This window comes from Blautia sp. MSK20_18, from assembly GCF_020553125.1.
Lineage (GTDB): Bacteria > Bacillota > Clostridia > Lachnospirales > Lachnospiraceae > Blautia_A > Blautia_A fusiformis.
Window position 1 is genome coordinate 1 of record NZ_JAJCGR010000009.1, and the last position, 115,343, is coordinate 115,343.

Here is a 115,343-nt window from a genome sequence, read left to right on the forward strand (position 1 = left end):
TGAAGTAGGAATGAAACATAGAAGTTTATAACTTTTTATAAGTTTTCAGTAACGGAGCATTCATATGAAATACGACTTCACTTCCATCATTGACCGACATGGCAGAGATTCCATCGCAGTAGACGGCCTGAAGGGCGATGGTTTCTCTCCTGCCCCGCCGAAGGAGGGCTTCGATGCCATCCCAATGTGGGTAGCAGACATGAACTTTCCTACTGTACCTACCATACAGCAGGCGATCATCGAACGGGCCAGTCACCCGGCCTTCGGTTACTTCGAAGCCCCGCCGGAATATTATAAAGCCATCATCCGCTGGCAGGAAACACGCCACGGTGTCACCGGTCTGAAGCCCAGGCACATTGGCTACGAAAATGGCGTTCTGGGCGGAGTTATCAGTGCACTGAACTGCATCTGCTCCCGCGGTGATAACGTCCTGGTCCACAGCCCGACATACATAGGCTTCACCTCAAGCCTGAAAAACAACGGCTACGAGGCCGTACACTCTCCTCTGATAAAGGATGAAAACGGCATATGGAGAATGGATTATGCAGACATGGAAAAACAACTCCGTGAAAAGAAAATCCACGCTGCCATTCTCTGCAATCCACACAATCCCTGCGGACGCGTGTGGGAACGCCGGGAGCTGGAAAAAGCCATGGAGCTGTACCGAAAATATGATGTCTATGTCATCTCAGACGAGATCTGGTCTGACCTCATCCTGAATGGCCATAAGCATATCCCCAGCCAGTCCGTCAGTGAAGATGCCCGCCAGCGTACAGCGGCCTTCTACGCTCCATCCAAAACCTTTAATCTGGCAGGACTTGTTGGCAGCTATCACATTGTATACAACAGCTGGTGGCGGGATCGTATTTTGAAGGAGTCCAGTCTGAGCCATTATAATATGATGAATGTTCTGTCCATGCACGCTCTGCTTGGCGCTTATCAGCCTGAAGGCTATGAATGGACCGATGAACTATGCGAAGTACTAAGCGGAAATGTAAGCTTTGCCTGTGATTACATTGACCGGCACTTTAAGGGTGTCAACGTTTCCAGACCGGAAGGCACCTACATGCTCTTTGCCGACTGCACCGACTGGTGTACTGCCCATGGCAAAACAATCGAAGATGTGGAAAAAGCCTGCTGGGATGTCGGCGTTGCCGTCCAGGACGGCAGGATGTTTTTCGGTCCCTGTCACCTGAGAATGAATCTGGCCTCACCCCGTTCCCGCATAGAAGAAGCCTTCCGCCGAATGGATCGGTACGTCTTCAACAGGTAAAAATCCACTCTGCCATTCATTACAATCTATGCTATAATAGAGCTCATAACATCAGCGTTCCATCCTGTCACTTTCCGGAACGCTGTAAACAGGAGGAAATCATATGGATATTAAAGAGGAAATCCACGCATTATCAGAAGAAATGCTCACAAATCTTGGCAGACTAGTTGCCATTGACTCCCAGCTCGGTACCCCTTCCGAGGGAAAACCATTTGGTGAGGGTCCTGCAAAAGCCCTGGAAGAGGGACTGAAGATTGCCGAAGAACTTGGCTTTAAAACCGTAAACCTGGATAACTACTGCGGTTATGCCGAAATGGGTGAGGGCGATGAGATCGTCGGCATCGCCGGTCATCTGGATATCGTTCCTGTAGGCGGAGACTGGACCTACGATCCGTTCCGCCTTACCCGTGAAGACGATCATGTATACGGCCGCGGGACCACTGATGACAAAGGCCCTATCCTGGAAGCGCTCTATGCCATGAAGCTTCTCCGCGACCACGGCGTGAAGCTGAACAAAAGAGTCCGCCTGATCATGGGCTGCAACGAGGAAACAGGTTCCAAATGTATGGATCACTACAATCAGGTAGCAGAAGAGCTTTCCTGCGGTTTCACACCGGATGCCAGCTTCCCGTGTATCCACGGTGAAAAAGGTCAGCTTGCCATGATCGCCTGCTCCAAAAACACCCGGATCATCTCCATGAACGGCGGTTTTGTATCCAATGCAATGTGTGACACCTGTACAACCATTGTTCCCGATGAGGACGGTCTGAAGGAAAAGCTGGAATCCGCACTTTCCCAGACGAAGCTCCAGGAATATAAGGTAACCGAAGAAAATGGTGAGCTCACCATCTACGCCAAAGGTATTCCGGCTCATGCCAGCACTCCCCATCTCGGTGTCAATGCTGCAGGAGTAACCTTTGAATGTCTGGCAAAAGCAGGCTTTGAAGATGACTTTGTGGAATTCTATAACTCCCATATCGGCACTGCATGTGACGGCTCCGGCATTGGTCTGAAATTTGCAGATGAATACGGCGATCTGACGTTATGCAACGGAATCGTCAAAACAGAAAACGGTGTCATTTCCTGTACCATCGATATCCGTGTTCCGGTAACTCTTAATGAGACCGATATCCGCAAAATGTGCCAGGACAGACTGGAAGATAAAAACGGTCGTATTGAGATCATAAAGGTTGTTGCTCCGTTATTCTTCCCAAGAGAATCTCCGCTGGTAAATGCTCTTTACAAAGCTTACACAGATGTGACCGGCGATACCGAACACAAACCAATGGTCATCGGAGGCGGCACTTACGCAAAATCCCTCAAAAACATCATAGCCTTCGGACCTGAAAAAGAGGGAATTGACTACCGCATCCACGGAGCCGATGAATTTATCCTGGTCTCCGGCATGGAAGAAGCAGTACTGATCTATATGGAAGCGATCAAAAATATGCTTGCAATCTGAAATCAGGAGGATAAGAAATCATGAGTACAAAAGCTGAACACGCTACAAAATTACACGAGAATGGCTGTAACTGTGCACAGGCAGTTGCCTGTTCTTTCTGCCGGGAATTTGGCATCGATGAAAACGAGATGTTCCGTATTGCCGAGGGCTTCGGCCTTGGAATGAGTGTTATGGAAATGTGCGGTGCTCTTTCCGGTATGGCTATGATCATCGGACTTTCCAACAGCCGCGGAAATACCGAAGAAGGTTCCGGCTCCAAAGGTGACACTTACAAAAAGCTCCGCACCTATATCCAGAAATTCAAAGAAAAAAACGGTTCCTGTATCTGCCGTGAATTAAAAGGTGTGGAGACAGGCAAGGTTCTCTGCAGCTGCCCGCAGTGTATCACAGATGCGGTTGCTCTTACAGAAGAATATCTTGCGGAAAACAGATAATCTCATAAAATAAAACAGCAGAATTGTATATTCCCTGTAATCTCGGGACATACAGCTCTGCTGTTTTCTTTTCCTAATACTCCCGGATGGCTTTTTTTATTCCCTTCTGCTGTGCCATAACCGCATCATCGGAAATGTATGGCATCTCATTCACACTGTCTTCCGGAATTTCGCCGGTGACACTCCAAACTGCTCCCGAAACAGATGATAAAAGTGGCTCACATTGGAAAATCCGCAGCACTCACAGATATCCAGGATTTCCCGGTCTGTCTGTGCCAGAAGATAAACTGCATATTTCAGACGCTCCTGGTTGATATACTGGGTAGGCGTTTTCCCACAGATCTGTTTCAGAAGCCTGCAGAGATGGCTTGGAGAACAGGGAGCCAGCTCGCACATTTTTTTGTAGCCTTCCTGGAGATTTTCAATCTTTGACATATTTAAGAGAAGCTCTGACAACCAGGAAGGCATCTGATTCCAGGGATCCTTTTCATCATATGTGAAGAAATAATCCTCCAGAAGAAGCGCAATGACACACTGCGCATGATATCTTGCGTGCCGGGGATGGCTACTGTTCACCAACTTTCCCGCAGCATCCATTGCATCCAGAACCTTGCAGAAATTTTCCCCTTCCAGATGTACATAGGCAGGCATCTCACTGTTTATCAGTTTATCCATCTTTTCCTCCTGCTCCAGAAACAGGGAAACATTCCGGAGCACCTGGGTAGAAAAGCCCAGATTCCGGACGCAGAAATTCTCCGAATGATAAAAGTTATAGCTGTGCATATCATTGGGGCGTATAAAAAACAGATCCCCTTTTCTTACTGTCTGTACGGAATCATTGATCATATGATAGGCCACGCCCTCTGAAATGATAAAAAGTTCATAATGAGTATGAGTATGTATTGGCACATGCTTATAAATATCCGAAATCGTATAGGAAAGTCCGGACTCTCTGTTCAGCGGATACTGTTCTTTTCCAAATACCGGTATTTCCATCTTCTCGTCTCCTCCCCGCCTTCTGATATCAATATACTACAAAAATCTGACAGCTGTAAACAAGAAACACGGTGAAAATTGTGATATTCTTTTACCGCATCAAAGAAGCTTTTCTTGTTGAAAAAGTTTTCTCTGATGCAGAAACTTGATCTTTATTTTTTTCAGGGAGGACTTATTATCATGTCATCATCCAAAGCTCGATTTTTTAATCCGGCTGTTATAGGCCTGATCATGCTCAGCTTTTTCCTGGGTACCAGTGAATATACTGTGATCGGTATCCTGCCGGAAATTGCGGACGGATTCGGGATTTCACTGACTCAGGCCGGAAGCATTGTATCTCTGTTTGCCTTTGCCTATGGCCTTGGCACTCCGTTTCTGGCTGCCTATGTGGGAAAATACAATCGTTTTCGTATTACCATGCTGGGAATTTCACTGTTTGCGCTCTGCAATCTGATCTGTGCCATTGCTGTCAATTACACGGTATTTCTGGTGTTCCGTATTCTTACGGCTGTGGTTTCCGGTACTGTGGTCTCCATCTCCATGACGTATGCGGAAGATGTTGCTTCCATCCCGGAGCATATCCCGGGTGTGATCGCAGGTGTCTTTTCAGGCTTCAGCATTGCTTCTGTTGTGGGTGTGCCTATCGCTTCCACTATCACGCAAACTTTTGGCTGGCGTGCGGCTTTTATCACGATCTTCGTGGCAACCCTGGCTCTGCTGGCGCTTCTGTTTGTGAAGCTGCCGCGGCAGAACCGGCTGAAGGCCGGAAGTATCCTGGAACAGTTTAAACTTTTTCTGGACAAAAGGATCTCCATTGGCTGTGCCATCGTTTTCCTGGCAGGCGCCTCCACCTACTGCTTCTATACATATCTGACACCGATCTTACAGCAGGAGCTTCATATTCCGGATTCCATGTTAAGCGTTGCGCTTCTGATCTTCGGTATTGCGGCGATCACAAGCAATGTAAGCTCCGGTCAGGTGGCAAACAAAACCGGCATCCGCCTGCTGCCCCTGATCTACGTCATCCAGACGATATGTCTGCTGCTTCTGCCTATTGCCACCCATAACCTGATAAGCGGAGGACTGGTACTGTTTATCCTCGGTGTTATGATGTATCTTCTGAACTCACCACTGCAGATGCATTTTCTGAAGATCGCCACCAGAGAGCATCCTGCCTGTGTAAACCTGGCATCTTCTCTGATCTCGGTTTTCTTTAACTTTGGCATTGCAGCCGGTTCTGCCATGGGTGGAGTGATCGTAAAATATGCCGGACTTCGTTTTGTCGGGATCGGTGGTGCAGTTCCGGGCATCGGAGCGATCCTCTGTGCGGTGATCCTGCTTCAGCTCATGAAGCCGGGTGCGGATATCCGATAAATAAAAATACAGCCAGGAAATTATCCGGATCTTATATCCGATATTCCTGGCTGTATTTTATTTTCTCAATAATCTTCTGTTACTGATGTGGTTTTATTTTTTATATTCTTTCAGTCCTATAAATCGGTCTTTCCTGATTTTCTATTTCATCTCGATCTTAAACAGTCTGGCCGCTTTTTCCTGTGGCATCTTCACTACAAGATTTCCATTTTCGATCTTATATCCGCACATCTCTTCCTTCGGATAGATCACGGATACTCTGCGGACCTGCTCTGCATTTTCCAGCGGGATCACTGCTTCTGTTGTTCCCGGTGTCCATACCGAAAGATAGGTATTCTTCTCTGCTTTCACTCCGTAAGCAAGAACTTCAGATTTCAGATTTCCAAAACCAAGCGGGAAGAACGGCACGCCGTCACGGACTTCCTCACGGATCTCCTTATACAGGGAGATTCCCTCCTTCATACGGTTCATGGAATTTTCGCCCAGCTTCCATACCATACCGCTGATATATGGGCGGAGAAGCATACCATTTACTACATTGTAGATCACATGCTCTTCTTCATCCTCATACGGATATACCCACATACCACCCTGCTCCGGAGTTACCGCACTGGCTACATTGGCAGCGATATTGGCATTGTAGAGATAATCTGTCTGATCACTGGTAGACTGCAGGCTTAAGACCTTCAGCATACCATAATCCATACGCTGTCCGCCGGAACCGCAGTTCTCCACAACAAGCTCAGGATGATCCCGGAAGATTTCCTCATACCACTGGTGAAGACATTCATAATGCTCACGGATGGCATCTGCACAGCTGTCACTGTTCAGATCACTTCCATATCCCATGGTTACGTTATAGTCCACTTTAAAGTACTCTACACCGTAATCATTGATCAGCCTGTCTACTACATCACGGCAATATTTCCGTACCTCCGGATTGCGGAAATCCAGCATATAGCGTTTATTGTCAATGTGGCGTTTTCCATGACGACAGACAAACCAGTCATCCGGAAGCTTGTTTGCCAGTTCGCAGGCAACTCCCATAACCTCGATTTCCAGCCAGAGTCCCATTTTCAGGCCTTTACTGTGTGCATGATCGCAGACTTCTTTCAGACCATTGGGGAATCTTCCGGATGCTTCTTTCCATTCCCCGACACGGTCCCACCAGAATCCGTCGTCATACCAGCCTGCATCCAGGCAGTAATATTCGCATCCGAGCTCTGCTGCCTTGTCAATGATGGAAAGCTCCCGCTCCGTTGTAGGGTCTCCCATCAGGCAGTTCATATAATCATTAAATACCACGTTCAGCTTCTCATCGTCCGTATTCGGTCTGCGTACTTTTCTCCGATATCTGGTCAGTGCCGCTGCTGCCGGATTCAGGCCACCTTTTACAACCGCTGCCCCTGCCGGAACGGTTGTAAAGCTTTCTCCCGGTTTCAGATTCTTATACCAGCCATGCTCCTGCTCTGTGGCGCCGCTTAAGGCAAGATACAGATTTCCGCCCTGTGCAGAGCCATATTCTGCCAGCCACTGTCCGGAGCTTTCAATCTGGAAAATATACGTCTCCCCTGTTTCTCTGTCCTCGGCAATTCCCATGGGAAGATACTCACAGGTAGACCAGGTGCCCTTTCCACTGTAACAATAACGGTTCAGGCCATATCCCTGATGATTGAAGCCATCTACGACCATTCCGTTTAAATTCAGCGTTTCTGCATCGTATTTCTGCCACTGTGCCTCACAGCACCAGCTGTTAAACGGCACATAGATATCTGTTTTTTTATAATAAGGCTTCTCGCCGCCTCTGGAAATTCCCTGATACATAAAAGAAGAAACATAGGTCAGCCCCTGATCCTCGCTTCCCTCGTTGATGATCTCTGTCCAGGTCTGTACTGCCGGCACTCCGTCAAACAGGCGCATATGATATACTGCCTTCAGCTTTTCCGGGGAAATCATTACGATCTCTAGCTCTTTTCCACCGGCCTGTGCCTTCAGCTCATGGTTCTCATAAACAAAATCCACAGAGGACTGATTGATGTTGTTTTTGTAGGCATGCATGTTTAAGCTTCCTGTGCCGCTTCTGTGGATCTCAACAGCCGGATAACAGATATCCTCCTTCGGCTCCATGACTGCTTTTTTTACTTCCTGTGAAGAAAAATCTGCCAGCTCTACCACGCCGTTTTCCCGGATACGAAACTGGATATCCAGGCCATTCTCATGTAATTCGATCATTTTCATGTTTTCATTTTTATAGCTCATAGAAAATACCCTCCGTTTTTCTGATTTTGATCACAGTATAATATCTGTTTTTTTATAAGGTGACAGGTATCATCCCCTGAATGTAAAAATGCAATATATTGTCGTATTTATTTTTGCGTGATATACTGTTTGCTGACAGTAAAGAGTACAGTCAGTCAGACATGTAGGGCGATTTAATCGAATATCTGCATCTGTCCGACTCGCAATTTACAGCTGAAATATTTACATTCCGCTTCGCAGTATACTCAGGAGGTTTTTTCATGCCAGATATTTTCCAGGACTCTTCCCGATATTTCCATATTTCTGCTTTTTATGCTCTCTCCCTACCTTATTATCATATGGAGCATCACACACATTCCAGCTATGAGATCATGTATATCACCTCCGGTTCCTGCCGGGTTTTCTGCCTGGATGGCACACAGGACACGGAATTCCCACTGAAATCCGGGCAATTTATCTTTATCCGGCCGGATGTACCTCACAGGCTGGAGATTCCGGATGGTTTTCCCTGCTCGATCCTGAATCTGGAATTTTCCCTTACTCCCGAAAAAAGTCCGGTTGCTCTGGAGCTTCTCCTGAAAAAGGATCCCGGATTTTCCTAGTTCTGGAATTTTACGGAATCCTCCCAGGGCTTTTGCTCCGGCGCGGATTCCCGCAGCTTCGGATACAGCCTGAAGGATCTGCTCACCTTTTTACAACAAAATTCCGGTCAGATACAAAAGGAAGAATTTCTCTTCTTTCTTCTTTTCAGCCGCATGCTTACAGAGCTTGCATTCTGCGCCCGCTCCAGCCGGAGCCCCCAGGGAATCGTCTATCTGAAAAAAGCGCTCCGCTATATTGACGAGCATTATCTGGAAGACATTGATATTCCTGCTATCTCCGCATATGCAGGGATCAACAAATCCTACCTGCAGGCGCTCTTTACAGAAAAAAACGGCTGCACCATCAATACCTATATCAACCGCAAGCGTATAGAACAGGCCGCCTTTCTTCTGTGCAACAGTACTCTGCACATTACGGATATTGCCTTTTCTTCCGGATACAACAGCCGGCAGCATTTTGCACATACCTTCGAAAAATTTTATCATATGAGCCCCTCCAGGTACCGAAGCCTTCATACCCGGCCTCTCCGTTCGGATACCCAAAAGAAACGCTATCATATGACTAACGGACTGACGTTGGAAAGCGAACCCTTTCCTCAGGAATAAAACTTACTTCATACACCTACACCTTCAGGCTGATACCTGCGATCCACGTCTGAGCAGCCTAAAAAAGCCGGCCAGGTACGAAGCTCTTATCTCTTCGATAACCTGGCCGGCTTTTTATATTTATTGTCAAGCGGATATTCGCAATCCTACAGGGGACTTACTTGATTCGGTTAAAAATTTTCTATGGAAGCAGATTCTGCATACTCTTCAGGCTAATCGCCAGTGTGGAGGTATTATGCAGAAGTGCGGATGAAGTCGGCTGCAGGATACCTGCAACGCCACAGGCGATAAGACCTGCGTTAAAGGTAATAATAAAACGGTAATTGCGTCTGATACGCTTCATCAGTGCATTGCTGATCTCTTTCAGAACAACCAGCTCCTGAAGATCATCTGCACCTACAGTAATATCTGCGATCTCCCGGGCAATTTCAGCACCATCACTGATGGCGATACCGACATTGGCTGCGGAAAGTGCCGGAGAATCATTGATTCCGTCACCTACCATGATAACCTTTCTTCCGGCTGCCTTTTCTTTTTCGATGAAGTTGGCCTTATCCTCCGGAAGCACCTCGGAATAATATTCGTCCACTCCCACACGTCTGGCAATGGCTGCTGCTGTACGCTCACTGTCCCCTGTCATCATAACGATCTTGGAAATCCCTGCCCCGCGCAGTGCTTCTACAGCAGCTTTCGCCTCCTCACGAAGAGGATCTTCAATACAGATCACGGCTGCAAGACATCCGTCAATGGCAAGATACAGATGGGAATACTCTTCCGGAATATTGTCGAATTTCTCCTTGCCATCCTCCGGGATCAGACATTTCTCATCTTCAAATACAAAGTGATAGCTTCCGATCACGGCCTTATGGTCTTCGATCGTAGTGGAAATTCCATGCGCTACTACATATTCAACCTTTGAATGCATCTCCTCATGGGCCAAATGCTTCTTCCTGGCAGCACTGACAACAGCCTTGGCCATGGAGTGTGGGAAATGCTCTTCCATACATGCGGCGATACGCAGCATCTCCTCCGGATCATTGTTGTCAAAAGGAACCACATCCACAACGGTTGGCTTCGCCTTTGTCAGAGTTCCTGTCTTATCAAATACGATGGTATCTGCCTCAGCCATTGCTTCCAGATATTTACCGCCCTTAACTGTAGCCTTATGTGTACCGGCCTCACGGATCGCAGACAATACAGAGATCGGCATTGCAAGCTTAAGCGCGCAGGAGAAATCCACCATCAGGATCGCAAGGGCCTTGGTGGCATTTCTGGTAAGGAGATATGTAAGTGCTGTTCCTCCAAGAGTATAGGGAACCAGCTTATCTGCCAGATGCTCTGCCTTTCCCTCCAAAGAAGATTTCAGCTTCTCAGACTCCTCGATCATGGTAACGATCTTGTCATAGCGGCTGGAACCACCTACCGTCTTTACGCGGATGGTGATCTCACCTTCCTCCACAACAGTGCCTGCATAGGCAACGCTGCCCTCTTTCTTGCATACAGGTACAGATTCACCGGTAAGAGAAGCCTGGTTGACCATAGCCTCTCCATCTGTAACACTTCCGTCAAAAGGAATTACGGTACCCATACGTACAACAACATCATCTCCCGGCTGGACCTCTCCGGACTCTACCAGGATCTCCTGATCCTCTCTCTTCAGCCATACCCTGCCAACATTCAGGGACATGGTTCTTGCAAGATCACCTACGGATTTCTTATGCGTCCACTCTTCCAGGATCTCTCCGATTCCAAGCAGGAACATGATGGAGCCTGCAGTACCAAAGTCCTGACGTAATACAGACACTCCAATTGCAGTGGCATCCAGGACCGGCACCTCGATCTTACGGTGAAGAAGTGTATCGATTCCCTTCCAGATATATTTCAGGGAAGTAGCTGTTGTATAAATGGCATTCAGCGGATATGGCAGAAAAAGCTTTCTTCCGTAATGGCAGATCACCTTGGAGATCAGCTTCTCCTGATATTCTGCATTCAGTGCTCTCCCTGAGCTCTGCAGCACCTGTGAAGGAACCTCTACATCCTGATAATGAAATTCGCTGATACCACGGATAACCGCAGCTCTGCTGCCCCGATAATTTACAACTGCGTCACAGGTTCTCTCGTATACCTTGGCAGAAACCACTCCATCAAGATTCTCGAGATAATACAACAGCGTATCTGCCTGCCCGTAGCTCATCCTCTTCTGAGCAAGATGGATACGAAGCCGGCCTCTTGTCTCATGTTTGATATAAAATTTCACGGAAAATCGCCTCTTTACTCAGCTGTCTCTTCTGCTGTTTCTTTGAATGCATCCTCATCTGCAGTTTCCTCTGCTTCTGTCTCAACATCCTCTACAGCCTCTTCAGCTACTGATCTTTCCTCATTGATCTCCTTAGCTTCAGCATAAATATCTTCAGCATTCTCCTGAAGATTCGTAGCTGTTTTCATGATGCAGTCCTTAGCTCTTAAAACAGCTGCTGTGCATCCTGTGTAAAGCTTCTTCGCATCCTTGCTTGTGAGGATCTTGATTCCTGCTGTACCGAAAAGAACGCCTGCTGCAAAAAGTCCTGATTTTTTGAATTTAAAGTCTGCCATAATAATTTCCTCCTGATATATGATTTTTATTTTTTTCTGATTCCCGGTGAGGATTTTTCATGTCCGCCCCGATATTTTCAATATTATAAAATGTCTGTAAAAAAAAGTCCAGTGTTTTTTGTGTGAACTCAGCACAATTCGTTAAATTTTCAGTTATTTTTACCTAACAGTTAATTTTTACTAATAGTTTGATCTGTCTAATTCTTAGTCTGTACAAACCTCTTCTTTCCTATTATATTGTGCCATAGCTTTTCCATACTCACCCGACCTCATGAACAGGCAGCAGCGCCAGGGTACGGATATTCTGTTCACTGATCTCCCCACAGGCCCGAAGTCCTGCAAGGATCACTTCATTAAGCTTCTGTCCGGACAGATGGCATATCGTATCATCATCCAGTTCTACTGTGCAGACGCCTTTTGTGCTGCATGCCACGCGATACATATTCTTTCGGCTGATAGCACCGATGGATTCCAGCGTATTGACCATACGGTATACTGTAGCTACACCGATCTTCGGATCCAGTGCGGAAGCCCTGTAATAGATTTCCTTACAACAGGAGCACTCTCCCTCCAGGATAATGTCCAGAAGAATCTTTCTCTGTCTGGTGATGCGGAGCCCCTTCTCCTTCAGTTTCTCTATAATAAGATCCCTCTGCATCTCTGTATGTCGGTAGCATCCTGTTTTTTTCTCTTCTGTTTCGGCTTCTGCAATATGCATTCTGATCCCTCCTTTATTGAGAAAACTTTTCTTTTATCTAATAAGTTAGTATACTCCAACTTAGGTTAGTTGTAAATAACTCCTTTGAACTTTTTTTACATATTGAGGATTCTGCCTGAATACCGTATAATGTTTCGTGAACCTGTACATAGGAAACCGTCGTTTTGACAAAATGACGAAAAATCCCCTTTCGTTTTTTCGTCAGAATGACAAGAAACTGCCGGAAACTTTGTAAGATTCAGCTCTAGCCCTTTTCTCTCATTTTCGATATACTGTTAACCAGCAAAGGAAATTACGTAAAACAATATATTAATTTTGGAGGGAAACAACAATGGCAAGTTTATCATTATCTCACATTAATAAAACTTATCCGAACGGCTTCCAGGCAGTTAAAGATTTCAACCTGGAGATCGAAGACAAAGAATTCATCATCTTCGTAGGACCATCCGGATGTGGAAAATCTACAACACTTCGTATGATCGCAGGTCTTGAGGAGATCAGCGGTGGTACACTTAAGATCGGTGACAAAGTCATGAACGATGTTGAGCCTAAGGACCGTGATATCGCAATGGTATTCCAGAACTACGCTCTGTATCCTCATATGACAGTTTATGATAACATGGCATTCGGACTTAAGCTTCGTAAAGTTCCGAAGGACCAGATTGACAAGGCTGTTCGTGAAGCAGCAAGAATCCTTGACCTTGACAAGCTTCTTGATCGTAAACCGAAGGCTCTTTCCGGTGGTCAGAGACAGCGAGTTGCTATGGGACGTGCTATCGTTCGTAATCCTAAGGTATTCCTTATGGATGAGCCTCTTTCCAACCTGGATGCTAAGCTTCGTGTACAGATGCGTATCGAGATCTCCAAGATCCATCAGAGACTTGGCGCTACTATCATCTATGTAACACATGACCAGACAGAGGCTATGACACTTGGTACCAGAATCGTTGTTATGAAAGACGGTGTTGTTCAGCAGGTTGATACACCACAGAACCTGTATCAGAAACCAGGCAACCTCTTCGTTGCAGGATTCATGGGATCTCCGCAGATGAACTTCCTTGATGCTGTTATCTCCGAAAAAGGCGGCAATGTAGTTGCTACGATCGGTGGTGAGCATGAGGTTATCGTTCCGGCAGCTAAGGCTAAAGTCCTGAAAGACAAAGGCTATGTTGGAAAGAAAGTTGTTCTTGGTATCCGTCCTGAGGATATCCATGATTCTCAGATGTTCCTTGAGACATCTCCAAGCAAACCAATGAACTCCGTAGTTAAAGTTTACGAGCTTCTTGGTGCTGAAGTATTCCTGTACTTCGATGTTGACGGAACTCAGGTTACAGCACGAGTTGATCCTCGTACAACAGCTAAGACCGGTGATCCGATCAGATTTGCATTCGATATGGAGAAAGCTCACTTCTTCGACAAAGAGACAGAGCTTACTATCACAAACTAATTCTCGTCGAATCATAAAAACAGAATGTAACCCCGGGGATATGATTTCCCGGGGTTTCTTTTTATTTCACTAGTTTTATTTTACATCAGAAAGGACGCTTTTTATGAAAATACAGCAAACAATTCAAAAATCTCTGGATGACTGGAACCGGATCAGCGGTCTTGATTTCTGTATTCTGGATGAAAATGACCAGATATACATTTCCACAGGGGATCGCCGGCTTCCTTCTTCTGAAAAGCTTGCTCAGTTCCGGGAGGATCCTGCCTTATGCATCTCCAATCACAGCTGCAGTCTGTACAAGCTGAACAACGCACCTCAGAGCAATATGCTTCTGATCGTATGGGGCTCCGGAGAGCAGGCTTCTACCATCGGAGAGCTTGCTGTCTGCCAGGTAGAAAGTCTCCTAACCGCCTATACGGAAAAAACAGACAAGAACTCCTTTATGCAGAATCTTCTCCTGAACCGCTATTCCCAGGTAGAGGCTTTTAACAAGGCTGCCCGTCTTCATATCACACCTACTGCCCGCCGTGCGGTATTTCTTGTGGAAACCAAGCAGCACAAGGACGAAAATGCCCTGGCTACCATCCGTAACATCTTTTCTGCCCGTACACGGGATTTTATCACTGCACTGGATGATTCCGGCATCATCGTAGTACGTGAGCTTCAGAACACCGAAAGCTACGAAGAGCTGGAGGGTATCGCCTGCATGCTGGTAGATATGCTCAATACAGAGGCCATGACCTCTGCCTGGGTTTCCTACAGCAATGTTGCAGATGATATCATGGAGCTTTCCGATGCCTACAAGGAAGCCCGCACTGCCCTGGAGGTCGGCAAGATCTTTTATGCTGACAAAAACGTTTTCGGTTACAACCGCCTGGGCATTGGCCGTCTGATCTATCAGCTTCCCACTCAGGTCTGCAACATGTTTGTAGGCGAGATCTTCGGAGAAGAATCCCTGGAATCTATTGACGACGAAACCCTCAATATCATCCGGACCTTCTTTGAAAATAACCTGAACCTTTCTGAAACCTCCAGACAGCTCTATGTGCACCGGAATACTCTGGTGTACCGTTTTGAAAAGCTGCAGAAACGATTTGGCCTGGATATCCGTACCTTTGAGGATGCACTAGCCTTCAAGCTTGCCATGATGGTGTCCGATTACATCACCTATTCCGGAAATCACGGAAAATAGCTCCTGTCTGCAAAAATCCATCAAAAATGCAGGTGCACAAAAAATCCCGGAAACAGCAGATAATGTCTGTTTCCGGGATTTTCTTTATTTCAGCAGCATCAGATGCTCCGGTGGAAGATACAGATATTCCGGAAGATCTTTATCCGGATCCTCCGTAAAGCTGTTTTTGGGACGCATCCACCATAATCCGGCAGCATTCTCGTCCGCTTTGTTCCGGATCATATACTGATGTTCAAATGTAGTTTCTATGTATTGGTCTACCCGCACTGCCATACAGTTCTCACCCGGCTTTGATTCCGGGCGGATCCAGTGGCCGCGTATCCCTACGTAAGTAATGTCCTCATCTACGTTTTCTTCGGTATGGAGCTTCATTTTCCAGTCCGCCGCATAGATCTCGTGAGATCCCAGCCTCTCCGCTCTGGAAAAATTCTTACAGCCGGTAAGCTTTGCCGCTTCCAGAAGTCCCGGTCTCTCAAACAGCTGCTTCGTCTCCCCGGTCACAAGGATCCTGCCTTCATGTACAATGGAAAGCTCCCTGCAGAATTTATAGGCCTCATCTCTACTGTGTGTCACAAGGATCATATCTCCCGGATAGTCCTTGAGGAAATCCTGCATCTCCCGCTGGAGCACATCCTTCAGGTAACCGTCCAGTGCGGAAAACGGCTCATCCAGAAGAATAGCTTCCGGCTCTCCAATCATCATTCTGGCCAGTGCCACTCTCTGCTGCTGTCCGCCGGAAAGCTGTGAGGGCAGGCGCTTCTCCAGCCCCTCCAGATGATATCGCCGGATCAGATCTGCCACTTTTTCTCTGGCGGAGGATTTTTCCCCACGATAACCGCAGCGGATGTTCTGTTCCACTGTCATGGTTGGGAACAGCGCATAATTCTGAAACAGATATCCGATCCGTCGCTTCTGCGGTTTCAAATTGATCCCTTTTTCAGAATCAAACACTGTTTTTCCATTGATAACGATCCTTCCCTTATCCGGTGTTTCGATTCCTGCAATACAGCGTAAGGTCATGCTTTTTCCGCTGCCGGAAGCACCAAGAAGCCCAATGGCTGACGAACTGCCTTCAAAATTTACCTTCAGGGAAAAATCACGGAAGTTTTTTTCGATATTTACTTTGACTGCCATCAGATCCACCTTCTTGTTTTCATACCTCTTCCGGATACGATATTGATCAGCGCTACGATCACAAAGGAGATCAGCACGATCACAACGACCCAGAAGCCTGCAGTTCCGTAATTTCCGGCTGCTGTCTCTGATGCAATGGCAACAGAAACTGTTCTGGTTTTTCCAAGGATATTTCCGGCAAGCATGGAGGTTGCGCCATATTCTCCGATCGCACGTGCAAATGTCAGCACTGTTCCGGATGCGATCCCCGGTCCTACCGCCGGCATGACTACCCGCCAGAATATCCGGCTGTCGCTCATCCCCAGAGTCTGACCTGCATGGATAAGATTTATATCCACCTGTTCAAAAGCAGCCCGTGCATTGCGGTACATCAGCGGAAATGCGATCACTGCCGCTGCGACCACACAGCCCTTCCAGGTCTGCACGATCTTAATATCAAAATTATCCAGAAGAAAGCTTCCGAAGGGCCTTTTCAGGCTGAAGATCAGTAGCAGAAAAAATCCAGCCACTGTAGGAGGAAGTACCAGCGGAAGAGTAAGGATCCCGTCCAGTACTGCTCTGGCTCCCGGCTTCAGCTTCATGATCTTCCGGGCGCAGAATATTCCCATAAAAAAAGCGATCACTGTGGCTGCCAGACCTGTTTTTAAGGAAATCCACAGAGGACTCCAGTTTATTTCTCTCAAAAATTCTGTCATATTTCATTCCTGTGCCGGCATTTACTGTGTTTCAATATTTACTGCCTGCCGGTTTTCTACATCATACTCATTTGGATGTGCTGTCTGCGGAAGCTGTGCTGTCCTCAGCCTCCGTGTTGTCTGCAGAAGCTTCTGTGGCATCCTCGGAATCCTCAGCCTCATATGCTGTAAATCCATAGTCCTCAAATACCTTGATCGCTGCGTCAGACTCTACATAATCGAGAAAAACCTCTGCTGCCCTGGTATCGTCTTCCGATGCTTCCTTGTCCTCGATAAGTCCCACAGGATAAAGAACCGGCGTCTTAAGGCTGTCTGCCGGCGCCTCTGCGATGATATCTACTTTATCAGTAACAGACGCAGCATCTGTCGCATATACAACACCAACCTCATTACTTCCTTCACTGACTGCTGCAAGTACATCCGTTACATTCTTGCACTCGTTGATCTCCATTTTGTTTACATCGTCCAGGATCCCAAGATTGTTAAAGATCTCACGGGCGTACTGTCCCACCGGAACATCCTCTCCTGCAAGCGCCATATTTTCAGCGTCTGTGATATTCTCGAATCCTGTTACCTTTGTCTCTCCGTCCTTTGGTCTGATCAGAACGACTTTGTTCTCAAGAAGATCCTTAACGGTGTCTTCCTTTGTCAGTTTTTCCTCTGTGAGGGCATCCATCTGTTTATCTGCTGCTGAAAAGAAAAGATCACAGCGTGCACCTTCCTCGATCTGTGTCTGCAGTGTACCTGAGCTGTCTGCACTGTAATAGATCGTTACATTCGGATAAAGCTCATTGAAATCCTTCTGGATCTCCTCCATGGAATTGCTGAGGCTGGCAGCAATAAATGCATAAACCTCTCCCTTCAGGTTCTCATCACCTTTCACTTCTGTGTCCGCCGCAAAAACAGTTCCGGTCATAAGGCCTGTTGTTAAAATTCCCGCGGTAAGGGCTGCTAAGATTTTTTTCTTCATCTTTTGTTTCTCTCCTTTTCCGTTTCGTTCAGTTTTGTTTAGTTTTGAATGGTTTTGTTTAATTTTACCGAAAGGAAAGTTTCTTGTCAAGCTATAAGGCATTGCTGTTTTTCTCTACAAGTGCTATCATAAATACATAGTTGACAAGCCAGGCGGATGTTCACGATCCGCTTCGTTTCTTATCATGAGTGGCTTACAGCACTCCTGATACAGACAAATCCCACACAAGGTTCATTGCTCTGCACAACGGAAGCAGAGAACTTGCCTGATCCGGTTCATTCAATATTCAAGAAAAGGAGAATTACTTATGAAACTCAGTGCACGTAATCAGTTAAAAGGAAAAATCATCAACATCAACCAGGGAGCTGTAAATTCCATCGTTTCCATCGATATCGGTGGTGGAAATATCATCACTGCTACCATCTCCTGTGCGGCGGTGGAAGAACTTGGACTGAAAGTAGGCTCTGATGCTTACGCAGTGATTAAGGCAACCAATGTTATGGTAGGTATCGATGAATAAAGTCTACACAGCACAGGAAGTTGCAGATAAACTAAAGATCAAAAAATCCACAGTATATGACCTGATCAAACGCGGAGAGCTTTCCTCCTCCAAAGTCGGCAAACAGCTGCGGGTCAGCGAGGAACAGCTGTCTCAGTATCTTAAGGGTTCGGAATGTTCTGCGTCTTCTGCTCAGTCTTATGATCACCAGCCGGAGAGTTCTCTTTTGAAAAGGGATTATCTTCTGCATTCCAGTGGACTGATCATCAGCGGACAGGCTTCTCCGGCTCTGGATCTTCTCCTGAATCAGCTTCCCACACACCCAGACAATCTGCCGGTTCTGCAGTCTCACATGAACACCTACAACGGACTGTATTCTCTCTATTTTGAAAAAGTCCACATTGCCTGTGCATCCGCCTCACCGGAAGATATCCATAGCCTTATACCCGGTATCCCACTGACTGTGATCTCTCTGTGTCAATATCCTGTCGGCTTCTATGTAAAAAAAGAAAATCCCAAGAATATCCGGGGATTTTCTGATCTTACACGGGCAGATATTATTTTTGTGAATCGCGAAAAAGGAAGCAGCCGTCGTATCCTTCTTGACCGTACACTTCTGTCTTCCGAAATTTCACCGGATTCCATATCCGGATATCGAAATGAGCTTGTTACCGATCACTCCACGGCTGCTGCAGTGGCTGGCGGACAGGCAGACATAGCTCTTGGCGAGGCCTGTGTAGCGAGAAGCTTTCCGGAGCTGGATTTTCTTCCTGTTTGCCAGGAATCACTCTTCCTGGTTATGCAGACCAAAAATCTGAGCACCCCCGGCTTTCAGGCCGTAGCGGAAACCATTGCATCCGAACCTTTCCGCCGGTTCCTGTCCCTCCAGACAGGATATGATACAAGCCATACAGGAGAAATTTTTTCTATCTGAGCCTGTTTCTATACAATAAAAATCCTGAATGCTGATATATATCAGAAGCCCGGACATCTATTCTGTCCGGTAAAAAAGATGTTTATCAGAATTCAGGATTTTTTATATTTTTATATAATCTGTTCTGCTTTCACACAGATGTTCTGGATCAGGCGGTTGTATCCGCTTACCTTTTTCAGCCATTCCAGCGCTATGGACACTGCCAGTGAAGCCAGCAGAAGCGTCAGTGTATTGGTCAGAAAATATCCACTCACATACACAAAAGAAGATTTTCTTATAAATGTATGTATCAGAAATATATTCATGGAATGTTTTCCGAGGAACAATAAAATCTGTCGCACTCCCGGAATGACATTAATAAATTCGCAGCAAAATGCCATAAATACAATTGGATACACACCCCAGTGGATCTCACTGTATACCGTCAGCGGCAAAGTTCTGTACGCTTTATACAAAATAAACACCGCAAGAAGCTCCAGAAGAAATTTGAAAACATGCTTCATTCCAGCATTCCATATCTTAAACCATCGGTTAAACAGATCATACTTGGCTACACACATTCCCATGAGAAATACCGGTAAAAATGCATAAATACCCGTAATTCCCATAACCTCCAGGGAAATTATCCGTGGAAATGCCGCAACAGCCACAAGAATAAATACCAGATATTCTTCCTTTATCATAAACAGTGGCACGCAGATGATAAAAATGATCGCCGCACTCATATACCACCAGGTTCCGTTCAGAGTCGAAGTTCCGAAAAGTTTCGCCAGACCAAAAAAATCCAGCACCATTGCGCTAACACCTTTGGCAATACTTCCGTTTCCGAAATATCTGGCCACGGCATAGCCGTTATAAAGCTGTGAGCTCACAACAGAAAGCCCCCATATAATCCAGAACCCTCCCATTGTTTTTATCAGTCTTTTGGCTGTCCACTTGCCAGGTGTAGAATTATTTTTTCTGTAACTGAGATACAGTCCGTATCCGGAAATAAATGCATAGATCGGTACACAGATCTTAAATGTTCTGCACAGATACATGATCCGATCTGCTGAAAACGGAGTGAAAACAACATTCAGCCCCTCAAATCTGTCTTGACTCAGATACATATGATGGAACAGCATTATAACAATGGCAATGCCCTTCATCGCCTGAGAATTATATTTATCAAACTTTATTGCCTGCTTTCCTTCCAAAATCCAACCTCCATATTACCGATTCTCGATGATCCTCTCATAAACTCGTTTGGAACAGTTACGGTCATTAAATGCAAAGGTCTCATCCATTCGTTTCCGATATTCCTCTTTCATCTGACAGCCGTCTGCCATATATTCGATGATCCGGTCCACAGTTCCGTCCAGTGTATGCTCCACCTCTCCGAAGCCATCTCTCTCATAGTCAAAGTATCCCTCTGTGTAGGAATGCGCGCCACTGAAAAAGCTGTCTCTGTCAAACTGGGAGTATACGATGGGTTTTCTCAAATATGCAAAATCAAAGGCAACCGAAGAATAGTCCGTGATCATCAGATCTGTCTGGGCAAAAATGTCCTTGTAGGAATAAGACGAATCCATAAATTTTACCCGTGGATCATGACGGAACATATGCAGACCGTCAATGGTATTTGGGTGAGGCATGAAGCAGATGGTATATCCGTACTTCTCTGCCGCTCCCAGAAGTCTTTCGTTGTTGAGAAGATCATCATAAAAATGGAAATATTCGCTTTCCTGAAATTCTTTTCCAAGCTGCCATACCCCTCTGGCATCGGTTCCTGAGGAAAGGCTTTTGCGCCAGGTAGGCATCACCGTCACATACTTACGCTCATCATGGACCAGACGGTCATAACGCGGCATTCCCGTAAGCCAGATATTTTTTTCCGGATAAAAATAGTCATAGGTAAAGGCAGAATCATATTCCGGCTTTGTGCTGACGATAAATCCGAAAAGATTACGGTTGTATTTGTTCAGCCACTTGGACTGGTTGTCTTTGGTCACACCATGCTGTAAAAATACCAGCTTTTTATCATAGATGATATCGCGGTACAGATACTCCAGCTTTCCAAAAGGATTGATCACCGGTTTGTTAGCCTGGGAGGACAGTGAAAATTCATTCAGCAGGAACAGAAGCTTATGCTTCCAGGAGAAAGGCTCCACAACCTTTCCAAGCTTCTTCATTTCCACATAATCCTGTGTATCCTTGTTGACTACAAAGTACGGCTCCACCGTAGGGTCCGGATTGGCGCAGAGATAGCGGAACATCACTTCGCCGTTGTCATCTCCGCGTGTTGTACGATCGGAGATCAGCCAGATCTGCTTTTTCTGCTTTGCCTTCTGCATCTCGTAGAGCTTACGTACGAGAACTGCCTTTTTTCCGGCCTTTCCCTGAGAAAATATTGCTTTGGTGCGTTTTTTCTTCAGCTGTTTCTCCCTACTCTGACTGTATGGCTCTACCGTTACTTCATACTGATGGCCCAGAACCTTTGCATCTTCCTGATCCTCTCCACGGATCATCCGGACTTTTTCGTTAAGATACAGAAGCTTATCCTCTATATGCAGGAAAAGCGGCAGCTTCTTTGTAAATGGCACATATTTTCCGTAGGAAATATTGTACATTTTATTTATATGTCCATCTGTGCCTGTGCCCCAGCTGATAAACTCCCGGATCTCGGAAAGCGGAATGTCCACGATATACAGCTTCTCAACGGCACTTTCTTCTCTGCACCAGCCGGTTCTTTCCAGTGTATATTTCCATCTGGCTTCATAGGTGTTGCCACCAGTCATCATATATGCACGGTTTGTCCTGCTCACAGGCTCCACAATGGAAAATTCACAGTGCAGCTGGTCTTTTTCCGGCTGGAATATCTTGACACGGAGATTGTCATATATGGGATTCAGGATCGTGTCTGCCTGATCCGGAAATTTTTTGCATATATCCGGATAATATTTTCGGAGAAGATATACTTTGTTTGCCCTGCTGATATGCTGATTGGACATCACGATCTCCGGAAACTCCATCTGCTTCAGGAAGCTTTCGATACCTTCCTCATATCTGCACTTTTTCTCTTCATCAAGCTTCTCGTTATCAAATATGATATCAGCTATTTTTGCGCTGTAATACAGCAGCACATAATCTGCATTTTTTTCATGAACAGGATTTTCTTTTATTCTGCAGTCTGCGATCTTTCGGAAAAATTCCTGATAAAATACCTCCAGCTGGTCCGGATCCTGCAGCATATTCTTCCAGTCCTCCACCATGAGATGGTCCGCAAGGATCTGCACATAGATATCTTCCCCTAAAGCCACTCCCAGACTCCGGCAGCTTACAACGGACTGATATACCATGGTCATCACATCCAGATACCAGATCTCCGGACGGATCTCGGATACCCATTTCACCTGATCTGCGGCAAATGTGTAAGCGGTATACAGCTGATGCAGAAGATATACATTGTTATCCAGCGTTGTTTTTTCGGTGAAACGGTCACAGTAATTATTATGCTCCCGCACATAGATATTTCCTTTTCCACGGATCTTTGTTAGGACAACATCTCTGTTTTCTTCCTCAAAGCAGCGTCTGATCTCTGCACTGGATTTTGGGGAAAAACGGATTCCGGCTTTTGCAAAAACAACATAGCTTCCGGCTATCTTATCCTTCAGCTCCGCCACAAGATCCCCACATTCCAGTCCGTCAATATATAAAAGATCCCGGTCATCCAGCATCTCCCGGAAACGAGGATCATCCGGATTGAACTCTCCGTAGATCTTATCCAGCTCTTCGTCCTTGAGCTCTTTCTCCTTTTCTCCGGCTTCCTCCAGCTCCCGCATGTCCCGTTCATCAGGAATATCCATATCTCCTGCAATGCATACTGCAAGGATCTGTACCGTTCCTTCCGGTGTGACCTCACGTACATTTTTAAAGGTTCTGTAAAGCTTTGCGGTATCTTTTGCAAAAACAACTACTGAAAATTCATACTCCCTGTTCATATTGCTCCTTTTGTATCCTTACATTAAAATTTTTTCTCTTTCAGCCTTCTTTTCAGTTTGTCCGGTATTTGAGCATTGGCTATATATTCATAGATTCGTTTGCTGTTGTCATTGTCCCTGTAGGGAAGAAGCTCATCTCTTCTTCCTGAAAATTCCGGTTTTTCACGGAATCCGTTCCTCGCATATTCTTCGATAAGGTCTACCAGCTGGTTCTGATCCCATGCCAGATCTCCGAAAACATCTTTTTTGTAGTCCATATAGCTTCCCTGGACTTTCTCATAGGTTTCCAGATCAAAGGGATAAAATATCACCGGTTTTTCCTGATAGTAGACATCCCAGGAAACAGAAGAATAATCGGTGATCAGCATATGGCAGCTCATCAGAAGCTGATTCAGCGGCATGGTCCCAAATGGGATCAGCCGGATATGCCTGTCTTCCACCTGAAAGCTCCGGATATGTTCCCTGAATTTCGGATGGATATAAAAATTCAGCGTGATATTTTCCTTTTCCAGAAGAGTCTTAAGCCTCTCATCCTGCAGAAATGCTTTATAACGCTGATAGTATTCACTTTTTTTGAACTGATCCTCGCTGATATCCTCCAGCCAGCTTCTCCATGTAGGCATCAGCAGGATCTCTTTATGAGCCGGATCCGACTTGTCCTCCAGCACATCCCATCTGGCCAGTCCGGTGATAATGATCTCTTCATTATCGTATCCGAAATAATCATGGATGATCTTCTGTTCATAACCCGAAGACACCACAAACAGTGCCATCTGATTGCCTCCGCCTTTATGAAAGGTCCTGTGGCATTGCTTGAAGCCCATCACTCCATGCTGGAGAAATACAATGTTCTTCCGTGCCTGATACAGAACCTTGTAGATGCTGTTGGGCGAATCCCAGATATAAAAATGCCGGATCGCATCGGTAGATATCAGATACCGTGCAGCGCTGAGATAGATCATGTACTTAAATGACATGAACTGGATCACATTGGCATCATACTCTTTTACAGCCTGATAATCCGGACATTTTTTATCTATTACATAAAAAATCCGACTTCTGTCCTTCTCCGGTGCATGCTCCATACAGTACCGGAAAAAATAGAGGCCGTTGTCCTGTGCCATTGTACAGTATTTCTCGCAGATCAGCCATAATTTCTTATGATCCCAGTAAGGTTTCAGGATAAAATAGCAGAATAATGCAAGAAATTCTTTTGCTATAAATGCATAGCTGTCATATTTCGGATCATATTTCCGGTATTGAATGGTAAACTGCCTTGCTCCGTTGACAAAGGGATAAACCATATGCCCATCCCCGGTTCTGGTCCATCTTGGAAAAAGGATCAGCTTAAGTTTAAGTTTTGAACTTAAGCCTCCCAGGATCGCATCCTCATAATTTCCTTTTCCTTCTTTATCCACAGATGCCACCACATCCCAGAATGCGGTTTCCATCGGATACTGATCTACATTGATCTGTGCATGATACACGATCGTATTTCCTTTTTTTGCTGTCTGCATTTCAAAAGGAAAACTTGTATCCAGCACTGCATTTCGCTGTTTCAGCTTCAGGGAACGGATTCTTCCTCTGGATCCTTCCAGCTCAAAACTGATCTTTATGGTTCCTTTTGTCAGCGAAAATTTCCTGGTTTTTACCTTGATCTCCGCCGGAGCTTCCATTAACTGCTGCAATTTTTCACCACCTGTTACATTTCTTTGATCGCTTTGTAATTTCTTTCACAGTTCTTTGTATCCCACAGATCAAAATATTTTCCGTGTCTTTCCAGATAGATCTCTTCATTGGCAAATCCCTGCTTATGCAGGCGGATCAGCCAGTCCGTTACTTCCTGTTCCGTTACACATACCGGACCGAAGCCATCTTTCCGGAAATCAAAATACCCGATCTGATGATGACTTTGCCGGAATTTTTCATTGTCAAACTGGTAGTAGACCAGTGGCTTTTTCATGTAGGCAAAGTCCATGGCCACACTGGAAAAATCAGTCACCAGCACTGCGGACTCTTTAAGGAGTGTCTGCACATCGTACTCAGGCCAGGACGCCACTGTGATCTTCGGATGATCCACATGAAAATATTTCAGGAACCGATGCATTTCCCTGTGCGGATAAAAGATGATCTGAAGATCGTTCTCCTCAATATAGCGGATCAGTCTCTCATCCTTGAGAAGTGCATCCCAGTACCGGTAATAATCGGTTTCCATGAATTTCTGTGCTTCCAGCTCGTGATCAGAGGCTGAGATCTCATTGCGGATATACATACGCCAGGTCGGCATGATCAGGATCTGGTTCTTTTTTACCTTCATATCATGAAGCTGGTCAAAACGACACAGTCCCAGCTCCTGCACATAGCCTTCCGGATATCCGTACCGGTCATTGACATATTTCCACTCATCATAGGTACTGGTAACAAAAAGGCTCATTTTTGTATGGGGATAATACAGAAAACTAAGATCTGCCGTAATGATCCCATGCTGCAGGAACGCCCGCTTGTTCCGTAGGATTCCGTAAACCTCCAGCACATAGCAGATGGCTGCGTTTGGTTTTCCCATTTTCTGGGAGCTGATATTTTTTGATGCAGCCAGATAGTAGATCCAGTGGCGGAAGCTTCCATACTGGATCACAGGTCCCAGATCTTTTACCCGGGCATAATCCGGAGATTTTCTATTGATGGCGTACACTGCATCCTCACTGGTATTTTCTCTCAGATATTTGTACAGCCAGAATCCGTTATCCCGGCATTCATTCTCTGTATCACAGAGAAGCCAGAGATCCCTGCGAAAAAGTCTGTAGACCATCGCAATGGGAAATGCCAGGATAAACTTGATGATGTGAAGCAGATCCCCAGGTTTTACTCGTTTCAGTTTTTCAAGAAATGTCTGTTCCATGTTTCCCTCTGTTTACAGGATCCCGGTTTATTCCTCTGACCAGTCTCCGTTATCATCCCAGACAATCTCTCCGTCTCCGCTGTCATCTGTATCTGTACTGTTGTCAAGAGAATCGTCACCGCTTCCGCTGTTGCTGCTGTCATCTACATAGTCGCCGCTATCATCACTGCTGTCATAGTTTCCATCATCACTGCTGTTGTCGTAGCTTCCGTCATCGCTGCCGTCGTAGCTTCCGTCATCACTGTTATCATAGCTTCCATCATCACTGTTGTCATAGCTTCCATCGCTGTTGTCGGAAGAAGTATCCGTGATACCGGAAGAACTGTCTGTCAGATCTGAAGCATCTGTGCTGTCTGCGGAATCACTGCTGTCCGCCTCACTGTTATCCGTTTCCACATTGCCAATAGTGCTCTTCTCACTCTTGTCACTGAGGCTTGTATAGGTCAGGTATGCTTCTCCGTTATCGATCATCAGTTTTGCCTTTTCCATATCGCTCAGCTGTACACTGTAGATCTCATAGGCATTTCCGTCTCCGTCTACGATCTTCATATCATAGATGGCATCTCTTGCAGAATCCGGGGTGTAATACATCTGCACCTGCTCCGCATCTTTGATGGTAGCTTCTGCAGGAACAAGACTTTTGCCCCATTCTTCCCCTCCTGCCGCGCGGAGATAGATCTCACGGATCTCTCCCTTCGTGCTGTTGGTAAGATAAACAAATTTTGCAGTACTGGTCTTTACACCGATCAGCTTCGGTGCAGGTGTAGATGTGGGAAGCGGTGTGGATGTAGCCGGTGCAGCCGTAGGTGCGGCTGTAGGAACCGGTGTTGGTGTCACCTCTGCTGTTTCCTTTGATGATTTTCCACAGCCGGCAATACCAAGCGCCGTCACTGCTGTCAGTACGATCAAAAGCTTCTTATATTTCATAATGATTACCTCCAGATTGCAGTTTTATGCTAAAAATGTTTTTCCAACGAAGTATCCGAGCACCAGGATACCAAGGATGATCCTGTACCAGCCGAATACTTTAAAATCGTGTTTCTTGATATATCCCATCAGGAATTTGATGGCAAGAATAGATACCACAAAGGATACCACAACACCTACGATCAGGATGATCAGCTCTGTGGAGCTGAAGGCAAAACCGAATTTGACCAGTTTCAGAAGACTTGCTCCGAACATAACCGGAATTGCCAGGAAAAAGGTAAATTCTGCTGCAACTGTACGGGATGTTCCTGCAAGGATTCCTCCGATAATGGTAGATCCGGAACGGGATGTTCCCGGAATCACGGAAAGCACCTGGAAGCAGCCGATGATCAGCGCTGTCTTAAAGGAAAGCTCATCCAGTCTGGTGCAGGTTGGTCTGCGGCGTTTGTTGTAGTTCTCGATAACGATAAAAAGCACACCATAAACGATCAGCATGATGGCAACGACCACATAGTTGTAAAATTTCTTTTCAATAATGTCATTAAAAGGAAGAGCGATGATGATCGTCGGCAGACATGCTACCAGGATCTTAAACCAGAGGATCCACTTATCCCTATCACAGTATTTTTCTACAAAAGTAAGGACAATTCTGGGTACTGCCGGCTGTTTACGCAGTGCCATCTGTGTTTTCTTCGGGATTTTTCTTATGTAAAAAGGCCACAGCTTGTTCCAGTACAGTACAACAACTGCCAGGATCGCGCCAAGCTGGATCACCACCAGGAAAAATTCCATAAATGCCTCGGATACATTCAGCTTGATGAACTCATCCACAAGGATCATATGTCCGGTACTGCTGATCGGAAGCCACTCGGTGATTCCCTCCACAATACCGAGAAGGATAACCTTCAGTAATTCTATAAAAATCATGTTAACTCCTTTCTAAAAGCAAGATAAGGACAGGGCCGGTATGTGAACGACGGCCCCGTCCTTATCAGTATATTACATATTTGACAATTCGTAAACTTTTAATTTTTTATTTCACAAAATTTACAATTTTTTATCGATTGTCGATGGTGGCGATATCTACCAGAGTCAGGTGGTTCAGGTCTGTATTCTCAAGACTTGTGACCAGAGCCTCTGCAGTATCAAGACTTGTAAGCACATTGACACCTGTCTCGATAGCATTACGACGGATCACGAAACCATCCTTCTGGTGCTCAACACCCTGTGGCGGTGTGTCGATAACAACATCGATCTTGTGGCCAAGGATCAGGTCCATCAGGTTCGGAGACGGCTGCTCCAGCTTGTTGGTACGTGTTACCTTGATTCCGTTTTCAGTCAGTACGCTTGCAGTACCTCTTGTTGCAAAGATACGGTATCCCTGAGCTTCGAAACGTTTTGCGATCGGAATGATGTCCTTCTTATCCTCATCTTTTACAGTGATGATCATCTGTTTGTGCTTCGGAAGACGAATTCCGGCTCCGATGAAGGCTTTGTAAAGAGCCTCGTTGAAGGTCTTAGCAATACCAAGGCACTCACCTGTGGATTTCATCTCAGGTCCAAGGCTGATATCTGCGCCCCTGATCTTCTCAAAGGAGAATACCGGCATCTTGATTGCAAAGTACTCTGCTTCTTTCTGAAGTCCCGGTGTGTAACCAAGCTCTTTGATCTTATGTCCAAGGATAACTCTTGTTGCAAGCGGAACGATCGGGATTCCTGTTACCTTGCTGATGTACGGTACTGTACGGCTGGAACGCGGGTTAACCTCGATCACATATACATCCTCGCCTACAACGATGAACTGAATATTGATCATACCGATAACATGAAGTGCCTGTGCAAGACGACGTGTGTATTCGGCGATGGTATCTTTTGCTTTCTGGCTGATGGTCTGTGCCGGATATACGGAAATACTGTCTCCGGAGTGGATACCTGCACGCTCGATGTGCTCCATGATTCCAGGGATCAGGATGTCCTCACCGTCGCATACTGCATCGACCTCGATCTCTTTACCCATCAGGTACTTATCAACAAGGATCGGATGCTCCTGTGCGATCTGGTTGATGATTCCGATGTACTCTTCCACGTCCTCATCGCTGACAGCGATACGCATTCCCTGTCCTCCAAGTACATAGGACGGGCGGACAAGTACCGGATAACCCAGCTCATTGGCTGCTTTTTTCGCCTCTTCTGCTGTGAATACGGTATGTCCCTTCGGTCTCGGGATCTCACATTTCTCAAGGATGGCATCAAAGAGCTCTCTATCCTCTGCAGCATCTACGTTCTCAGCAGATGTTCCGAGGATCTTAACGCCCATCTTGATCAGTGCCTCTGTAAGCTTGATGGCTGTCTGTCCACCGAACTGAACAACAGCTCCGTCCGGTTTCTCGATATTTACAACATTCTCAACATCTTCCGGTGTCAGCGGCTCAAAATACAGCTTATCTGCAATATCGAAGTCTGTACTTACTGTCTCCGGGTTATTGTTGATGATGATCGTCTCATATCCTTCTTTCGCAAATGCCCATGTACAGTGTACAGAGCAGAAGTCGAACTCGATACCCTGACCGATACGGATCGGGCCGGAACCAAGTACCAGGATCTTTTTCTTATCTTTTGTTTCTACAGCTTCATTCTCTGTCTGCTCATCGCCGTATACAGAATAGTAATATGGTGTCGCTGCCGCAAACTCTGCTGCACAGGTATCAACCATCTTGTATGCTGCACGGATGCCGTACTCTTTACGCAGGTCTTTGATCTCAGCTTCTGTCTTTCCTGTCAGGTCTGCGATGATGTAGTCCGGGAACTCCAGACGTTTTGCTTCCAGAAGAAGGTCTTTGTCCAGCTTCTGAGTTTTCAGAGCCTGCTCCATCTCAACAAGGATAGCCAGCTTATCGATGAACCAGATGTCGATCTTTGTGATATCATGAAGCTTCTCCTGGGAAACATCTCGTCTCAGGGCTTCTGCGATCTTCCAGATACGGCGGTCATCCACAATGTTCAGCTCGTCCATCAGTTCTTCATCAGAAAGATGTGAGAAATCATAGGACATCAGACTGTCTACATGCTGCTCCAGGGAACGGATAGCCTTCATTAAAGCACCCTCAAAGTTATGGCAGATACTCATAACCTCACCGGTAGCCTTCATCTGTGTAGTCAGTGTACGTTTTGCTGTGATAAATTTATCAAATGGCAGACGCGGGATCTTAACAACACAGTAATCCAGCATCGGCTCGAAGCTTGCATATGTTTTGCCTGTGATGGCGTTCGGGATCTCATCCAGTGTGTAACCCAGTGCGATCTTGGCTGCAACCTTGGCGATCGGATAACCGGTAGCCTTACTTGCAAGTGCGGAAGAACGGCTTACACGAGGGTTAACCTCGATAACGCAGTACTCAAAGCTCTCCGGATGAAGAGCGTACTGTACGTTACATCCACCTGTGATGCCAAGCTCTGTAATAATGTTAAGAGCAGATGTACGGAGCATCTGGTATTCTTTATCTCCTAAGGTCTGGGAAGGAGCAACTACGATGGAGTCACCGGTATGGACACCAACCGGGTCAATGTTCTCCATGTTGCAGACTGTGATGCAGTTTCCTGCGCTGTCTCGCATTACCTCGTACTCGATTTCTTTCCATCCGGCGATACATCTCTCTACAAGAACCTCGCCTACACGGGAAAGACGGAGACCATTCTCAAGGATTTCACGAAGCTCCGGCTCATTATGCGCGATACCACCGCCGCTTCCGCCAAGTGTATATGCAGGACGGAGAACAACCGGATAACCGATAGTCTGAGTAAACGCAACACCGTCTTCTACAGTTGTTACGACCTTGGATGCTGCAACCGGCTCGCCGATCTTTTCCATTGTATCCTTAAATTCCTGACGGTCCTCAGCTTTACGGATCGTTGCTGCTGTGGTACCGATGAGACGTACATTGTGCTCTTTCAGGAAGCCCTTTTCCTCAAGCTCCATGGCAAGGTTCAGACCTGCCTGTCCGCCCAGTGTAGGAAGTACACTGTCCGGTTTCTCTTTGAGGATCAGCTGCTCTACGACTTCAACAGTCAGAGGCTCGATGTAAACTCTGTCTGCGATGTCTTTATCTGTCATGATGGTAGCAGGATTGGAGTTTAAAAGTACAACCTCCATGCCCTCTTCCTTCAGGGAGCGGCATGCCTGGGTTCCTGCATAGTCAAACTCTGCTGCCTGGCCGATTATGATCGGGCCTGAGCCGATTACAAGTACTTTTTTTATGTCCTTATTCCTTGGCATTATTTCTCTCCTCCCATCATCTTCATGAATCTGTCAAAAAGGTAACTGGAATCCTGTGGTCCAGGGCATGCTTCCGGATGGAACTGTACAGTAAAGATGTTCTTTCCGTTATATGCCATACCCTCGTTTGTTCCGTCGTTGACGTTTACAAATGCAGGATGTGCGATATTTTTCTCCTCAAGTCCCTCTGCATCTACAACGTAGCCATGGTTCTGGGAGGAAATATATACTCTTCCTGTCTCAAGGTCTTTAACCGGATGATTTCCGCCTCTGTGACCGTATTTCATCTTATGGGTGTCTCCGCCTGTTGCAAGAGCCATAAGCTGATGTCCAAGACAGATGGCAAAGATCGGTACATCAGAGTCATAAAGTTTTTTGATCTCTTTAATAATAGAAGTACATTCCTTCGGATCTCCAGGTCCGTTGCTGAGCATGATGCCGTCCGGATTGTCTCCAAGGATCTCTTCTGCAGATGTCAGAGCCGGGTAAATAGTAACCTGGCATCCTCTCTCATTCAGTGAGCGTGCAATGTTTTTCTTGGCGCCCAGATCAAGAAGGGCAACCTTCGGTCCGTTCCCCTTAAGCACTTCCTTTTCGCGGCAGGAAACCTTCTCTACCACTTTTCCTGTTGTATATGCTTTTAATCTGGGGATGATTGTATCCAGGTCATAGTTCTCATCAACTGTGATCATTCCGTTCATGGTTCCCTTCTCACGAAGGATCTTAGTCAGTGCTCTGGTATCAATTCCTGCGATTCCCGGAATGTCGTTTTTGCTCAGAAAATGCTGAATGGTGTCTACGCTTCTGAAGTTGCTGGGAACTCGTGATAATTCGCGTACAATAAATCCGTCAATCCACGGCTTCCTTGATTCCTGGTCATCATAACAGATTCCGTAGTTTCCGATCAGCGGATATGTCATACACACCGCCTGTCCTGCGTAAGAAGGATCTGTCATTACTTCCAGATAACCGGTCATGGAAGTGTTAAAGACAATTTCACTGATGACTTCCCTTGCAGAACCAATGCTAGTTCCTGTAAATACATGGCCATCTTCCAATATCAGAAATGCTTTCATACAATCTCCCTTTCTTTGTTCTCTTATTTTATCCTAAATCTTCAAGATTGTATCACAGGAATCGTCATTTTTCAACACCATATGCAAAAAAAATGTATAAAACTAACTTAAAATATTTTTTTTGAATTTTTTTAATTTTTTTGAATTTTTCTATTGACATTATCCCATTCCTGAGTTATTATAAGTGAGCAGTCGACGAGCGGAGCAAACAAAGCGAAGCAAGCCGGTTGAAAAAATGCAGGAATGGCGGAATTGGCAGACGCGCAGGCTTCAGGTGCCTGTGGTCGCAAGATCGTGTGGGTTCAAGTCCCATTTCCTGCATTCTTTTTTATTTTATCCAAAATCAAAAAAACAGAAGCGCCCAACACCGGCACTTCTGTTTTTTTATTTATTTTTCTTTTTCAGAAAAGATCTCGCTCCCGCCCCAGAGAAGCGCACCTGTAAATATGAAAAGATCCGAAATATTAAATACGACCTTCTTAAGCTTCGGATTTTCCACATTCAGGCTCACATAATCCGTGACGTATCCCTTTCTGCGACGTTCCGTATAATTATTCAGACCGCCGCCCAGGATCATGGAAAGCCCAAGCTTGGATATGCGTGTGCCTTTTTCTCCGAAAGTACGTATATACTCCCAGATCGCACCGCCCAGCACCATAGATGCAAGATCTCTCAGGAATTCTTTATCTTTGTTTTTTAATATTCCAAGCATCATCCCATGATTATGGCAATTTCTTACGATCAGTCTGCCTCCCAGGCACTTTTCCTTCAGATCTTTCTTTTCCGATGTGTTGATTTTTTTCTTTATATAATAGTCTGTACCAAAGATTCCCGCCGTCAGTAAATTCCACAACATTATTCCCCCTCCTTATTTCTGTGGTCTGCATAATATTCAGGCAGGCTCCCACTGGGGAAAGCCTGCCTTATATGCTTATGGTTATTCTGTTTTTTCTTCTATTGTTTCTGTATTTTCCGGATCAGCCGCAGGCTCCTCTGTTTCTGCAGATCCCACTTCCGTTCTTTCCTCTTCCAATTCCGGATCTGATCCTGATGTTTCTGTTTCTGACGCTTCTGCGGTTTCTGCTGTTTCTACTACTTCTGACGCTTCTACTGTCTCTTCCGGATCTGCTACCACTTCTGTAGCTTCTGCGTTTTCTTCCGCTTCTGTCTCCGGTACTTCTGTCACCTCTGCCTCAGCAGCCTCTTCAAGCTCCTCATCTGCCTGCTCGATCACATCGGCAGCTTTCTCTTCCAGCTCCGCTGTAGGACACGCCGCTCCGCAATACGGACAGAAGCTGGCCTCCCGCATCACCGCCTTATGGCAGGCCGGGCAGAACTTCTCCCCTTTACTGGCAGCGATCGCATCTCTGTAGTGATCCGCCTCCAGCATGTGCTGGCTGATTTCCTCGCAGATAGCTCCCGTCTCACCGTCAACGGCTTCTCCCTGCTCATAACGTGTATAGATCATCTTTCCGATATCCATCATCAGCTTTTCGGTCATACGCTCCTGTGCAGAGAGCTTGTTACGGATCTTCTGGATCTCATAGAGATTCTCTGCTCTGGAACTTAAGCCCTTTGCCTTTCTTGTCAGTGTGTTTCCCAGATCATCCCAAAAACTGCTTTTTGCCATATCTGTCACGCTCCTTTATATATTAAAGAATCTTCTTGTTTCTTATCCTTCCAGTGCCGGGATCTCCTGTCCACGCATAAGGATCTTCGGACCTCCGTTGCCCTGAATGTATCCCTCTGTGATCACGACCTCACCGATATTGTCGTCCTTCGGGATCTCATACATGATATCCAGCATATATTCCTCCAGGATAGCCCGGAGAGCTCTGGCTCCTGTATGGCGTTCCAATGCCTTACGGGCAATGGCATGTAAGGCACCGTCCTCAAACTCCAGTTTTACTTCATCCAGTGCCAAAAGCTTCTTGTACTGTTTCAGAATGGCGTTCTTCGGCTCCTTGAGGATTTTCACAAGCATATCTTCCGTCAGCCCGTTCAGGGTAAAGATGATCGGAAGACGACCGATAAATTCCGGAATCATTCCAAATGCACGGAGATCATCTACCGTTACTTTCTCCAGCACATGCGGATCATCATCATATTTGTCCTTCAGATCTGCATAAAATCCGATAGACGCCTGTTTATTCAGTCTTTCTTTGATGATATTCTCAAGATCCGGGAACGCACCGCCACAGATAAACAGAATGTTCCTTGTATTTACAGTCACCATAGGTACCATGGCATTCTTGCTGGTAGCACCCACCGGAACTTCCACTTCACTTCCCTCCAGAAGTTTCAGAAGTCCCTGCTGGACAGCCTCTCCGCTGACATCTCTCTGGTTGGTATTCTTCTTCTTTGCGATCTTATCGATCTCATCGATGAAAATGATCCCGTGCTCTGCCTTCTCCACATCATTATCTGCAGCCGCAAGGAGCTTGGATACTACGCTCTCGATATCATCACCGATATAACCAGCCTCTGTAAGAGATGTGGCATCTGCAATGGCAAGCGGTACCTGAAGAAGTCTGGCAAGCATCTTCACCAGATAAGTCTTACCGCAGCCTGTAGGTCCGATCATCAGCATATTGGATTTCTCGATCTCAATATCATCCATGGTATCTGTGGCAACTCTTTTATAATGGTTGTATACACCTACAGACATTACCTTCTTGGCATATTCCTGTCCGATCACATATTCATCCAGAGTTGCTTTGATCTTATGTGGTGCAGGAATATCTTTGAGATCGATCACCGGCTTCGGAGTCTCTGATTTTTTCTTGATCTTCTTCGCCTGGTTTCCGGGATTCTGGAAACTGCTGAGATCGATCATGCTCACATTCGGCATGTTAAAAAGATCGGAATAATTTCCATTGTTCATCTGGGTGTTCATAGTATCAAAGCTTTTCTGCATGCAATCCGCACAGATATGTATATGATTAGGAAGGTCGATCATCTTCCCTGCCTGACTCTCCGGTCTGCGGCATAAAAAACAGAATTTCTCGTATTTCTGCTCCTGGTCATTGTCTTTATTATTATCAAACTGATCTGCCATAACATTTCCTTTCTGGTTTTTATTATGCATATTATAGCACATAATCCGGCTGTATCAAATTAAGTTTTTATAAACCGGGGAGCTGCATGTTCTTATGCAGCTCCCCGGTTTATAAATGGTTATCCTGTATTTTCTTTTATTTGTCAGAAGAGGGTTTGCTTCCGAGGGTCACTTCAACCGTCTGTTCCTTGTACTCTCCGCTGTTCGCTCTGGAGATCACCACTTCGATGGTTTCTCCTGCCTCATAATACTGCAGCTTATCAACAAGGTCATCCTTGCCGCTTACCTTCTGTCCATCCAGCTTCACAATGATATCGCCTTTTTTGATCCCTGCATTATCTGCTGCGCCGCCTTCCGTTACCTCAGTAATAAAAGCACCTGCCGGCATATTATACATCTGGATGGCTTCTGTTGTAAGATCGGCAGCCTTGACTCCCATATATCCTACCTTGGAAGAATCTTCCACCTTATCTCTGGTTTCGCGGTTCATCAGTTCTTCCAGGATCGGCTCTGCCTTGGAGATCGGAATGGCATATCCCATGCCTTCCACCTGACTGTCTGCATACTTGGCCGCATTGATACCGATCACTTCACCGTTCATGTTCAGAAGTGCACCGCCACTGTTTCCGGGATTGATCGCTGCATCAGTCTGGATCAGTCCGCTGGCTTCTCCGTCCTCTGTACCGATGCTTCTGTTAAGGGCACTTATCCATCCGGAGGTAACTGACTGTCCATAGCCCAGTGCATTGCCAATGGCAACCACCTGCTCACCGACTACAAGATCGTCCGAGCTTCCCATCTGTGCGATCTTGATCTCATCCATGGTCTCATCCGGAATATCGGATTTCTCCACTGCCACCACTGCCAGATCATTCTCTTCATCGGTGCCTTTGATCTTGGCAGAAACTGCGTTATCCACATCCGCATCTCCATCGGAGCTGCTTGCCATAGCCTGGGTTTCTTCTTCCGCTCCTACCACATCACTGCCTGCAAAGCACACAGTAAGTGTAGTCGCTCCAGATACCACATGGTTGTTAGTCGCAATGAGAAGCTCGCTGTCATTTTCTCCTACAATAATACCGGAACCACTTCCTGCACTCTGATACTGCCTCGTTCCATATCCGAAAAAGCTTGGGATCTCCTGCACACTGACAGATGTAATGGCAACGATAGAAGACATGGTTGCCTGGGCTACACCGGCCACTGTACCACTCTCTGCCACAATATCCTTCACAGTAGAATCCGCAGAGCTACTGTCAGTACTATCCTCTGTTCCGGTAACTGTTTCTGTCTTTCCGATCGTTGTATTGCTGTCATTTCCTCTGTATTTATCTGCTGCAATATTCACACCCTGAAAAACCACTCCGGCTACCAGCCCAAAGATCACAGCCAGTGCCACCGCAGTGGCTGCTTTCTTTCCAAAGCTGTTGTTGCCTGAAAAATCTCTCTTTTTCCGCGGCTTTTTGGGCGGTATATTTCCACCGGCATAATTACCGGCCTGAGGCTGATGCACCTCATAATGTCCGTATTTTGGTTTCTCCTGCGAAGTGCCTTCACTCTGTCCGGCACCTGCATCGCTGTCCTGTCTGCTCTCCTGCATCCTGCGTCCCTCAGAATAAGGATGCGTCAGCGGTTTCTGTTCTGCCGAAGCATTCTTATCCTCATCCGGCAAGTCTGTCCCCCATTTATTCTCTTCACTCATGCCTCTGGTGCTCCCTTCTATGTTATCTGATGCATGTATCTGTTACTGCTCACTCCGTTCTCAGTAACATTTATTTCTCTTATAAAAGACAGTTTAACAGGGAATTGTGTTTAAACTGTGATATCTCTTTTAAAAAACCGTGACCTGCTCTTATTTGTTCTTTTTCCAGTATTGCGGATTCATGGTGCAGAAGCGGATCATTTTTTCAGGGAGCTTTTTGTATCGTTTTCCGAGAAAATATCCGGCGTATTTGGAGACACTTTGCAAAAACAGTCCGGGGATCAGCCATATGTGGCCTGTTTTCAGAAGATATGCCATGCTTTTTTTTACCAGCCGGATGCCCTCACCTTCGGAAGGCACTCCTTCAAAAACCTCCGGATGCTCCGCCTGGGAAACTCCCAGATCAAAATTCCTGTGGAACTGCTGCATACAGGTGTAATTGTGAGAATGATATACACGCGCTTCTGATACATAGGCAACTCCATAGCCTTTTTTTACCATCCAGCCTGCATAGATCATATCTTCATTAAAAATAGCATGCTCCGGAAATCCACCAATCTCATCATAGATCCTGTGATCATAAGCAGCACAGACGTTGGAGCAGAAATATGTTTTGATCCCGTAGGTCTGTACATCTTTTTCCGTTTTCAGACAGGACTGTTCCGGATAATTAAAGGAACGGGTATATTTTTCCAGAAATCTGCAGTCCTTTTTTGGAAGCTGACGCGCATAAGCGGCTCCTGCCTGTGGATTCTCTGCAAGAGCTCCTACCAGTGCTCCGATCAGTTCCCTGTCTGCCGGCATTGCATCCTGTGTCATAAATACAAGGATCTCCGCATCCGAAAGCTCTGCCGCCTGCCTTCTGGTACCGCCATGGTCAAATTCTTCTTTTGTAAGATGCCGGACTTCCACAAGCGGATATTCCTGTTCCCAGGTCTCTTTCCAGAATTTCTTTTCTGTATTCATGACAAGGATCTTATTGATAGGATATTTCTGTGCGCTGAGTCTTTCCAGCAGTTTTTCAAATTCTTCTCCCGGACGGTATGCCGGGATGATCACGTCTGTTTTTAATGTTTTCATATTTGTCTCCTGTCCAGAAAGGACCACCCGTTACTGGATGGTCCCTTCTGCTGGTTGCTCATTTTGATGTTTTATTCATTCTCCGAATAATCTTCTCCGTCGGTATAATCGTTATAATCCGTATCGGAATCGCCTCCGGAATAGTCCGTATCTGTGCTGTAATCGTCTCCGGAATAATCCGTATCTGTGCTGTAATCGTCTCCGGAGTAATCCGAATCATAATCTGTGTCTGTGCTGTAATCAGCATCATCACTTGTGTCCGTACTGCTGTAATCTGTGGATGTATCTCCCTGCCACGTGTACGAATCATCCGTTGCGTCATTCGGTGTATCTGTCACCGCAGGTGCAGTGTCCTGCACGTCGCCTCCGCCTGCGATATTTGTAATCTGGGCACTTCTGTTGAGTACATCCTGCGTCGGAGTGTAACTGGTGTCTCCATACAGAAACTGATGCATCTTCAGAACATTGGATTCCAGTGTGGTAGGTACGATAACGCTGCCCTTTACCTGGGCAAATTTATAATCATTGGGAAAGCCTGTAGTTTCATCAATACTATAGCCGATCATAGCCGGGATCATCTTCAGGATCTCTGTTTTGGAAACAGAAGTTTTGACCATCGGGAATACCTGATCCATAATATCAAAGATAGTGGAAAGTCCTGCCTTTTTCGCCTTATCTACGATCATCTGGATCACTCGTCTCTGTCTCTCGGTACGTCCCATATCAAGACTTGCAGTATAACGGATACGGCAGTAGGAGGTAGCCTGTACACCATTAAGATGATAGGTATCTACGATCGCTTCCTCATCCTCCGGCTTCGGATCCGGCAGTTCGATCGGTGTGTAGCTCTTTCCGGTTTCCTCTGATGTCTCCACACAGTAATTGTTCATATGAACGATCTCCGCATAGGAAAGAGGGATGTCCAATCCTCCGAGGCAGTCTACCACAGTTACCAGCGCATTAAAATCAATGGCAACATAATCTGTGATATTCAGATCCAGATTCGTATTCAGCATGGAAACCGCGTTGGTCGGTCCGCCAAATGCATATGCCGAATTGGCTTTGGAATAGGTATCATCCTTTACATTGAGAAGGGTATCTCTATAGACAGACACAAGTTTGACTGCCTTTGTATCATTGTTGATACTCGCAATGATGATGGTATCACTGTTCTCTGTATTCAGCTTCTCATTCTTGCTTCTGTGGTCCAGTCCGAACAGTGCATAGGTGGTATATCCCGTCATCTGCGGTGCCTGATCATTGGTTACAATATCCTGGTCTGCAAGATCTGTTTCCTGGATGTCGATCTTATCCAGTTTGGCTGAGATCTGACCATAAACGAACAGACCTCCGATAAACAGGAGCAGTACGACGATCTCCAGGATAAATAAAATCTTCTTGCTTTTTTTCCGAGGTTTTGACATCTTTTCCTTTTCCCCTTTTTAGTATGCGTTCTTATTAATAAATCCTTTGAATATGGTAAGAAACATGATCTTTATATCAAATCCCACAGACCAGTTTTCGATATAATACAGATCACACTCTATCCTTTTTCTGATAGAAGTATCTCCACGATAGCCATTTACCTGTGCCCACCCGGTAAGACCCGGCCGCACCTGATGCTTGACCATATAACGTGGTATCTCCTCCCTAAACTTTTCTACAAAAAACGGCCGCTCCGGTCTTGGTCCCACAAGACTCATCTCACCCTTCAGAATGTTAAAAAGCTGTGGAAGCTCATCCAGACTGGTATGACGCATAAATTTACCGATTCCGGTAACTCTTGGATCGTTCTTTACTGTCCACGCCTTTTTTTCTTCTGATTCTTTCTGGATCTCCATGGACCGGAATTTATACATCCGGAAAGTCTGATTGTGAAGCCCGACACGTTCCTGCTTATAGATCAGCGGTCCCGGCGAAGTCAGCTTGATCAGCATACACAACACCAGCATCACCGGTGAGGACACAATGATCGCAACGATCGCGCCTGCAATATCCATAGATCTCTTGATCAGTGCATTAAACGTGTTGCTCAGGGGCACATACCGGATATTGATCACCGGAAGCCCGAGAATATCTTCTGTATATGGTTTGGTCGGAATAATATTATTATAATCCGGAATAAATTTTGTGTGCACGCCGGATTTTTCACAGAGTGCAACGATCTCTTCCAGACGATAATACTCACTTAAGCCCAGGGTAATGGCTATCTCATCCAGACGACTGGATGGAAGGATGATCATCAGATTGGCGATTCGACCGATCACCTTAACGCCCTTATAAGTAGTGCCTGCCGGCACATTGTCATCCAGTATGCCCCTGATCACGTATCCCCATTGCGGATTCTGCAGGATCCTGTCTACATATTCCTCGGCAGCACGGCTGTATCCTACCAGCAGCACCTGTTTCTGGTTCATTCCTTTTTTGCGCATATCCCGGAGAATGTAAAATATGACCATACGCACAAACCATTCCAGGACGATATTGATCACACAGAAAGAAACCAGAGTAAGACGGGAATAGTCCAGCTCTTTAAAATTGTAAAGTGCAAACATGATGATAAGGAGCCCTAACGCATTTGCCTTCACAATTCCGGCAAGTACGAGACGACGCCCCTGCATTCGCATCGGTGTATAAAGATCAAAGGCCTGATAAAGAAGTAAATATCCCGGAATAATGAATATCAGCATAAACATATATTCCTGGACGGTCTTGGACTGGACCGCCGAATGTTCAAAAATTCCCTGAAAACGGATCAACCAGGCCAGGGCATAGGAGGCCGCGATCACAAATACATCGATCAGCATATGGAGACGACTGAAATTTTTCTGGTTGTCTTTAATCAATTTCCGCCACCTCATTTAAGTTCATTGCTTTTATCTTATAATAGATGAAACTCAAAAGCAATAAAATCTTCCCTCCGAAATATAAAAATTCTGTGAAAATATGATGTCTTAACCGGCAAAACGCCTAAAAATGTTGATCCAGAGTTCAAACTGGAGCTGTATATAACGCGGAAGATTCCTCATGGAAAATCTGACTTTTTTGTTTTTGCGGCTGATCTGAAAGCCGTTTTTGATGCCTGCAAGGTACTCACGTCCGAATCCCTTGGACGCAAAAAACAGGATCTTCGCACCGAATCCCACCAGAAAAAACGGAAGGTTCAGCACGATCTGGAGAAACGGCATATTCTTATAGATAAGATAAATATTGTTTCTGGAAGAATACCGGATCTTAAACTGATTATATCTGGAGCCGCTGGTGCCGCTTCCTACATGATAAACCTTCGCTTTTGGAGCATACCAGTTCTGATAACCGCAGATCCTGGCACGATAGCCGATATCCAGATCCTCCAGATAAGCAAAATGCTCCTCATCAAAATCTCCGATCCTGTCAATAAATTTCTTACGGTAGATCGCAGCTCCCGCACAGGTGGAAAAAATCTTCTGCTCTCGGTCATAATGGCGGATATCCTTGCCTTTTCCCCTGGCAAAAGCCCAGCCAAGGGCACAGTAATAATTTCCGGCATCATCCATCTTGTCCCTGTCATGAAGCTGGATCATCTTTGCCTGACAGGAAAATGCCTTCTTATGTCTGCGCAGGGCAGCAACCATCTCCTCCAGGAAATCCGGTTCCGCTTCCGTATCATTGTTCAGAAGCAGCACATATGGGGAACGTGCCGCACGGATCCCTTCATTGACGGCTCTGCTGAAGCCGTAATTCTCCGGAAGCTGTATCATGTGTACCCATGGATATTCCGCCGAAACAAACGCACAGCTGCCATCAGTGGAACCATTATCCACTAGTATAACCTCAAAATTACGGATAGTCTGTCTTTCAAGACTGGAAAGAACACCATCCAGATATGCCATTCCGTTAAAGTTTGGTATGACTACTGATACTTCCTGCATTGCTTTATCCCTTCTTCTTTCCCATTCCCGGAAGGGGCTTCAGGGAATAATTCCATTTGGTTAAAGAAAGATTTTTGTTATAGTATGGATCTCCTTTTTTCAGGATATCCAGCCAGTGACAGCGCATGTATTCGATCTCCGTCTGGAAACGGCGGACCTTTTCCTCGCTGTCCTCAGTGCCTCTTGACTTGGATTCGTAATGATAGAGCTTCACATACGGATCATAGACGATCAGATGGCCGTGGCTTCGCACCTTCAGACAGAGATCCACATCATTAAACGCAACTGCAAGCTCTTCCGTAAAGCCTCCTGCCTCCAGAAAAACTTCCTTCTTCATCATCATACATGCTGCAGTCACACAGCTCATATCCTGCAGAAGAGAAGCCTTATGGAGATATCCGGTACGCTCTGCCGGCATATTCACAAACATGTTCCCGGCAATTCCGCCCATTCCCACCACGCAGCCTGCATGCTGAATGGTGTTATCCGGATAGATCAGCTTGACGCCAACTGCACCTGTTTCCTTACGCTGGCACACGCTCAGCATCTCTGACATCCAGTCCGGATCGATGACCTTTACGTCATTATTCAGAAAAAGCAGGTAATCTCCTTTGGCATGGCGCACCCCGAAATTGTTGATGGCAGAATAGTTGAAGCCTTTTTTCCAGCGGATCAGATGGACCCTGGGATCCTCCGAAAGCTTTCTGTAATACCGGAAGATCTCTTCGGAGCTGCTGTTATTCTCCACAATGATGATCTCGTAATTTTTGTAGGCAGTTTTTTCAAAAATGGATTCCACGCAGGCCTGAAGCGTTTCTTTCTCCTCACGGTTTGGAATGATAACAGAAACCAGAGGTTCTCCCTGCACCGGATACTTCACACGGTAAAATCCAAAATCCGGAGTATGCTCCACGGTTCCCGGAGTTCCGGTCCGTTTGAGATTCCCCTCAATGGCACGTCTGCCGGCTTCAAAAGCATACATCTTGCTTGCCGGATTATCTGCTGTGGAGGATTTGTGGGTCCTCCAGTGATAAAGGATCTCCGGTACATGGACCACTTCCCTGGCCTGCTCCACACAGCGGAAAATGAAATCATAATCCTGGGCGCCGTCAAATTCCCGGCGGAATCCGCCCACTGTCTGCACTACGGAACGTCTTACCACCAGAAAATGGCAGATATAATTATTGGATCTTAAAAGATCCAGGTTAAAGTCCGGTTTCAGATGGGGCTGAAAATGTTCAGAAAGATCTGTCGTGACCTTATCCTCATCTGTATAGATCACATCCGCCTCTGGATGCTCCTCCAGTGCCGCCGCGATCTCATACAATGCATTAGGTGCCAGCAGATCATCATGATCCAGAAGTGCGATAAAATCACCCTCTGCCATGGCAAAAGCCGCGTTTGTATTTTCTGCAATGCCAAGATTCTCTTTCAGATCCTGATAGCGGATCCTCCTGTCCATCTCTGCATAGGATCTCAGCACAGTCTGCATGTCTGGATCCTCCGGACTTCCGTTTGCCAGACACAGCTCCCAGTTCTCATATGTCTGTGCAAGGAGAGAGTCCAGCATCTGTCTTAAAAAACGCTCCGGTGTCAGATATGCAGGTACCACAATGCTGATCAACGGCCCATCCGGAAATTTGCGTTTCCGCTGCTTCTCCAGTGTTTCCTCGTCAGGTCTGTATGCCTCATACCATGGTCCGTAAGGAACCTCTTCCGGTTCAAAACGTTCATGAAGCCGGATCCAGAACTCTTTCAGACCATAATGCTTCAGGTATCTTAGGCCCTTCTGTACTGTATAGGGGGAAAGCTTCTTTATAAGTCTGTCCCATTGGATCTTTCCTGTAGAATCATCTTTACTCATATATTATCTCCGTATTACTCAGTTTGATGTTACTGTTCACTCTGTTCTCAGTAACAGTTTGATGAACATATTTTACCATTCCATCATTTTTTTTGCAAGGAAGAGAGGAAATGTGTTATACTGAGCTTACGTATGTATTGCTTACATAAGAATTATTTTTTATACAGGAGTACCATTTATCATGAAAAAATCAAGAATAACCACAGCGCTTCTGGCTATTGGGATCTCCGCTTCCATGGTGTTCCAGACTCCAGTTTTCGCCACAGAAGAAACCGCTGTTGCTGTATCCTCCGGTATTACCACCAATGGGATCAGCGGATGGCCTCAGGGGCCTGAGATCACTTCCGCATCTGCCGTGATCATGGAAGATACTTCCGATACGATCCTCTATGCCAAGGATATGGACACCACGCTTTCTCCGGCCGGCGCAGTTAAGATCATGACCTGTCTTCTGGCACTGGAGAACAGCCAGCTTGACGATCAGGTTACCATGACAGAAACCGGCGTATCCGGTGTTACAGACGGAGGCGCTCATATTTCCTCACAGCTCGGAGAGGTATTTACCATGGAGCAGTGCCTTTACGCTCTGATGCTGGCCTCTGCCAATGACATTGCACTCCAGGTTGCAGAACAGATCGGTGGATCTGTAGATGCCTTTGTCCAGAAAATGAACGACCGTGCCAAGGAGCTAGGATGTACCAATACGGTATTCACCAATCCTACCGGTCTCCCGGATGACAACCAGCATACCACAGCACATGATCTGGCTCTGATCATGCAGGCGGCTATCCGTAATGACAGCTTCCGCACCATCTCCGGAGCCACCTCCTATACGATCCCAGCTACCAATGTTTCCGGCGGTACCCGTAACCTGACAAGCTCTTTTACCATGACAGATCCTGCATCCGCTTCCTATTATGAAGGATGTATCGGCGGTCGTGAAAGTACCACCACTGCTTCCGGAAGCGTTCTTGTCACATCTGCACAGCGAAACGGTACTACTCTGATCGCAGTAGTCATGAACGGAGCGACCGGTCAGACAGCCAACGAAGCGATCTCACTTCTGGATTACGGTTTTTCCAATTTCCAGCTTCTGGATCTCAGCGAGGATGATTTTCACATCCTGTCCGGCGGCACTGTAATGGTTCCATCCGGCGCGACCGCAGACGACCTGACTACGGAAGATACGGAATCTGATGGTCAGATCTTACGCACCTATTCCTTTGGCGGAACTCAGGTGGGAACTGCAGTTGTCGAGGATCCCTCCCAGGAAAGCTCCTCCGATGTACTGGAAAATGATGAAAACATGGATTCTGCAAAAGCTTATTCCGAATCCAGATCCCAGATCCCGTATTTTGCCATTGGCGGTGTGGGCATCCTGCTCCTGATCCTTCTGCTGTGGCGCATGATCCGGATCATCCGTTCCTGATCTTGGTCCCCAGGCGGATATACTTCAGAATTAAAAAATCCCTCCTATGTACCGGTCATATCCGGATACATAGAAGGGATTTTTTTCTGCCATCTCACCCATCGGGGTGTCAGCCATAAAACGGAACTACCAGGAAGATATAGCATAAAAACGGCGAAGCAGCCAGAAGTGCTGTCAGGACCCGGTATATCCACATTCTGATATTTTCCTTTTTTACAAAACGCTCAAGCAGACGATTCCAGCCGGCTGTCACAAAATACATGGCCGGATACAGTGCCGGCATGATATAACGTCCCTGTGCCTGGTTGTCACTATAATATACATAATACATAAACAGACCCACAGGGATCAGGATCAGAAGGATCAGCAGCAGATGAAAGATCCCTTTTCTGTCCCATTTATCGTACACGGTTATTGTTTTTATCTTCAGCTTTTCACTTCCTGCTGCTTTTCGTTCTTTTACCACAGTACGTTTCTTCGGATAAAATATTCCCAGCATGGTCAAAATACCGATCCCACCCATTCCAAAGAACAGGAAATATGCCTTGCTCACACTATAAGGCATATAGATCTGCATCAGGCCAAAGGTTCCGATAAAGCTTACCAGAACTGTCAGCAGCCAGTTATGCTGCCAGCCCGGGTCCTGATACAGAAGGATATCCTTCCATGACCAGTTCAGCTTCTCCGGTGTAGGGTATCTGGACGGTCTGTAATCAACAGCCGCATATTTTTCCGCACACTGTGCACAGGCTTTTCTTCCGATAAGATCTCCGTCATAGAGAACGGCATTTCGTATAAACCACCAGCCGCATAAGGCAAGGGTTACTGCCGCGATCACGATCCCTCTCCGGAGCAGAAATGCAACTCTCTGTTTTACCGGCTCTTCCCTGCACAGAAGGACTGTCAGGCAGAAAAACAGGAAGCTGCATAAGATCCATCCGTAGGCATTATAGTAGGACAGTGCACAGACTGCCATTCCAACAGCCAGAAGGATCGAATTTCTGAAGCTCCAGTCTCTCGCTTCCAGATAACAGGACCAGGAATACAGGATCATCGCCATGGATAAAAGCGCCAGGGAATCCGTGTTTACATAAGTTCCCAGAAACAATGCCTGCGGCATAAAGCCTGCCAGTGCGGCAAACAGCCATCTTCCCTCTTTCGGAAAAAGCTTTCCGGATGCTTTCACCACAAAATATACCGCTCCAGTCACAAAGAGCACATCTGCCATCCTCGCCGCATGGAGTAATCCGTCTGCAGATGCATGGAACAAACCTGCGATCCCCATAAAGACAGCAGATACCATATAGGAAAGGATCGGATAATAGGCATAGGAAATCCCCCATGTCGCATCACGGATGGTTGGCTCATCTCCAAGAGGCAGCTTTCCCGGATGCTCATGAAGATACTGTGCCACCATGTAGCGCATTTTTTCATCGGGGCCTGCCCCCAGGGGCTGCATAAACGCCCATGCAGTCAGGAGCAGAAATGCTGCCAGGACAAGAACCCCTGCCTGAACTCTCTCATCCTTCCAGATTTTTTTCTTTTCCAAAATATAACCTCCTATATCCGCTTCAGAGAGAAATCCTGGCTCTCCAGTGTAAGGTTCGGATTATAGTAAGGATCTCCGTCACGGAGGATCTCCGGCCAGTGCTTCTCAAAGGAAGCGATCTCGCGGTTAAATCTTGCCACCTTCTCCGGTGTATCCTCAAGACCTCTGGATTTGGATTCATAGTGATAAAGCTCCGCATAAGGATTGTATACAACCAGATATCCGGCTTTTCCCAGACGAAGGCAGAAATCTATGTCATTAAAGGCAACCTGAAATTCCTCACTTAATCCGTGAACCTTATCAAAGGCCTCACGCTTCACCATCATGCAGGCTGCGGTTACAGCGCTGTAATCCTGGGCACAGATGATCCTGTGGCAGTATCCGGTAGCGTCTCTCTTCTGCTGCACAAAGCAGTGTCCCGCAATACCGCCGAAGCCAACGACTACTCCTGCATGCTGCACGGTATCATCCTCATAATAGAGCCGCGCTCCTACAGCTCCCACATCCGGTCTCATACAGTATCCCAAAAGCTGCTCCAGACAGTCCGGACTGATGATCTCCGTATCATTGTTGAGAAGAAGCAGATAGTCACCCTTAGCATGAGCAGCTCCGAAATTATTGATGGCAGAATAGTTGAAAATACCATCCCAGTACACCACATGGGCTTTCGGATTGGATGCTTCCAGCTCTTTATAGTAAGCAAAGGTCTCATCCTCCGTACTGTTATTCTCCACGATCACATACTCATAATTGCGGTAAGTTGCCTTTTCTTCGATGGAATCAATACATCTCTTCAGATCATCGATGTGATCCTTGTTTGGGATGATAATGGAAATCAGCGGTTTTTCCTCCCAGAGGAATTTTGTACGGTAAAGTCCAAGATATTCACCCTTTTCGATTTCCACCGGAACTCCGATCCTGTCATAATGAGCCTTGATGGCACGTGCTCCTGCATCAAAGGCATACATTTTGCTTTCCGGATTCTCTGCTGTGGAATCCTCATGGCATCTCCAGTGATAAAGGATCCTGGGGATATGATGGATCTGCTCTCTTCCCGCAGCTTCCACACAGCGGAACACAAAATCATAATCCTGTGCACCGTCAAATTCCTTTTTCAGCATTCCGATCTGATCCACGATTTCTTTTTTTACGACAAAAAGATGACAGATGTAGTTTACTGTACACAAAAGATCAATATTGAAGTCCGGTTTGAAATGCGGCTGAAAGAATTTGTGCCCGTCCATGGACATCTTATCTTCATCGGAATACAGAACCTTAAGCTCCGGATCCTCATTCAGCGCTTTCACACACCGGAACAAGGCGTCCGGCGTCAGCTCATCATCATGATCTGCAAACACGATAAAATCTCCTGTTGCCGCTTTCATGGCCGCATTGGTATTCTCTGCGATCTGAAGTGCCTGGTCGTTGCGGATCACACGGATCCTGTCATCACTTTTTTCCAGCCTGTTCAGATAATCGGTAAGAGGAGAATCTACTCCGCTTCCGTCGGAAAGACAGAGCTCCCAGTTCCCGTAGGTCTGGGCTTCTATGGAATCTACCAGCTGCTGGAGATATTTTTCCGGTGTTTTGTAAAGCGGGATCACAATACTGAATTTTGGATTCCTGGAAAATTTCGTTTTTCTTTCTTCTGCAAGCTCTGCCTTGTCCGGCAGATGCTTCACAATCCATTTGGAATAATCCACCGGACGGTTTTTACGGTCCAGCACCTTTCCAAATACCTTTCCGGTAAGGGCTGCTGCCCCGTGAAGCTTCATGTAACGGCTTCCCTTACGGAAATATACCGCAACTTTCTCCGCAAGGCGCTTCTGTGGCTGCAGATGTACCAGACGAAGCGTCCGCACATTGCCTGCCTCAAATACAATGTAGAATTCCTTCACACTGTCATAATGGAATTCAAAGAAAAAACCGCTCTTCTCATCGATCTCTGTTTCCTGGTACTGATTCTGTACATCCACACGTTTCAGTCTGGTGATCTCGCAGGGGATTTCCTTCCGGCTGCGATCCTCCAGGCGTATGGTCAGGGGGCTGTTAAAGGCTGCCCAGCCACGGACACGGCAGATCTTTTCCCCGGCTTCCACCTCGATGCTCTCAATAAAGTACTGCGGTTTTCCCTGTTTCCTGTAAAGCTGTGCTGCAGGAACAGAAAACCACCGGACACGTTTTTCACCCTTTACCGCATAAACAACAAGCTTCTTTTTGCCCTCCAGATCCGGCAGGCAGATTTCCATCTGCACACGTTCTCCGTTTACCAGATCCAGATCCTTAAAGCGCTCCAGGGCGCTGACACGCTCCTGGGCACTGATGGCTGCCGGAAGCTTTTCCCCGTCAAGAACGGCTTCCGGCTTATGATCCTTCGGCCAGGTTCCCTGAAGGTGATACAGAGAACTGTCCTTCAGGTCAAACCTGTCCTTTTCTACTTCGTATAGCTCTCGCTGCATAACAATTCCTCCATTGCATCCTTTCCGGTATTTACTGTAAGGTAATGTTCCATAACCTTCTGATGTGCAGCCTCACCCATGGCTTTTCTGGCCTTCTCATCAGTAACCAGAGCTTCCAAGGCATTGACCCACTCTTCTTTTGTGGTGCACATCCAGCCATCTTTTCCGTTTTCGACCACGTATTCCATCTCACAGTTACGGCTCATGACACTCGGAACCTTTACAAGGGCAGCCTCTGTCCACTTATTCTCGGATTTGCACCAGTGGAACAGGCTGTTCTCCAGTGGCATCAGATTGATATCAAGTCCTGCGATCACGGCAGGCAGCTGTCTCCAGTCCATAAACGGAAGCTTCTCGATGCGGTTCTGCACCGGCTCCATTCCGGATTCATCCAATACACCCACCAGCTTCAGGTAAACCTCCGGGTGGCGCTCCATCACCTCCAGAAGTGCTGCCTCCACCTGGGCAAAATCCTGATCATGCGTTTTGGAACCACTTAAATATCCGATATAGATCCGGTCTTTAGCCTTGTCTGTCTGCTCCACAGCCTCGTGAGACAGGATCTCCATCTCCATACTCATACAGTTTCGGTTGATCACCACCGGTTTTTCCGGAAATTCTTCCCGGATCTCTCCTGCCAGTGTCTCCGTAGATGTAAAATATCCGTCGCAGAATCCCATACATCCGCGGATACGGTCTGTAGTTGTGCGGAAGTCACTGTACTCGCTTCCCTTCAGGAAATGCAGCCCGGAAATTTTTTCGTAATTAAATACCAGGTCATCCACATCATAGTAAACAGGGATTCCGGCTGCTTTCGCCCGGTTGGCAAGCAGTTCTGCTTCCATCAGCTTGCTGCAGCGGTACATCACGATCGCTGTATATTCCTCGATCTTTTCCTGCTCTGCCTGGTCTATCTGGATAAACTTCGATGCATAGCCTTTAAGGATCAGCTGCTCCCGGAAATGCTCCACACGATATCTGGAAGCAAAGGAAATCTCCTCTCCTACGAAAAGAAGCCTGCGTTTTTCCACAGGGAGCTCACTTTCGCCGAGAGTTTTCCACAGAGAAATCATCTCTTCCACAATATTCTCCGGCTTCTCATCTTTCAGGACAAGGCCCTTGGCATAGCGTTTCACACGTTCTACAGGTGCACCTACCGGAAGTACCGCTACCGGAAATCCCATGGAAATGATCTCCGAGGTTGTGTAGGAGAAGGTCTCCGGCCATACGGACGGGATCAGGAACATATCAATATCCTGCTCCAGGGTAAGTCTTGGAATCTCCTCTCTTGTATATCTTCCTGTCTGGGAAAATACCGGACTTTCGATCTCTTCGTCGGAAGTACCGATCAGTCTCAGACGGATATTCAGTTCATTCTCTTCGATATATCCTGCAAGCGCCTTCACAACCTCCAGGCCTTTTTTGTAGCAGAGTACGCCGATAAGACCAATGTTAAAGGTCTCTGTGGTTTTTTTATTTTTTTTCACTGCCGGAAGGTAATGGGGTGCATGCGGGATCACATGGAGATTGTATACATCCGGATAAGCACGCTTGAACAGCCTTGCCGTATCATCGGAAAATGCACGGATCTCATCACAGTTTGACAGAAATTCCCGGAATTTTGTACGCCAGAGCGTTCCGGTTCCGTATTCTGTGCAGGCATTGCTGCGGTTATCCGGAATACATTTATCGCAGACCTCACAGGATGGAACACCACAGTATTTTCCTTCTGCATCGATCAGATTCACTGCCGGGCAAAGGGCAAAGAAATCATGAAGAAGCATAAGGAGCTTCGCACCCTGCTCTCTCTTAAGACGCAGGATACGTTCCAGGGTTCCGTAAATATTCTGATAGGTCACAAGCTCGTTGATCCAGATCTCATCCACACGCATCAGCTCACCAAGGGCAGTTTCCAGATCATTTGCAAAAAATTCCATCTCATACTGCTTATACTGATACGTAAAGTAAAAACGATTGCTTACGATATTATAGCGGATGGTCACAAAACGGTATCCTTCCCGCAGAGCCAGACGTCTTTTCTCCACAAGATAAGCCGTTGCACCGCCGCCAAGATCATGGTCAAAGGCCACAATGGTAGGCACATCCAGCTTCCTGTTGAGAAGCTTCATTTCCACGTAGAGTCTTACCGGACGAAGCGGGTCTCTTCTGCAGTAATCCGCAGTATCCTTGTTGTAATCCGGATGCTTGCGGAGCAGCGCCTCACTGTGCTCTTTCAGAAGTCTCTGCTTTTCCTCAGACGGGAAGCTTCCACCATGCTTGTGATATACAAACAGGTTATCCACATGCACGTTCTCATAGCCTGCAGCTATGGCACGCTGGCACCAGTCATTCTCCTCACCGTAGCCTTTTCCGAAATTCTCCTCATCCAGAAGGCCAACCTCCTGGATCGCTTTCAGGTTCATACCCATGCAGAAGCCCACACCGGTAGGCATAGCCGGATACTGCGGACGGATCATGCGGAATTCATCATCGATCTCCCACAGCGGCATTCCCTCAAACAGTTTGTTATCCCGGCAGAAATCCGGGAAGCTGCAGATGGTTCCGCAGGTGGTAAACGGTGTAGTAGTTGCAATATTTTCCTTTGCAAAGATCGGAAGCATCAGGCGCTCCAGCCACTCTTCCGGAACCTCCACATCTGTATTTACAAGAGCCACATGATTTTCCGCCATCTTTAATCCACGGTTTACAGACGGAAGAAAGCCCATATTGGTCTCATTATTCAGAAGTACCACATTGTCATGCTCTGCGGCATATTTTTCCAGATAGTTTCCTACCTCAGGATCCGGACTCTTGTCATTTACGAGGATCAGACGATAAGGAACCTTCGTTTTTTCAATTCCGGAAAACAGGGCATCAAAATACTCCAGTCCGTTGTAAACCGGCACGATCACATCCACCTTCTGCTGATAGACTGCCTGTGGATATGCCTTTCTCGTGCTGCGTACATGACGCTGTTTGAAATGGCGGAGATTTCCGATACTCTTCGGATCTTCGATCGCGTATACCAGAAGCTCTTTCTGATCCCTGGTTCCCGGGATCTTTCCGATAAGGAATCTTCCGGTATCCGCTGCGGTTCCGTATTCCAGGAAAACAGAAGTCTCTGCCGGCGCAAGAACCGTTGCCAGGAAAGAAAACCCGGCACTTTCCGCATCCGGATTTCCAATGGCATTAGCCACATCCGTACGGTAGATCGTAGTACAGGAAGCCTCCTGAAGCTTCTGTGTTCCCTGATAAAATGCGATCCTTGGCTGTCCCATAGACGCAAACGTCGGATCAAAGGCCCAGCCAATGGCATTTAAGGTGCCATTCTCATAATGGAAGAAATCAACACTGCCCATACAGGTAGGAGTTGTCTCCACTCCCATCACTGCCGCCGGCTCTGTATGATAGCGAAGAACCTTTTTGACCAGTCTCTTTACCTGCGCTTTTTTGCCTGGATGACGAAGGGCCTCTTCCTGCGCACGTGCTGCTTCCTCTGCAGCTTGCTTTGCGGCACGTTCAGCCTCTTTTCTGATACGCTCCTGTTCTCTTCGTACTTCACGCTCTTTTTCAAAGGCCAGAAGCTTTTCCACATCCGGAAGCTCAAGGCAGTCAAGTTTTCCCTCTATTACAATCCTGTCCACATTTTCCGGGTGTGTAACATCGATAAGATAAAAGCCATCGGTGGTAAAAAACGCAGTGGTACTGTTATCCACTTTCATATGGACACCCTGAGGCACAAGCTCCGCGCTGCATCCACAATCCAGACGCTCTATCCTCACTTTCAGGAAATGACCGTTTGCGGGATTCCAGCGGAGATTTCGTATTCCTTTGATACCGGAAAGCGCAAACTCTACCCGGAAACGGTTTCCGGAAAGTTTTCCCTCTGCATAAAGTGTATGCTCTTCACAGAATCCCTCACCAAGATCATAGTATATCTTGCTGTGCATCTGATGCTTTTCTCTTTCTCTGTTCACCAGCTCTGTTACGGAAACCGGCACTTTTTTCTGTTCAAACGGGATCAGAGAACCACAGCCCACATACTCATAGACGAAATGCATGGTCCAATCCATAAATATCTCATAGTCTGTATAGCTGATGTCAAACTCCGCCATCATCTCATCCTCATGACATAACCGCGGCAGCTCAGAAACATGTGTATACAGTTCATGGATCAGGCGCCACATGATAAAATTCACAGGCACAGGGAAATCAAACATCCACTCATAATCTATGATCTGATTTTCCTTTTCTCCCATAAAGATGTTGCTGCAGATCAGGTCCACATTGGCCGGGCAGACACATTCGTAATCCTCTCTTCCCGGATGATCACCAAATACCTCGCGGAACTCTCCGGTCCTGTAATCCACAACCTGACGAGCCCCGAAAAATTCCTGATAGAATTTTTTAAGAAGGGCCTTGATCTCTTCAAGATCTTCTTTATAGGCAAGCTCTGCGATTTCCTGGTGAAGAGTTTTTCCAGTAAGGAGCGGATAAGAGATCTTTCCGTTTTCTGCCCTGCAGGGAAGATTCTTGTATTTATCGGATCCAGTACTCTCTGTTCCGGTTTTTTCCAGTTTTTCCACAAATTCCTCAGCCTGGGGCACCATAGCCTCTTTTTCCGCACGGACCTCTCCGTTCTCCCGGACGATCCTGGTCAGAAGACGGAACTTTTCTTTTCGCTCCTGGTTCAGCTTCACATAAAGGATTTCCTCCGGGTCCCGGTTTTCGGTACGTCCTGCCTCCACAAGAAAAGAATTCACAAAGCTGTCCAGGATCTTCTCTTTTTCGAAGGCCTTTACGCCTTCACTTTCTGCAAAAAGATCTGCTGTCTTATCTGTGTATACAGGATAGCTTCTTCCGTAGGAATTGGTATAAAGGCTCTCATCTGTAAAAATCTCTGTCGGAAATTTGTAATCCGGATACGGGTAGTAAAAGCGCAGAAAAGGAAAGCCGCTGTTTTCCAGCAGCTCTCCCAGTTCATTCTTGGAAAAGGTGCGCACAGACTGATTTCCCGGATATCCATTGATTCCGAAAAAGTGAAGATCTGTGTGATCCTCCGGTGCTCCGGCAAAGTACTTCAATCCCAGTCTGTTCTCAATGGCGATCAGAAGTCTTCCCTCCGGCTTCAGATAAGCGCCCATACGCTGAAGAAATGTCTCGTAAGGAGTTTTTCCCTCGGTAAAGCTCATGGCATACTCCAGCACACCGTTTACTACCACATAGTCGAATTTTTCCGGAAAAGTCATGTCATTCAGGTTTCCAACCATGATCGTCAGATTTTCCTTATCCCTGTTTCTCGCATAATTGATATCTGCCCGACGTTTGGAAAGCTCCACGGAAGTCACATGACCGGCCTTGCGGCAAAGCATTCCGGTAATGGCTCCGCATCCGGCTCCGATCTCCAGAACGGAATCCGCCTTTTTCAGAGGATACCAGCTTAAGATATTCTCCCGCAGCCCTGAAAAATGGTAGACCATTGGAAAACTCACCTCTTCCTCCGGCAAGTCTTCAAAAGATTTGCCTTCCTGTGCCATTTTCAGAAGTGTTTCCTCGATATCCCCATCGGAATAATGATCCTTCGCCGTATAATAATCTAAATTCAACTCCGCCATAGTCGTTCCTCCACTTATTTCACAGATACTTTGGAAAACAGATCAAAATATCCCACTGCTTTCTTATCTGTGATCACGGTCAGGTTACACACATCGTAAAGACGATGAAATACGGTAAAATCGCCGTCTTTATATCCGGTGCAGCCCAGACACAGCATATATTCCCCTGCCTCCAGAGGCATCACCTGTTTGAAGGTGATCTCACGGACATCGCCTGCCTTCTGCGGTTTCAGAGGCGTATGTTCATACATGGTATTGGTTCCTGTGATCTCGGTGCCTTTCAGATCTTTCAGGGTAAATGCAAAGATCGGATCGCTGACATCTGCCTGGAACTTCACTTTCATCTGAACGGAAAATTCCTTGCCTTTTTCGATCACATTGGTGATCATACCTGTATCATCCCGGATGGCAAAATCCACGATCTCGCCAAGCTTACTGCCGTATTCCAGGACCTTGGGATTCAGGTTCAGGCTGTCCTTCATAGCTTTACCGCTTCCGGTATGTGCTTTCAGTGAAACGTCTGCTCCGGCTGCCTGGTTCTCCGTCGCCTGTCCCTCTTCTGCATCGTCTGTGTTTTCTTCCAGATCTGCATCGTCATACTGATTGACCAGCACACGACGGTAAAGATTGACCATCTCCTTGGCACCACCCTCTGCAAGCTTCTCACCTTTGTTTAGAAGCACAACACGGTCACAGTATTTTCCGATGCTGCTCAGGTCATGGCTTACAAACAGAATGGTCTTCCCCATTTCCTTGAACTCTTCGAACTTCCGGTAACATTTTGCCTGGAAAAATACATCTCCCACGGAAAGAGCCTCATCAACGATCAGAATCTCCGGATCGATATTGATAGCTACCGCAAAAGCCAGACGCACGAACATACCACTGGAGTATGTTTTTACCGGCTGATAGATAAAATCACCGATATCTGCAAAATCCAGAATAGACTGCAGCTTGGCATCGATCTCTTCCCTGGAAAAACCGATCATGCTTCCGTTGAGATATACATTTTCAAGTCCGGAATATTCTCCGTTAAATCCGGCTCCCAGCTCCAGAAGCGCTGAGATTCTTCCGTTTACGGCTATTTCCCCGGCCGTGGGCGAAAGTACGCCGGTGATGATCTTCAGGATCGTGGATTTACCAGAACCATTTGTTCCGATAATTCCCACTGTTTCTCCCTTATGCACCTGAAAGGATACATGGTTGAGCGCATAATGCTCTTTATATTTCTTTTTTCTGGATAATCCCAGGGACTCCTTAAGACGATCCATAGGATTATCGTAAAGCTTGTACATCTTACTGACATCATTTACTGAAATCGCAATATCTTCTGCCATTTTCAACCTCACTTTTGTGTAAATCGTTCACTCTCACAATCTGCCGCCGTTCTGCTTTTTATCCTTACAGAGCAAATCCCCCATGGGAACTGTCAGATCCGGATCAGGCGGATATCCGCCATCCGCATTCAATTAAAGCACATCTGCAAAATGCGGCTTCAGACGTTTGAATATCACAGATCCCAGTCCGAAAAGCAGGATCGTAACTACCCAGAAATAGATCGTCCATGAAGCATGGTTCCAGATCCCGATATGACCAAGCATGGAATCGCGGTAACCCGTAACTACATAGTACATCGGATTCAGCTTAAACAGCTTGATCAGCCATGGATGTGAAGAAAGCATATTGATATCCCACATGATCGGTGTAAGCCATACACCCACCTGAAGAAAAATACTGATGATCTGGGTCAGATCACGGAAAAAAATGACGATCGCACTTGTAGCATACACGAGTCCCAGTACAAAAAGGAAGGTGCAGACAGAGTAATAAATGATCTGCAATGTATAAAGGCTTGGTGTATATCCGTAGCATGCACATAAGATCAGCGCAAAGGCCACAAAGAAAACATGCACGAAAAGTGCGGAGATGATCTTTACGATGGGAAGGATGCTGATCTTGAATACAACCTTCTTCACAAGATAATTGTATTCGATCAGGGCATTGGTTCCACCGTTTAATGCATCCTGGAAGAAAAACCACGGCACGATACCGGATACCAGATAGAGTACAAAAGGGTAATCCGATACCGTTCCGGCCTTCAGTCCTACGGAAAATACAAACCAGTAGACCAGGATCGTTACGATAGGCTGGATAAATGCCCAGACAATACCAAGATAGGATCCTGCATATTTTGTTTTGAAATCATTTTTTGCAAGGCTTAAAACCAGCTTTCGATTCTGGTACAGCTCCGCCGGCAAAGCTAATATTTTCTTCATTCTGCAATTCCTTATCGATTCTTATATTCCTCGAAGCTTCCCCACTTCTGGTCCTTGTCGGAGAAAATAAGCTCCATACCTTCCGGGATCGGCCACTCAACGTTAATGTCCTTGTCATTCCAGATCAGTCCGCCCTCATCGTTTGGATGATAGAAATCAGAGCACTTGTAAGTGAACTCTGCATTCTCGGAAAGTACCAGGAAGCCATGAGCAAATCCCTTAGGAATAAAGAACTGTTTCTTGTTTTCTGCGGAAAGGACTACACCATACCATTTTCCAAAGGTCTTGGAGCCTTCACGAAGGTCAACCGCAACATCAAACACTTCTCCGTTTACCACACGTACCAGCTTGTCCTGGGGATAGCTGATCTGGAAATGAAGTCCGCGGAGAACACCATAACGGGAGCTGGACTGATTGTCCTGAACGAATTCCACATCAATGCCTGCTTCCTTGAAATCGTTATAATTGTATGTTTCCATGAAATATCCTCTGGAATCACCAAATACAGTTGGCTCGATCACTTTCAGTCCTTCAATATCTCCGCACTGTGTTACTTTTATTTTTCCCATTTTTTCTTTCTCCTTTTCTGTTTTGATTTATTTGTGATGTTTCTTTTCTTTTATTCTGAGAGCCGCAAGAAGGGCGATCAGGATCAGGATCATCGCTGCCATGATCATAAGAAGGATCTTACGCAGGGCAGGAATGCTCTTTTTTTCGCTGGTACTCTCTCCGGCTGTACTCTTCTCTGTTGTTTTGCTGTTATCTTCCTCTGCTGCTTCTGTGGAATCTTCCGCTTCGGAACTGTCCGCTTCCTGGCTGTCCTCTGTTGCAGCGGTCGGTTCCGGTACCGGTGTATCAGTTGCCTGTGCAACACTTGCGGTACCGATCAGATAATCTCCGAAATAGTAACCGGTTTCTGTTTTCCCATTGGTATTCTCTGACTTCTCGGTAAGGGAATTCAGCTCCACCCCTTTTGGAAGGAATACATAGCCGCCATTTACTTCTGTTTTTGTGAAATTCTCAAATGCGTAATTGAACATAGCTGTACTGTCCATACAGGAATTGGAAAGCTCTGTTCCACGCATAGTCACTGCAATATATGTGGTATTATCTCTGGTCACTCCTGTGACAAGTGTATGCCCTGCCGCAACGGTAGTTCCGGTTTTTCCACCAATGCAGCCTTCATAGTAAAATCCGCTTTCCGGTGCAAACATAGGATGATGGGTATGCAGGATCCTCTGCTGGCTGTTCATATTTGTAGGCTGGATGATATAGTCCGGTGTGCCCACGACCGTACGGAATGTTTCATTTTTCAGGCCTTCTCGGAAGATCAGCGCCATATCCCGTGCTGAAGAATAATGATTATCATCCGGAAGTCCGCTGGAATTTGCAAAATGTGTATTGGTACATCCGATCTCACTGGCGCGCTGGTTCATCATATCGATAAATGCCTGCTCTGTCCCGCCGATATGCTCTGCGATCTGTGCCGCAACGTCATTGGCAGACTGGATGATCAGAGCATGAAGACAATCCTCCATAGTCAGGACTTCGCCCACCTTTGTGCCGATATTACTGGAATCTGCCGTAACATTACGCACCCCGGTCTCTGTAAAGGTCACCTTCTCATCCATGGTGGAGTTCTCCACTGCCACCAGCAAGGTCATGATCTTGGTAATGCTGGCCGGATATCTCTGTTCATCTCCGCCCTTGTTATAAAGAACAACTCCTGTGTCTGCATCCATCAGGATACCGGTATCTGAGGTAATATCCGGTCCTGCCGGCCATCCCTGGATCTGGTTGGTGCTGATATCATATTTCGCATTCAGATCCACTGCAGCCATGGTCTGTAACGGCAGCATCAACGCCACACTGACTGCTGCGAAAACTGCCAGTAATTTTTTTGTTTTTTTCATAGCTCTCCCCTTCTTCTGTCAAAACCCGTCAAAGGAAGCAATCGCATCCACAACTCTCTTCGCATCCTCCATATCCAGATTATAGAACATGGGCAGTCGCATAAGACGCTCGCTTTCTTTTGTAGTATAAACATCTTCTCCGGAAAATCTTCCGAATTTTTTTCCTGCCGGTGCGGAATGAAGGGGTACATAATGGAACACACTGCAGATATCCTTTTCGCGGAGATATTTCAGAAGCCTTGTGCGTACCTGGATATCATGTACCTTAATGTAGTACATATGTGCATTATGTGTGCATTCTTCCGGTACATAAGGCTGCTGGATCTTTCCTTCCTCCGCCAGAAACCTGAGGTTCTCATTGTAAAAATCATAGATCTGCATCCGCTTATCGCTGATCTTCTTATGCTGCTCCAGCTGGGCATAAAGATATGCCGCATTCAATTCGCTCGGAAGATAGGATGATCCATAATCCATCCAGCGGTATTTATCTACCTGACCACGGAAAAACTTACTGCGGTCCGTTCCTTTTTCTCTCAGGATCTCTGCCTTCTCCAGGTACTGATCCCCGTTGAACAGGATCGCACCTCCCTCTCCCATGGTATAGTTCTTAGTTTCATGGAAGCTGTAGCAGCCAAAATCTCCAATGGTACCAAGGGCTTTTCCCTTATAGTAGGCATCCACACCCTGGGCCGCGTCTTCCACTACCTTCAGATCATGTCTTCCGGCAATCTCCATGATCGTGTCCATCTCGCAGGCTACTCCTGCATAATGGACCGGAACGATCGCGCGGGTCTTATCTGTAATCGCCTGTTCGATCAGCTTCTCGTCAATATTCATGGTATCCGGCCGGATATCCACAAATACGATTCTTGCACCGCGAAGCACAAAGGCATCTGCCGTTGATACAAAAGTATAAGACGGCATGATCACCTCATCGCCAGGCTGGATATCTGCCAGAAAAGCAGCCATCTCCAGTGCATGGGTACAGGATGTTGTCAGCATCACATGACCCACATGAAAGCGCTCTTCCATCCATGCAGAACATTTCTTCGTGTAGATCCCGTCGCCGCAGAGCATTCCCCGTTCTACTGCGTCACGGATGTACTCAAATTCCTTACCTGTAAACGCAGGTCTGTTAAAATCAATCATGTATTTCCTCTTTATTTCTTATTCTTCATGGTTTTTCTACATTAACTGCACATTCCATTTTCTCACACTCATGTTGTAAATTCAATGCCTATTTTTCTGCCGGTGCATAATCCGGGATCTGATTATGGTATGCCACCTCCTGGCCGTTGGGATCCAGAATATGCATTTCCTCATAAAACTCTTCTGTGAGAAGATCCATTTCCTTACGATTCTCTGTTTTTACATAATATAATGCCAGATACGGATTAGGACCATGCTCAATGACCTTCTCTCCTTCCTGATAAAAGATCCAGGGCTTTTCCACCTGTTCTTTCTCTCCCAGCCGGACTGCCGCAGACTGATCTTCAATGGTAAGAAGCCTTCCCTGAAAATAAATGACAGCTCCACAGCACTGTGGTTTATGAACATCGTGTTCTGCAAGCATTTTTTCCAGTTTATCCGGATCATAGAGAGATGCAAGAAGAAGCTCTTCCATATTAAAGCCATAGACCATATCGGTCAATTCATGCTCATATCCGAAAAATCGTGCGGCGATCTCGCAGACCTGGATACCTTCTCCCGGCTTCCAGAAAAACTGCATGGAAAGGGCTCCGTCTTTCTGACCGGTTCTGTCCGCATATGCCTGAAGAAGTTCTGTGGCAGGCTTTTCAACTTTTGACAATAATCTGGAAGGATACACATTTCTTGTGCTGATGGGGATCTCACCTTTGGCAACAAATGTCTTTTCACGGTCTGCAATACTGATCACATGGACTTTTCCATGCCGCACCCAGGTCATCATATTGAATTCATAGCCATCGTTATATTCTTCCACCAAAATCTCCGGCATATCAGAAAATCCTGCTGTTTTTTCTGCCCCGTTTATCAGCTCCCCCAGATCTTCGGATATATAGATCCCACGGGAGCCGTATTTATCCAGTGGCTTGCTGACCACCGGATAACGAAGTCCCTCAAGCAGCTCTTTCAGCTGAGTTCTTTTGGACCTGTCTTTAAAATATGCGATCGGGATTTTTCGAAAGCCCGGAGTGGGAAGTCCCAGTTCAGTAAGCAGTGCTCTGGTCGCTGATTTATCACGATACCAGGGAAGCTGCTCCGGTTTCAGATAACAGGGGATTCCTGCCCGGTCCGCGATCTTTACCATACATTCCAGAAGAAGGTCGGAAAAGGATGTGATGATCCCATCGATCTCTTTTTCTCGGCAGAGACAGGCGATCCGTTCCGTATCTGTTACCGGGATCTGAAATGCCTCATCTGCAAATTTTCTTGCCGGACCATCCGGATATCCGTCGCAGACAATGGTGTAGTATCCTTTTTCCCGGGCCTTCTGCACCAGCTGCTCAAATTCTCCCAACGTTCCCAGTATCAGCAATCTGTGTTTCATGATTCCGTTTCCTCCCATTCTCTTATGGAATCCGCGATATACTGCATTTCTTCTGCCCCGTATCTCTGGTCACAGGGAAGCGGCAGCACATTGGCAGCCCAGTCATATTCCATGGTATCCCTGTCAAATTCTTCCAGGATATTACGCCAGTTTGTCGGCACAAAAATCTTCCGGCCTGCCAGCCAGCGTCGAAGCTCTAATCCGTTCTTATGATAATACGGATAGGCAAACGGTCCCTCCGGCACCTCCCCTGTAAAAGCATTCCTTGAAGGAAGAAGCTGCGACAGCAGGCGGTAGTTCTGTTCTCTTCTTGCTTTGATACCGGAATAATCCATAGTCCTGAGGAGGTTTCCGGTCAGACGGGACATTCGGCGGATCTCCATCTCATGATAATTTGCTGCATTATCCAGCATTTTCTGATAGAAGGTTCCGGCATCATATTCATAACGTCCCAGAATATGCTCCATTCTTCCCATGGAATGATCCAGGGGCTTCTTTTCCGGTTCCAGTTCCGCATCGGTAGACAGATATGCTCCGTCACTGACTCCGAGAAATTTTCTGCAGGAGTACAGAGTGTCCACACCCGGCAGCGGCTTCTGAAAAAACGCATGCGTATGATCCACAATGATATTTCCATAGATTTTTTTATATTTCCGGATCTTATCATCGGTAAGCTGGCCATAATAATTTACCAGATACAGATATTCTCCTTCCGGAAGAATTCTCTCCTCAAGAACCGGATGCAGACCTTCATCCATATGATAAAATTCGATTTCTGCCCCGGACCTCTCACAGGCACCGGTTACGGAATCGCAGAGAAAAAATGGCAGGTAGATCTTTTTGCACCTGCGTGCTTCCATCAGCCACAAAAGCGCTGTTCTTCCGAGATTCACGCCGCAGAGATCCGGATAGTATTCCTGTCCCGCCGGTTCTTCCAGTTCCAGATAGCCGCCGATCTCTTTTTTCATCAGTCTGTCTCCTCCTGACGGATCACATAGTGCGGCATCTTTTTGGCCTCATTGAGAATATTCATGAGATAAATACCGATGATCCCGATCGAAAGCAATGTCAGTCCGAAAAATGCCAGCATCACAAGCATCAGAGATGTCCAGCCTTCCACTGAGATCCCGCATAGAAAATATCTCACCAGATAATAGATCCCCAGTAAAAAGCTTACCAGAAAACTGGCAATGCCGATGTTTCGCACCATAAGCAACGGAAATGCCGTATGGGCAGTAATATCATAGATGAGATCCTTCACAAGGCGGCGAAAAGAATATCCGCTCTTTCCATATGCACGTGCTGCATGCTGCACCGGAACATTGATGATACGGTTGGAGCTTAAAACCAGAAGATTTCCAATCTGCGGAAGATATGTATTGGTCTTCAGCATGGCTTCCACCAGAAACCGGCGGATCAGTCGATAACTGGTGATCTGAAGGTTCGGATCCTTGCCAAGCATTTTGGAAGTTGCCCATACAGACAGCTTTGTGCCCAGCTTCCGGATCAGATTATGCTTACGTCCTTCATAGCTTGCAATGATCACATCCACATCGTCACGTTCCTTCATTACATTGATCATTTTGGGGAGCTCCTCAGGCTGATGCTGAAGGTCATCATCCATAGTTACGATGAACTCTCCCTTTGCGTGGGCAAATCCGCACAGAAGCGCAGGATGCTGTCCGAAATTCCTTGCCATCTGGATGATCTTGACACGGGGATCTTTTTCCCGGAGTTCTTGCATAACCGCAAAAGACCGGTCCCTGGACCCGTCATCTACAAGGATCAGTTCAAATTCTTCTTTTATCGTTTCACGGAATACTTTTTCCAGACGGGTGTACAGTTCCTGCAGCGTATGTTCTGAATTGTATACAGGAACAACCACTGAATATAAACACATATCGTTTTTCCTCTCTTTTGTATCAATTGACACTTATCGTTTAATCTTATCATTTTCATTTCCTGTTGTAAACCGTTACATTGTTCAAACATTTTCTTGCATAAACCTGCCGGATGATATATATTGATTATCAGTCTATGATAATCGCATTTATGATATGGAGGAAACATGACAAAAATCAAAGATTATATTCAGCTTCATCTGAATATCCTGCTGTTTTCTCTTACCAGCGTTTTTTCCAAGCTTGCATCGGTTTATTACAATAAAGAAGGGCTTCATAGTCCTCTTCTCTATGTATTTCTTTTTCTTATGATCGCAAACTGTGGGATCTACGCCATTGCATGGCAGCAGGTGATCAAAAAATTTTCCCTTTCCACGGCCTACGCCAACAAAAGCGTCTATCTTCTGTGGTCCCAGGTATGGGCTGTGATCATTTTTCACGAAAATCTTTCGCTTCAGAACATCATCGGCATCCTGATCGTTCTGATCGGAGTCTGGATGGTGCAGAGATATGAATAGAACATTTATGCTGATCATGCTGGCCGGAACCTTTTTTTCGGCAATTTCCCAGGTACTTCTGAAGCAGAGTGCCAATATGGAATACAAAAATCCCCTCCGGGAATATCTGAACTGGCGGGTGATCCTGGCCTATGGTATCTTTTTTGGAGTGTTGCTCCTGAATACCTGGTGCTACACCAAAGTGGATATGAAATTCGGACCGGTGATTGATACTGCCGCCTATGTTTTTGTCCTGCTGTTTTCCTGGCGGATCCTGAAAGAAAAGATTTCCCGCGGAAAGATCATCGGAAATCTGATCATCATCCTGGGAATCCTTGTTTATACCTTATGATCATAAAAATGCCGGCAGCTTTATATTCGCTGCCGGCATTTTTTTATTTTTTCTTATTTGCTGCGGATACAGTTGTGTATACACCATCTTCATCGAATGTATAGCTCTTTCCGTTTTTCTCAATAGTACAGTTTTTGTACATGATTCCTGTTTCCGGATCAAAATAATATCTCTTTCCGTCCAGTTTGAGCCAGCCTCTCTGCATCTTTCCATTGGAGCCAAAATAATAGGTATGGCTTTCATTGTTTCCGCTCCATGTATAGAATACCTTTTTGACCATAATGCCATCACCGCCAAAATAATATACATCATCCCTGCCGTTCATGTACCGCACATGTCTCATCCTGTATCCGTATTTGGCCTGAAAATAATAATAGTTCTTTCCAACCTTTTTCATGCCCTTTAATGCATGTCCGTTTTTGTCAAAATAATATTTTTTCTCCTTATAGGTGATCCAGGTATTTTTCACAAGGACTCCATTTTTGTTTACATATCTGGAAATGTTCTTGGAATCCCTGATCAGCCTTGAACGGTACATTCCTGCCGTCTTATGGATATAATATTTCTTATTTTTTACCTGAACCCAGCCGTATTTTTTGACACCATTGACATAATAAAATTTCTTTCCGTTCTCTGTTGCCCAGCCGGTTTTTCCTTTATAGTTGCTGGTATCCGGTCTGGAGGATGCTTTGTAGCCGGTCTGTGCATGCCATCTGGGTGTGATGATCTTGGTATAATCAACATAACCGAAGTCAATATCTACAGTAGAATAAGATGGGATTCCTGCAACCAAACCCTTGGTGGTATTCAGATATCCGCCGCCGTCACCATCGGTGGACTGCCAGATGGTATATTTGTACTTTTTCTTGTCAGGAGCCAGGATCGTATCACCGTACCGTGCAAGCCATACATCATACCCTGTCATCTTACTCCAGTCAAGCTTGTTGTCATACCAGTCTGTATTACAGTAGATCATTGGATGATAGCCGGCTTTTTTTACCTCATTGCAGAAGGTTTTTGCCAGATCCGCGATCTGTGATGCGGAAAGATTACGCATCTGATCATATTCAATGTCATAAACCACCGGATAGGATACTTTATATCCATCCATTTTGCGGATGGCAAGCTGTGCTTCCTTCAGTGCCTGCTGTGTATTCAGCGCAAGGCTGTACACATAGGTTCCTGTCGGAACTCCTGCCTTCTCCGCCTGTTTCATGTTGTAATCATATGTCTTATCCAGATGGTTCAGGCCATAGGAAATCCTAACAAAGGCAAAATCTACATTAGATTTTTTGACCTGTCCCCAACTGATGGTATCCTGCCACTCGGAAACATCGATCCCACGTGTAACAGCACCTTCCAGCTTCTGGCCGCTTCCGTTATAGCAGACACCGTTGATCTTCTTCCATGCCTTTGAGCTTGCCCTGGAATCCTGTGTTGCCTTCCCGCTGGGGACCTTTTCTTCCTCAGCAACTGCCTCGCTTCGGTCTACGCCTCCGCCGCCCATGGCCATCGCTGTAGTTCCCATTGTTCCGATTCCCAGCAGTGCTGCTATACAACCTGCCACCAGCCATTTCTTCCAGTTTTTCATTTTAGTTTCCTTCCATAAAGTATGTTGTTAATTTGTGCATAACTTTATTATACATATGGAAAAATGGAAAGTAAAGCCATATATGGAAAAAGACCGATGTCAGCTTCATACAGCTGAACATCGGTCTTCGGTTATTCTATATATTTCTTTCTGGTACTGTTCGGTATAGATCACGGAACTTCCGGGTCTGTAGGATCAAAGTTTCCGGCTCCACGGAAGGTTGCCAACGGTCTGCGGCCTAACGGTCCCTTGAAGGCTTCATTGTTAACGTATTTTCCGCTGCTGTAAATGTGGATCGTAGAACCGTTACAGTTCTCATATACCCACTTCGCATCAGCCACACAGGTACGGATACATCCGTGAGATGCAGGCTGACCAAGTTTCAGGTACTCACCTGCCGGAAGATTGTAAACACTCCTGGTCGAGCCAGCTACAGAATGGATAAAGATTCCTCCCTGTCCGCATCCGTCAACATGTGTTCCGTACTGTCCCCAGGACGGTCCCATCAATGGCTGCCATCTCAGACTGCGGCTCAGTCTGTATGTACCATCCCATGTAGGTGTTCCGGAGAGACCTACAGAAACACGGATTGTCTTAACCGGAATCGTCTTGCTGCTGTTTGTGTATACAGTCATAACACCGTTGGTCTTATCAACCTCCAGGTAATATGGTCCTCCGTAAATATTTGAAACATCATTGCGGCGGTAACCATCCTTATCAAAGTAATACAGTTTTCCATCGATCCATCTGCTTGTATTGGTCAGATACTTGGAACCGCTGTCCGGATCGATATATTTGACCTGATCATAGTAATCGCTGACGATCACCCAGCCGGTGGAAAAACGTCCCTGGCTGTCCAGATAACCATTTACGGAACCACGCTTCATGGATTTATTTGTCACAACGGTATAGTTCTGCAGATAGTACCAGTATTTACCTACCTTCTGCCAGCCTGACTTTTTCAGAACACCGTTGCCGCCTGCATAATACCACTTATTCTGGTAACGGATCAATGTACTCTTGTACATCCAGCCTCTGTGCGCATTGGCATCTGATGTTGCAAAGAAATAGTATTTTTTGCCGATCTTTGTTTTTCCTGTTGCAAGCTGTCCTGTGCTATTAAAGTAATAGCTCTTTTTGGAGGACTTGTTTGTTATCATCTGGCTCTTATAGTGGTTTCCGTTTTTGTCAAAGTAAAACCATCCGAAGAACTGGCCTTTTGCGTCGGTCACCTTCTGCCAGCCATATTTTTCAACAACTTTTCCTGCTGTGCTTCCGAAATAATAAATCTTGTTGGATGCACCCGGGCAGCCATGCCAGCAGTTCTTCCAGGAAACTCTCTGGCCATTGCCTCCGAAATAATATCTGCTGCCTTTATACTTCACAAGTTTTTTTGTAATGATGCGGCCCTTGCTGTCTGAAACATAATATGCGTTATTCTGCGCCTTCGCCATTGTATTCGTCATAACATAGCCGCTGGCATTCAGCATATATCGATATTTCTTGGACATTACAGGTGATACATAAACTCCATGTTTCATGATCTGTCCACGTGTGGCAGCCTTCGGACTACAATAGATAAAACGTTTTTGATTTTTGCTGTTTAAAACATATGTCCATCCGCCATAAAAAAGCTTTCCTGGAATCTCTCCTGCCTTTGATGCCGGCTGGAAGTAATACTGATATGTTGTAGAACCAGTTGTCAGCTTCAGGATTCCTGTTCGCGGTTTTCCGTTACGCATCAGTGTATAATAAGCATTTCCGATCTTCTTGATCTTGCCTACAAGGTTCTGAGCCTCTATGGATTTGTAATCACCCTGGGAATTATAATAGCGGAAAACAGTTCCTGTCCATAACCAGTAATTTCTCTTCTGCTGGCCAAGATTGGATGTCCACGGTGTGATTGCTTTTCCGGTGGAATCCGAATACAGGGAAGCTTCGGAACTTTCGAGAAAATACCATTCTGTCTTCTGTGTTCCGGTATAACCTGCTTCACCTGGTTCACGGGTCATGCGGCCGGTTACCAGATATCCGTCTTCATTAAAAAGATAATACCCCACATGTCCGTTGGTATTGATCTTAAGAAGACCATCCTGCGCAGTAAAATAATTATCTTCGATGGAACCTGTTTCTGATCCCTGAGAAGCGTTCCCTTCATCCATGGCAAGAGTCTCTGCGTTATCTACGTTCTCTGATGTTTCGACTGCCGTCTCTGTTTCTGCGGGTGCTGTATCTGCAGATGTCTCCTCTGCAGACACTACATCTGCGGATGCTGTATCTGCAGAAGCTTCTGCTACGGATACTTCCTCTGTAGAAACTTCTTCTGCTGCACCTTCCTCGGCTGCAGTCTCCTGCTCTCCTTCTGCTGGCTCATTCTGGAGTACCGGAGCCTGCTCACTCTCTGCTGCGCCATCCGGAAGCTCTTCAGTCTGCTGTACCTCCTGTGCTGCAGCAGCTGTTTCGTCCACTGTTTTCTGCTCTTCTTCGCTGCTTTCTGCCGGATCCTCAGAAGCTTTTCCCTCCGGGGCTGCAGATGCAGCAACCTTCTTTTTGCGGAGTCTGTAAAAACCGTTTGCAGAAACCCAGTCACTTGTCTTGGCAACGACTACACCGTTTACCAGTGATGCTCCGGTAGCAGAAGTTTCCTCTGCCTTGTTGTTCTCTACTTTGTTCTGTACTGCGGTATCTGCTGACGGTGCATCCAGTTCCTGTGCATCACCTGCACTGAAATCATCGCCCGGATCTGTACTGTCTTCTGTTGTCACATCCGGTGCTTCTGTAGTTTCCGGTGTCTCTGTAATCTCCGGTGTTTCTATAACATCCGGTGTCTCTGCGGGGTTCTCCGGTGCAACAGGTGTTTCTTCTGAACTGTCTGTACTGTCAGTACTACCTGTCTGATCCTCTTCTGTCTCCGGCTGCTGTACAGTCGTTTCCGCTTCATCACTGAATACATCCTCAGCCGGATTGCCGGCTGTCTCTGCTGCCATCTGCACGTCTGTACTTCCCAAAGCCGCAGCGCCGGCTTCCAGAGTTCCGCCCATGCATAATGTCAGACTGAGAAAAATTGCCACAACTCTTCTCTTCACAATAATCCCTCCTGATCATGCTGCTGTAAATAATTATTGTATCTGTTACGTATCATTCGCCCAGTCCGCCTTCGATAAGAGCCACAAGCGCATCTATCGCAGCCTGTTCATCCTCACCCTCGCAGACCAGTGTGATCTCATCCCCGCTTTTAACACATGCACCCAGAACACTCAGAACACTTTTGGCATTCGCTGTACCTCCGGCATACTGAAATGTTATGGACGATTTGTATTTTATTGCCTCGCCGCATAAAAGCCCTGCGGGACGAAGATGAAGCCCTGACGGGTTCCTGACCGTTACCTTATAACTTAACATTGCTGCTGTCTCCCTTTATATTACTTATCCTTCAAGCCTTGTCCAAAGCTGTGATTACTTACTGACTACTGCTGTCTACATTGGAAACCTTGGAGATTTTGATCTCGGCGGTTACATCCTCCAGCAGCTTGTAGCCTTCCGGAAGGCTGATTTTGATCGGTACTTCGTAGCTGCCCTCCTCCCAGTCATCCATGGAAAGTGCTGCTCCTACCGACTTCAGATCAAATTGGGAAAGATCTCCGTCTTCCGCCTGCACCTTCAGTTCAATATCCGCAACTTCAAATGCCAGCTGCAGATCATCAGGCAGACCCTTTACTTTGATATCCTCTGTCGGGAAGCTGTATATCTTACTGCCCTCCGGCAGGATATTGACTGTGATCCAGAGGTCCGTACTGGATCCGGATGTCAGCTTAAGGCCATCCGGAAGAAGTTCTGACAGGTTTACTTTCTTTTCCACGTCATTGCTCTTTCCTGAAATATCCACATTCTCATTGTCTAGATAAATGGTATTTCCCTGAAGTTTCAGATTGTTCAGTGCTTCCTCACTTCCGGCTACGCTGAAAGTCTCCGGTACTGTTGTGACGCTATCCACAACATAGCCTTCTGCTGGTTCCCCTGTATATCCCGCACTGATCCGTATATCAGAACGCACCTTCCAGAGCTTTGCCGTAACATTGACTTTTCCATTGTTGTCAAATTTCAGATAGCTCATGGAATTTGATGAAAGAGTGTCCTGATTCTTATCTGTGATAGTCAGTTCTGCGTCCGTGATCATCGTATCCTGATCGATCCCGTCAAGTTTTGAACTTACATCCACACTCACACTATCTATTTTACCAACCAGAGATTCCGGTCCTGTAATACGGACTTTTTCCGGATTTGCGGTGAGCGAAGCAATCTCCAACCCCTGTGCCGGCTTGCTGTCATCACTGGTAACATTGATCGCAAATTCTTTGGTCACCTTTTTTTCCAGATGGACACTCAGATTCTGCGGTGATACACTGATGTTTTCCGGCAGTATCCCGGAGCAGGTCGCTGTAATGGGAATCATTACAGGATCTGTATCGGTAGACTGGGCCTGCTGCAGATCCGCAACTGCCTTAATATCACTTGAGGTGAGACGGTTGACTGTCTTCCGATCGCCTGTAATATAAACACGTACTGAATTTTCACGGTCATCCTGCATGACCATCTCACCCAGCTGATCCACATAAGCTTCGTTGATGATCTGCACATCTGAGATCACAAAGCCTTTCGTAATGATAGGGTCATCAACATTTACTACGATCAGCCACACCAGGATTCCCACAATAATCGACATGATCTTCAAAGGGATGTTCTTAGTCAGATTTTTCTTCATGTTTCACTCTCCCTTTCAGCAGATTTCTCAGCTTACCGTTGTCAACAACCTTCTTATTCTGAGCAGAAACAAGTATTTCACGAAGCTGCTTGCTGTTAAGCCCTCTGGACAGTTCTCCGCCTCTGGCCACTGAAACCTGTCCTGTCTCTTCCGAAACAATGATCGTAAGAGAATCCGTAGCTTCGCTGATACCCACACCTGCTCTGTGTCTTGTTCCCAGCTGTTTGCTCAGTTCCATATTATCTGAAAGAGGCAGATAGCAGGTTGCTGCTACCACACGGTTCCCACGTACGATCACCGCTCCGTCATGAAGAGGTGTATTATGCTCAAAAATATTGATCAGCAGCTGACTGGTAAGGATACCGTCAATATTGATACCGGTTCTCACATATTCGTCAAGCCGGATCTCTTCCTCGATCACGATCAGTGCTCCGGTCTTAACTTCACCCATATCAAAACAGGCCTTTACCAGTTCGTTGATAGTCTTGTCATTGAAACGCTCCTGCACTTCCCTGCCGGAATCAAAGGGAATAATGTTGGAAACAAACTTCTTCTGTCCCAGCTGCTCCAGCGCCTTCCTCAGCTCCGGCTGAAAGATTACGATCACACCGATCACCAGCACATTAGCCAGGTTCCGGAAGATCCAGAGGATCGTATTCATTTTGAAGATATATGCGACCAGGATAAATCCAAGGACGATCAAAATGCCCTTCAGAAGGGTATATGCACGTGTAAATTTGATCCATGCCATAAACTGATATACAAAAAAGGAAATCAGTCCGATCTCAATGATATCTATCACGCCAAATCCCGGAAGGGAAATCTTCCCCAGATATCCGGCCACAACTGTCAGCACATTCTGCATAAGTCTCCTCCTTTCTTCCTGAGCTATTCCAATCGTTCCTGTTTAAAGATCCTTCAGCGATTCCTCCAGCTGTTTTTCGAAATCGATCTTGTCCAATCCCTGCGGTTTCTCACTTACTGTATTTTCGGAAACCATATCCGGCATCTTTACTGTATGCATTTCGTTCTTCTCAGGAAATACATCATCACTGAAAGACACAACATTGTCTTCTTTTTTTTCTTCTTTTACCGGCTCCGCATTGATCTTTTTGATGCTTCTCTCAGAAGTGGCGACCGTTGCCTTCGGAACGGCTTTTACGTAGTAATAGTACTCATCATCCTCATATTCCAGACGTTCTGTTCTGCTGTAATCTCCGCCAAAAACAAAGAACTCCAGAACAAATCCTGCCAGTACGGAGATCACTGTGGACAGGATCATCGGCACCATGGCTACCGTAATACTAATGCAGAAATCTCCGGCAAGGATAACCAGGATATAGATCACGCCGCCGGCAATGACAGCAATCCTCCATGCATAATCAAACGCCCGTGTTCTCAGAAGGTTCACAAACAGGATCACTACCACAAACGCGATCACCGTGATCCACATTGCCCAGTTGTGGACAAGTCCGTCAGAGATCAGCTTCAGTTTTTCTGTGATCTCTGCGGCAGGATCACTGAGTGCCGCCGACTGTGCATGTACAAACCGTATAAAATAATAGATCACAACACCGCATCCGGCCGGAAGCGCTGACAATGCACTACCCAGCAGGCCTGCTCCGATCGGCATAAGTGCAGGAACACCAAATCCGAAGGAAAGTGGTGTAAGGATCATTGCAAGATTCTGTGACCTGCTGAATCTTAGGAACAGGATCAGCATAAACAGAATAAGAAGCAGCATAAATCCTGCCGTTTCGATCCCGACTGCATAACAGTGCCCGATCATCAACGCAAATCCCATAAACATCATCACGGAAACCGGAAGGATCGAACATACAAGCGCCAGGATCAGGACAACAAAAATATTATCCAGCTGTTTCATGTAGCCCATATTGCTGTTGATCCAGAGAAAATAGGCAAATGCCAGAACAAACTTCAGGACCGGCAGTATATATACTTCATATTGTCCGTAAAATCTTTTGATATTCTGTTTGATCTCAAGTAAAGCTGTCATTTTCTATGTCCTCCTGCATTTCTCCGGACCGGATTTCTTTTTTCCTCCCGCCCGTAGATTTTTTCCAGTCTTGTAAGATCCTGATAATATTCCCTGACACTTTTTTTTGCCCGGAAATATTTCACAGAATACTGGATGTAGGTCAGTATCGAATATACAACAAGCACGATCAGATAACCGACGATGATATAGATCCCAACCTCGACCAGATTAATCTTATTCACATTATCCATAAGATATTCGCTGAAATATGCGGCAACACCTGCAAGTCCCAATATATATCCGATCGTTACCAGAAAAAAGTTTCTGATCAGTGCAAGTCCAATATAATCACTTCGATAATATCTGCTCACCGGAAGATACTTCCTGCCTTCTCCATGCTCATACATGGCCAGACGGTTCATGATCTTCACTTTTTCTTCATTTACCATAAAAATAACTCCTCATAAGCTTTCTTTATCAGGAAAATCCCCGATATATGATCTGCATTACGCTTTCCATACAGTTATACTGTTTAACTGCAATCAAATTTATTGTAGCATAGTTCCATACCTATGAAAAGTGTTTTTTCGGCTGTTTCATGCCCTTCCTGCGCATATTGTCAGAAAATAAACTTTCTCTGCACCGGCCTCAAGAAGACACATTGCCATGGCATCTGCCGTACTTCCTGTTGTGTATACATCATCCACCACAAGTACAGAAAAACCTGGGATCTTTTCGGTTACCTGATATGCATTTTTCAGGTTCTGACGCCTCTGTATGGCATTAAGTTTTTTCTGAGATCTTGTGCTTCGTATCTTCTTTACCAGATGCTCATTCCATGGGATCCCTGTAAGAACACTGAGCCTTTCTGCCAGATATGCTGCCTGGTTAAAACCTCTCATCCTTTTTTTTCTGGGATGCAGAGGAACGGGAACGATCAGATCAGGCTTCCACCGTTCCAGATATTTTTTTCCGAAGACGCTCATTGCCTTTGCATAAAAATCCCCATATTCCCGACATCCGTAATACTTAAATCGTACCAGAGACTGTCTCCAGACCTCTCCGTACCAGAAAATACTTCTGCCCTCCGTAAAATGATGGGCACCCTTGCGGCAATCTTCACAGTATTCCTCTTCCATTTTTACCGGTCTTCCGCATTTCATACACCTGGGACCGGATATAGGCCTGACCTTTCCGGAACACTCCGGACAGATCAGCCGGTCTTTTTCTTTCAGTATCTGATGACACAGCGGGCATTTTTTCGGGTAAAGCATGTCCAGTAAAAAATCTGCTGTTTTTTTCAAGAAAGTCCTTTCTCCCCGATGGCGCTCTCTTTCTGTTCAGATTCATCCAGCTCCCGGATCCGTCTGTCCAAAGAGCTGTATCTCTGCTGCTGTTTTTCATTACGGATCATCTCCGCAAAAGTGGTCTCGCTGCCTACTACGGTAACACATTTTCTGGCTCTGGTCACTGCTGTATACAGAAGATTCCGATTCATCAGCATCCTTGGTCCGGAAAGGATCGGAAGGATCACTGCCGGATATTCTGAGCCCTGGGACTTATGTATGGTCACTGCATAGGCAAGTTCCAGTTCCTCAAGCTGTTTGAAGGAATATTCTGCCTGTCTGCCATCCTCAAATTCCACGGTGGCCGTTTCCGCAAATTCATTGATCTCCGTCATAATACCGGTATCTCCGTTAAACACGCCCACACCTTTATCCACAGGAATCTTGTATCGTCCAAGGATTTCCCACTCCAGCTGGTAATTATTCTTCACCTGCATCACCTTATCCCCTTCACGGAAAAGACGCTGTCCGATCTCTTTCTCCTTTTTCTTTTCATCCGGCGGGTTCAGATATCTCTGAAGGATCTGGTTCAGCCGCTCCACACCTAAAAGTCCCTTACGCATAGGAGTGAGCACCTGGATCTCATAGGGCTTTGCATCTACATAACGCGGAAGCTTCTCCTGGATCAGTGCGATCACCACACGGATAATGATGTCCGCATCATATCTTTTCAGAAAAAAGAAATCCCGGCTCTTGTTATTGATGGTCACCTGCTCGCCCCGGTTGATCTTATGTGCATTCACCACAATATCACTTTCAGATGCCTGGCGGAAAATCTTTTTCAACTCTACTACCGAAAAACAGCCGCTGCGGATAATATCCCTTAGAACATTTCCAGGGCCTACGCTGGGAAGCTGATTTTCATCACCTACCAGGATCAGTCTGGTCCCTGCTGTCACTGCAAGAAGCAGCGAATGCATCAGTGCGATATCTACCATGGACATCTCATCAATGATGATCACATCCGCTTCCAGCGGATTCTCCGAATTCCTGTCAAAATGAACTGCACGGCCTTCCTGCTCTTCCTCCGGCATCCCGTTCAGCTCCAGAAGTCTGTGGATCGTCTGAGCCTCGTATCCGGTAGCCTCTGTCATTCGCTTGGCTGCACGGCCGGTGGGAGCTGCAAGCCGCAGCTCAGCGCCTTCCTCTTCAAAATAACGGATAATCGCATTGATCGTTGTAGTCTTTCCGGTTCCCGGCCCGCCGGTCAGAATGAACAGACCATGACTGGCAGCTGCCGCCACTGCCTGTTTCTGCATTTCATCTAACCGGGTTCCTGTCTCCTTTTCGATCCTGTTGATCCGTTTCGCCATCATCTCCTCATCTTCCGGGCAGAGGATGTTCAGCTCACAGAGCATTCTGGCTGAATTCAGCTCAAGATAATAATATCGTGTGGGATAGACAACTGCACCGTCTTCTGTTTCTTTCAGGATCAGTTTCCGGTCTACTACCATATCCATGAGATGTTTTTCCATATAGGAGGAATCTACTCCCAAAAGTCCGGATGCCCTGGAAAAAAGTTCCTCCTTCGGGAGATAGATATGGCCTTCTCCTGAAGCCTGTAGGAGAGTATACAACATTCCGCTTCTTATCCTGTAATCTGAATCTGTATGGATCCCGATCCGGGAAGCGATCTCATCTGCGATACGGAATCCCACACCACTGATATCCTCTGCAAGGCGATACGGATTCTCCTGCAGGACTCCATATACAGTCTGTCCGTATTTCTGATAGATCTTTGCGCCGAGATTCAGCGATATCCCGTATTTCTGGAGAAAGATCATAGCGCGGCGCATATCTGCTTTCTCCGTCATCTGTTCTGCGATCTCCATGGCCTTTTTTTCGCTGATTCCCTTGATCTCAGCCAAACGCTCCGGTTCTTCCTCCACAATACGCATGGTATCATCGCCGAAACGACGTACGATCCTGGCTGCCAGTGCCGCACCGATCCCCTTGATCGCGCCGGAACCCAGATAGCGTTCCATGGCCAGTGCATCCTCCGGCATTTTTTCCACGTAGGAGGATATCTGAAACTGTTTACCATACACCGGATGTGTTGTATAATTTCCGGAAGCTTCAATGGCAGCCCCCTGGGTGATCGCAGGAAATGTTCCCACACAGGTCAGTTCCTGTTCCTCTTCCATCCCTTTCAGTACCATGACCGTATATCCATTATCTTCATTCCGGAAGATCACATGATCTATATATCCTGTAACTGTCTCACTCATTTTCTTCTCCATCTGTAAACCTCTGATAACAGCAAAAGGCACTGCAGCTGCAGCGCCTTATCTGTATGAGTTTCCTGCGGCAGTCTCTTCTCTGCTCCTGTGCCGTCCAGACGACTCATAACGGTTTACATCCTTGACATGATTTCCGCATATTTTCCTGTTCCTGCAGCCACTACAAGCATTGCATCCTGTACCGTCAGTGTGCTGACTCCTGTTTTCTGCTCGATCAATGCATCCATTCCATGCAGCATGGCACCTCCGCCTGTAAGAACGATTCCTCTGTCCATGATATCTGCCGCCAGCTCTGGCGGTGTTTTTTCAAGAACACCATGTACAGTCTCCACAATCTGCCCGGTCGTTTCCCTCAAAGCGGTCCGGATCTCCTCAGATGTCAGTGTTGCCACCTTAGGAAGTCCTGTGATGATATTTCTGCCCTTGACCTCCATCGTGCGAAGATCCGCTTCTTCACTGGCTGTTCCGATCTTGATCTTTATATTCTCCGCTGCATCCTCCCCGATAAAGAGACTATGCTTCTCACGTACATAATTCATGATCGCATGATCAAAATTATCTCCTGCAACCTTCACAGAAGCGGAAACAACCACTCCCCCTACCGATATGACCGCAACATCCGTGGTCCCTGCACCGATATCCACGATCAGATTACCAAATGGCTTGGTGATATCTACACCTGCACCGATAGCAGCAGCGATGGGCTCGTCCACAAGAAAAACTTCCCTGGCTCCTGACTGATAGGCAGCTTCCTCAACTGCCTTGCGCTCAATCTCCGTGATCCCGCTCGGAACACTGATGCTGACTCTCGGTTTCCGGAACGCTCTCCGTCCCATAGCCTGTGAAATAAAATATTTCAGCATCTTTTCCATTACATTATAATCTACGATCACACCTCTTCGGATTGGCCAGATCACTTCCATATTGGAAGTCAGATGGCTTGCCATCTGTCTGGCTTCCTCACCGATTGCTCTGATCTTCTCTGTATCTTTATCATAAACAACCACAGAGGGCTCTCTTAAAACGATTCCCTTGCCTGTGGAAAACACCAGACTGTTTCTGGTTCCCAGATCAATTCCAATATCCTTTGCCGGCATAAATCCTCCCGCCTGCGTCATACGCATTCTGTATGCTGACGCATTTATGACTTATTCTGTTCCGGTCTGTGCCGGAACGTTCCCGCACTTCATTATATACAAAACCACAGAAATTGAAAAGAACTTTTACCGGTTATTTCTGTTCCAGATATTTTTTCACATATTTACCGGTGTAGGAAACCGGATTCTCTGCTACTTCCTCCGGAGTTCCTCTGGCAATTACCGTTCCGCCTCTGTCACCGCCTTCCGGTCCGATATCAATAATATGATCCGCCGTCTTGATCACATCCAGATTGTGCTCAATGACCACAACGGTGTTTCCTCCTTCAGACAGACGGCGCAAGATCTCGATCAGCTTGTGGACATCCGCAAAGTGCAGTCCTGTGGTAGGCTCATCCAGGATATAGATCGTCTTTCCGGTACTGCGCTTGCTGAGTTCTGTGGCAAGCTTGATACGCTGTGCTTCTCCTCCGGAAAGAGTGGTGGAGGGCTGACCCAGACGGATATAGGAAAGCCCTACATCATACAGGGTCTCGATCTTTCTCCGGATCGACGGTACATTCTCAAAAAATGTCAGTGCTTCTTCCACAGTCATATTCAATACATCATAAATGCTCTTGCCCTTATACTTCACTTCCAGAGTCTCACGATTGTAACGTTTGCCCTTGCAGACTTCACAAGGCACATATACATCCGGAAGAAAATGCATCTCGATCTTGATGATTCCGTCACCGCTGCAGGCCTCGCACCGTCCGCCCTTGACATTAAAACTGAAACGGCCTTTCTTGTAGCCCTTTGCCTTGGCATCTGCGGTGGCTGCAAAAAGATCACGGATCTGGTCAAAAACTCCGGTATATGTGGCAGGATTGGAACGGGGAGTTCTTCCGATCGGGGACTGGTCGATATTGATCACCTTATCCAGCTGATCGATACCAAGGATGTCATCATGTTTCCCGGGGATCACTCTGGCACGGTTCAGGTCTCTGGCAAGTCTCTTGTACAAGATTTCATTGATCAGAGAGCTCTTACCGGAGCCGGAAACACCTGTGATACAGGTCATCACTCCCAGAGGAATATCTACGTCGATATGCTTCAGGTTGTTCTCTGCCGCACCCTTTATATGAAGAAATCCGGTTGGTTCCTTCCTCACTTCCGGTACCGGGATCTTCAGCCTTCCGCTTAAATAAGCTCCGGTCACAGACTGCTCATTTTTCATCAGATCCTCAGCTGTCCCCATTGCGACCAGTTGTCCGCCATGTTCTCCGGCTCCGGGGCCGATATCGATGACACAGTCTGCAGCACGCATGGTATCTTCATCATGCTCCACCACGATCAGACTGTTGCCAAGATCGCGGAGACGCATCAGTGCCCCCAGAAGCTTGTCATTATCTCTCTGGTGAAGCCCGATACTCGGCTCATCCAGGATATATGCAACCCCCACAAGCCCGGATCCGATCTGTGTGGCAAGACGGATCCTCTGAGCCTCTCCGCCGGAAAGGGTTCCGGTAGCTCTTCCAAGTGAAAGATACTCCAGGCCAACCTCCGCCAGAAATCCAACCCTGGCGCGGATTTCCTTCAGGATCTGTCTTCCAATAAGCTCCTGCTGCTTTGAAAGCTTCAGATCGCGGAGAAAGCCCTGCAGCTTCTGTACCGGCATATTGGTCACTTCATAAATATTCTTATCCGCCACGGTCACTGCCAGGGACTCCTTCTTCAGCCTCTGTCCCTTACATGTGGTGCACGGAGTAATCCGCATAAAGCTCTCGTATTCCTGCTTCATAGCCTCGGAACCGGTTTCACGGTATCTCTGCTCCACATTGCGGATCAGTCCCGGGAACGCCACATCGTAAACGCCCTCTCCCCGCTGTCCTTTATAATAAACCTTCACAGAATGACCGCCGGTACCATGGATGAGGATATCCTGGACCTTCTTCGGATACTCGCAGAAAGGTGTATCCAGAGAAAATTCATATTCCCTTGCCAGGGCATCCAGGATCGCTCTGGAAAAGCTTCCCTGCGTGGTACAGGACTGCCATCCGAGAACAGCGATAGCCCCTTCATTGATACTCCGTTTCTTATCCGGGATCATCAGATCGATATCAAATTCCATCTTATATCCAAGACCCAGACACTGCGGGCAGGCACCAAATGGATTATTAAAGGAAAAGCTCCTGGGTTCGATCTCATCAATGCTGATGCCGCAATCCGGACAGGAAAAACTCTGACTGAAATTCAGAAGCTTCCCGTCCATAGTGTCTACTACCAGCAGACCATCTGCCAGATCCAGCACGGTTTCAATGGAATCGGAAAGACGCTTCTCTATTCCCGGTTTCACAATAAGTCGATCCACAACGATCTCAATGTTATGTTTGATATTCTTATCCAGCTTGATCTCCTCAGAAAGCTCATAGAGATTTCCGTCGATCTGCACTCTCACATATCCGCTTCTTCTGGCCTGATCCAGAAGTTTAACATGGGTTCCCTTGCGGCCCCGCACTACCGGTGCAAGAAGCTGGATCTTCTGGCGTTCCGGAAGCGTCATGATCTGATCCACCATCTGATCTACCGTCTGTTTGCGGATTTCCCTTCCACATTTGGGACAGTGCGGGATTCCCACACGGGCATACAGAAGTCGGAAATAATCGTAAATCTCCGTTACCGTACCCACTGTAGAACGGGGATTCCGGTTCGTTGACTTCTGATCAATGGAGATTGCCGGCGGAAGGCCCTCGATACTCTCCACATCCGGTTTCTCCATCTGTCCCAGGAACTGCCTCGCATAGGAAGAAAGTGACTCCATATAACGTCTCTGTCCCTCTGCATAAATGGTATCAAATGCAAGAGATGACTTACCAGAGCCACTGAGTCCGGTAAGTACCACAAACTGGTCTCTGGGAATATCGACGCTAAGATTCTTAAGATTATTCTCATTGGCTCCGCGTATCCTAATAAAACGCTTCTTATCGTTTGCTTCTGCTGACATGAAAGCCTCCTACTCTGTCCGGTCATAAAAAATACTCCGGTATTCTTCTTAACAGCAGAATCTACCTCTCTTATTCCGCTGTAAAACTTCTGATTTTTTATCAGTATACTGCCAGAACATCCGTTCGTCAAGGTGAAAAAATCGACAAATTTTCTACAACAGAAAATCCGCCATCACTCCATTGCTCACATGGATTCCCTTTCTCGAAAGATATATCCTGTCTCCTTTTTGTTTCAGCATTCCGATCTCCAGATGTTTTTTCAGGACCTCTCCGTAAACGTTTTCCATATTTTTTCCGAAATATTCCGCAAACGCTTCCATTGAAACGCCCTCTGTCATCCGAAGCCCCAGAAACATAAACTCAGCCATCTCATCTGCCTCTGTAAGGCTTTCCATATTCTGGCGGATCTTATCCGGAAACGCACTGTTTCCAATATATTCCTTCATATCCGCAGTATTGGAAAAACGCATATGATCCAGAAGTGAAGACGCGCCAAGTCCCAGTCCCAGATAATCGATCCTCTGCCAGTATCCCTTATTATGACGGCATTCCCGTCCACCTTTCGCATAATTGGAGATCTCGTACTGATGAAACCCATATTCCGCCAGGATCCTTGCCGTATTCTCATACATACGGTACTCCGTATCCTCATCCGGCAATTTCAGCTTTCTCTCCCCGAAAGGAGTGCCTTCCTCAATGATCAGACTGTAGGCGGAAATATGTTCCGGCGAAAGCCCTGCCACCGTGCGGAGATTTTTTTCCCAGTCTGCATAGGTCTGTTCCGGAATGGCACTCATCAGATCGATATTGATGTTGGAAAAGCCTGCATCCCTTGCCATAAAAAAGCTCTCCTGAAACTCTTCCCACGTATGGATCCTTCCAAGGATCTTTAATTCCCGATTCTGCGGGGACTGAAGCCCCAGACTCAGCCGGTTGATCCCGTGTTCCAGATATATTTGAAGTTTTTCTTTATATAAAGTCCCCGGATTTGCTTCGATGGTGATCTCAGCATCCGGGGCCACAAAAAACTTATTTCTGATCTGATCCAGCATCTCTCCAACAAGAGACGGATCCGGCACGGAAGGTGTTCCTCCGCCGATAAAAACTGTAGTGATCTCCCTGTCCGAAAAATCCGGAACAGCAGCAATCTCCCTTTCCAGAGCCTGGAAATATTCACGCTGCCTCTCTTTTCCGGCAGGTCCGGAAAGGAAATCACAGTAATCACATTTTTTCACACAAAACGGAACATGGATATAGAGCTCCAGCGGTTTTTTCGCCTCATTCTCCATCCATAGCTCCTTCCTCTCCACCACTACCTGATGTATCATTATCCTCATCAGAGCTTGTATCTTCACCGGCACTATCCGCATTATCCGTACTTCCGTCTGAAGCAGCCGGTGTCGGTGTCACGCCATCGATCCCCAGTGCCTCGCTGCCGTTTTCTGCCAGGTACTCATTGACCATTGTCAGATTTCCATTGCTCGTCACTGCATCCGGATCTACGGTTTTCGGATCAGGAGTGGCAGTCGGTTCCGGCGCTGTACTGATTTTGATCACACTTTCCTCTTCTGCATTTTTCTTCTTTGAACCACATCCGGTAAGCAGAGCTCCTGTTATAGCCAGAAGTCCTGCTGCCAGAAACAGTTTTTTTATATTTTTTTTCAAAAAGTCATCTCCTATTTATCATCCAGCTTCAGGACACTCATAAATGCCTTCTGCGGGATCTCCACGTTACCTACCTGACGCATACGTTTCTTACCTTCCTTCTGTTTTTCCAGAAGCTTCTTCTTACGGGAGATATCTCCACCGTAACACTTGGCAAGTACGTCTTTACGCATGGCTCTTACCGTCTCTCTGGCAATGACCTTGCTTCCGATAGCTGCCTGGATCGGGATCTCAAAGAGCTGTCTCGGGATCTCGTCTTTCAGCTTCTCACACATCTTTCTTCCGCGCTCGTAAGCAGTATCTGCATGCACGATAAAGGAAAGAGCATCCACTTCTTCTTTATTCACAAGGATATCCAGCTTCACAAGCTCACTTCTCTCATATCCGTCCAGCTCGTAATCCAGGGATGCATAACCTCTGGAACGTGACTTCAGTGCATCAAAGAAATCATAAATGATCTCGTTCAGCGGCAGTCTGTATTTCAGAAGTGCACGGGTTTCTTCCATATATTCCATGCCTTCATACTGACCACGTCTCTCCTGGCAGAGATCCATGATCGCACCAATGAACTCTGTGGTTACCATGATCTCCGCCTTCACCATAGGCTCTTCCATGTATTCGATCTCTGAAGGATCCGGAAGGTTGGTGGGATTTGTCAGCTCGATGATCTCACCATTGGTTTTATAGACCTTATAAATAACACTCGGTGCTGTAGTTACAAGATCCAGGTTATACTCTCTCTCCAGACGCTCCTGGATGATCTCCAGATGAAGAAGTCCCAGGAAGCCGCAGCGGAAACCAAATCCAAGGGCGACCGATGTCTCCGGTTCATAATAAAGGGAAGCATCGTTGAGCTGAAGCTTCTCCAGCGCGTCACGGAGATCGCCGTACTTGGCACCATCTGCCGGATAAAGGCCACAATAAACCATAGGGTTTACCTTCTTATATCCCGGAAGTGCCTCTGCACAGGGGTTGTCCGCATCCGTTACCGTATCACCCACGCGGGTATCACGGACATTCTTGATGCTGGCTGTGATATATCCGACCATACCTGCTGTCAGCTCGTCACACGGGATAAACTGACCCGCTCCAAAATATCCAACCTCCACAACCTCCGTGGTGAATCCGGTCGCCATCATATGGATCCTCGTGCCCTTTTTCACACGTCCGTCCTTCACTCTGCAAAATACGATAACACCCTTATAAGGGTCATAAACAGAGTCGAAGATTAGAGCCTTCAGAGGTGCATCCACATCCCCCGCCGGCGCCGGGACCTTATTGACGATCTGCTCCAGAACCTGGTCTACATTCAGTCCTGTTTTTGCGGAGATCTGCGGTGCATCCTGCGCTTCGATTCCGATCACATCCTCGATCTCATTGATAACACGCTCCGGATCCGCACTTGGAAGGTCGATCTTATTGATCACCGGAACCACATCCAGATCATGGTCCAGTGCCATATATACATTGGCAAGTGTCTGAGCTTCGATTCCCTGTGCTGCATCCACAACAAGGATCGCTCCGTCACAGGCAGCAAGGCTTCGGGAAACTTCATAGTTAAAGTCCACATGTCCCGGGGTATCGATCAGGTTAAAAATATACTCATTTCCGTCCTTGGCTTTGTATACAATACGAACCGCCTGGGATTTGATGGTGATCCCTCGTTCTCTCTCAAGGTCCATGTTATCCAGAACCTGGGCCTGCATTTCCCTCTCGGTAAGAAGTCCCGTCATCTCGATGATACGGTCCGCAAGTGTTGACTTGCCATGGTCGATATGTGCAATGATACAAAAATTCCGAATTTTACTCTGGTCTATCATTCAGGAAGTCCTCCTTAAATTTCTCTCGTATAAAGCGTTCAGAACGCATATTTTTCCATACTGTTCTTTATCATATCATATTTCAGCCTTCTTTGTCACTGCCTTTCAGAACTCTGTTTAAGATATCTGCAAATGGTTCCATGGCATTTCGGACTTCCTCCACGGTATTTGTCTGTGCTCCGGCCTCCAGAAGCAGGGCCCGTGGCTTAAGATGCAGATTATAGCGAAGCCCTGCCAGATAGATCCCCCGGTAAAGATCGGGGTAATACTGTGCCGCCTGATATTCCAGCTGAAAGGAAAATGCCAGATTCTCTTCTATGTAAGGATTGGGCAGATAACTCACTGCCCCCTGACTGACTGTATAGCTTAATCCATTATAAAAAAGCAGCTGAGCAGTAGGTTTTCCATTCACCTGCGTTACCAGATGACGCTCATCCGGCACACCATCTCTGTGAAGGTCGATCACAACTTCAATGGTGGGATTTTCTTCCAGCACTTTTTCTATGGATGCCCTGGCATAATCATAAGCCTTGCTCCTGTCCAGTGTTCCTCCCATCATATCAAAGGCATCTGTTATATGAATGACCTGGTATCCATATGTTTTTTCCAGAAGTTCAGTAAGATGATCTCCCACTCCTACGATGGTGTCCTCAGTCTGTCCTTCTCTTGAATCTGCAAAAGCCTCCTGGGAATGGGTATGATAGATCAGGATCTGGGGTACCGATGAATCCTTTTTAACGGACAGATCCTCCTTCAGAAAACGGGGCGCACTGATCTGCTGTGCATTCGTTTCCGTATTGGAATCCAATATAAAAAACTGATTCATCACATAGTCAAAATCTGCCAGTTTCGCCTGAGACAAGTCAATCTGCGGATGTGGCAGTGCCACAGTCTCCTGTTCCTTCGCAGTATTTTCACCGGATCGGTTCTCCTCTGACGCTGGAGGCTCCGGTTCTGTGTTCCCCGGCTCCGTAGCTTCCTGTTCTGAACCTCCCGGCTCTGTAATTTCTGGCTCTGCAACTTCCTGTTCTGCATTTCCCTTAACAGTTTCCTTTTCATTTTTTTTGCCGTCAGGAGATTTTTTCTCTGCCTCTTCCGCTTCTTTCTTTTGGATTTCTTTTTTCTTTTGAAGCTCTTCTTTCTTCTGAAGGGCTTCTTTCTTCTCCACTTCTTCCGCCTCGGCCATCAGCAGCGTCTCCTGCTCTTTTCGGTTCTCTGCTTCCACTTCTTCACCCAGATGCTCTGCGTTTTTTTCCTGCAAAAGCATCTCTGTTTCCCGGTCTCTGCCATTTTCCTTCTGCAGAGCTTTCTTTTCCAGAAAGCAATACAGCGGCAGCTGTCTGTAGATCTCACCATGCCTAAAAAAATCTCCCGGAAGGACAGCCACCACACCCAGGAAGATCAGGCTCAAAACCACGCAGAAAGCCCTCTGGATATTCGTCACCCACGATCACCTCTTATGGTATTTTATGACCTGTCCTCTTCGATTAGACTATCAGAAAAAGCCAGATTCAGTCCCTCGGAAATGGTAAAGCTTAAATATCGTACCGTTTCATCCACATCCTTTGGTGTTACAAACATGGTGTAAAGCTTCGGCGAGATCATTTCTTCCAGAAACTCCTTCTGCTCATCTTCCTCCAGCGCCTCCAGAAGCTCTGCCATGGAATCATGGACAATAGTAGCCGCATCCACCACAGTCGGAACACCGATCCCGATCACACGGACCGAAAGATTTTCTTCATTCAGGCCTTCCCTGTGATTCCCCACGCCGGAGCCCGGACTGATCCCGGTATCCGTGATCTGGATCGTCCGGTTAAGTCTTGTCGTACTTCTGGCCGCCAGCGCATCTACGGCGATCACCACATCCGGCTTTGTCTCAGAAACAACACCCCGAACAATTTCCAGAGTTTCCATTCCGGTCTGTGCCATCACACCCGGAACGATCCCGCTGATCTGATGCATTTTCATATGTTCATTGCTCTTCAGCCCATATTCCCGGATCACATGCCTTGTCATATGAAGATTGGAAACTGCACGAGGGCCAAGGGAATCCGCAGTGATCTCCTGATTTCCAAGCCCTACCACCAAAATTGACAACTGATGTCCAAGATCGATCAGCTCCCTTAAATGATGTGCCACCTCTTCCGAGATCTCCCTGTGATAATCCTCATCCGGAACGGAAAGATCCGGTGCCTCAATGGTAATATAGGTTCCCTGTGGTTTTCCCATGGTCCTGGCTCCGTTTTCCGTTGTGATCCGCACTACGGTAGTCCGAACATCCTTTTCCTCATCGTATCTTTCCCTGATCTCTACTCCACGTACTTCTACGTTTTCCGCCTGAAAGCGTTCCGTTGCTTCCAGCGCCAGATCTGTTCTGATTCTGCTCCTTCCAGCCATACTCTCATCCTCTTTTTCTGTAAGATTGCAAAGACTTTTCCACTGCTATCTGCAACTTTACCGGTGTTTTCCCTTTCATTATTTCCCTTTTTCCCATAAATATGTGTCATTTCCCCTTTCCCACACAGCATCTGGTATTTTTTGCATATTTTTTTGGAATTTTTGCAAAAAACATCTTGACATTCCTGTGCACGTATAATAATATATATAAGCATGTTTCATAGGAGCGCCCGTGTCTGTTCCTGTGAATGTAATTTAATATTATATTTTTAAGGAATCGGAGGTGTACGAATTGGCTAACATTAAATCCGCAAAGAAGAGAATCTTAGTTAACAGCACTAAGGCTGCAAGAAACAAAGCAATCCGTTCTGCAGTTAAGACTTCCATCAAGAAAGTTGAGACAGCAGTTGAGAATAAGGATAAGGCAGCTGCAGAGGTTGCTCTTAAGGACGCAATCTCCACAATCAGCAAAGCTACATCCAAGGGCGTTTATCACAAAAATAACTGCGCCAGAAAGATTTCCCGTCTTTCCAAAGCTGTCAACAGCATTGCGTAATAGACCACGGAATATTTTAGTTATAAGCTTATAAGTAAAAGGAAAGACAGTCGAACCGTCAGCGACTGTCTTTTTTGTATATAGATTTCTGTTTTGTATATAGATTTCTGCATTGACCAAAAGGAGTTTTTTATGATATCCCATCCCTTTCCCTACCGCATTATCCGCAGCAGTCGGAAAACCCTGGCGATCCAGGTCAGCGTTTCCGGTCAGGTAACTGTCCGCGCTCCACACACAATGCCAGATTCCACCATCCATCGTTTTCTCTCACAGAAAGAAAGCTGGATCCTGAAGCACCTCTCCCACGCCGCCTCCAGGCCGGCACAGCCCCCGAAAGAAAACCCGCCTCTTTCGGAATTCCGCCGCAGTTATTATATGGAATCCGCCAGAAAAATATTCAAAAGAAAAACCGCAGCCTACGCCAGAAAAATGGGCGTAACCTACGGCCGTATCACGATCCGGGAACAAAAAACCCGCTGGGGAAGCTGCACCAGCGAAGGAAACCTGAACTTCAACTGGCGGCTGATCTTCGCCCCGGAAAAAGTCCTGGATTATGTTGTAGTACACGAACTTTCCCACAGAAAAGAAATGAATCATTCCCCTGCCTTTTATGCAGTGGTGGCATCTGTGATGCCGGAGTATAAAGCCTGCGAAAAATGGCTCAGGGACAACGGAGCGACCCTGTGGCAGAACCCGTCTCCGTAAAACTCAGGCTCTCACTGCTCTCGCCGAGCTGTACTTCACGATCAGAAGCTCCACGCTGAGCACATCTCCAAGTGTACCTGTCTTTACCGCCTCTTCCGCATCCACAAAATCCCGCACAGCATTCTCCAGCTCTTCCACAGTGTAGGATCTGGCACAGGACGCCAGATTCCGCACAACAAAAGAGGGTACTCCCAGTTTGGAAGCGATCTCGGTCTGAGAAAGACCCTCCTGTGACATTTTCTTGGTCAGGCAGATCTGACGAAACTGTTTCGCCAAAAGAAACAATATCCGCATCGGCGGTTCCCGAAGAGTCAGAAGGTCATAGTACAGATCCAGGGCCCGCTTCTGGTTCTTCTCCGTCACCGCACGCACCATATCAAAGATCTTATTGGTTGTCTGCGTGGTACAGACAGCCTGGATATCTGCAGCCGTCACAACATCTCTTCCGACCGTATAGGAGATCAGCTTTTCCAGCTCCATCCTTATATTTCCCATATCTGTTCCCGTCATGGTCAGCAGAAGCTCCACATCTCTCTGGGTGATCCTGCGTCCATTTTTTCCAAGGATTCCTGCTGCCCACCGCATAAGAGTCTTTTCATCCTGCTGTTTAAATTCCCCGATGCTGCCGCAGGCTTTTACCGCCTTGTACATACGGCTTCTTTTATCTACCTCAGACTCGCAGAACACCAGATACAGATAATCAGGCAGAGCTTTCATATAATCTGCCAGTTCCTCACATTTGTTCTTAAAGAATCCCGTATCCTCAAGAAGGACTACTCTTCGCTCTGCAAAAAAGGGCATGGTATCACAAAGACTCAAAAGCTCCCGGACATCGATCCCCTTCCCCTCATATCTGGTAAAATTCATGGTATCATCGTCCGGGTTCAGAGCCTTCACCAGATTTCTTTTATATTGCTGCTTCAGATAGGCTTCCTCACCATAAAGGAGATATGCCTGCTTAAATTTTCCTGTTTTAATATCTTCCTGAATATTCTTCAATCTCTGTACCCCTGTCTGATTTTCTCTGTAATCCAGTTTATACGACAACTGCCGGAAATGCAACACCCAAGCAAAAATTTGACTTTCCACCGGATTCATGATACTGTAAACAGGTACATATTCCGGCAGATCCGTTCTGTCAGCGAAATATGCGGAAGGGAGTGTTCCATTATGGAAAAAAGAAGAAACAGCAGAACAAGCAACCTGAAGAGCGCAACCACCAAGGCCAAAGCTACCGTGAAATCAACTGTAGAAAAGATTGAAAAAACACCTGCAGCTGAAAAAACCGTTAAAGCAGTCAAAAAGGCAACAGAGACTGTAGCAGCCAAGGCACCAGAAGTAGTAGAAGAAGTTAAGAACACTGTAAAAAATCATAAGATCAGCGGCATCACACTTGAAATTTTTGAGACATCCATCACAGTTGCCGACCTTGAGGCAGCTGTTAAGAAAGATGCAGAAGCAAAGGGCCTGAAAGGCAAAGAGCTCCACATCTATGTAAATGCAGAAGAAAGAGCAGCTTACTACACTGCTGACGGAGAGGGTTCCGACGATTACAGGATCGATCTGGCCACTCTGTAAGCTCCGGCGGATCTGTTCCGCGATCGCTTACTATGCCGGTCTGTCTGTGACATTCCGGAAACGCAAAAAGCCATGCACAGGACATTTTCATCCGGTCCCGCTGCATGACTTTTCTTTTTTATCTTTTACTGGATCTTTTTGATCCAGTCTCTGGAGCAGCCTACTGCAGCTCTCCAGCCTTTTACCATGGCATTTCGCTTCTCGTCATCGATCTCCGTGCGGAAAATACGTTCCACATCACGACTTTCCAGTACTGCCTCCTTGCTTTCCCAGAATCCCACAGCAAGACCTGCAAGATATGCGGCACCAAGAGCAGTTGTCTCAATACATTCCGGACGTTCTACAGCCACATTACTGATATTGGCCTGGATCTGCAGGAGAAGATTGTTTGCACTTGCTCCGCCGTCTACACGAAGAACTGCAAGGTCACTTCCTGCATCTTCCTTCATAACCTCCAGCACATCATTGACCTGATATGCAAGTGATTCCAAAGTCGCACGCACAATATGATACTTATTTACACCACGGGTCAATCCCACGATCGTGCCACGGGCATACTGATCCCAGTAAGGAGCTCCAAGTCCTGTAAATGCAGGCACGACGTAGCAGCCGTTTGCATCCGGTACCTTTCCCGCAAAATACTCGGTATCCGATGCGGAATCCACCAGATGAAGCTCATCACGAAGCCACTGGATCGCAGCACCAGCCACAAATACGGATCCCTCCAGAACATAAGTGATCTCTCCGTTAAGTCCCCATCCGATGGTTGTAACCAGCCCGTTATTGGAAAATACCGGTTTATCTCCTGCATTCATCAGAAGAAAGCCACCGGTTCCATATGTATTCTTGGTTTCACCTTTCTTAAAGCAGGCCTGCCCGAACAGCGCCGCCTGCTGGTCACCGGCAGCACCGGCTACCGGGATCCTTCCGCCGAAAAAGGACGGATCTGTCTCACCATAAATCTCACTGGACTCTTTTACCTGCGGAAGCATGCATTTCGGAATGTCAAGCTCCTCCAGGATCTCATCATCCCACTCCAGTGTATTGATATTGAACATCATCGTTCTGGATGCATTGGAATAATCTGTTACATGAACAGCTCCCTTGGTCAGCTTCCAGATCAGCCAGGTCTCCACGGTACCAAACAGAAGCTCTCCCTTCTCTGCTCTTTCGCGGGCGCCCTCCACATTATCCAGGATCCATTTTACTTTGGTGGCAGAAAAATACGCATCGATAACAAGTCCTGTTTTCTGACGGAATTTTTCTTCCAGTCCCTTTGCTTTCAGGCTGTCGCAGTATTCTGAGGTTCTCCTGCACTGCCATACGATGGCATGATAAACCGGCTGTCCCGTATTCTTATCCCAGACAATAGTGGTCTCTCTCTGATTGGTGATACCGATCGCTGCAATATCCTCTGCCGTTGCCTCAATCTGGTTCATAGCCTCTCTGGCAACAGAAAGCTGTGTGGACCAGATCTCGCCTGCATCATGCTCTACCCATCCCGGTTTCGGAAAATGCTGGATAAACTCCTTCTGCGCCACACTGCGGATCCTTCCACTTTCATCAAAAAGAATACAGCGGTTACTGGTCGTTCCGGAATCCAGCGCCATAACATATTTTGCCATATAAAAATCCTCCAATACATTTCTTGGCTGCGGCTCAATGCCTCTGCAGCCTCATAATTTCCATACCTTCTGATTTGTAGTGGAAACCGCTGCTGCCCCCGCACCCAGGGCTCCCATCACATCCTCCTTATCGGAGATCAAACCGCCTGCGATCACAGGCACCTTGCTTGTTTTACATATCTGTTTAAGAATCTTCGGCATCAGCCCCGGCAGAACCTCTACCACATCCGGCAGCTGCTCATGCTGATTTCCCAGATTCTCAATGTTCTTGATCGCCATGGAATCAATAAGGAAAAAACGCAGAACTGTATACATTCCAAGCTTCTTCGCCCTGTTGATCATGGATGCTTTTGTTGAAATGATCCCATCTGCATGGATATTTTTACAAATATAATCCACAGAAACCTCTTTTGAGCTTAAACCTGTGATCAGGTCTATATGTGCCATCGCGATCTTCCCCGCCTGGTGGATCCGCTCCACAATTCCCCCAATAGAACGGATATCTCCATACAGGATAAAGATCACGGTAAGCTCTTCTCTGCCCAGACAGTTCTGAAGCCCCTGTTCATCCTTTACAGCCGCTATGATCGGGTTAGCCTCGATCGCGTCCAGAAATTCTTTGTTCATATTCTCTCTTCCTCCGCAATGTTCACACAATATCATACTATCTCCGCGCATTGTTTGAAGATATTATTCTTATTGTATCAGTTTATTGCTTCAAAGACCAGACACATTTGCCAAATATATCTGTTTTATTTCCGGCTGTATTACAATTCTCAGACAATCTTCTTCTCTGGCAAAAGAAGGGAAGCCCCTATGGACTTCCCTTCTGCAGATACATTATTTCTCAAATGGGAATTTGAACTGTGTAAGTCCGAATTCATCACGAAGTCCGATAAACTCTTTCTGAACTGCCTCTGTCACCGGAACTCCCTTATCCTTACGATACATCCATACATCATATTCCTTCTCGCCTGCTGTGTAGATACGTTCCTGTCCAGGAGCCTTCTCGGAGCCTCTCAGGTCTCTCAGGATATCACCGCATGTTTTCTTGAATGCCTCTGCACCCATAAATGCCTCTGTGTCGATAGCAATAAAGAAATGTCCAAGATGATATGGACGGATCTTTCCTTCCTCATCCTTGCCCTCCAGAGCTTTCAGGAAGAGACCGGACTGAAGAGCTGCGGAAAGGATCTCAACAACAGTAGAGTATCCGTATCCCTTATATCCTCCGGTTGTCTCACCAAATCCACCGAGAGGAGCAAGTGCTGCCTGCTGGCTTCTGATCTTCTTAAGGATCTCTGCACTGTCTGTAAGCTCCTCTCCTTCTCTGGAAATAACAAGACCCTTAGGAGTATCATGATTGATACGTGCGTAGTATTCGATCTTGCCATTCTGGATAACAGATGTTGCACAGTCCAGTGTAAACGGGAACGGCTCATCTGTAGGCATACTAAATGTCAGTGGGTTGGTTCCAAGCATATTCTCAACACCAAATGTCGGTGCAACGGATGGTCTTGCGTTGGTACCGCTGATACCGATCATATTCTCCTTTGCTGCGAGACCTGTCCAATATCCTGCGATTCCATAATGGGAAGAGTTACGGACTGCAACCATACCCATACCGTATTTATGTGCTTTTTCGATACACATGTCCATAGCCTTCTTGCTGGCTACCATTCCCATACCATCGTTGGCATCGAGAACTGCAGTTGTCGGTGTCTCTTTAAGAATATCGATCTTTGTTACAGGATTTAAAATTCCGGATTTGATACGGTCGATATAGATCGGTTTAAAGCGGTTGCAGCCATGGCTCTCAATTCCACGTCTGTCACTTTCCAGAAGTACGTCGGAACAAAGTCTTGCATCCTCTGTTGGAACTCCCATTTTCTCAAATACCGCAGTCATAAAATCGTCTGCAAGCTGCCAGGAAATAAAAGGTCTTGTTTCCTTCTCCATTGTAAAAATCCTCCATATACATTATTATAGTTTTTTATTTTACTTATATAGATCTGCAGCAGGACCCCCTCCTGCCGGAGATTTCAAATTTAGCCTGCCTCCTGTATGTACCTTACAGAAAGCGTCTTTGCATTACAGTTTCAATCCTCGTCTGCCACTACTCTTCCTCTGTCCGGATAATTGGTGATGATGGAGTTTACTCCCCATTTCTTCATCCTTCTCATATCCTCTTCCTCGTTTACAGTCCAGACATTCACTCCGATCCCGTTCTGGGAACAGCTGCGTACATGCTCTTCCTTCAGGTATTCCAGATTCGGATGATAATACTGCACATCACAGGTTCTTGCATAAACCCCTGCATTATCCACGTATTTCTCTACCAGAAAGCCCCCTGCAATAGTCTCATCACTCTGTCTGCACAATACAATGGATGCGTTATTGAAAGAGGAAAGGATGATCCGATCCTCCAGACCATATTCGCAGATCATATCAATGACCTTCTCTTCCATACCACCATAATAATAAACACTGTTCTTCAGCTCGATGTTTGTGATCAGATCTTCCTCCTCTGCCATCCACTCCAAATACTCTCTCAGAGTCGGAATCTGAAGCCTGCCGAATTTTCCGGCAAACTTATCCGGATAACTGCAATCCAGTTTACACAGCTCAGCATATGTAAGATCATAGATATATCCGTTTCCATCTGTGGTACGGTCAACCTTCTCATCGTGCATGATCACCGGAACCAGATCCTTGGTCAGCTGTACATCAAGCTCGATCCCCTCACAACCAGCCTCCACAGCCTTCTGAAACGCCAGCATTGTATTCTCCGGATATTCTCCGCTGAAACCACGATGTCCAAATACTTTCATTCTAATCATCCTCCATTCAATGCATCACATCGTTATGAGCATTTTTACTAATTCATATTTCTGATTATATCATAGCATTTATTTATTTTCAACATTTTTCATCGACTTTTATGTATTTTTTTGTTATTTTTTAATTAATTATTCTTTTAAGCGCTAATATTTTTTGTGCATTTTGTATATTTTGTTTCATAGCAAACAAAGCGATAAAAAAGCCTTTTCAGGTTTATTTTATTCGCTTTGTCTGCCGGAGGGCTGACATATTATAAGCATACAGATTGCCACATATATCCTCCGCAGATCACTGTATGATCTGCTTCACATTTCCTGTAGCCACGATATCCACGCCTGTGCCTGCTACATTCTCCAGGATCACGTCCCCGATCTGAACCGGCACTTCCACACATACATCCCGCAGCGCTTCCACACAGTCAAAAATCTTTCCTTTCGGAATATCCTGTGCTGTCTTTACTGACACCACCGGCATACTTCCATTCTTCACATGAACGGTCGTTGTCACGATCCTGGTCGGATCTGTCACTTCCTTCACTGCATATTCCGCACCTTTTTTACAGGTATTTCCTGTGACGGAAATGATTTCTTTTCCATCCATTTCCACCAGAAGGGCGCATCCCATAGGACATCCGATACAAGTAAGATTCCTTTTTTCCATTTTCATCACTCCTCCACCTGGATCACAAGTTCATGTTTATCCTGTTTCTGTTTTCCTTCCAGAATGGAAAGAAGCTGCTCTTTTTTCAATTTGATCTGTTCCATCTCTCCGGGTGCTGCCACCTGTTTTTTTCTGGAAAAGATCCGTTCTCCATCCAGATATGCACGGATGTAACAATTTTTATATACATTTCCCACACGGAAGCGGACCAGCTGCTCCTCCGCCATGTGACCGATACGGATCTCAGACGGCACTGTATAGCGGACTCCGTTTTGGGGCGAAAGCGTGATCTTTATCTCTTCCGGTATTTTGTCCTCTCCATTGTTGTTTATATAGAGAGCCGCATTTCTTCCTGCATTGCCGGCTTCCTCCGAAACAAAATCCACCAGATCATGAACATGAAGAACATTTCCGCAGGCAAAAATACCTTCTACATTTGTCTCCAGACTTTCGTTTACCACCGGTCCGGAAGTCACATTACTCAGCTTCACACCTGCCTGTCCGGAAAGCTCATTCTCCGGGATCAGACCAACAGAAAGAAGAAGCGTATCGCATTCAAAAAATTCCTCTGTACCGGGAATCGGGCGTCTGTTTTCGTCTACCTCTGCAAGAGTGATTCCTTCCACACGTTCTTTTCCTTTTATGTCAACCACTGTATGGCTAAGCTTCAACGGGATTCCAAAGTCATCCAGGCACTGCACGATATTTCGCTTCAGGCCTCCGGAATATGGCATCAATTCTGCCACTGCCTTAACCTCTGCACCTTCCAGCGTCATACGTCTAGCCATGATCAGTCCGATATCACCGGATCCCAGGATCACTACTTTTTTTCCCGGCATAAATCCTTCCATGTTTACAAGGCGCTGTGCTGTTCCTGCTGAATAAATGCCTGCCGGTCGATATCCCGGAATGTTCAGTGCACCTCGCGGTCTCTCTCTGCAGCCCATGGCAAGGATCACAGCTTTTGCCCGGATCTGATACATTCCCTCCTGGCGGCTCATGGCAGTGATCACCTTATCCTGGCTGATATCCATGACCATGGTGTTCAGCCGGTACTCGATTTGCTGCTCTTTTACCATCCGGATAAAACGTGCCGCATATTCCGGTCCTGTCAGCTCCTCCTGAAATGTATGAAGGCCAAATCCATTATGGATACACTGATTCAGGATCCCGCCCAGCTCCTTATCACGCTCCAGGATCAGGATACTCTCTGCTCCCTCTTTCTTTGCAGCCAGGGCTGCTGCCAGTCCTGCAGGGCCTCCGCCTATGATCACGATATCTCTCTTCATCATAATCTTATCATTCATGGTTCTCGCCCTCCTCTGCAATTTTCTTGTTGATTCCTTCGATCAGTCTGGAAGCTCCGCCTGTTTTTGTGATCTCCTCCATGGAAATGCCAAGCTCTCGGCTGAGGATTTCCATTGTTCTGGGAGAGCAGAAGCCTGACTGACATCTTCCCATTCCTGCTCTTGTACGGCGTTTTACTCCGTCCAGGGATTTCGCTCCAAGCGGTCTTCGGATCGCATCCAGGATCTCTCCCTCAGAGATCATCTCACATCTGCAGATGATATTTCCATATTCCGGTGATCTTTTGATCAGCTCATTTCTTTCTTCCAGAGAAAGCTCTGACGGATCCAGGATCCCTTTTCTCACCGGATCAAAATCCGGATTTACTTCCGGATGTAATTTTTCTTTTACGATGTCAGCAACCATACAGCCAATGGCCGGTGAGCTGGTAAGTCCCGGAGATGCGATTCCTGCACAATCGATAAATCCTGGAGCATCCTCCACCTCTTCGATCACAAAATCCATACCGTCCTCGATAGCTCGAAGCCCTGCAAAGCTTGTGATCACCTTCCGCAGTGGAATATCCTTTACTGTTTTCCGGGATTTGACACTTACTTCCTCCATCCCCTCTGAGGTAGTCGCTGTTTCCTCCCGATCCTCCAGATCCGTAGCTGTAGGCCCGATCAGAAGATTACCGTGAACAGTCTGTGTTACCAGAACTCCTTTTCCGTTCTTATTTGGAAGTGCAAAGATCGTATGATTCACATGTGTTCCTGCACTTTTATCAAGAAGCATATACTCACCCTTACGAGGAGTGATATGCAGTTTTTTCTCACTTACCATATTATGAAAAACATCCGCATAGACACCGGCAGCATTGACGATACAGCCTGTCTCAAAATCACCCTTTGAGGTTTCCACAACAAAACCTTTTTCCTGTTTTCGGATGTTCTTTACTTCTGTGTCAAATTTAAATTCCACACCATTGTTATATGCATTCTCTGCCATTGCAATGTTCAGCTCAAAGGGACAGACAATTCCGGCTGTCGGTGCATACAGCGCTGCCAGCACCTGATCAGACAGATTCGGCTCCATGGCAAGTGCTTCTTCTCTGTCAAGGATCCTTAGTCCCTCTACTCCGTTTTTCATTCCTCTTTCACGCAGCTTATGCAGCATGGCGATTCCATTCTCAGTCGTACAGACAGTCAATGAACCCGTCTGTTTAAAAGGAAAATCCAGTTCCTTCGAAAGCTGTCCCATCATATTGCTGCCCTTCACATTCAGTTCCGCCATAAGGCTTCCCGGTTCTGCATCATAACCGGAATGAGCGATTCCGCTGTTTGCCTTGGAAGTTCCACAGCATACATCCTCTTCTCGCTCCAGAACGCAGATTTTCAGCCGATATCTTGAAAGCTCTCTCGCCGCTGCCGCTCCGGAAACTCCTACTCCGATAATGATCACATCATACATAGATCTGTTTCTCCTTTCCTGTTTGCGGATCTTCTGAACTGTCCCCGGCTTTCTCTGCGCCGGAAACAGCAGAATATCCGTTGCAACACAAGCATTGCCGTCCGCAGGTATATATTCTGCGAGGAGTACTGCTTACGAACAGCAATCTTTCAAGTGAATATGCCATTATTTTTATGCCGTAACCCTTTGTAACCCTTGTAATCCTTTTGAAACATTAACATTTGCGCATAAAAATAGCCGGCATAAAAACACACTTATCCATGTGTCTTCATGCCGGTCTCTGTTCTCAATGGCATTCTCTGTATTCAGCAAGCTGAATCAGATTCCTTCTTCACTTTGTATTCATTGTATCAGACTATTCTTCATATTTCAAGTGCATTTTTCGTAAAATACATCGTTTTTTCTTTAACATGCTCTTAACTTTCTCAAAAACATGATAAGTTTCATTGTATTCCCGATTCCCGATCATATTTCCTCCACAGAAATAACTCCTTCCTGCTGTCTTACCTCACGAAATACAGTATGGCGTGCTTTCCATTTGGCAGCCTCCATTGTTGCCTGGATCACCACACTCTGTGTTTTGGATCTCTTTTTGATGATAACTACGTTGGAGATCATGATGTCCTCTTCCCGGAGCTTCTTTATGACCATACTCATCTTGTCTTCATTTTCAAACTCCATATATACGTCATAGGTATTGGAATGCTCTTCCACATAAACCTCTATATATTTCGCATATTTGAACACCAGAATAAGCCCCAGCGTGGTAAAGATCGCACCGCTGTAAAAGCCGATTCCCACAGCAAGTCCGATACACGCAGAAGTCCAAAGACTGGCTGCTGTCGTAAGACCGGATACATGTCTCTGTCCGGTCACAATGATAGTTCCCACTCCAAGAAAACCAATCCCGCTGACAACCTGTGCGCCAAGTCGTGCAGTATCTCCGATTCCTGCCCCATTAGAATATACATGGATAAAATCGCCCGTCATCATAACCAAAGTTGCCCCCATACAGACGATCATATGTGTTTTTACACCTGCCACACGCTTCTTCATTCCACGATCAATACCGATCAGACATCCAAGAAACATCGCAAGAATCAGCCGAAACAGCGTCGATCCCATATTTAAAGTGTGCAAATAATCCGATATTGCATTACATGCTCCGAGAATTCCGCCCATAAATTTGCTCCTTTCCTGTTGTAACATTATTTTCTGCCGGTGATAACGCCAATAGCGCATCACTTCATTTTGCCTTGCACGAACGCCGCAGGCCACACTCACTCCATTCGAAAGCTGTCTAGTCAGCCGGACTCACTCCGTCCGTCTCACTACGCAGTTTTTCATATGATCCTATACCCCGGATATACATGATCTGTAGTCTCACAGCATGTAAAACAGCAGGGATACCGGCGCCCAGCGGCGGTATCCCTATCTGTTGCTCTATCTACTGATCAGAGGGCATTCTGATTATTTAATAGACTCGTTATAGTTCTCGATCGCTTTGTTTACAGAAGCTGCAAGCTGATCAACAGCGTCCTGAGTTGTAAGCTTGCCATCATATACCTGCGGCATGATCTCGTTGAATGTAAGACGGGCTTCTGTCTGTACACCTGAGAGAACACCTGCTGTATTGCAGTTTACAGGAGAATCCTTCAGCTGGTTGATAGCTGTCTCGAAGTTCGGGTTTTCTTTGAGGTAAGCCTTCATATCCTCTGTCTCATAAGCTTTCTCGTTGATCGCAAAGTATCCTGTACCCATGGACCATTTAGCCTGTACATCAGGAGTTGTGATGTACTCGATGAATTTCCATGCTGCATCTTCGTTGCCTGTATCTGTAAGCCACAGGGATCCACCACCGATGATAACACCGCCTTCATCATTCTGCTCGATTCTCGGAAGATATCCTGTACCAACTTCGAACGGAGAAGAATCAACTGCATTTTTCAGGATAGCAGTAGACTCGATGATCATACCAACCTGTCCGGAGAAGAATGCTGTCTGAGTATCTGCTGTTGTTGTTCCGTAATCTTCGAAATATCCGGAATCATACAGCTTTTTCCACATATCAAATACTTTCAGGCCGCCGCCGTTGGAATCAAAATCAACAGCTGTAACTGCCTCTTTACGTCCATTGTCATTGTTTCCGTATGTTACACCAAGTCCTGCAAGCTGCTGCTCAAAGAACCATCCGTAAATAGCCTGTGAATAACCAACCGGAGCTGCTCCGCTCTCTACGATCTTCTTGGCATCCTCAAGAACCTCATCATAAGTTGTTGGCGGAGTTTCAGGATCAAGTCCTGCTGCCTCAAATACGTCTTTGTTGTAATACAGCATAGGTGTGGATACGTTAAATGGCATTGCATACTGCTTGCCGTCTACGGTATAGTAGCTGCTGATAACCTCCATAACAGAGCTCTTATCATAGCCTGTGCTCTCAAATTTGTCTTCTACAGGAATGACAGCACCACTGTCATACATGAACTTTGTTCCTACGTCATACATCTGGCAGACATCCGGAAGACCGGAGTCACTCTGCATAGCAGCTTTCAGTTTTGTGATGGTATCATCATAGGTTCCCTGATACTCAGCTTTAATCTCAATCTCATCCTGGGATGCGTTGAAATCATCCACGATCTGCTGAAGCACCTCACCGTTTGTGCCGCCCATTGCATGCCAGAATGTAAGTGTTGTTTTCTCAGCTGCACTTACTGAGCACGGAGCTGCCAGAGATGCAGCCATGATTCCTCCTAAAAGAATCGCCATCCATTTTTTGTTGTTCATATAGAAACCCTCCTTTTATAATGGTCCGACCCGCCCCAATACAGGTCGGACAAATTAACATTTTTGCTACTTGCTCTTATGTGATTGGATCAACCCTTAACAGCACCTGCTGTCAGACCACTGATCATCTGCTTCTGACCAATGATAAATACAAGGATCGACGGAATCAGGATAACCATAGCGCCAGCCATAACCGGTCGGAAGTCTGTTGCCTCAGCCCCCTGAAGCATACCAAGACCGATCTGAACCGTTCTCATATTTACACTGTCTGTTACAAGCAGTGGCCACAGATAGTAGTTCCAGCTCTGAAGGAATACATAGATGATCAGAGCACCCAGTGATGGTTTGATAAGCGGAACACCGATGGTATATAAGAACTTGAAATTTGTACATCCGTCAATCTCTGCCGCCTCATGGATCTCCTTCGGCAGTGTCAGGAATGCCTGACGCATGTTGAATACCGCAAAAGCTGCTGCTGCATTAGGAAGGATCAGCGCTGCGTATGTATTACGGATACCCCAGTCAGCAATAGTCAGGTAGTTTGCGATGATGATCGCCTGGCTCGGGATCATCATGGTTGCCAGCATAATATAGAACAGGACCTTTTTGCCTTTGAACTCCATCATTGCAAAAGCATATGCTGCAAGAGCACCTGTAACGACCTGAGCAAATGTGATAACACCGGATACGATCAGTGAGTTCTTAATGAAGGTAAAGAACGGTGCAAGCTGAAATGCTCTTGTGTAGTTCTCGATAGTCAGATGGGACGGCCAGAACTTTCCGCCGTAGATCTCCTTCAGATCCATCATACTAACATTGAAACAGTAGATAACAGGAACAATAATAATAATTGCAAAAATAATATTCAGCGCATACATCGCCACTTTTACATATGGTTTTTCTTTCATCAGTAGGTCACCTTCTTTTCCAGTCTAAACTGCAGTGCAGTCAGGATGATCAAAATAACAAACAGAATTACGGATTCTGAACAGGCCACACCGAAACGGCTGTTGATAAATGCCTCCTGGTAAATCTCATACACGATAACGTTGGTACTCTCTGCCGGTCCGCCCTGGGTCATCATCTTGAACTCTGCGTATGCCTGTACGGAGTTGATGACATTGATGATGAGAAGGAAGAACAGTGTCGGAGAGATTGACGGAATCGTTACATGACGGTGCTTCTGGAAGAAATTCGCTCCATCCAGGGCAACGCTCTCATAAAGCTCAGCCGGTACACTCTGGATCGCTGCAGTAAGGTAAATGAAATTCATACCGATCGCCATCCATACACTAACGATCGTAACTGCGATCAGTGCATATTTCTTATCTGTCAGCCATCCGATATGAGTTCCGAGAGCCCTGTTCAGGATACCCAGAGAGCTGTGGAAAATAAACATGAACACTACAGATGCCGCTGCTGCGGAAATAGCCATCGGAAGTGCATATACAGTACGGAAAAATCCTTTTGCCCTGATCTTCTCTGTACTGATGATCGCCAGTATAAAACCGAGCACAATAGAAAGGATAACTCGCATAACAGAAAATTTCAGTGTTGTCACCAAACTGTTAAGGAACGTTCCATCTGTAAAAATATTCGTATAGTTGTCAAGTCCTACATACTGTGCCACCTGACCAAGAGGTGTGGTTCTGGCAAAGCTCAGCTGGATCGTCTTAACGAACGGCCAGAATACAAACAGTATAAAAAGGATCATTACAGGAACCAGATAGAGATAAGGCTCCACTGTCCTGAAAAAAGATTTTTTACTTTTCATTGTATATCACCTGCTTTTCATAAATTTACGTACTACCGATCAGCTGCATCATCACGATATCTCTGTCCTCCTGACAGTGCTGATCATGTTGCTCATTACACATTCTGCTGAAAAACATTTCCGTTATATCTTCCAGCAATTACCCCAATACATTAAGCAAAACTCTCATTTACGTTCTGCTGTCAAAAATGCCCTCCCACTACCCTCCTTTGTATTTGCGTGTTTGTTATCTTTACCAACTTTTTACCGAATGATAACACATTTCTTGCATATAATCAACAATTATTTTCTTATTTTTCAATATTTCTTTATTTATTTTATACAATTATCATTTAATAATAATTATTTTTTTATCTATTTTATACATTTTACCGCACCTCAATAAGGCAATCCATTCTGATCACCTTCCATAAAAAACAGATAAAAAAATCGGCAGAAAATAACGCATCCTTCGATGCATATCTTCTGCCGTTCTCTCTTCTCAATGGCATCATCTGTTTTTATACAAAACAGACACAATCTCAACTTGTTAACCCAGATTATACAGTAAAATCCACTATAAATCAAGACCAAACACATATTTTTTATGCAAATCTTATAAATACTTTTTTCACAAGCAATCCATTTCATTACACGGAAATTGTCTTTAATTCACAGTTGTTGTGGAACAATTACACTTTTTTCTTCCTGTACCAGGATATTAAATACAAAACTATACCAAAAATTATCAAAAATGGAGCAACTGCCACCAAAACAGTTGTTAAAAGTATCACAATTAACGCTGCAATGGCGATCACGATTGCCTTCCCATACCATGTGCTCAGATCCAGTTTAAAGCTTCTTGCCTTTCCGGCACTGCTCTCCGTCCCATTATCCGCATAATCATCTGCACCGTAGCTCTCTTCAGAATAACCAGACTCATCATAAACAGCTGCACTGTCATCTGTATCGATCAAAGTCTTGGCGATCAGCCTGGGATCCCCCAGTTCTGCCAGGACATCTGATTCACTTCGACCGTTCCGGACCTGAGACTGAATGTAATCCTCATAATACCGCACATGAGCCGCAGCTCTCCCCTGGGTCATCTGTCCGGACAGCTGCCCCCGTAAAACCTCAAGAAACTCTCTTCTGCTCATAAATATGTCAAACCTTTCTTATGAAATATAATGAAAAAAACAAAACTCAAAACAACTCCAGAAACCTCACCTTGAAAACTTCTGCAAATTCTTTTTTATTACTCTCTTAAAATTTTTCTCATTATACCATAACCCATAAATTTAAATCAGAAACAAATCATAAAATTTTGATTAAAAAATAAAAAATCATAGTACAGCGCAAAGGGCGGTTCATTTCCGGATGCCGCCAAAGCCGCATTCGGAAACGAACCGCCCTCCATGACGTTCGTTATGCCGTCAAAAATCACTCAACATGAACAGCCCCTGTACTCCTGATATTCATCGGATAGACATTTTCCCTTCCAACATACTGAGCCATATAGTCCACATACGCATCTGCGTTCTCGATCGGAAGCACGCACATGATAACTCCTGCAAAACCACCACCATGAACTCTGCAGATACCAGCACCGATCTTATTCAGAAACAGCTTGGTAAGCGCCAGACTCAACGTGATCTTCTGCTCCTTGCAATTCTGCAGAGAATAACAGTTCTGCAGCCATTCCCAGGAAGAATTACCGGACTCTTCAAGAAGGCGCAGGAATCCCTCACCGTCTTTATTCTCAACAGCCTTCACAGCATCTGCAACACGTCTGTTCTCTTCATAAAAATGCATCGCACGAAGAACAGCACGGTCATTCGGAATATCCTTCACATGTGCCAGAAGATTCTCCATACTGGACTCACAGAGAAGCTCTACGCCCATAGCCTTCGCAGCCTCACGCATCTCCATAGGAATAGAAGAATATTCCTCACTGAGATCTGCATGGCCCTTACCGGTATTTACGATCACAAGTCTGCAGCCCATATCCTCAAAGGAAAATGCGATCTTCTCACAGCTGATATTCTCTTTATCAGAGAAATCCAGAAGGATCGGGCCACCGGCAGCACAAGCCATCTGGTCCATCAGACCGGAAGCCTTTTTCCAGTAAACATTCTCAGCATACTGACCTGCTCTCGCATACTCGCCATACTCCAGCTTACCTTCATTAAAGAAATAATTGGCGATCGCACATACAAGCATCTCAAAGGAAGCAGAGGAGCTTACACCTGCAGCGGCAATAACCTTGGTGGAAACATAAGCGTCAAATCCACCGGTAGCATAGCCTTTTTTCTGCATATACTCCATAATACCTGCAACAAGAGCATCTGTACCTTTTGTATAGGTTTCTGTGCTGAGCTTGTCAAGATCAACAACTACTTCCTGTTTGTAACCCTCACTGATCATATGGATCACATTGGTTCCATTTGGATAAGCAGCACCGATGGTATCCAGATCGATACTTGCCGCAATGATCTGACCGCCGTTATGATCAACATGGTTGCCAATGATCTCCGTACGGCCCGGAGCAGTAAAAAACTCTGCCTTGTCATGATGATATTTCTTCTCGAAATTCACAGCAAGATTGGTATAACGGGCGCTGCTCTCCTCTGTCTCGCCATAGATTTTTTTCAGCACTTCTGCTGCCGGAATTTTAATTGTTCCCATTTTTTCTTCCTCCTGTTATATAGTTTACACCCCAGATCCGGAAGAACCTGAAAAAATCTTCCGCTCTGTCACGCTTCATGGTTACTGTTCACTCCGTTCTCAGTAACACGCTTCGCAATGCGCAGAATATCACCAGTGAATAGTAACGCTTCATGTACTTTTATTATAACAGTTCCGTCTTTTCTGTCCATAACAATTTTGTGTAAAAACCGTATTATTTTGTGGTGATCCCGGAATATCCCTTTGCATTTTCTGCCTTTTCTGATAAAATAAATTCCACTATGAAAAGCAGATATACACTTCAGAATCCGCGCACAGAAGGAAGGAGGTAACACCTTGCAGATCATCACAGATCCCGCCGGAAAAGAACTGAAAAAACACGGAGACAGCTCCTTCCCATTCCTGGTAAGCTACGAGCGGCTTTCCGGCTATGAGACCGGTTCCTTTCTGTGGCACTGGCATCCGGAGATCGAGCTTACCTATATCGAAAAGGGCGAAATGCTCTACAAGATCAATCAGAATACCTTTCACCTGAAAGAGGGACAGGCAATCTTTGGCAATGCCAATGCCCTTCATGCCGGATATATGTATCAGGATCAGGACTGTCAGTATATCCCCATAACCTTTGACCCCAAACTGATCTACGGATTTTCGGGAAGCCTTCTTTTCCAGAAATATACAGAACCGATCCTCCGAAGCTTTTCCCTGTCCGCCGTACCGCTTGATCTATCCTGTAAATGGCATTCCGAGGCCATAAAAGATATCCGTGACATCATCGACCTGGACAGTATCCGGGAACCCATGTATGAATTTGAGATCATCGCCAGACTGCAGCACTTCTGGAAGATCTTGTATGAAAATACGATCTCCCGGACAACTCTTCCATCCGGTCAGGATGAAGAAAACTACCGCCGCATCCGTCAGATCATGTCCTATATCGCAGAACACTACTCTGAAAAGATCCTCCTGAATGATGTTTCAGACCTGATCCACTTAAGTCCCAGCGAATGCAGCCGGCTTTTCAAAAAATGCATGAATATCACTCTCTTCGGATACATCCAGGAATACCGCATTGAACGCAGCCTGGAATATCTGGAAAATCCCTCCTGTTCTATCACAGAATCAGGACTGCTGTCCGGTTTTTCGGACTCTAATTATTACACAAAGGTCTTTACGAAAATCAAGGGCTGTACACCAAGACAGTACAGAAAAAATCAGGAGCTGTGACATGCTCCTGATCTTTAACCGTTCAGTGCTCCATACCTATGAAGCAGAACAATATTTATCCGTGAAAATGGCTGTTATCTAAACAGCTCTTTCATTGCCGGATACAGTTTGCGGAATTTCCGGTATTTTTCTTCATATTTTGCAACCAGCTCCGGTTCCGGTTCTACCGTATCTACTACCCTGACCAGCTTATTACAGATCGTTTCCACATCCGGGTATTCACCGCAACCTACTGCTGCCAGCATTGCACCGCCCATGGACGGACCTTCCTCATTCTCCGGCACATCCACCTTCAGGTTCATCACATTTGCAATGATCTTTTTCCAGAGAGGGCTCTTAGCTCCGCCGCCGCAGATCTTGGTGCGCTCAATATGGATCCCGAGGCTTCTTGCAACCTCAAGGGAATCTCGAAGTCCGAAAGCAACTCCTTCCAGAACAGCCTGTGTCATATCTGCTCTCGTGGTATCCATGGACATTCCGAAAAATACGCCTCTTGCATCCGGATCGTTGTGCGGAGATCTTTCTCCCATCAGATACGGAAGGAAAAACACCTGATTTTCGCCAAGCTTTTGGATCGGTGCCTGCTCTGCCGCAAAATCCTTTGTCTTAAGGATCTCCTCTGACCACCATTTGTTGCAGGAAGCAGCGCTTAACATGCATCCCATCAGATGATAGCTTCCATCTGCATGGTCAAAGGAATGCAGTGCATTGTTTTCATCTACTCCGAAATCTTTGCTGGAAATAAAGATCGTACCAGATGTTCCAAGGGAAATGTTGCACTGGCCATCGCCAACCGTTCCTGTTCCCACAGCTGCCGCAGCATTGTCGCCTGCACCTGCTACAACCTTCACATCTTCTGAGAAGCCAAGCTCTTTTGCAACTTCCGCTTTCAGGTTTCCGACTACCTGCCAGCTCTCATACAGCTTCGGAAGCTGTTCCTCTGTGATATGGCAGATCTCAAGCATTTCCTTTGACCAACAGCGGTTCTTCACATCCAGAAGAAGCATACCGGAAGCATCGGATACATCTGTGCAGAAGGATCCGCTCAGGCGATAGGCAAGATAATCCTTCGGAAGCATGATCTTTACCACTTTTTTAAAATTCTCAGGCTCATGCTTCTGCATCCAGAGGATCTTTGGTGCAGTGAAGCCTGCAAATGCAATGTTTGCGGTATACTGAGAAAGTTTTTCCTTTCCGATAACCGTATTAAGATATTCCGTCTCCTCACCGGTACGGCCGTCATTCCAGAGAATCGCCGGACGGATCACATTGTCATCTTTATCCAGAGTTACAAGACCATGCATCTGACCGCCAAAACCGATTCCTGCTACTTCTTTGCGGTCAATTCCTTCTGTAAGCTCTTTGATCCCTTCCATGCTCTGGGCGAACCAGTCCTCCGGATTCTGCTCAGACCAGCCCGGATGGGGGAAGAACAACGGATATTCTTTTGATACGATGTTGCAGATCTTTCCGGATCCTTCCATAAGAAGAAGCTTTACAGCGGAAGTTCCAAGATCAACGCCAATATAATACATAGTAATTTTTCCTCCTGTAAATACAGAAACCGCAGCTCTCAGTTCGCAGCGCCTGCACGCCTGAGAGCCCGCGGTTTCTGAATCGTATTTAACCAAATCAAGAAAGTCCCCTGCGGGGTTACGAAAAGCAATAAGCAGCGAGTGGAGACTTGCTTGTATCAGGCAGCACGTACGGATGATCTTACCTGCCTGTTTTAATTATCTCCAAGGATTCTCTGTCGGATATCTCACGCCTGCCGGCTGATTGTAACCGATCTCTTCAACCGGTACACCAATGTATTTGAACACCTCGAAGAGAGCTTTTCCGTGATGTCCGAATGCTACAGCACCGTGATGCGGGAATCCTCCCTCGATCAGCACGTGACGGTAGAAACGTCCCATCTCCGGAATTGCAAATACACCGATAGCACCGAAGGAACGTGTTGCAACCGGAAGAACCTCGCCGTGTGCGATATATGCACGAAGCTTGTTGTCCGCTGTACTCTGCAGACGATAGAAGGTGATATCTCCAGGCTTGATATCTCCCTCAAGAGTTCCGTTTGTAACCTCGATCGGAAGGGATCTTGCCATGATCATCTGATATTTCATCTCACAGAAGGACAGCTTGCTGGATGCTGTGTTTCCACAATGAAATCCCATAAAGGTATCCTGAAGTGTATAGTTGAATTTTCCTTCGATAGATTCTTTGTACATATCCTTCGGAACGGAGTTATTAATATCAAGAAGTGTAACGATATCATCACTTACTACCTGTCCGATAAACTCACTTAATGTACCATAGATATCAACCTCACAGGATACCGGAATGCCCTGTGCTGTCAGACGACTGTTTACATAACATGGAACAAATCCAAACTGTGTCTGGAATGCAGGCCAGCATTTTCCTGTCAGTGTTACATATTTACGATATCCTTTGTGATCTCTTACCCAGTCCTTCAGAGTCAGCTCGTACTGTGCAAGCTTCGGAAGGATCTCAGGTTTCTTGTTTCCCGCACCAAGCTCTTCTTCCATCTCTTTTACGAGCGCCGGGATCCTTTCATCACCTTCATGCTTGTTGAATGCCTCGAAAAGATCCAGCTCTGAGTTCTCCTCGATCTCAACGCCAAGGTTGTAAAGCTGTTTGATCGGTGCATTGCAGGCAAGGAAGTTTGTAGGACGCGGTCCGAAGCTGATGATCTTCAGGTTGCTCAATCCCTCGATCGCTCTTGCGATAGGAAGGAATTCATGGATCATATCCGCGCAGTCCTCTGCATCACCTACCGGATACTCCGGAATATAGGCTTTTACATTACGAAGCTGCAGGTTGTAGCTTGCATTCAGCATACCGCAGTAAGCATCTCCACGTCCCTGGCAGAGATTATCCTGTGTTTCCTCAGCTGCTGCGATAAACATCTTCGGTCCCTCGAAATGCTTTGCAAGAAGGGTCTCAGAAATCTCCGGTCCGAAGTTTCCAAGATATACACAGAGTGCGTTACAGCCTGCTTTTTTGATATCCTCCAGAGCCTGGACCATATGGATCTCACTCTCTACGATACAGACCGGACACTCGTAGATATCCTTTGCATCGTATTTCTTTGTGTAAGCGTCTACAAGAGCTTTTCTCCTGTTTACGGAAAGGCTTTCCGGAAAACAATCTCTGCTGACTGCAACGATTCCGATCTTAACTTCTGGCATGTTGTTCATAATCTTCATTCTCCTTTTTATATCCGGCAGATTTTCCACCGGTGATATTATTGTTCGTTTGTAACTATTCACTTCACCCAAAATCAGTCAAGTGTGATATTTTCACCCTTCAATCCGTTGAATGCGCCTTCGATCTTCGCATCCTCATGAGCGATAAGCCATTTATTTCTGGCTGTCATCAGACCGTCCTCTCCGTCCCCTGACATCGGAAAATCAATCTCTGTGTTGGTTCCTCTCGGAAGAACAACTACACACTGAAATCCACTCTCATTCACATGACACGGTGCATAGTGGAGCGTTGTGGCATAAACCTCGATCCCAGTTCCTGCCGGTACCAGAAATGCCTCCACCTTTGAGGTATCGTATGTAAGATCCTCTTCTATATCCTGCTGATGTCCGATAAGCAGTACAAGATCTGTCACTGCTACATTGATCTCGGAATTCCGATGATATTCCAGGGCATTCAGCTTTTTATTGTGACCATTGCAATATCCGATCTGGACAGGTAATCCACCAAACGCTCTGTTTTTCAGCTCTTTTTCCACATCGAGAGCTTCCAGCTCCTCTGCTGACGGAACATATACCACATCCTCCGGAACCGGTGTATGCTTCATCTCCTTCAGAAGCGGACCGAAATTGTATCCCTCCAGAACCTTTCCGTATCTGCGGAAAGCCGGATCTGTTACTTTCTGAATTTTCACGATTTAACCCTCCTTACAAAATTACTGTTTCACAGCTTCTCTGTATCTTCGTTTTGAACTGAAAAAAGCATACCACATCATGGTATGCTTTTCGCCGCTTTTCTTGACTCATTCATAGCACTTTTTTGACATTTTTATGATTCTGACGCTCCACTCTTCCCGGCAGGATCCCGTAACGCTTTACAAATTCCCTGGAAAAAGCCCTGCTGCTTGCAAACCCGTTGTCAAGTGCGATAGAGCTGATGGTATGATCTGTATGCAAAAGCTCCTTATAGGCGTATGCCATGCGGATATCCTGTAAATATGTCTTAAAATTGACCTTCGCATATTTCCGGAACATTCTTGACAGATATGCATCGGAATATCCGAACATGGCTGCAAGTCCGGAAAGCCTGAGATCCTCCTTGTAATGCTCCCGCATATAAGTGGTTATTTTTGACAAAGCATCCAATCTGCGGCTGATCTTCAGCGCATTCTCCTCCACCTCTGTTTCCCTGTATGCGGAAACCATAAGATAAAGGACTTCATAGAACACTGCCCTGATACGGAATTCGTACCCCGTTTCCCCGGATACGTACACCCGGTACATCTCCCGGATCAGAGAAACCATCCGCCTGTCTGTTTCCTCAGACTCTTCGTTTCTGCTCCGAAAACGGATGAACCTCTGAGCGGTAAAATAATCCGAAAACTGCTTCAGCGGGATCTGCAGTACGATGGTCTCATTACGTACTGGCGCCTGAATAGAATGTACTTCATTGGAATTAATGATCAGAAACTCCCCTGCCTTCAGAGGATACTCGTTCTCATCGATATAAAAATAAAGACTCCCCTCCATCACCGCAAAGATCTCGATCGAAGTATGCCAGTGTTTTTCCCTTACATAATTTCCGTTTCTTCCTTCAAAAAGAAAAAGCTTAAAAGGAAATCCCTCATTGGGAATGATCAATTCATGCTGAAACTCCATGCTCCTTCTCCCTTTCCTGCTGTCCGGTCTGGACCCGGCGCATCATACTTCCGTAAAAAGCCGCCAGGATCTGCTGAAATAACGTTCCGATCATAACCGGAAATAATGTTTCCGCCGGAAAATACGCTCCCGCGATCACCGCACCGGCGCTGATGTTCCGCATTCCGGAACCATAGATCATGGAAACCGTTGCCTCTTTATTCTGCCTTGTAAGAATGGCAATGATCCAGCCAATGGCATATCCCCCTGCTGCCAGGACCAGGATCGCTGCTGCTACCTCCAGCCGTTCTCCGTTAAGATGCTTCATATAAGGAGAAACCTTGGAGGAGTTGGATGTTACCACAAAGATCAGGCACATTTTTGAAAAAGGCGCCAGCTTTTTCGGCCAGGTCTCCTTAACCTTTCCATGGCTGACTTCATTAAGGCACATGGCAAGGACTGCCGGCAGAGCGATCATGAAAACCAGCTCCTTCATCATTCCCACAGTATCCATTTTTACGCTGGAGCCCACCAGGAGCTTCAATACTGCCGGGATCAGAAAGGGAGCCAGGATCGTATCGATCACAACCAGTGAAAGTGACAGCGGACTGTTTCCATTATAAATGGACACCCACATCAGACTGATCACCGCTGCAGGTACGGAAAATTCCAGCACCATTCCTGTGATATAATTCATATTGCCCGGGAACAGAAGATGTCCCAGACCGCAGGCGGCCACCGGTCCCAGCACATGAAGGATCAGCAGCATCAGGATCAGCGGAAACGGCCGCTTAAACACATCTGCTACATCACGGAACCTGGATTTCAGCGCACCGATAAAGGTCATAAATGCAAAAGCATACGTCACATAGGGCACGCCATGCTTTGCAATATCCGGAAACAGTACCCCTGTAAGCAGACAGGCCGGCGTCACAAAAGCCATCCATTTCTCCATAAAGCTGTTAAATTTTTCCAGCATATCACACCTCTTGTTTGTCTTTTTTTACAGTTTATCACAAAAAAACAGCGGTGCAAGAAAAAAATTCCCTGTTTTATAGCCGATTCCGGACAAATATGATATGATAGTACCCATCCAAAAGCAACCTGAAACCAGGGCGGACTACAGATAACCGCCAAAATGATCATTTTTTATGATCTGGAAAACGAGGCAAAAAATGATTTCTTTAATTATACCATGCTTCAATGAGGAAGAATCCCTTCCGCTTTTTTACCCGGAAGCCACTTCTGTCCTCAGGCAAATGAACTGTGATTATGAGCTGATCTTTGTGAATGACGGTTCCAGAGACAGAACCCTTGAGATTTTAAAAGAGCTTTCCGAAAAGGATCCTCATGTGATCTATCTTTCTTTTTCCAGAAACTTCGGAAAGGAAGCTGCCATGTATGCAGGCTTCTGCAATGCCGGCGGCGATTATGTAGCAGTAATGGACGCTGATCTTCAGGATCCGCCGTCCCTTCTCCCGGAAATGCTGGAGAAGCTGGAATCCGGAGAATATGACAGCGTTGCCACCAGACGTGTCAGCCGTGACGGAGAGCCACCTATCCGGAGCTTTTTTGCCCGGAAATTTTATCAGCTGATCAATAAGATCTCGGATGCAGATATTGTGGACGGCGCCAGAGACTTCCGTCTGATGAAGCGCAGTATGGTGGATGCCATCGTCTCCATGAGTGAGTACAACCGCTTCTCCAAGGGAATCTTCGGCTGGATCGGTTTCCGCACCTGCTGGCTCCCCTACAAAAATATCGAACGCGTAGCCGGTGAGACCAAGTGGAACTTCTGGAAGCTGTTTAAATACGCCGTCAGCGGCATCATCAATTTTTCTCAGGTACCGCTGACCATCGCCTCCTGGTTCGGAACGACCATGACCGGTTTTTCCTTTCTGGTCCTGGTAGCCATCATCGTCCGAAAGCTGATCTTCGATGATCCGGTCCCAGGCTGGGCTTCCACCATCTGTATCATCATCTTCATCGGCGGCCTGCAGCTTTTCTGCCTGGGTATCATAGGACAATATATAGCTAAAACCTACATGGAGGTCAAGCAGCGCCCCCATTACATCATAGCAGAGTCCAACAAAAAGGACTTTACGCCCATACGTTGATTTTTTATTCTGTCGGCAGCTCGACCACCTGATATTCGTGACCCAGCGCCGGCAGGATTTTTTCTTTTACATCACTGGTCTTCATCAACAGAGTGGAAGTATTGATACACGGATGGCATCCGAAATATTCTTCATCCAGGACTTCTTTATCGATCACCAGATGTACCTTCTTTTCTTTATCAAAGATCAGTCCCATCAGACTTAAGGATCCCGGGGTAATGTTCAGATATTCCTCCATCTGCTCTCCGTCTGCAAAGGAAAGTCTGGCTGTTCCGATCTGTTTGGACAGAAATTTTGTTTTAAACGGCTTCTCTCCCGGCATCAGCAGCAGATAGAAATCCGTTTTCTGTCGGTTGCAGAGAAAAAGATTTTTGCATATCTGCGCTCCCAGAAGCTGATCCACTGCCTCGCAGGCCTCCATGGTCATCAGTGCTTCATGATCTGCTCTTTTATATTCAATCCCAAGACTATCCAGAAAATCGTACACTGCGATTTCCTTCTCCAGACGGCCCTCGGTGTTCTCCGGTCTTCCTGTATAGATCGTTTTGTCAATTCTTGGTTCTTCCATGGTGTCTCCTCCGTTATTTTTACATTCTCATATGTGCAGGTCTTAGCCGCAGCACATTACGCTTTACCGTTTTACCCGTAACCTGCCGATTTGTTTAATCATAGCACACCTGTAACAAATAAGATACTCCGGATTTCCGTCTGACTATTGACGATATCAGCCTCGGATGCTATACTCTCAGGCAGAAAGGGAATGAAGTTCTCCCCCGATCTTTATCGAAACCGCCAATGAGCTGATGACTTCTGTGCAATGCACGGGGTTACCAGCTTTTTTTGATGGATTTTTCAAAACGGGGAGATTGAAAGGAGTTACTATGACAAAAGAAACTATCCAAAAAGAACATCGGATCCTGCAGCTGAAATATGCTGCCCTTGCAGTGGTCGTGGGAATCTGCGTCGGGATCGTAGATACTATCTTCGGCCGGGGCCTGCTGGCGATCTCTGATCTTCGCACCGCACACTGGCAATATCTGCTGCCCTTCCTGCCTCTGGCCGGACTTCTTATTGTGTGGATGTATCATCATTTCAGCACCTTAAGCTTAAAGGGCATGTCCCTGGTCTTCGAAACCGGGCAGAAAAAAAGAGACCGGATTCCTCTGGCCCTTGTCCCTCTGGTAATGCTCGGCACCTGGATCACTCATCTCTTCGGAGGAAGTGCCGGCCGTGAAGGTGTTGCCGTGCAGATCGGTGCTACACTCTCCCACGAGGCCGGACGCAGGCTGCATATCCGGGAAAATAAGCCTGTCATGCTGATCACCGGTATGGCTGCCGGTTTTGGCGGTCTGTTCCAGACGCCATTAGCCGCTGTATTTTTTGCCATGGAGGTGATCGTTGCCGGATATCTTGAGTACGATGCGCTGCTGCCGGCACTTATTGCCGCATATACAGCCTCCTTCACCTCTCATTTCCTGGGACTGGAAAAATTTGCTGTGGATATCCAGGACACCTGGACTGTGACCAATCTCCGAAGCATGATCTCTCTCATTGCTCTCGGACTTGCCTTTGGTCTCGCCGGACGATGCTTTTCCGTACTTCTTCAGAAAGCAAAGAAATTATTCGGGGAAAAAATTTCAAATCCGCTGATCCGCATCGGTGTCATGGCCATTCCACTGGCAGCTCTGCTGTTTGTGATCCACGGCGGACGCTATACAGGTCTTGGAACCAATCTCATCTCCGCTTCCTTTGCCGGAGAAACGATCTACGGATATGACTGGATTCTAAAGCTTTTGTTTACTGTATTTACACTTTCCATCGGTTTTCAGGGTGGCGAAGTGACACCACTGTTCTCCATCGGCGCTTCCCTTGGAGTCGTCTTAGGTTCCATCCTAGGGATCCCTCCCATGATCTGCGGAGCCCTCGGCTACGCCGCAGTATTCGGCAGCGCCACCAACACCCTCATCGCCCCGATTCTCATCGGCCTGGAAGTCTTCGGCACCCGAAATACCCTTCCCCTCATCCTGGTATGCATCCTCGCTTATCTGATCAACGGAAATCACTCCATTTATGGAGCACAACAGAAGGCACTTTGCAGGTTTAAGGAGTAGATATGTACATATTTTTTATTCGGTCATGGCTGACTCGGCTGTGGCCGAATAAAAAGCGGTACTTTTTTAGATTTTTTCTTGCATACGAGAGCAACTGCCAATGCAATAAACATTAATATTGTTATAACTCTTTCGAAAATGCTCAATATCAGATTCGCCATATGATTCCTTTCTTCAGCTATTAATGGATTCTATCTCCGAATCATCATATATTTTCTTTAACTCTTTTCTCATTTCCTTATTGATACTTATATATTTTGAATCATTATCAGCCCATTTTACTTTCAGGATATCGTGTTTGCGTATATATAATACAGGCAGCCGGCTTCTGTGCTTATCCATAAAGATTCCCTGGCTTTCATAAAAAATTTCCTGCAGATAATCATTCATTTCATCTACCTGGATCACAAATGTAAAACGAATGTCTTTCTTTTTTTCTTCTCTGTTCATCTCATTGATCCAGAACTCTGCAAATTTATCATTTAACAACAAAACATCATTTCTATCCATATCTGTAATATCTATAAGCGCCCAGATATTCACCTGATTATTTCTATTTTTCTTGAAAAAACTTACTTTTCCTTTTTCGTCCAGTTCATATTCTGACTTTTTTTGGTACTGGTTATGTAAAAGCCCTTTTTCAAATACAACGTTTCGTTCTTCGACCTCTTCTGGAAAAGTTATTTTGATATCTATTACCTTC

93 protein-coding genes, 1 tRNA gene and 1 riboswitch (1 of these 95 running past the window's edge) are annotated in these 115,343 nt (G+C 46.3%); of the genes, 20 read left to right on the top strand and 74 right to left on the bottom strand.

Annotation, left to right across the window (positions count from 1 at the left end; translation table 11 throughout):
- Window positions 1–64: 64 nt before the first annotated feature.
- The 3 genes from LI091_RS07060 (at window position 65) to LI091_RS07070 (ending at window position 3,169) form a co-directional block, all read left to right on the top strand.
- On the top strand, window positions 65–1,273 hold the full coding sequence (locus LI091_RS07060) for a MalY/PatB family protein (protein WP_173761048.1): 1,209 nt from the start codon (window positions 65–67) through the stop codon (window positions 1,271–1,273).
- A 103-nt stretch (window positions 1,274–1,376) separates the two neighbouring features.
- Window positions 1,377–2,735 carry a M20 family metallopeptidase gene (locus LI091_RS07065; RefSeq protein WP_265190970.1) on the top strand — a complete coding sequence of 453 codons (1,359 nt, stop codon included), beginning with the start codon at window positions 1,377–1,379 and terminating at the stop codon, window positions 2,733–2,735.
- Window positions 2,736–2,755: 20 nt separating this feature from the next.
- Window positions 2,756–3,169, top strand: a complete 414-nt coding sequence (locus tag LI091_RS07070; protein ID WP_195635193.1) for a C-GCAxxG-C-C family protein — start codon at window positions 2,756–2,758, stop codon at window positions 3,167–3,169.
- A gap of 150 nt (window positions 3,170–3,319) precedes the next feature.
- Here LI091_RS07070 and LI091_RS07075 read toward each other — a convergent pair whose 3' ends face one another.
- Window positions 3,320–4,165, bottom strand: coding sequence for a helix-turn-helix transcriptional regulator (locus LI091_RS07075; protein WP_265190972.1), 846 nt, complete (start codon window positions 4,163–4,165; stop codon window positions 3,320–3,322).
- 180 nt (window positions 4,166–4,345) lie between these two features.
- Between LI091_RS07075 and LI091_RS07080 the strand changes: the two genes are divergently transcribed.
- Window positions 4,346–5,539, top strand: coding sequence for an MFS transporter (locus LI091_RS07080; protein WP_265190973.1), 1,194 nt, complete (start codon window positions 4,346–4,348; stop codon window positions 5,537–5,539).
- Between the two features lie 141 nt (window positions 5,540–5,680).
- Here the strand turns inward: LI091_RS07080 and LI091_RS07085 are convergent, their stop codons facing one another.
- Entirely contained in the window at window positions 5,681–7,798 is a 2,118-nt protein-coding gene (locus tag LI091_RS07085; RefSeq protein ID WP_265190974.1) for a glycoside hydrolase family 36 protein, read from the bottom strand.
- Between the two features lie 260 nt (window positions 7,799–8,058).
- Between LI091_RS07085 and LI091_RS07090 the strand changes: the two genes are divergently transcribed.
- Window positions 8,059–8,400, top strand: a complete 342-nt coding sequence (locus LI091_RS07090; protein ID WP_265190975.1) for an AraC family ligand binding domain-containing protein — start codon at window positions 8,059–8,061, stop codon at window positions 8,398–8,400.
- Window positions 8,401–8,553: 153 nt separating this feature from the next.
- A complete protein-coding gene (locus LI091_RS18615; protein ID WP_265190976.1) occupies window positions 8,554–9,006 on the top strand; it encodes a helix-turn-helix transcriptional regulator in 453 nt (150 codons plus the stop codon).
- Window positions 9,007–9,187: 181 nt separating this feature from the next.
- Here LI091_RS18615 and LI091_RS07100 read toward each other — a convergent pair whose 3' ends face one another.
- From LI091_RS07100 to LI091_RS07110, 3 genes are all read right to left on the bottom strand, one after another.
- A complete protein-coding gene (locus LI091_RS07100) occupies window positions 9,188–11,263 on the bottom strand; it encodes a heavy metal translocating P-type ATPase (protein ID WP_265190977.1) in 2,076 nt (691 codons plus the stop codon).
- Window positions 11,264–11,277: 14 nt separating this feature from the next.
- On the bottom strand, window positions 11,278–11,598 hold the full coding sequence (locus LI091_RS07105; RefSeq protein ID WP_021651933.1) for a DUF6110 family protein: 321 nt from the start codon (window positions 11,596–11,598) through the stop codon (window positions 11,278–11,280).
- Between the two features lie 259 nt (window positions 11,599–11,857).
- Window positions 11,858–12,316 carry a transcriptional repressor gene (locus LI091_RS07110; protein ID WP_021651932.1) on the bottom strand — a complete coding sequence of 153 codons (459 nt, stop codon included), beginning with the start codon at window positions 12,314–12,316 and terminating at the stop codon, window positions 11,858–11,860.
- Window positions 12,317–12,647: 331 nt separating this feature from the next.
- Between LI091_RS07110 and LI091_RS07115 the strand changes: the two genes are divergently transcribed.
- On the top strand, window positions 12,648–13,763 hold the full coding sequence (locus LI091_RS07115) for an ABC transporter ATP-binding protein (RefSeq protein WP_015527387.1): 1,116 nt from the start codon (window positions 12,648–12,650) through the stop codon (window positions 13,761–13,763).
- 103 nt (window positions 13,764–13,866) lie between these two features.
- The gene (locus LI091_RS07120) at window positions 13,867–14,955 is read left to right on the top strand and encodes a PucR family transcriptional regulator (RefSeq protein WP_265190978.1); all 1,089 of its coding nucleotides are present in this window, start codon (window positions 13,867–13,869) and stop codon (window positions 14,953–14,955) included.
- 84 nt (window positions 14,956–15,039) lie between these two features.
- Here the strand turns inward: LI091_RS07120 and LI091_RS07125 are convergent, their stop codons facing one another.
- The 3 genes from LI091_RS07125 to modA form a co-directional block, all read right to left on the bottom strand.
- Entirely contained in the window at window positions 15,040–16,089 is a 1,050-nt protein-coding gene (locus LI091_RS07125) for a sulfate/molybdate ABC transporter ATP-binding protein (protein ID WP_265190979.1), read from the bottom strand.
- Complete coding sequence (gene modB, locus LI091_RS07130; RefSeq protein ID WP_265190980.1) at window positions 16,089–16,784, bottom strand: molybdate ABC transporter permease subunit; 696 nt, start codon at window positions 16,782–16,784, stop codon at window positions 16,089–16,091. Before modB ends, LI091_RS07125 begins: the two co-directional genes overlap by 1 nt.
- A gap of 67 nt (window positions 16,785–16,851) precedes the next feature.
- Window positions 16,852–17,754 (bottom strand): molybdate ABC transporter substrate-binding protein, encoded by a 903-nt coding sequence (gene modA / locus LI091_RS07135; protein ID WP_265190981.1) that lies wholly within the window; start codon window positions 17,752–17,754, stop codon window positions 16,852–16,854.
- A gap of 307 nt (window positions 17,755–18,061) precedes the next feature.
- On the opposite strand from modA, the gene LI091_RS07140 reads away from it, so the two are divergent.
- On the top strand, window positions 18,062–18,274 hold the full coding sequence (locus LI091_RS07140) for a TOBE domain-containing protein (protein WP_015527392.1): 213 nt from the start codon (window positions 18,062–18,064) through the stop codon (window positions 18,272–18,274).
- A complete protein-coding gene (locus LI091_RS07145) occupies window positions 18,267–19,187 on the top strand; it encodes a helix-turn-helix transcriptional regulator (RefSeq protein ID WP_265190982.1) in 921 nt (306 codons plus the stop codon). The genes LI091_RS07140 and LI091_RS07145 overlap by 8 nt, the downstream gene beginning before the upstream one ends.
- Before the next feature lie 110 nt (window positions 19,188–19,297).
- On the opposite strand, the gene LI091_RS07150 is transcribed toward LI091_RS07145, so the two are convergent.
- From LI091_RS07150 to LI091_RS07185, 8 genes are all read right to left on the bottom strand, one after another.
- Complete coding sequence (locus tag LI091_RS07150; protein ID WP_265190983.1) at window positions 19,298–20,383, bottom strand: acyltransferase family protein; 1,086 nt, start codon at window positions 20,381–20,383, stop codon at window positions 19,298–19,300.
- Window positions 20,384–20,398: 15 nt separating this feature from the next.
- Window positions 20,399–23,167, bottom strand: coding sequence for a CDP-glycerol glycerophosphotransferase family protein (locus LI091_RS07155; protein ID WP_265190984.1), 2,769 nt, complete (start codon window positions 23,165–23,167; stop codon window positions 20,399–20,401).
- A gap of 23 nt (window positions 23,168–23,190) precedes the next feature.
- Window positions 23,191–24,855, bottom strand: coding sequence for a CDP-glycerol glycerophosphotransferase family protein (locus tag LI091_RS07160; RefSeq protein ID WP_265190985.1), 1,665 nt, complete (start codon window positions 24,853–24,855; stop codon window positions 23,191–23,193).
- Between the two features lie 14 nt (window positions 24,856–24,869).
- On the bottom strand, window positions 24,870–26,066 hold the full coding sequence (locus LI091_RS07165; RefSeq protein ID WP_015527396.1) for a CDP-glycerol glycerophosphotransferase family protein: 1,197 nt from the start codon (window positions 26,064–26,066) through the stop codon (window positions 24,870–24,872).
- 27 nt (window positions 26,067–26,093) lie between these two features.
- Window positions 26,094–26,993, bottom strand: coding sequence for a hypothetical protein (locus LI091_RS07170; protein WP_265190986.1), 900 nt, complete (start codon window positions 26,991–26,993; stop codon window positions 26,094–26,096).
- A gap of 24 nt (window positions 26,994–27,017) precedes the next feature.
- Window positions 27,018–27,920, bottom strand: a complete 903-nt coding sequence (locus LI091_RS07175; protein WP_265190987.1) for an undecaprenyl-diphosphate phosphatase — start codon at window positions 27,918–27,920, stop codon at window positions 27,018–27,020.
- 130 nt (window positions 27,921–28,050) lie between these two features.
- The gene (carB, locus tag LI091_RS07180; protein WP_265190988.1) at window positions 28,051–31,266 is read right to left on the bottom strand and encodes a carbamoyl-phosphate synthase large subunit; all 3,216 of its coding nucleotides are present in this window, start codon (window positions 31,264–31,266) and stop codon (window positions 28,051–28,053) included.
- Window positions 31,266–32,342, bottom strand: a complete 1,077-nt coding sequence (locus LI091_RS07185) for a carbamoyl phosphate synthase small subunit (RefSeq protein ID WP_015527400.1) — start codon at window positions 32,340–32,342, stop codon at window positions 31,266–31,268. Before LI091_RS07185 ends, carB begins: the two co-directional genes overlap by 1 nt.
- A gap of 237 nt (window positions 32,343–32,579) precedes the next feature.
- Between LI091_RS07185 and LI091_RS07190 the strand changes: the two genes are divergently transcribed.
- A tRNA-Leu gene (locus LI091_RS07190) sits at window positions 32,580–32,663 on the top strand.
- 67 nt (window positions 32,664–32,730) lie between these two features.
- Here LI091_RS07190 and LI091_RS07195 read toward each other — a convergent pair.
- The 9 genes from LI091_RS07195 to LI091_RS07235 all read right to left on the bottom strand — a co-directional run bounded on the left by LI091_RS07195 (window position 32,731) and on the right by LI091_RS07235 (window position 43,957).
- Entirely contained in the window at window positions 32,731–33,198 is a 468-nt protein-coding gene (locus LI091_RS07195) for a signal peptidase II (protein WP_022426975.1), read from the bottom strand.
- Window positions 33,199–33,279: 81 nt separating this feature from the next.
- On the bottom strand, window positions 33,280–33,972 hold the full coding sequence (locus tag LI091_RS07200; RefSeq protein WP_118368925.1) for a zinc ribbon domain-containing protein: 693 nt from the start codon (window positions 33,970–33,972) through the stop codon (window positions 33,280–33,282).
- Between the two features lie 42 nt (window positions 33,973–34,014).
- Window positions 34,015–35,400: an ATP-dependent Clp protease ATP-binding subunit ClpX gene (gene clpX, locus LI091_RS07205; RefSeq protein WP_022426973.1), complete on the bottom strand. Its 1,386-nt coding sequence runs from the start codon at window positions 35,398–35,400 to the stop codon at window positions 34,015–34,017.
- A 136-nt stretch (window positions 35,401–35,536) separates the two neighbouring features.
- The gene (locus tag LI091_RS07210; RefSeq protein WP_092072534.1) at window positions 35,537–37,102 is read right to left on the bottom strand and encodes a S1C family serine protease; all 1,566 of its coding nucleotides are present in this window, start codon (window positions 37,100–37,102) and stop codon (window positions 35,537–35,539) included.
- 150 nt (window positions 37,103–37,252) lie between these two features.
- A complete protein-coding gene (locus LI091_RS07215) occupies window positions 37,253–38,182 on the bottom strand; it encodes a glycosyltransferase family 2 protein (protein WP_195635197.1) in 930 nt (309 codons plus the stop codon).
- A 71-nt stretch (window positions 38,183–38,253) separates the two neighbouring features.
- Window positions 38,254–39,606, bottom strand: a complete 1,353-nt coding sequence (locus LI091_RS07220) for an LCP family protein (RefSeq protein ID WP_092072540.1) — start codon at window positions 39,604–39,606, stop codon at window positions 38,254–38,256.
- Window positions 39,607–39,624: 18 nt separating this feature from the next.
- Window positions 39,625–41,028 carry an undecaprenyl-phosphate glucose phosphotransferase gene (locus LI091_RS07225; protein ID WP_022426969.1) on the bottom strand — a complete coding sequence of 468 codons (1,404 nt, stop codon included), beginning with the start codon at window positions 41,026–41,028 and terminating at the stop codon, window positions 39,625–39,627.
- A 108-nt stretch (window positions 41,029–41,136) separates the two neighbouring features.
- Window positions 41,137–42,093 (bottom strand): glycosyltransferase family 2 protein, encoded by a 957-nt coding sequence (locus LI091_RS07230; RefSeq protein ID WP_059086137.1) that lies wholly within the window; start codon window positions 42,091–42,093, stop codon window positions 41,137–41,139.
- A gap of 4 nt (window positions 42,094–42,097) precedes the next feature.
- Window positions 42,098–43,957: a glycosyltransferase family 2 protein gene (locus LI091_RS07235; protein WP_021651910.1), complete on the bottom strand. Its 1,860-nt coding sequence runs from the start codon at window positions 43,955–43,957 to the stop codon at window positions 42,098–42,100.
- Between the two features lie 181 nt (window positions 43,958–44,138).
- On the opposite strand from LI091_RS07235, the gene LI091_RS07240 reads away from it, so the two are divergent.
- A complete protein-coding gene (locus tag LI091_RS07240; RefSeq protein ID WP_059086138.1) occupies window positions 44,139–45,386 on the top strand; it encodes a D-alanyl-D-alanine carboxypeptidase family protein in 1,248 nt (415 codons plus the stop codon).
- Between the two features lie 109 nt (window positions 45,387–45,495).
- Here LI091_RS07240 and LI091_RS07245 read toward each other — a convergent pair whose 3' ends face one another.
- The 11 genes from LI091_RS07245 to LI091_RS07295 form a co-directional block, all read right to left on the bottom strand.
- A complete protein-coding gene (locus LI091_RS07245) occupies window positions 45,496–46,935 on the bottom strand; it encodes an ArnT family glycosyltransferase (protein WP_022426967.1) in 1,440 nt (479 codons plus the stop codon).
- A gap of 11 nt (window positions 46,936–46,946) precedes the next feature.
- Window positions 46,947–49,394, bottom strand: coding sequence for a glycosyltransferase family 2 protein (locus LI091_RS07250; protein WP_118368917.1), 2,448 nt, complete (start codon window positions 49,392–49,394; stop codon window positions 46,947–46,949).
- Window positions 49,370–55,009 (bottom strand): glycosyltransferase, encoded by a 5,640-nt coding sequence (locus tag LI091_RS07255; protein ID WP_265190989.1) that lies wholly within the window; start codon window positions 55,007–55,009, stop codon window positions 49,370–49,372. The genes LI091_RS07250 and LI091_RS07255 overlap by 25 nt, the downstream gene beginning before the upstream one ends.
- A gap of 14 nt (window positions 55,010–55,023) precedes the next feature.
- Complete coding sequence (locus LI091_RS07260; protein ID WP_118625862.1) at window positions 55,024–56,346, bottom strand: ABC transporter ATP-binding protein; 1,323 nt, start codon at window positions 56,344–56,346, stop codon at window positions 55,024–55,026.
- Between the two features lie 132 nt (window positions 56,347–56,478).
- The gene (locus LI091_RS07265) at window positions 56,479–57,285 is read right to left on the bottom strand and encodes an ABC transporter permease (protein WP_015527413.1); all 807 of its coding nucleotides are present in this window, start codon (window positions 57,283–57,285) and stop codon (window positions 56,479–56,481) included.
- A gap of 11 nt (window positions 57,286–57,296) precedes the next feature.
- On the bottom strand, window positions 57,297–57,854 hold the full coding sequence (gene rfbC / locus LI091_RS07270) for a dTDP-4-dehydrorhamnose 3,5-epimerase (RefSeq protein WP_015527414.1): 558 nt from the start codon (window positions 57,852–57,854) through the stop codon (window positions 57,297–57,299).
- A gap of 27 nt (window positions 57,855–57,881) precedes the next feature.
- Window positions 57,882–59,198: a D-alanyl-D-alanine carboxypeptidase family protein gene (locus tag LI091_RS07275; RefSeq protein ID WP_129975627.1), complete on the bottom strand. Its 1,317-nt coding sequence runs from the start codon at window positions 59,196–59,198 to the stop codon at window positions 57,882–57,884.
- An 18-nt stretch (window positions 59,199–59,216) separates the two neighbouring features.
- The gene (rffA, locus tag LI091_RS07280; protein WP_015527415.1) at window positions 59,217–60,347 is read right to left on the bottom strand and encodes a dTDP-4-amino-4,6-dideoxygalactose transaminase; all 1,131 of its coding nucleotides are present in this window, start codon (window positions 60,345–60,347) and stop codon (window positions 59,217–59,219) included.
- 88 nt (window positions 60,348–60,435) lie between these two features.
- Window positions 60,436–61,728, bottom strand: a complete 1,293-nt coding sequence (locus tag LI091_RS07285) for an ATP-grasp domain-containing protein (protein ID WP_265190990.1) — start codon at window positions 61,726–61,728, stop codon at window positions 60,436–60,438.
- A complete protein-coding gene (locus LI091_RS07290) occupies window positions 61,725–62,696 on the bottom strand; it encodes a hypothetical protein (protein ID WP_173722526.1) in 972 nt (323 codons plus the stop codon). Before LI091_RS07290 ends, LI091_RS07285 begins: the two co-directional genes overlap by 4 nt.
- Window positions 62,696–63,628: a glycosyltransferase family 2 protein gene (locus tag LI091_RS07295; RefSeq protein ID WP_015527419.1), complete on the bottom strand. Its 933-nt coding sequence runs from the start codon at window positions 63,626–63,628 to the stop codon at window positions 62,696–62,698. The genes LI091_RS07290 and LI091_RS07295 overlap by 1 nt, the downstream gene beginning before the upstream one ends.
- A gap of 168 nt (window positions 63,629–63,796) precedes the next feature.
- On the opposite strand from LI091_RS07295, the gene LI091_RS07300 reads away from it, so the two are divergent.
- Together LI091_RS07300 and LI091_RS07305 are read left to right on the top strand one after the other, a co-directional pair.
- Complete coding sequence (locus tag LI091_RS07300) at window positions 63,797–64,147, top strand: EamA family transporter (RefSeq protein WP_015527420.1); 351 nt, start codon at window positions 63,797–63,799, stop codon at window positions 64,145–64,147.
- Window positions 64,140–64,478 carry an EamA family transporter gene (locus LI091_RS07305; protein ID WP_015527421.1) on the top strand — a complete coding sequence of 113 codons (339 nt, stop codon included), beginning with the start codon at window positions 64,140–64,142 and terminating at the stop codon, window positions 64,476–64,478. Before LI091_RS07300 ends, LI091_RS07305 begins: the two co-directional genes overlap by 8 nt.
- A 43-nt stretch (window positions 64,479–64,521) precedes the next feature.
- Here the strand turns inward: LI091_RS07305 and LI091_RS07310 are convergent, their stop codons facing one another.
- From LI091_RS07310 to gpr, 17 genes are all read right to left on the bottom strand, one after another.
- Window positions 64,522–66,069 (bottom strand): GH25 family lysozyme, encoded by a 1,548-nt coding sequence (locus LI091_RS07310; RefSeq protein ID WP_173722525.1) that lies wholly within the window; start codon window positions 66,067–66,069, stop codon window positions 64,522–64,524.
- Window positions 66,070–66,239: 170 nt separating this feature from the next.
- Entirely contained in the window at window positions 66,240–69,155 is a 2,916-nt protein-coding gene (locus tag LI091_RS07315; RefSeq protein WP_173722524.1) for a L,D-transpeptidase family protein, read from the bottom strand.
- 52 nt (window positions 69,156–69,207) lie between these two features.
- Window positions 69,208–69,471: an HPr family phosphocarrier protein gene (locus LI091_RS07320; protein WP_015527424.1), complete on the bottom strand. Its 264-nt coding sequence runs from the start codon at window positions 69,469–69,471 to the stop codon at window positions 69,208–69,210.
- A 58-nt stretch (window positions 69,472–69,529) separates the two neighbouring features.
- Entirely contained in the window at window positions 69,530–70,831 is a 1,302-nt protein-coding gene (locus tag LI091_RS07325) for a CdaR family protein (protein ID WP_015527425.1), read from the bottom strand.
- Window positions 70,812–71,696, bottom strand: a complete 885-nt coding sequence (gene cdaA, locus LI091_RS07330) for a diadenylate cyclase CdaA (RefSeq protein ID WP_195656689.1) — start codon at window positions 71,694–71,696, stop codon at window positions 70,812–70,814. The genes LI091_RS07325 and cdaA overlap by 20 nt, the downstream gene beginning before the upstream one ends.
- A 42-nt stretch (window positions 71,697–71,738) precedes the next feature.
- Entirely contained in the window at window positions 71,739–72,848 is a 1,110-nt protein-coding gene (locus LI091_RS07335) for a hypothetical protein (protein ID WP_022426958.1), read from the bottom strand.
- The gene (locus LI091_RS07340; protein WP_015527429.1) at window positions 72,845–73,279 is read right to left on the bottom strand and encodes a hypothetical protein; all 435 of its coding nucleotides are present in this window, start codon (window positions 73,277–73,279) and stop codon (window positions 72,845–72,847) included. Before LI091_RS07340 ends, LI091_RS07335 begins: the two co-directional genes overlap by 4 nt.
- Window positions 73,280–73,426: 147 nt before the next feature.
- On the bottom strand, window positions 73,427–74,134 hold the full coding sequence (locus tag LI091_RS07345; RefSeq protein WP_021651891.1) for a ComF family protein: 708 nt from the start codon (window positions 74,132–74,134) through the stop codon (window positions 73,427–73,429).
- The gene (gene recD2 / locus LI091_RS07350; protein ID WP_265190991.1) at window positions 74,131–76,404 is read right to left on the bottom strand and encodes an SF1B family DNA helicase RecD2; all 2,274 of its coding nucleotides are present in this window, start codon (window positions 76,402–76,404) and stop codon (window positions 74,131–74,133) included. Before recD2 ends, LI091_RS07345 begins: the two co-directional genes overlap by 4 nt.
- A complete protein-coding gene (locus LI091_RS07355; protein WP_265190992.1) occupies window positions 76,401–76,523 on the bottom strand; it encodes a hypothetical protein in 123 nt (40 codons plus the stop codon). The genes recD2 and LI091_RS07355 overlap by 4 nt, the downstream gene beginning before the upstream one ends.
- Before the next feature lie 6 nt (window positions 76,524–76,529).
- Entirely contained in the window at window positions 76,530–77,513 is a 984-nt protein-coding gene (locus LI091_RS07360) for a rod shape-determining protein (RefSeq protein ID WP_265190993.1), read from the bottom strand.
- Between the two features lie 133 nt (window positions 77,514–77,646).
- Window positions 77,647–80,496 (bottom strand): excinuclease ABC subunit UvrA, encoded by a 2,850-nt coding sequence (uvrA, locus tag LI091_RS07365; protein WP_059086148.1) that lies wholly within the window; start codon window positions 80,494–80,496, stop codon window positions 77,647–77,649.
- Window positions 80,497–80,649: 153 nt separating this feature from the next.
- Window positions 80,650–81,786 (bottom strand): radical SAM family heme chaperone HemW, encoded by a 1,137-nt coding sequence (hemW, locus tag LI091_RS07370; protein WP_161209699.1) that lies wholly within the window; start codon window positions 81,784–81,786, stop codon window positions 80,650–80,652.
- Window positions 81,776–82,162 carry a hypothetical protein gene (locus tag LI091_RS07375; RefSeq protein ID WP_021651885.1) on the bottom strand — a complete coding sequence of 129 codons (387 nt, stop codon included), beginning with the start codon at window positions 82,160–82,162 and terminating at the stop codon, window positions 81,776–81,778. The genes hemW and LI091_RS07375 overlap by 11 nt, the downstream gene beginning before the upstream one ends.
- An 11-nt stretch (window positions 82,163–82,173) precedes the next feature.
- A complete protein-coding gene (gene lepA, locus LI091_RS07380; protein ID WP_021651884.1) occupies window positions 82,174–83,982 on the bottom strand; it encodes a translation elongation factor 4 in 1,809 nt (602 codons plus the stop codon).
- 82 nt (window positions 83,983–84,064) lie between these two features.
- Entirely contained in the window at window positions 84,065–85,426 is a 1,362-nt protein-coding gene (locus LI091_RS07385) for a stage II sporulation protein P (protein WP_265190994.1), read from the bottom strand.
- 23 nt (window positions 85,427–85,449) lie between these two features.
- Window positions 85,450–86,379: a GPR endopeptidase gene (gpr, locus tag LI091_RS07390; protein WP_265190995.1), complete on the bottom strand. Its 930-nt coding sequence runs from the start codon at window positions 86,377–86,379 to the stop codon at window positions 85,450–85,452.
- Window positions 86,380–86,671: 292 nt separating this feature from the next.
- Here gpr and rpsT point away from each other — a divergent pair, with 292 nt between their 5' ends.
- Together rpsT and LI091_RS07400 are read left to right on the top strand one after the other, a co-directional pair.
- Window positions 86,672–86,935 carry a 30S ribosomal protein S20 gene (gene rpsT, locus LI091_RS07395; RefSeq protein WP_022426951.1) on the top strand — a complete coding sequence of 88 codons (264 nt, stop codon included), beginning with the start codon at window positions 86,672–86,674 and terminating at the stop codon, window positions 86,933–86,935.
- Window positions 86,936–87,067: 132 nt separating this feature from the next.
- Window positions 87,068–87,640, top strand: a complete 573-nt coding sequence (locus tag LI091_RS07400) for a M48 family metallopeptidase (RefSeq protein WP_173740721.1) — start codon at window positions 87,068–87,070, stop codon at window positions 87,638–87,640.
- A gap of 3 nt (window positions 87,641–87,643) precedes the next feature.
- Here the strand turns inward: LI091_RS07400 and holA are convergent, their stop codons facing one another.
- Window positions 87,644–88,639, bottom strand: coding sequence for a DNA polymerase III subunit delta (gene holA / locus LI091_RS07405; RefSeq protein WP_022426949.1), 996 nt, complete (start codon window positions 88,637–88,639; stop codon window positions 87,644–87,646).
- Between the two features lie 171 nt (window positions 88,640–88,810).
- Between holA and LI091_RS07410 the strand changes: the two genes are divergently transcribed.
- Window positions 88,811–89,218 carry a DUF6465 family protein gene (locus LI091_RS07410; RefSeq protein WP_021651876.1) on the top strand — a complete coding sequence of 136 codons (408 nt, stop codon included), beginning with the start codon at window positions 88,811–88,813 and terminating at the stop codon, window positions 89,216–89,218.
- 125 nt (window positions 89,219–89,343) lie between these two features.
- Here LI091_RS07410 and glpK read toward each other — a convergent pair whose 3' ends face one another.
- From glpK to LI091_RS07475, 13 genes are all read right to left on the bottom strand, one after another.
- Window positions 89,344–90,843, bottom strand: a complete 1,500-nt coding sequence (gene glpK / locus LI091_RS07415; RefSeq protein WP_021651875.1) for a glycerol kinase GlpK — start codon at window positions 90,841–90,843, stop codon at window positions 89,344–89,346.
- Window positions 90,844–90,894: 51 nt separating this feature from the next.
- The gene (locus LI091_RS07420) at window positions 90,895–91,470 is read right to left on the bottom strand and encodes a glycerol-3-phosphate responsive antiterminator (protein WP_114002061.1); all 576 of its coding nucleotides are present in this window, start codon (window positions 91,468–91,470) and stop codon (window positions 90,895–90,897) included.
- Window positions 91,471–91,683: 213 nt separating this feature from the next.
- A complete protein-coding gene (locus LI091_RS07425) occupies window positions 91,684–92,802 on the bottom strand; it encodes an Ldh family oxidoreductase (protein WP_118515046.1) in 1,119 nt (372 codons plus the stop codon).
- A 140-nt stretch (window positions 92,803–92,942) separates the two neighbouring features.
- Window positions 92,943–93,674, bottom strand: coding sequence for a glycerophosphodiester phosphodiesterase (locus tag LI091_RS07430; RefSeq protein WP_265190996.1), 732 nt, complete (start codon window positions 93,672–93,674; stop codon window positions 92,943–92,945).
- 298 nt (window positions 93,675–93,972) lie between these two features.
- A complete protein-coding gene (locus tag LI091_RS07435) occupies window positions 93,973–94,344 on the bottom strand; it encodes a DUF1667 domain-containing protein (RefSeq protein ID WP_265190997.1) in 372 nt (123 codons plus the stop codon).
- 5 nt (window positions 94,345–94,349) lie between these two features.
- The gene (locus LI091_RS07440) at window positions 94,350–95,636 is read right to left on the bottom strand and encodes an NAD(P)/FAD-dependent oxidoreductase (protein ID WP_092071978.1); all 1,287 of its coding nucleotides are present in this window, start codon (window positions 95,634–95,636) and stop codon (window positions 94,350–94,352) included.
- Between the two features lie 7 nt (window positions 95,637–95,643).
- Window positions 95,644–97,101, bottom strand: coding sequence for an NAD(P)/FAD-dependent oxidoreductase (locus LI091_RS07445; protein WP_265190998.1), 1,458 nt, complete (start codon window positions 97,099–97,101; stop codon window positions 95,644–95,646).
- A 465-nt stretch (window positions 97,102–97,566) separates the two neighbouring features.
- Entirely contained in the window at window positions 97,567–98,283 is a 717-nt protein-coding gene (locus LI091_RS07450) for an MgtC/SapB family protein (protein WP_022426944.1), read from the bottom strand.
- Between the two features lie 288 nt (window positions 98,284–98,571).
- Window positions 98,572–99,885, bottom strand: a complete 1,314-nt coding sequence (locus LI091_RS07455) for an ABC transporter substrate-binding protein (RefSeq protein WP_265190999.1) — start codon at window positions 99,883–99,885, stop codon at window positions 98,572–98,574.
- A gap of 89 nt (window positions 99,886–99,974) precedes the next feature.
- Complete coding sequence (locus LI091_RS07460; RefSeq protein ID WP_021651865.1) at window positions 99,975–100,793, bottom strand: carbohydrate ABC transporter permease; 819 nt, start codon at window positions 100,791–100,793, stop codon at window positions 99,975–99,977.
- On the bottom strand, window positions 100,793–101,659 hold the full coding sequence (locus LI091_RS07465; RefSeq protein WP_022426943.1) for a carbohydrate ABC transporter permease: 867 nt from the start codon (window positions 101,657–101,659) through the stop codon (window positions 100,793–100,795). The genes LI091_RS07460 and LI091_RS07465 overlap by 1 nt, the downstream gene beginning before the upstream one ends.
- Before the next feature lie 671 nt (window positions 101,660–102,330).
- Entirely contained in the window at window positions 102,331–102,795 is a 465-nt protein-coding gene (locus tag LI091_RS07470) for a DUF1700 domain-containing protein (RefSeq protein WP_022426942.1), read from the bottom strand.
- A gap of 283 nt (window positions 102,796–103,078) precedes the next feature.
- Window positions 103,079–104,314 (bottom strand): galactokinase, encoded by a 1,236-nt coding sequence (locus LI091_RS07475; RefSeq protein WP_441063878.1) that lies wholly within the window; start codon window positions 104,312–104,314, stop codon window positions 103,079–103,081.
- Between the two features lie 345 nt (window positions 104,315–104,659).
- Here LI091_RS07475 and LI091_RS07480 point away from each other — a divergent pair, with 345 nt between their 5' ends.
- Entirely contained in the window at window positions 104,660–105,550 is an 891-nt protein-coding gene (locus LI091_RS07480) for an AraC family transcriptional regulator (protein ID WP_250789549.1), read from the top strand.
- Window positions 105,551–105,624: 74 nt separating this feature from the next.
- Here the strand turns inward: LI091_RS07480 and xylB are convergent, their stop codons facing one another.
- The 5 genes from xylB to LI091_RS07505 all read right to left on the bottom strand — a co-directional run bounded on the left by xylB (window position 105,625) and on the right by LI091_RS07505 (window position 111,391).
- Window positions 105,625–107,085 carry a xylulokinase gene (gene xylB, locus LI091_RS07485; RefSeq protein WP_022426939.1) on the bottom strand — a complete coding sequence of 487 codons (1,461 nt, stop codon included), beginning with the start codon at window positions 107,083–107,085 and terminating at the stop codon, window positions 105,625–105,627.
- Window positions 107,086–107,283: 198 nt separating this feature from the next.
- A complete protein-coding gene (locus LI091_RS07490; RefSeq protein ID WP_178016047.1) occupies window positions 107,284–108,768 on the bottom strand; it encodes an L-fucose/L-arabinose isomerase family protein in 1,485 nt (494 codons plus the stop codon).
- Between the two features lie 83 nt (window positions 108,769–108,851).
- A complete protein-coding gene (locus LI091_RS07495; RefSeq protein ID WP_021651856.1) occupies window positions 108,852–109,469 on the bottom strand; it encodes a DUF4867 family protein in 618 nt (205 codons plus the stop codon).
- A gap of 112 nt (window positions 109,470–109,581) precedes the next feature.
- Entirely contained in the window at window positions 109,582–110,433 is an 852-nt protein-coding gene (locus LI091_RS07500) for an AraC family transcriptional regulator (protein ID WP_059086155.1), read from the bottom strand.
- Entirely contained in the window at window positions 110,417–111,391 is a 975-nt protein-coding gene (locus tag LI091_RS07505) for a bile acid:sodium symporter family protein (RefSeq protein WP_265191000.1), read from the bottom strand. Before LI091_RS07505 ends, LI091_RS07500 begins: the two co-directional genes overlap by 17 nt.
- Window positions 111,392–111,587: 196 nt before the next feature.
- Between LI091_RS07505 and LI091_RS07510 the strand changes: the two genes are divergently transcribed.
- Window positions 111,588–112,529 carry a glycosyltransferase family 2 protein gene (locus tag LI091_RS07510; protein WP_265191001.1) on the top strand — a complete coding sequence of 314 codons (942 nt, stop codon included), beginning with the start codon at window positions 111,588–111,590 and terminating at the stop codon, window positions 112,527–112,529.
- A gap of 4 nt (window positions 112,530–112,533) precedes the next feature.
- Here the strand turns inward: LI091_RS07510 and LI091_RS07515 are convergent, their stop codons facing one another.
- Window positions 112,534–113,097 carry a prolyl-tRNA synthetase associated domain-containing protein gene (locus tag LI091_RS07515; RefSeq protein WP_118515072.1) on the bottom strand — a complete coding sequence of 188 codons (564 nt, stop codon included), beginning with the start codon at window positions 113,095–113,097 and terminating at the stop codon, window positions 112,534–112,536.
- 179 nt (window positions 113,098–113,276) lie between these two features.
- Window positions 113,277–113,349: riboswitch (Fluoride riboswitch) on the top strand.
- A 61-nt stretch (window positions 113,350–113,410) separates the two neighbouring features.
- Between LI091_RS07515 and LI091_RS07520 the strand changes: the two genes are divergently transcribed.
- On the top strand, window positions 113,411–114,640 hold the full coding sequence (locus LI091_RS07520; RefSeq protein WP_265191002.1) for a chloride channel protein: 1,230 nt from the start codon (window positions 113,411–113,413) through the stop codon (window positions 114,638–114,640).
- A 174-nt stretch (window positions 114,641–114,814) separates the two neighbouring features.
- On the opposite strand, the gene LI091_RS07525 is transcribed toward LI091_RS07520, so the two are convergent.
- Window positions 114,815–115,343, bottom strand: partial view of a hypothetical protein gene (locus LI091_RS07525; RefSeq protein ID WP_265191003.1) — the 3' portion only. 32 nt of this gene lie beyond the right edge of the window; the window shows 529 of its 561 coding nt (coding positions 33–561); its start codon lies beyond the right edge, outside the window — the gene reads right to left on this strand; the stop codon is at window positions 114,815–114,817.

What these genes read in the sequence shown, in the direction of transcription:
- LI091_RS07425 (WP_118515046.1), bottom strand. Translation starts at nt 92,802, where the DNA reads ATGGAGAAGGAAACAAGACCTTTTATTTCCTGGCAGCTTGCAGACGAT.
- LI091_RS07470 (WP_022426942.1), bottom strand. Translation starts at nt 102,795, where the DNA reads ATGAGCAGAAGAGAGTTTCTTGAGGTTTTACGGGGGCAGCTGTCCGGA.
- LI091_RS07340 (WP_015527429.1), bottom strand. Translation starts at nt 73,279, where the DNA reads ATGGTAAATGAAGAAAAAGTGAAGATCATGAACCGTCTGGCCATGTAT.
- LI091_RS07275 (WP_129975627.1), bottom strand. Translation starts at nt 59,198, where the DNA reads ATGAAAAAAACAAAAAAATTACTGGCAGTTTTCGCAGCAGTCAGTGTG.
- LI091_RS07120 (WP_265190978.1), top strand. Translation starts at nt 13,867, where the DNA reads ATGAAAATACAGCAAACAATTCAAAAATCTCTGGATGACTGGAACCGG.
- xylB (WP_022426939.1), bottom strand. Translation starts at nt 107,085, where the DNA reads ATGTATTATATTGGCGTTGATCTTGGAACTTCCGCTGTAAAGCTTCTT.
- LI091_RS07115 (WP_015527387.1), top strand. Translation starts at nt 12,648, where the DNA reads ATGGCAAGTTTATCATTATCTCACATTAATAAAACTTATCCGAACGGC.
- LI091_RS07435 (WP_265190997.1), bottom strand. Translation starts at nt 94,344, where the DNA reads ATGGAAAAAAGGAATCTTACTTGTATCGGATGTCCTATGGGATGCGCC.
- LI091_RS07155 (WP_265190984.1), bottom strand. Translation starts at nt 23,167, where the DNA reads ATGAACAGGGAGTATGAATTTTCAGTAGTTGTTTTTGCAAAAGATACC.
- LI091_RS07505 (WP_265191000.1), bottom strand. Translation starts at nt 111,391, where the DNA reads ATGCTGGAAAAATTTAACAGCTTTATGGAGAAATGGATGGCTTTTGTG.
- hemW (WP_161209699.1), bottom strand. Translation starts at nt 81,786, where the DNA reads ATGGAGAATGAGGCGAAAAAACCGCTGGAGCTCTATATCCATGTTCCG.
- LI091_RS07465 (WP_022426943.1), bottom strand. Translation starts at nt 101,659, where the DNA reads ATGAAAAGTAAAAAATCTTTTTTCAGGACAGTGGAGCCTTATCTCTAT.
- LI091_RS07290 (WP_173722526.1), bottom strand. Translation starts at nt 62,696, where the DNA reads ATGAAAAAAGAGATCGGCGGCTATCTGGAACTGGAAGAACCGGCGGGA.
- LI091_RS07090 (WP_265190975.1), top strand. Translation starts at nt 8,059, where the DNA reads ATGCCAGATATTTTCCAGGACTCTTCCCGATATTTCCATATTTCTGCT.
- LI091_RS07450 (WP_022426944.1), bottom strand. Translation starts at nt 98,283, where the DNA reads ATGGGCGGAATTCTCGGAGCATGTAATGCAATATCGGATTATTTGCAC.
- LI091_RS07145 (WP_265190982.1), top strand. Translation starts at nt 18,267, where the DNA reads ATGAATAAAGTCTACACAGCACAGGAAGTTGCAGATAAACTAAAGATC.
- LI091_RS07170 (WP_265190986.1), bottom strand. Translation starts at nt 26,993, where the DNA reads ATGAAATATAAGAAGCTTTTGATCGTACTGACAGCAGTGACGGCGCTT.
- LI091_RS07360 (WP_265190993.1), bottom strand. Translation starts at nt 77,513, where the DNA reads ATGCCGGCAAAGGATATTGGAATTGATCTGGGAACCAGAAACAGTCTG.
- LI091_RS07490 (WP_178016047.1), bottom strand. Translation starts at nt 108,768, where the DNA reads ATGAACAACATGCCAGAAGTTAAGATCGGAATCGTTGCAGTCAGCAGA.
- LI091_RS07200 (WP_118368925.1), bottom strand. Translation starts at nt 33,972, where the DNA reads ATGGCAAAAAGCAGTTTTTGGGATGATCTGGGAAACACACTGACAAGA.
- LI091_RS07500 (WP_059086155.1), bottom strand. Translation starts at nt 110,433, where the DNA reads ATGGAGTTTCAGCATGAATTGATCATTCCCAATGAGGGATTTCCTTTT.
- LI091_RS07060 (WP_173761048.1), top strand. Translation starts at nt 65, where the DNA reads ATGAAATACGACTTCACTTCCATCATTGACCGACATGGCAGAGATTCC.
- LI091_RS07300 (WP_015527420.1), top strand. Translation starts at nt 63,797, where the DNA reads ATGACAAAAATCAAAGATTATATTCAGCTTCATCTGAATATCCTGCTG.
- LI091_RS07320 (WP_015527424.1), bottom strand. Translation starts at nt 69,471, where the DNA reads ATGTTAAGTTATAAGGTAACGGTCAGGAACCCGTCAGGGCTTCATCTT.
- LI091_RS07335 (WP_022426958.1), bottom strand. Translation starts at nt 72,848, where the DNA reads ATGACAGCTTTACTTGAGATCAAACAGAATATCAAAAGATTTTACGGA.
- LI091_RS07460 (WP_021651865.1), bottom strand. Translation starts at nt 100,793, where the DNA reads ATGAAAGAAAAACCATATGTAAAAGTGGCGATGTATGCGCTGAATATT.
- cdaA (WP_195656689.1), bottom strand. Translation starts at nt 71,696, where the DNA reads ATGCAGAATGTGCTGACAGTTGTGGCCGGATATCTGGGGAAGATTTCC.
- LI091_RS07325 (WP_015527425.1), bottom strand. Translation starts at nt 70,831, where the DNA reads ATGAAGAAAAATCTGACTAAGAACATCCCTTTGAAGATCATGTCGATT.
- LI091_RS07520 (WP_265191002.1), top strand. Translation starts at nt 113,411, where the DNA reads ATGACAAAAGAAACTATCCAAAAAGAACATCGGATCCTGCAGCTGAAA.
- lepA (WP_021651884.1), bottom strand. Translation starts at nt 83,982, where the DNA reads ATGATAGACCAGAGTAAAATTCGGAATTTTTGTATCATTGCACATATC.
- carB (WP_265190988.1), bottom strand. Translation starts at nt 31,266, where the DNA reads ATGCCAAGGAATAAGGACATAAAAAAAGTACTTGTAATCGGCTCAGGC.
- LI091_RS07195 (WP_022426975.1), bottom strand. Translation starts at nt 33,198, where the DNA reads ATGTTGTGGAATTTACTGACGGCGGGAATCTTTGGTACAGACTATTAT.
- LI091_RS07445 (WP_265190998.1), bottom strand. Translation starts at nt 97,101, where the DNA reads ATGTATGATGTGATCATTATCGGAGTAGGAGTTTCCGGAGCGGCAGCG.
- LI091_RS07165 (WP_015527396.1), bottom strand. Translation starts at nt 26,066, where the DNA reads ATGGAACAGACATTTCTTGAAAAACTGAAACGAGTAAAACCTGGGGAT.
- LI091_RS07455 (WP_265190999.1), bottom strand. Translation starts at nt 99,885, where the DNA reads ATGAACAACAAAAAATGGATGGCGATTCTTTTAGGAGGAATCATGGCT.
- LI091_RS07260 (WP_118625862.1), bottom strand. Translation starts at nt 56,346, where the DNA reads ATGGCAGAAGATATTGCGATTTCAGTAAATGATGTCAGTAAGATGTAC.
- LI091_RS07235 (WP_021651910.1), bottom strand. Translation starts at nt 43,957, where the DNA reads ATGAGTAAAGATGATTCTACAGGAAAGATCCAATGGGACAGACTTATA.
- clpX (WP_022426973.1), bottom strand. Translation starts at nt 35,400, where the DNA reads ATGGCAGATCAGTTTGATAATAATAAAGACAATGACCAGGAGCAGAAA.
- LI091_RS07185 (WP_015527400.1), bottom strand. Translation starts at nt 32,342, where the DNA reads ATGAAAGCATTTCTGATATTGGAAGATGGCCATGTATTTACAGGAACT.
- LI091_RS07085 (WP_265190974.1), bottom strand. Translation starts at nt 7,798, where the DNA reads ATGAGCTATAAAAATGAAAACATGAAAATGATCGAATTACATGAGAAT.
- LI091_RS07310 (WP_173722525.1), bottom strand. Translation starts at nt 66,069, where the DNA reads ATGAAAAACTGGAAGAAATGGCTGGTGGCAGGTTGTATAGCAGCACTG.
- LI091_RS07420 (WP_114002061.1), bottom strand. Translation starts at nt 91,470, where the DNA reads ATGAACAAAGAATTTCTGGACGCGATCGAGGCTAACCCGATCATAGCG.
- uvrA (WP_059086148.1), bottom strand. Translation starts at nt 80,496, where the DNA reads ATGTCAGCAGAAGCAAACGATAAGAAGCGTTTTATTAGGATACGCGGA.
- LI091_RS07515 (WP_118515072.1), bottom strand. Translation starts at nt 113,097, where the DNA reads ATGGAAGAACCAAGAATTGACAAAACGATCTATACAGGAAGACCGGAG.
- LI091_RS07065 (WP_265190970.1), top strand. Translation starts at nt 1,377, where the DNA reads ATGGATATTAAAGAGGAAATCCACGCATTATCAGAAGAAATGCTCACA.
- LI091_RS07255 (WP_265190989.1), bottom strand. Translation starts at nt 55,009, where the DNA reads ATGGCGGAGTTGAATTTAGATTATTATACGGCGAAGGATCATTATTCC.
- LI091_RS07140 (WP_015527392.1), top strand. Translation starts at nt 18,062, where the DNA reads ATGAAACTCAGTGCACGTAATCAGTTAAAAGGAAAAATCATCAACATC.
- LI091_RS07240 (WP_059086138.1), top strand. Translation starts at nt 44,139, where the DNA reads ATGAAAAAATCAAGAATAACCACAGCGCTTCTGGCTATTGGGATCTCC.
- LI091_RS07110 (WP_021651932.1), bottom strand. Translation starts at nt 12,316, where the DNA reads ATGCATATTGCAGAAGCCGAAACAGAAGAGAAAAAAACAGGATGCTAC.
- LI091_RS07070 (WP_195635193.1), top strand. Translation starts at nt 2,756, where the DNA reads ATGAGTACAAAAGCTGAACACGCTACAAAATTACACGAGAATGGCTGT.
- glpK (WP_021651875.1), bottom strand. Translation starts at nt 90,843, where the DNA reads ATGGCAAAATATGTTATGGCGCTGGATTCCGGAACGACCAGTAACCGC.
- LI091_RS07210 (WP_092072534.1), bottom strand. Translation starts at nt 37,102, where the DNA reads ATGAGTGAAGAGAATAAATGGGGGACAGACTTGCCGGATGAGGATAAG.
- LI091_RS07250 (WP_118368917.1), bottom strand. Translation starts at nt 49,394, where the DNA reads ATGCAGCGAGAGCTATACGAAGTAGAAAAGGACAGGTTTGACCTGAAG.
- LI091_RS07355 (WP_265190992.1), bottom strand. Translation starts at nt 76,523, where the DNA reads ATGAGTCGTCTGGACGGCACAGGAGCAGAGAAGAGACTGCCGCAGGAA.
- rffA (WP_015527415.1), bottom strand. Translation starts at nt 60,347, where the DNA reads ATGATTGATTTTAACAGACCTGCGTTTACAGGTAAGGAATTTGAGTAC.
- LI091_RS07440 (WP_092071978.1), bottom strand. Translation starts at nt 95,636, where the DNA reads ATGATGAAGAGAGATATCGTGATCATAGGCGGAGGCCCTGCAGGACTG.
- LI091_RS07510 (WP_265191001.1), top strand. Translation starts at nt 111,588, where the DNA reads ATGATTTCTTTAATTATACCATGCTTCAATGAGGAAGAATCCCTTCCG.
- LI091_RS07265 (WP_015527413.1), bottom strand. Translation starts at nt 57,285, where the DNA reads ATGAAGAAAATATTAGCTTTGCCGGCGGAGCTGTACCAGAATCGAAAG.
- rfbC (WP_015527414.1), bottom strand. Translation starts at nt 57,854, where the DNA reads ATGGGAAAAATAAAAGTAACACAGTGCGGAGATATTGAAGGACTGAAA.
- recD2 (WP_265190991.1), bottom strand. Translation starts at nt 76,404, where the DNA reads ATGAGTGAGACAGTTACAGGATATATAGATCATGTGATCTTCCGGAAT.
- LI091_RS07305 (WP_015527421.1), top strand. Translation starts at nt 64,140, where the DNA reads ATGAATAGAACATTTATGCTGATCATGCTGGCCGGAACCTTTTTTTCG.
- LI091_RS07075 (WP_265190972.1), bottom strand. Translation starts at nt 4,165, where the DNA reads ATGGAAATACCGGTATTTGGAAAAGAACAGTATCCGCTGAACAGAGAG.
- modB (WP_265190980.1), bottom strand. Translation starts at nt 16,784, where the DNA reads ATGACAGAATTTTTGAGAGAAATAAACTGGAGTCCTCTGTGGATTTCC.
- LI091_RS07430 (WP_265190996.1), bottom strand. Translation starts at nt 93,674, where the DNA reads ATGAAAGTATTTGGACATCGTGGTTTCAGCGGAGAATATCCGGAGAAT.
- LI091_RS07215 (WP_195635197.1), bottom strand. Translation starts at nt 38,182, where the DNA reads ATGAAAACATTAAAAACAGACGTGATCATCCCGGCATACCGTCCGGGA.
- LI091_RS07080 (WP_265190973.1), top strand. Translation starts at nt 4,346, where the DNA reads ATGTCATCATCCAAAGCTCGATTTTTTAATCCGGCTGTTATAGGCCTG.
- LI091_RS07220 (WP_092072540.1), bottom strand. Translation starts at nt 39,606, where the DNA reads ATGTCAAAACCTCGGAAAAAAAGCAAGAAGATTTTATTTATCCTGGAG.
- LI091_RS07410 (WP_021651876.1), top strand. Translation starts at nt 88,811, where the DNA reads ATGGAAAAAAGAAGAAACAGCAGAACAAGCAACCTGAAGAGCGCAACC.
- modA (WP_265190981.1), bottom strand. Translation starts at nt 17,754, where the DNA reads ATGAAGAAAAAAATCTTAGCAGCCCTTACCGCGGGAATTTTAACAACA.
- gpr (WP_265190995.1), bottom strand. Translation starts at nt 86,379, where the DNA reads ATGGCTGGAAGGAGCAGAATCAGAACAGATCTGGCGCTGGAAGCAACG.
- LI091_RS07230 (WP_059086137.1), bottom strand. Translation starts at nt 42,093, where the DNA reads ATGCAGGAAGTATCAGTAGTCATACCAAACTTTAACGGAATGGCATAT.
- LI091_RS07285 (WP_265190990.1), bottom strand. Translation starts at nt 61,728, where the DNA reads ATGAAACACAGATTGCTGATACTGGGAACGTTGGGAGAATTTGAGCAG.
- LI091_RS07400 (WP_173740721.1), top strand. Translation starts at nt 87,068, where the DNA reads ATGATATCCCATCCCTTTCCCTACCGCATTATCCGCAGCAGTCGGAAA.
- LI091_RS07125 (WP_265190979.1), bottom strand. Translation starts at nt 16,089, where the DNA reads ATGGCAGTCAAAGTAAATATCGAAAAAAACTTCCGTGATTTTTCCCTG.
- LI091_RS07105 (WP_021651933.1), bottom strand. Translation starts at nt 11,598, where the DNA reads ATGGCAGACTTTAAATTCAAAAAATCAGGACTTTTTGCAGCAGGCGTT.
- LI091_RS07295 (WP_015527419.1), bottom strand. Translation starts at nt 63,628, where the DNA reads ATGTGTTTATATTCAGTGGTTGTTCCTGTATACAATTCAGAACATACG.
- LI091_RS07175 (WP_265190987.1), bottom strand. Translation starts at nt 27,920, where the DNA reads ATGATTTTTATAGAATTACTGAAGGTTATCCTTCTCGGTATTGTGGAG.
- LI091_RS18615 (WP_265190976.1), top strand. Translation starts at nt 8,554, where the DNA reads ATGCTTACAGAGCTTGCATTCTGCGCCCGCTCCAGCCGGAGCCCCCAG.